The following is a 113,720-nucleotide window of genomic DNA, read 5'->3' as shown; positions in this document are numbered from 1 at the left end:
TTCCCTGGATGGGCACGCCGCACTGCCGGCTCAACCCTCCGGCACCTCGCCGGTGTACTCATAGGCCACCGTCCCCCTGGGATGCCTGAACCACCCCGGATCACGATAGTCGTTGCGCCCCAATCCCTCCCGCACTTTCAAGACGGTGAACATGCCGCCCATCTCCAGCGCGCCGAACGGCCCCGTGCCGGTCATCATCGGCAGCGTGTTGTCGGGTAGCGGCATTTCCATGCCGCCCATCGAGCCGCCCGTGCTGCCCATCGCCATGTAATCGGGCACCAGCTTGTTGATGCGTTGCGCGAGGTCTTTCTGCGGCACACCGATCAGGTTCGGTACCTGATGGCCCATCGCGTTCATGGTGTGGTGTGACTTGTGGCAATGAAACGCCCAGTCGCCCGGACGGTTCGCCGTGAACTCGATGGCGCGCATCTGGCCGACTGCGACGTCCGCGGTCACCTCGGGCCAGCGGGCGGAAGGCGGAATCCATCCGCCGTCCGTCCCCACCACTTCGAAATGGTAGCCGTGCAGATGGATCGGGTGATTGGTCATCGTCAGATTGCCGACGCGGATGCGCACGCGGTCGCCGGCGCGTACCGGCAAGGAATCGATGCCAGGAAAGACGCGCGCATTCCACGTCCACATGTTGAAGTTGGTCATCTCGTTCACGCGCGGCGTGAAACTGCCCGGGTCGATGTCGTATGCGGACATGATGAACACGAAGTCGCGATCCACCTGCATGACGCCCGGGTCTTTCGGATGAACAATGAATGTGCCCATCATGCCCATTGCCATCTGCACCATCTCGTCGGCGTGCGAGTGATACATGAAGGTGCCGTGTTTCTCCAGTTGAAACTCGTAGACAAAGGTCTTGCCCGGCGGAATGTGCGGCTGCGTGAGACCGCCGACGCCATCCATGCCGCACGGCAGGAGCATGCCGTGCCAGTGAACCGTGGTGTGCTCCGGCAGCTTGTTGGTCACGAAGATGCGCACCTTGTCGCCTTCAACGGCCTCGATGGTCGGCCCTGGCGCCTGGCCGTTATAGCCCCACAGGTTCGCGCTCATGCCCGGCGCCAGTTCGCGCACCACTTGCTCGGCAATCAGATGAAACTCCTTCCAGCCGTTCTTCATATGCCACGGCAGCGACCAGCCGTTCAACGTGGCGACGGGTGCATACGGCCGGCCATTTGGAGGCGCGTGCGGCGCCTGCATCGTGGCCCCGGCCATCGTGGGCGCCTCAGGCAATGATGCGGCTCCGGCCTTGCTGACGAGTGCCGCACCCAACAACGCGGCTCCAGAGCCGCCCAGAAAATTTCGACGAGACACCATGTCATTGACCTCCAGAATCTGTGGATGACGCTTGCGGCGTCATGGATGTGAACGGCGCAGCGGCCATCGCGAGAGGCGGCAGACGGCCACCGAGCGCCTGTTGCAGGTCGGTTTCCGCGAGCCAATAGTCTTTGAGCGCGTCGATATAGCTGTTCACCGCGCCGATCTGGTCGCGCGAATCGGCAAGCAGTTCGAACACGCTCGCGAGCATGCCGTTATAGCGAAGCAACAGTTCGTCCGAAATGGTTTTGCGGATCGGCACGACTTCGTCGCGATAGTGCTTCGCAACGTCGTAGTCGGTCACATAGGCCGAATACGATTCTCGAACTTCCGAGCGCGCATTGATCGCGGTCTCGGCGACGCGGTTCGCCGACTGCAGATAGATCACTTTGGCGCGCGCCACTTTCGAAGCGCCCCAGTCGAAAATCGGAATCTCGACGCTGATCTCGTAGCCCTGCTCGCGGCCGTCGGAGGTCGTGAAATTGTTCTGATAGCCGACGTCCAACGCATTGATGAATCGCGTTGCCTGGCTTAGGCCGAATGAGCTTGCAACGCTCTGCGTCTGGAGTTTCGCTGCCTGGATGTCCAGGCGGTTCTGCATCGCGAAGTGCTCGAGGTCCTGCAATTCCGGCCTCGTTGCAGGCAGGTCAGGCAGACGCTCAGGAAGGTCGTACTGCGCTTGCGAACCCCATAGGCCCATCATGCGGGTGAGCTTTTCCCGCGCGGCTACCGACTGCTGCCGCGCTTTCGCCAGTTGCGCCACGGCTTCCGCGTAGAAGGCCTGCTCACGCGCATAGTCGAGCTTGCTGAAGTTGCCGGCTTGCTGCATGCGCAATGCGAGTTCGGCGCCGGCTTCCGCCGAATCCTTCACCTGCTCCGCGTAGGCGGCGGACTGCTTCGCCGCGACCGCGCCGATAAAGGCGCGTCGAGCATCGGCGGCGACCTTGAGCATGGCGTCCGCCGCGAGCAGCCGGGTCTGCTCGAAACGGCGACTCTCGATGCGTGTCGACAACGGCAGCGTCAGCATGTTCAACAAGCCGAGCGTGAACGTACGGCTGATGCTCAGATCGTTGCCGCCGTGCGTGCGGCTGAATGTGAAGCCGGGATTCGGCAGCCGTCCCGCCTGCACCAGGTCCGCCTCGGCAATGCCGAGTTCGCTATACGAGGCCTGCAATCCGCGGTTATTCAACAGCGCGATCTGGATCGCGTCGTCCATGCCGAGTGGCCGGGATAGCAGTTCCTGCGTGCGTTTGGCGACAGCGCTTCGATCTTCGTCCGTCTTGACTAGCACGGCGTCTTTGCCGAGCCGCTGCGATGCTGTTGTTGAAACGGTGTCGAAGCCGCCGTCCTTCGAAAAGGTCGTGCAGCCGGCGAGGAACGCCAATGCGGTAGTGGCGGCAATGAGTCGGCCAGTGAGAAAGAGATGCTGCTTCATTCTGCCGGCCCCTCTTGATGGGAACCGTGGCTGCTGTGACTAGAGCCTTGGTTGGAGCCGGCGTTGGAGCCGTGGCCGGAGCTGTGGTTGGCATCGGCATCGCCTGAATGCATTTGACCGTGGTCCATCTCGGGCTTGCCCGATCGACTCGCCACCGCACGATTGAGCGCTTGCCAGGTGGGCGCTTTCTGTTCCAGGTATGGCCGATAGTCCGCGAAGGCGGACGGCACATTGACCGCCGGAACTGATGCCGCGGCATCCGCCGGATCAGGAAGTGGTGATATGGCGTGCACGAGCGCCGGCAATACTGCCGTCGCGCCTAGCAGCGCCGCAATAAACGTTCGCATTGATTTTCTCGTCGTATGCCACCCGGACAGCCGACGTGCAACGTGCGGCCATCAAGGCGAAATTGAACATCGCAGCATCACGCTGCGAAGGAACTAGACGAGAGAGATTCGGGGAGGTCGTTCGATGCCGTCAGTCAGAAATGACGCGACACGAACAGAGGGAGCAAGAGGCACAGCGAAGTGGACGGCGTCGGCGGATATCGCCGCAACCGGAGCGACCGGCAAGCCGCCGCCAAAACAGCACGACGCGCAGGTCGAGCAGGCGTGCGCATGATGCGCGCCGCCAGGGTGACTGTCGTTCTGCGAATGGGCACCGGCGATGTCATTGGCGCTATCGGCCATCATCGCAGCATGGTCATGTTGGTGAGTCGCCTCGCCAGCATTCTCATGGAGCATGGACACCCCTTCTCCACCAACATGCGACGACTCGCATTTCATGGAGACGGCCGCGAACGACTGAACCGGAAGGCTCAGCGCGAGCAGCACGACGAGGAAGAGTTTGCGCCAGTAAGACATGGGAACGGAGTCTAGCACGCTGTTTAAGAAGCCAAGAAGATAAGAGGATAGGAAGGCGGTAAGGCTCGGACCGCAACAGTCCGCGGCGGTTTTTTGCGTCGACAGGGCTACGGTTGGCGGCAGTATCAACAACATGGACGTATATGCTTGACCTTCCCCCCATGGGAAGGTCCAACCTTAAGTTGTGATTTCTCATCGGAGGCAAGAAATGGAATTCCAAATCCCGGACATGTCATGCGGCGGATGCGCCAATGCCATTACTCGTGCAGTGACTGGCCTCGACCCGGAGGCGAAGCTCGACGTCGATGTCGCCATTAAAATCGTGAAGGTCGCATCGACATTGCCGCCGGAACGCGTCATCGAGGCAATCGCAGCGGCAGGGTTTCATCCTTCGCTCAAGCGTTAAAGAGATCGCATCAAGCTGCGTCCATCGATTAAGCTGAGCACCCTGTTCGCGGCATCATGGTCGCCTGATATCACTTTTTTCCCAACGGAACATCCAATATGAAAAACCTTCGCGCACTCCGTGCCCTTTGCCTTTTCAGCAGCGTTGCGTTTGCTGTCGCCGCGGCGCCCGTCTACGCCCAGCAGGGTGCGTCGATGCCCGGCATGAACATGTCCGGTTCAGCGGACGCCGGGTCGAGCGCATCGACGCAAGCGTTCAAGGACGCTGACGAGAAAATGATGCAGGCCATGGATGCGCCTGCCTACACGGGCGATGCCGACAAGGACTTCGTCGCCCACATGATTCCGCATCATCAAGGCGCGGTCGAAATGGCACAGGTGGAACTGAAATACGGCAAAGATCCCGAGTTGAAGCGCCTCGCCCGAAACATCATCAAGGCGCAACACGATGAGATCGCGTTCATGCAGCGCTGGCAGGCAAAGCACGGCGTGAAGTGACAACGGGCAACATCACCGCTTTAACGCTTTAACACCGCTTGACTTCGCGGTGGCGCCTGCGTCGCCATCAACGCCGGAATCCAGCCGCGAATGACTGGTGTTTACCCGCCAAACCCACTCTGACACTTGCCACTTCGTCGGAATGTGGCTCAAAATGTAAGCGCTATCATTTTAAACGAACAGCTTTAACCGGCTGAAATGACCGCCTGACACACGGTCAACACGCCAATATGTAAGCGCTAACATAGCGCGAAGAATTGCAATTGGAGAACCCCGATCTCCCGGCGACCTGACATCGCATCAGCGCGCCCCGCCCCAAACAAACACATGAACCGGAGACAACCAGCATGAGCGCCACCCCGAATCTCGAGCAGGCCCCACCGAAAATCCGCCGCGCCCAGATCGTGGCGCTCACGCTGCTGATGGTGAGCGGCATCGTCAACTATCTGGACCGCGGAACGCTTGCGGTCGCCAATCCGCTGATCCGTCATGACCTCGGCCTCTCGCTCGGTCAGATGGGCCTGCTGCTGTCCGCGTTCTCCTGGAGCTATGCGTTGTTCCAGTTGCCGGTGGGCGGCCTCGTCGACCGGATCGGACCGCGCAAGCTGCTCGGCATCGGCCTGATCGTCTGGTCGATCGCGCAGGCCGCCGGCGGATTCGTCTCGACTTTCGGCTGGTTCGTCCTTGCGCGAATCGTGCTGGGCATCGGCGAGGCGCCGCAGTTTCCGTCGGCAGCGCGTGTCGTCAGCAACTGGTTTCCGTTGCGTGCGCGTGGCAAGCCGACCGGCATCTTCAATTCGGCGTCCCCGCTCGGCACGGCGCTCGCGCCGCTTTGCCTGTCGATCATCGTGGTTCAGTTTCACTGGCGCTGGGCCTTCATCGTGACGGGCGTGCTGGGCCTGGTCGTCGCTGTCGTATGGCTCGCGGTGTATCGCGATCCGGCCAAAGCCACGATGAGCGAAGTGGAGCGGCACTATCTCGAAGGCGACGAAGCGGACCGCAAGCCGGCCCCCGCAGTCACGTTCGCCGACTGGCGTTCGCTGTTTTCTCACGGAACCACGTGGGGCATGCTGATCGGCTTCTTCGGCTCGGTCTACCTGAACTGGGTGTACCTCACTTGGTTGCCTGGCTACCTGACGATGGAGCGGCACATGAGCCTGATGCATACGGGCATTGCTGCGTCGATACCGTTCTTCTGCGGCTTTCTGGGTTCGCTCACAGCCGGCTGGTTCTCCGATCTCATCACGAGCGGCAGCACGAACCCGGTCACCAGCCGCCGCAACGCGGTGGTGATCGCGATGCTCGGCATGGTCGCGTTCACCATTCCGGCGGCGCTCGTCGAGAGCAACACGATCGCGATCGTGTGCATCTCGGTGGTGATCTTTCTGGCTAATGCCGCCTCCGCCAGTTCATGGGCGCTTGCCACCGCCGCCGCGCCGCCGAATCGCGTCGGCTCGCTCGGCGCAATCCAGAACTTCGGCGGCTTTCTGGGCGGCGCCCTCGCACCGATCCTGACCGGCTACATCGCGCAGACCTGGTCGTTCGTCCCTGCTTTGCTGACGGCCGCCGGCATCGCGTTTGCCGGCGCGATGAGCTACCTCCTGCTGGTGCGCAAACCGATCGACGACCAGCCCGTCTCCACCGAAACCCTGCGAGCGCCCGCCTGAAGGCGGACGCCGCGCCCATTCATCGAATCCTTCCCCGGAGATCAACAACATGACCACCGCCAAGCACGCCACGACTTCAGTCGAAGGCATCGTCCCCGTGATGCTCACGCCGTTCGACGATTCCGGCGCCATCGACTACGCCGGACTCGAACGCCTGATCGAGTGGTACATCGCGCACGGGTCCGACGCGCTGTTCGCTGTCGCCCAGTCGAGTGAAATGCAGTTTCTGACGCTCGCCGAGCGTGGCGCGCTGGGACGCTTCGTCGTCGAGAAGGTCGCGGGCCGCATTCCCGTCGTGGTCTCGGGCCACATCAGCGACGACGCCGATGCCCAGGCCGAAGAGCTGAACGTCGCTGCGGCCACCGGCGCGCAAGGCGTCGTGCTCGTGACGAACCGGCTCGATCCGAATCGCCAGGGAACGGAGGCCTTCGCGGCGAATCTCAAGCGGCTCCTCACGCGACTTCCATCGGACATGCCGCTCGGTTTGTACGAATGCCCGGCGCCCTACCGCCGGCTGCTGTCCGACGATGAATTGAAGCTCTGCATCGATACCGGCCGCTTCATCATGCTGAAGGACGTGAGTTGCGATCTCGCGACCGTCAAGCGACGCGTCGCACTTGCCCAGGGCTCGCCGCTGAAGATCCTGAACGCCAACGCGGCCATCGCGTGGGACGCCATGAAGGCCGGCTCCGCAGGCTTCAACGGCGTATTCACGAACTTCCACCCGGATCTGTACAACTGGCTGCGCAATGACGCGGCACAGGACCCGGCTCTCGCGGAGGAACTCGCGACGTTTCTCGTGCTCGCCGCCGTATCCGAAGCGCTCGGTTACCCCGCGCTTGCAAAGATCTACCACCAGCGCATCGGCACGTTCGATTCGATTCGCTGCCGAGCGATCGACTACGACGTGCGCGAACGTTTCTGGGCGCTCGACGCGGTACTCGACAAGATCGTCGCCGGCACCGAGCATTTCCGCTCGCGCATCGCCGCGCTCGGTCAACGCGGCTAGGCTCGCGGGCATCAGCCGTCAGAGATACCCAGTGACCGGAACGCGAGCCCCCACTGCCATGTCTGCCCGCGCTTCGCGCGCGCAGGCGGCGGTAAGATGTCGGGCGTTCTCCGATTCACTCTTCGTTTTCTGATCCAATGCCCGATTCCGCCGATTCCCCGGCTACCGTCCGAACCCCGACGAACCGTGCCCGCCGCAACACGGGCCGCACCGTGCTGTCCGATGTCGCCAAGCTTGCGGGCGTATCGACGGCGACCGTATCGCGGGTCTACAACGAGCCGGACAAGGTCTCGGCGAATGTGCGCGAGCGTGTCGAACACGCCGCGCTCACGCTCAACTGGTTCCCCAACGCAGCGGGCCGCGCGCTTGCGTCGACGCGCAGTCACATTGCCGGCATCATCATTCCAACGCTGGATGACCAGGTGTTCGCTTCGCAGGTGAGCGCCATGCAGGCAGCGTTCGCGGCACGCGGCATCACACTCGTGCTCGGTTGCTCGAACTACGATCCGGCGCAGGCGCTCGTGCAGGTGCGCGCCATGCTCGCACGCGGCGTCGAGGCGATGGCCGTGGTGGGCGAGGCTCATCCGCCCGAACTGTTCGAGGCGTTGCGCAGTTATCGCGTGCCGTATGCGGTCACGTACGCGTATCGCAAGGACAGTCCACATATCTGCGTCGGCTTCGACAATCACGCGGCCTACACGGAGGTCACCGAACATCTGATCGGCCTCGGACATCGCTCGTTCGCGGTCTGCATCCAGCCGACCCGCGACAACGATCGCGTGCAGGCGCGCGTGGCAGGCATCCGCTCGACACTCGAACGCCACGGCCTCGCGGTGCGGCCTGAGCACATGCTCGAAGGCAAATCAACGATCGAATTCGGCCGACGCTGCCTGCGCTCGATCTGGCAAGCGCCATGCGAGCGCCCGACCGCGATCATCTGCGGCAACGATCACATCGCGCTTGGCGTCCTGCGTGAGGCGGAGGAACTGGGTATCGAGATTCCCGGCGAACTATCCGTGACGGGCTTCGACGATCTCGAGATCGCGAAAGAGCTACGCCCCGCACTGACGACGATGCGAGTCGACACGTACGAGATCGGGCGTCTTACCGCACAGTATCTGCTCGATGTGCTCGACGGCAAGCGCCCGCAGCACGGACACGAAGTGCGTGCGCTATTCCAACTCAGGCAATCGACCGGGCCTAGTGCGCGATAGCTGCGCGGTGCTTTTCTCTGAATGAACAGGGATGCGCATGGTTGGTTTGTCACACCGAGTCAATCGGATCGCTCACCGCGCCTCGCTGCACCGTATGCCCCAACTGCTCGCCGAACTGCAAGGCGGCAAGCTGTGCATAGAGCGGTGAACTCAGAAGAAGCTCAGCGTGACGGCCCTGTGCAACGATGCGGCCGTGTTCCAGCACGACAATGCGATCAGCCTGTTGCACAGTCGCAAGACGGTGCGCGATAACCAGTGTGGTGCGGTTCTGCGCGGCATTGTCCAGCGCCTTTTGCACGAGCCGTTCGCTGGCTGCATCGAGCGCACTGGTCGCTTCGTCCAGCAGCAGAATGGGCGGATTCTTCAGGATCGCGCGAGCAATCGCAATGCGCTGGCGCTGTCCGCCTGACAATCGCACGCCACGCTCGCCGAGAAAGGTGTCGTAGCCTTGCGGCAGTTCGTCGATAAAGCCGGCCGCGGCGGCCATCTCGGCCGCCCGTTGCACTTGCTCGAGCGTGGCATCCGGTGCGCCGTAGCGAATGTTGTCGAGCACGCTGCCGGAAAAGATCACTGACTCCTGCAGCACCACGCCGATTTCCTTGCGCAACTCGACGAGCGGCACGTCACGCGTCGGAACGCCATTGATTAGAATGCTGCCGGACTGCGGATCGTAAAAACGCAGCAGCAATTGGAACAGCGTGGTCTTGCCCGCGCCGGACGGTCCGACCAGGGCGACATGTTCGCCTGGACGGACATCTAGCGAAAGTGCGGAAAGCGCTGCAATGCCGGGGCGCGACGGATACGAGAAGCCGACGTTGTCGAAGCGGATGCCCTCGCCTCGCGCAGGCAGCGCGACCGTGGTCTCGGCCTGCACTACCGGCGAGCGCGCCGCCAGCAGTTGCAGCAAACGTTCAGTGGCACCGGCCGCGCGCTGCAGATCGCCCCACACTTCGGCAACTGCTCCCACGGCACCCGCCGTGAACACCGCGTAGAGAATGAACTGCGACAGCTGGCCCGCTGTCATCCGCCCGGCCAGCACCGCCTGCGCGCCGAGCCACAGCACGAACACGATGGCGCTGAACACCAGCACGATCACCACGGCGGTCAACCAGGCGCGTGCACGAATGCGCGTGAGCGCCGTATCAAAGGCTGCTTCCACCGCGCCGGCAAAGCGCCGCACCTCGAAGGGTTCCTGCGTATACGACTGCACGGTCGGCATGGCATTGAGCACCTCACCTGCCAACGCGCTCGTGTTCGCGATCTTGTCCTGGCTCGCGCGCGAGAGCCGCCGCACGCGACGGCCGAAGATCACGATAGGCGCGACCACCACGACCAGCGTCGCGATGATGTAGCCGGAGAGCACTGGACTCGTCACAGCCAGCATCGCCACGCCGCCGGTCAACAGGAAGAAGTTGCGCAGTCCCAGCGACAGGCTCGTGCCCACCACCGCCTGGATCAGGGTGGTGTCGGCGGTGAGTCGTGACAGCACCTCGCCCGTTTGCGTGGTTTCGAAGAACTGCGGACTCATTCCCAGCACATGATCGTAGACGGCTCGCCGCAAGTCGGCCGTGACCCGCTCTCCCAGCCACGACACGAGGTAGAAGCGCAGCGCCGTCGCGGCGGCCAGTACCAGCGAAACGATGAACAGCGCGAAGAAATAGCGGTCGATGTGCGCCCGGTCGCCTCCCGCGAAGCCACGATCGATCAGGTATTTGAAAGCCACCGGCAACACCAGCGTGGCGCCTGCCGACGTCACCAGCGCGAGGAACGCGAGCGCCCAGCGGCCCGCATAGGGGCGCAGGAAGGGCAACAGGGCAAACAGAGGGCCGATACGTCGTGAAGCGGATGCAGGCGGCGAAGACGGAACAGCATCTGACATGAAGTTTCCCTGATGAATCGAAGGTCACCCCGATTGTGCCAGTCCTGCGGATTCAAAGGCGGTTCACGTAAAAGCCCCTTTTACACGCTTGCCGCGACTGTCCATCTGTATCAAGATCAAGCCGACTCATCCGGACCAGGCTATTCCAATGAAAGACGACTCTGACTCCGACTCCGATCCCGACAAACTGAAAGGCCCCGGTGGTTTGACGCTGCGCCAGATCCACGATCAGGTGCAGAAGAGCGTCGAGCGCGACCGCGAAGAGCTGGCATCGCGCAACGCTATCGCTCCGCAACGCAGCAGGTGGCAACGTTGGGTACGTTACGTGTGGGGCCGCAGCGGGCGTCGCTAGGCGGCGAAGATAACCGCGCAAACCCAATGCGCGGCTATACCCTAGACGATGGAAACCGGCTCCGCGCTCTGCTTCGCCTCAGAAAGCAGCCAGGCCCGGAAACCTGCATTGCAAAAGTAGTGCGCGAGGACCACAGCGCGCCAGTGCGCGCCGCGGCCCTCAACCGGCTTACTGCTTCGTCACTTGACCGTAGCCGATCACCGAGTTATCGGCTGCCTTGATCAGATAGACGACCGTCCGCTTGTACAACGTCGTGCTGCCGGAAACAGGCAGGAACGTGATTGCTGCGTTACCGGAGTAGGTCACGCCCGAACGCAGCGTGCAGGTGCTCGTCGTGCCGCTCAAGGTCATCGTGTAAAGGTTCTTGCTCGAGCCCGGCGTGGTCAACGCCAGCGTGCCCGATACACCGCAGCCGAGAATCGAACCGGTGAAGCCGCCCGCATCGTCGACCGTCAGCGTCGTCGAACTTTGCGCCCACGTACCTGCGACGCTCGACTGGGTGACCGCGAGCGCATTCGCCGGGTCATACTTCAGCGTCAGATTCACGGTGTTGCCGTTGGCCACGTAGCTGCCATTCAAGACCTGGTTCGCGGTGAAGGTCCCGCTTCCCGATGTTGCCGTGTAGCGAATGCCGCCCAAAGAAGTCTCGAAGCCGGTGGTCAAGGTCCAGTTCGGCGCAGCGGGGGCGATCGTCCCGAAGAACGTCGACGTGACGACCGAGAACAGGCCATTAATGTAAGAGAGGTTGCCGGTCGGGTCTACGAAGGCCGTCATGTTGGTCGTGCCCGATTGCGTCCAGATGCCTTCGGAACGGTTGCCTGCGGCAGCCGTCGAACCAGCCTGCGGGGCGGTCAGGCTCGGCAGTGCCTCACCCGTCAAGGCCGGCGCCGACGCAGCCGCGGGTGCGCTTGCCGGTGTGCTGGCCGATTGGGCGGTCGGCGTGCTGCTGCCGCCACCTCCACCCCCGCCACACGCAGCGAGCACAAGTGAACCCAACATTGAAACGAGTAGAGTTGATTTTGTTTTCATTTTCATTTTATTAGTTCTGGGTGCGGACTCTCAATGCCGCACAGTGATTGATTAGATCTCGATATACCCTGCGCAAAATCGCGCAACCCTGTAAACGGCAGTAAGAGAAAAGTCTTTAACGTTTACTGGATAATCGTCCTTCCTTTGCTGGGGCTTGACAGACGGCATTTTTGACGATTAAGAGAAACAGATACGATGCCGAATATGCGCATCGCATGGCATACTCATCTTCAAATCAAAATGTCCGTATCGACATCGACGATCCGGAATAGATGAACGCGTGCGATAGCAGAAAACATCGAAACGAAACTGCGGCGCTGGTAAAGTGCCGGTGATTTCGTTGCTTCCACCATGGATTCACTCACTTCGCGACGCCGCAATGCCGTTCAAGCCAAATCAAAGAAGCGCCTGCGACCCGATCGTGCTCCGCACGCGGCACCTTCCGGTCGCCGCTGCCCTGAGCCTGTCCTTGCAGGGGTGCACGCTGCGCGGTGCGCCGTCGTATGAAATCTTCGGCGCCTACTTCCCGCTCTGGCTGTTGAGCGCGGTAGTCGGACTCATCGGCGCGCTCGTCGCCCATCGGATCTTCGTGTCCACGGGGTGGGCGCAGATCGTTCCGTTTCAGCTCTCCGTCTGCGTGGCGATCGGTTTGACGGTCGGCGTGCTCTGCTGGCTTTCGGGAACAGGACAGCTCTTATGAAAATCGCCGGCAAGCGCCAAGCCTCCATCAAGGGCCGCGTGATCGCGGGCGTAATCGTCGTACTCGGCCTCGCGGCGGCCTGGTACGGCTATGACCGGACCACCCGGTTTCCATCAACGGACGACGCGACGATCGATGCCGACGTCGTCCACGTCGCGTCGCCGGTCGGCGGCCGGATCATCAGGCTGCCGGTGGAAGAAAACCAGCGGGTCGCGAAGGGCGACGTGCTCTTCGAGATCGATCCTGTGCCTTACCGGCTCGCGGTCGCCCAAGCCCAGGCCGATCTCGAACTGGCCCGCGCAACGCTCGACACGCGGCGCAGGACGATTGTCGGCGAGCGCGCCACGGCAGTCATCGCCGGCGATCAGACGGGCAAAGCGGCACACAACTACGAACTGGCATCGCGCACCGTGGAGCGGCTCACGCCGCTCGTGGCGAAGGGCTATGTCCCGGTTCAGCAACTGGATCAGGCGCAGGTCGCGCAGCATGACGCGGCGTTGTCGCTGAAGCAGGCGCAGGAGCAGAAGCAGGCCACCGCGCAGACGATCGGCGACGAAGCAGGCGCCGTCGCCTCGGTGCATGCGCGTGAGGCCGCCCTCGCGCTTGCGCAGCGCGGCCTCGACGACACCGTCGTGCGTGCGCCGCAGAATGGCTTCGTCACGGGGCTATCGGTACTGGCGGGCGAGACGATCGCGCCGCATCAATCGATCTTCACGCTCGTCCACGCGGACGAATGGTTCGCCGTCGCCAACTTCCGCGAAGGCGCGCTCGCGCGGATCGAGCCAGGCGATTGTGCGACCGTCTATTCGATGATCGACCGCAGCCAGGCGATCCACGGCAAAGTGGTCGGTATCGGCGCGGGCGTGGCCGATTCCGACCGTATCAACCTGCCGCGCACCTTGCCGATCGTGCAGCAGTCCGTCAACTGGGTGCGGGTCGCCCAGCGTTTCCCCGTGCGGGTGCGGCTGGAAGAGCCGGCCGCCCGGCTGGTGCGAATCGGTGCGAGCGCGATAGTCGAGGTCCGGCATGGCGCAGCCTGCCGGTGATCTTGCCCGACCGGGCCCCGCCGACATCCTGAAGCTGCTGGCGCCCTATCCCGGGCGCGCGGCAATGGCGGCGCGCATCGCGCTGATCTGCGCGCTGACGGCGTTCGTGACGAGCGCGTACGGCACGCCGGAAGCCGCGATCTCCGCCTATGTCGTGTTCTTCCTGAACCGGCCCGACCGCGTGCTGAGCGTGATGCTGAGCTCGGCGCTGCTGGTGCTGGTCACGTTGATGATCGGATTGGTCACGGTGGTGGCCATGTTCGCGCTCGACGATCCCATGTGGCGGGTTGCGTGCATCACGGCGCTATCGTTCGGTCTGCTGTTCGTGACCTCGGCGAGCAAGCTGCGGCCGGTGGGCGCGATCCTCGCGATGATCGTCGGCTTTGCGCTCGACGAACTCGGCAGCGTGCCGTTCGGCGAAGTGGCCACGCGCGCCCTGCTCTACGTCTGGCTGATGGTTGCGATTCCGGTCGGCATCTCGATCGGCGTCAACCTGTTGATCGCGCCGTCGCCGCGGAAGCTGGCCGGCCGCGCGCTGGCGAAGCGTCTGCGACTCGCGGCGCAGAGCCTGGTCGAACCCGAGGCGACGGCCGACGAACTCAGCGCATGCCTGCGCGAGGGCGACGCGGAAATCGGCACGTGGCTCAAGCTCTCGGTCGTCGACGGCTCGTCGGTGCGTGACGATGTCGGGCCGCTGCGGCAGGCCGTGTCGTCGACTCTGACGATTCTGGTCGCGGCCGATCTCGCGGTGCGCGAACCGTCGGGACGGCTGCCGGCATCGTTCGCTGCGCCTATCGCCGAGACGCTGGAGAACATGGCGCGGATGCTTGAGGCAGGCGGCTATCCAGTCGACATCGAACTCAAGCTGCCCAGCGGGGCCGAACTGACGCCGCTCGCGCGGCTTGTCGTCGAGGATCTGCACGAGGCGATCACCCGCTTCGCTGTGGTCGAGGCGCAAGCTGATGTCGCAGGCGCAGGCAAAACTGAAACCGATGGGCGGACCGATGCGCGGGCCGAAGCGCAAACTAGTGTCGAAAGCGCGGGCAAAATCGAAACCGAAGCCCAACCCCAAGCGCAAGTCAAAGCCGAACCCGCGCCACCCGCCGGCAAGCGCGGCGGATTCTTTCTTCCGGATGCATTCACCAACCCCGAACACGTCCGCTACGCGCTGAAAACCACGGTGGCGGCGATGTTCTGCTATCTGCTCTATTCGCAGATCAACTGGCCCGGTATCCACACCTGCTTCATCACGGTCTACATGGTGTCGCTCGGCACCACCGCTGAGACTGTCGAGAAGATGACGCTGCGGATCGCCGGATGTCTGGTGGGCGCGCTCCTCGGTATCGCGGCGATCGTGTTCGTCACACCCGTGCTGACATCCGTCGCCGGGTTGATGACGCTCGTGCTGGTCGGTGCATGGCTGTCGGCGTGGATCGCTTTCGGTTCGCCACGGATGGCGTATGCCGGCTTCCAGATCGCCCTGGTGTTTTTCATGTGCGTGTTGCAGGGCGCGGCGCCTGGCTACGATCTGACGGTCGCGCGGGATCGCACGATCGGGATTCTGATCGGCAACGTGGTCGTCTATCTGGTTTTCACCCGCGTGTGGCCTGTCACTGTGGCCGCGCGCATCGACGCCGGCCTCGTCGCGCTGAGGCAGCAATGGGAGCGATTGGCGGCGCTGCCGGATGCCGTCACGCGCCGGGCGCAGGCCGCGAGCGCCATGGCTCAGTGCGGCGCGCTGGAACAGGACATCGCGCTGATGCACTACGAGCCATCGTGGGTTCGTCCCGAAGCGCAGTGGATCGCCGAGCGCCGCAGCGCGCTGGCGAAGCTCGATGCGCTGGAAGGGCCGATGTTCCTGCTCGCCGATCACCGACCGGGCGATGCCGCGATTGAAGGCTGGCTTAAGCGGGCCATGGACGGGCTTCCGGTGCCGTCGGATGAAACCGGCGCTGCGGCTGCTACGTCTGCTGCGGTCGCGAGAGCCCCGGCTTTGCCTTCCGCGCGGAAACCAGCTTCGCCGGTCGCCCCAAATGCAGCTTTACCGGAAGCAGCAGCCAACGACGACACACGCACCGCTTTGCTACGCCTCGGCGATGCACGCCTCACTCAACTCGAACACGCTGCGTCGGACGACGCAGCGAAGGGACTCGCGACCCATGCGCCGGCTTAACCCTTCATTCGCACTGGCGATCCTGGCCGCAGCGGGTTTGACCGGATGCGCCACGTCATCGCTGGACATGGCGCCGGACAGTCCCGACCGTCCGTGGCAACCGCAGACGGACGCGACGGGCGCCATCGTGCCTGGGCCGGCGTCGGCTGCTTCGGCTGCTTCCACTGCTTCCGCTAACTCGGCTGCATTAGCTAACTCAGCAGCCTCGACCACCTCCGCACGGAGCTACCAACTCCCCGTCAATCCCGCACTCGCCGCCGTGCCACCTCCACCGGCACTCGAGCAGGCGCATGCATACGACCTACCCGAACTGATCGATCTGGCGGAGTCAGCGAACCCGCTGACGCGCATCGCCTGGAACGACGCCCGCAACGTAGCACTAGCGGCCGGCATCGCGAAGAGCGCGTACCTTCCGCAACTGTCGGTCGCGGCGATGGGGCAATACGCCGGCCTTCATAATTCGGAGACGTCCGTGCTCGGCGATTCATCGTCGACTGCAACGGGGCACGGCATGACTTCGGTAGTCGCGCTGCAATGGCTGCTGTTCGATTTCGGCGGACGCGCCGCGCGCGTCGAGGCCGCGTCGCAGGCCTCGGTGATGGCGAACATCGCCTTCACTGCCGTTCACCAACAGGTGATCTTCGACGTCAGCGTCGCGTTCTACGCATACCAGGCCGCGCGCGCCCGCATCGTCACGACACAGCAAGGCCTCGACAACGCCGACGCGATCCTCTCTGCCGCGCAGTCGCGCTACAAACATGGCATCGGCACCGTCATCGAAGTCGCGCAGGCCAATCAGAATCGCGCGCAGGCCAGGCTCGCACTCGTCCAGGCGCAAGGTGCCGAAAGCAACAGCTATCTCGCGCTGATCGCCGCGATGGGGATTTCTCCGCTGTCGAAGCCCAGGATCGCGGAGATGCCGGCGCACACGCTCCCGGCGATCACGAACGATTCGATCGACCGGATCGTGTCGTCCGCCATCGCTCGCCGCCCGGACGTGTTGAGCGCCTATGCGGCCGAGCGGGTCAATCTGGCGAAAGTGAAGGCGGCCGAGTCGGACTTCATGCCGAGGGTGTTCCTCTCGGCGAACGGCGCGTACAACACCGGCAGTTCATCGATTTCGGCGGTGCCGGCCATCGGCCAGCAACTGCCGACGGTGAACCTGAGCGGCGGTCGCTACGGCGGTAGTGTGATCGTCGGCGTGACGATTCCGCTGTATGACGGCGGCCTTAGATCGGCCGTGCTCGCGCAGGCACGCAACGATGCCGACAGCGCGTCGACCCGTCTCACTCGAAGCCGCGAAGAAGCGGTTCGGCAAATCGTTGCCGCACAGAATACGCTGCAGACGAGTCTCGCCGCACAGGCTGCGTCCAAAGAGTTGCTTGCCGCTGCGCAAACGACGTATGACGCCGCGTTCGACGCGTACCGGCACGGCGTCGGATCGGTCACCGACGCGTTGCTCGCGCAGAATCAATTGCTGGCAGCGAAGAACGCGGACGCGGATAGCTACAGCAGTTCCTTATCCGCAGCGGCGGCGCTTGCGCTGGCGACTGGCTCGGTTGACTCGATTCCGATGCGGGACAATTGGTGAGCGAGCGGTCGTCAGTGCACCTCGAAGATACGGCGTCACCCATTCGTTTGCGCTTCGCGTGTCTCGCGAACTAGCGTCTCAACCAGTTCCGCCGCCGGCATCGCCCGCGTAAGCCGCACGGCCTGCCCTGCCCATTGAGCCGCATACTCAGCGCTTCCCTGCGCCTTCGCGGCCGCATGCAACGCCTTGCCGGCATCATACGCAATGGGATAGTCGGGCAGCGCGGGTCGCCCCGGATCATCGCCCAACTCACTGAACCGGTTCTCGATGCCGCGCGCCGCCCTTCCGGAAATCGCGCTAATGAAGGTCGTGCGGCTTTCGGGACTCAGCAGTGCGGCACGATACGCAGCATCCGCAGCAGATTCGGGCGATGCCACGAATGCCGTGCCGAGTTGCGCAGCCTGTGCGCCCAGCGCCAACGCAGCCGCGATGCCCGCGCCGTCCATGATGCCGCCCGCCGCAATCACAGGCAGCGGAATCTCGCGAACAATCAGTCGCACGAGCGCCATCGTGCCGAGCAGTTCGTCCGGTGCCGACGGGTCGAAATTGCCCCGATGACCGCCTGCCTCGGCGCCCTGCGCGACGATGCCGTCCAGGCCGGCCGCCCGGATCTGAGCGGCTTCATCGAAGTTGGTGGCACTCGCCACCAGCACGATCCCGGCTTCGCGCAACGCCGCGATTTTCGTGGCCGACGGCAAGCCGAAGTGAAAGCTGACCATCGCCGGACGCTCGTCGAGCAACATCTCGAACATCGCGTCGTCTTCGACAAAACTCGTGTAGATCTCGCGCAGCGCCGTGGGCGGCTTCGCACCGAAGCGCGCGAAGTGCGGCGCCAGATACTCAAGCCAACGCGCCTCCCGAACGGGATCGGCAATGGCCGGCGCATGGGTAAACACATTGACGTTAAACGGCTTGCTGCTCAACGCACGAATTTCGTGGATCGCCGCCCGCGCGGTCTGCGCGTTCATCGCGCCGACACCGAGCGAGCCCAATGCGCCCGCGTTCGATACCGCCGCCGCTAGCGCCGGCGTGCCCACGCCCGCCATCGGCGCCTGGATGATCGGCAAGGCGACGCCCAACCGGGCGAGCAGATTCGGAGAGTCCTTCATGTCCTCAGCCCCTTGAAATCGCGACGCGCTCAGCGCTGCCGTGCGCGTATGTCTGTGATCGATTCGCCGCCCCAGCCCCAATTGTCCGTATCGATTTCCTCGATCACGACAAAAGTGGCCGCGGGGTCCTTGTGCAACACGCGCACCATAAGATCGGTGGCGCCCTTGATCAACTCGTTCTTCTGTTCACGCGTGACACCTTCGCGCGTCACCTCAATTTTGATGTACGGCATGATGCACTCCTTTCAGTTGCCCCAGGTTCGACGGGGTGTACTACCAGCGGCAGACAGTCGTTCCGCCATCCACAGGTACCGCAGGGCGTCCCGCTGTCTGTCCGGCTCCCATGTAACTCACTATACTTATGCCACTCGCGTCGATAAATACGCCCATGTCGAATTCATTTGATACGCCAAGTAATGAATAACCCGCGGATCGTCGAACGAACCAGTAAGCGCCAATTCGACGACTTGATGCTCGGCAGCATCGAGTTGTTCTGTCTCGCGGCGGAACTGGAGAGCTTTACGGACGCCGCCACCGCGGCCGGCGTCACGCCTGCGGCGGTGAGCCGCTCGGTGTCGCGGCTCGAGGAGCGCCTGGAGGTGCGGCTCTTCGTCAGAACCACGCGCCGTATCCGGCTGACCGACGCGGGCAGGACGTACTACGAGCGTTGCCGCGAGGCGCTCGGACAACTCCTCGACGCCGAGCGCGAAGCGACCGGCCAGCAGTCTGCCGCCGCCGGCATGTTGCGCATCAGCATGCCGACCCCCTATGCGCACTATCGCGTGCTGCCCATCCTGCCGGCGTTCCGCGAGCAACATCCGCAGGTGCGGGTCGACGTCCACATCAGCAATCGCAACATCGACTTCGCCGAGGAAGGCTTCGATCTGGCGATTCGCGGCAGCGCGCCGGGCGAATCGAATCTGATTGCCCGTAAGCTCGAAGACGCGGAACTGGTCGTGGTGGCCAGTCCCGCTTATCTGTCGCGAGCCGGAACGCCCACGTCGGTCGACGACCTCACGCACCACGAATGCATCCAGTTCGACCTGCCGAGCAGTGGCCGCAAAATTCCCTGGCTCTTCAAAAGCGGAGAACAGGTGCAGGAGCATTTCACCGGCGGCGGTTATTCGAGCGCGGGCGACGTACTCGGTGGCGTGACGTTGGCGCGCTGCGGCGCGGAACTGTTCCAGACGTATCGTTTCGTGATTGAGCGGGACCTGGCGACTGGCGGTCTGGTGGAAGTGTTGCCGGCGTTCGGCGGCGCCTCGCGGCCGTTCGTGCTGCTCTACCCTCACAAGCGCCATGTGTCCTTGCGGGTGCGACGCTTCGTCGATTTTCTCGTCGAGACGCTCGGTTCCGCCCGGCGCGACGACACCACCTCGCCCCTCCCCTGAAGGCTGACCGGCGATGGATCGAATCGATGCGATGAAGGTATTCGTCTGCGCCCTCGACGAGGGCAGCCTTGCCGCGGCGGGCCGGCGCCTCGGTCGCTCGCCCGCCGCCGTGAGCCGGGCCATTGCGTTTCTCGAAGCGCACGTCGGCATGGCGCTACTGCATCGCACCACGCGCACGATCAAGCTGAGCGAAGCCGGCGAGCGTTACGCCGCCTCGTGCCGGCGAATCCTGACCGACCTCGAAGAAGCCGATCTGATGATTGCCGGCGAACGCGCGGCGCCGCGCGGCACGCTGACGCTGACCGCGCCCGTGGCCGCCGGTCAGGACTTTCTGCGTCCGTTGCTCGACGAGTTTGTGGACCAGTATCCGGAAGTCACCGCGCGCCTTTACCTGCTCGACCGCCCCGCCAACCTGATCGACGAAGGGATCGACGTCGCGCTGCGCATTGCTCACCTGGCCGATTCGACGCTAATCGCGATGCCGGTTGGCGAAGTACGCCGCGTGGTGGTTGCCGCACCGCGCTATCTCGCCAAACACCCGCGCCTCAAGGAACCTGGCGATCTCGCCCAGCACCGGATTATTTCGATGACGCATTTCGGCGTCGATTCGTGGAGCTTTCCGTCGTCGAACAATTCCGCCGCGCCGCAAACGGTGCACTTCACGCCACGGCTGATCGTCAACAGCGTGCAAGGCGCGGTGGCCTCCGCCGTCGACGGGCACGGCGTCACGCGGCTCTTTTCGTATCACGTCGCCGAACAGGTCCGCGAAGCGTCGTTGAAGATCGTGCTGACCGGCTACGAGCAGGCGCCGCTCCCCGTTCATCTGATCACGCCGCAAGGCCGTCTCGCGGTGCCGAAAGTCCGGGCCTTCGTCGACTTCGCGGTCCCGCGTCTGCGCGCCCATTTCAGCGCGCTCAAAGCGATCACCGACTCGGATTGAACCGCCGCGCGGAAGAATAGCTGCCGCGCGGCGGCGATTCTCTCGCCGCGTGTTTGTTCGTAAACTGCTCGCCATGGGTAACAGCTGCGGCCAAACCTGGCTGCAACGCCAAACGCATGGAGCAGGCAATGGACTCGGAACGGAACGTGGTGCTCATCGCCGGTGCGCAGTTGCGCGCCGGATCGCGGGGGGCGTTATGAATCAGTCAGCCAATGTGGCGGCCCTTGGGGCCGGGCCCGCGAACGCCGTCAGCTACGCCGCACGAAACACACTCTACTGGCGCCGCAACCTGTTCATTTGCGTGTTCGGCTCGTTTACCACGCTCGTCAGTTTGAGCATGCTGCTGCCGTTTCTGCCGCTCTACGTGCAGCAACTCGGCGTGACGTCGCAGGCCGCGATTGTGCAGTGGTCGGGCGTGGCGTTCGGCGCGACCTTTCTCGGCACGGCCGTCACGGCGCCGCTCTGGGGACGCCTCGCCGATCGCTACGGACGCAAGCCGATGCTCGTGAGGGCGGCAGTCGGCATGGCGATTGTGATGTCCCTGATCGGCATGGCGCACAACGTGACTGAACTGGTGGTGCTGCGACTGCTGGCCGGATTGATTGGTGGCTATGCCTCGGCGTCGATTGTGATGATCGGCACCCAGGCGCCGCGCGAACGTGCGGGATGGGCACTCGGCATCCTGTCGACCGGCTCGCTGGCCGGCAGTCTCGTGGGTCCGCTGGTCGGTGGTGTGCTGCCATCGTTGATCAGCATTCGCAGTACGTTCTTTGCCGGCGGCGCGATGATCGCCGTTGCCGCCCTGCTGACGATCCTGTTCGTACGCGAGGATTTTCACCCTGGCTCCGATGCCAAAGCACACGCATCAACCCACGCCACGGCGCCGAAGCTGGCCAATCGTACCGTGATGGTCACGCTGCTGCTTACCGCGATGATGGTGCTGCTCGCCAACATGTCGATCGAGCCGATCATCACCGTCTATATCGCGCACCTCAATGTGCCGACCGACCATCTGGCCCGCACCGCCGGTATTGTGATGGCGTGCTCGGCGTTCGGCAGCATGCTGACCGCGGCGCGGCTTGGCGCACTGGCGGATCGGATCGGCAGTTGGAACGTGATTATCGGTTGCCTCGTGTTGACCGGGCTCGTGATGGTGCCGCAAGCATTCGTCACGCACTGGTGGCAACTGGCGGCCCTGCGCGGGTTGATGGGCATGACGCTGGCCGGTCTGCTGCCGTCGATCGCGAAACTGGTCCGGCACACGGCCACCGAAAGTCAGTCGGGAACGATGCTCGGGTATCTTCAGTCGGCGCAATTCGCTGGTCAGGTTGTCGGACCGCTGATCGGTGGCGTGATCGGCGTCCATCTCGGTCTGCACGCTGTGTTCTTTGTCACGGGTTCGTTGTTGATTGCCTGCGCCGCGCTCGGTCAAGCCGTGCGCAATCAGCCGACGCACGCATGACGGCCTCCTGCGTGTTTTTCCGCGTCGAAACAATACCGCCGCAGGGTACGCGCGCTACCGGACTACAACGCCGGCGGTCTCGGCGACTGGGACGGATGCTGCGTTGCTTGGGGCGGTTGTTCTAGGCGTCGAACGTGGACGCCTTAGGGCTTTTGAACGCCTTGGGTATGCGACTTCGTAGCGCAGCGGTATTCGTCGCTTATTGCCCGATATCAACTGCCTCTGAAAAGGGCTCTCTGCCGCGAAGCCGGCGTGAGGGCTCCGTTGTGTGCAGATGCACGGCGTAGGTGTCCCAAGGCAATTTAATGCCCTGCTCTGATCCGTTGGAAACCTGAACCAGAATTCGCCCTACCTCACCACGGTGATAACCGCCATGGGTCACGACGTGGGTCAGCATCGCTTCACGCGTCATATACCCGTTGTCCCCATCGGTGAACGCGAAGGGTACAGATTCGGACAGCATGGCCGGCGCGACCGTCCCTACATAGTCGAGGTACCAGTGATCCGTAGCCGTGAGGCCAGCGCGCAGTTCCGGGAGCGTTGGGGTGTCGGGTGTATTGTCCGACGCGAAGTGATGACTTTCACCAATGAGATGCGCCGCGAAGATCCTGTTCACTACCAGACAATGATTCATGAGCCGGGTAGCAAGATGAAGTTCCGCCGGATGATGCTCGGCGCTCAATCCATTCATTGCGTCCAGTCAAAGGGGCATCGACGCGCCGCCACGCTTGGCAGCAACGCGTCAATGGTCTCTTCAGCGCGTCTATGCGACTTGCCGTCGCTCCTGGCGAATCAGTTCGGCTCGACAACCAGTCGCTGGGCGGTTTTTGCTCTTGCGCTTGTCGTGTCTTTGGCGGGCTTTTGTTTGCGCTGGCTGACCTTCGTTATCGTAGGCTGGGCTTTGGCTTGAGCTTCGGCTGCGATCTGTGCGGACTCTTCAAGAAGACGCGTCGCACGGTTTGCGGTGATGCGGCTTTGAGCGACACCCTTCGCATCCAGCGCGATCACCTGGAACAGCTCGCGGTCGCAAGTGAGATCCTGCTGATACTGCTCGCCAGTGTGGACGAGTAATTCAAGCAACGTGTTCTGGCGTCGGCGTTCCTCGATCGTGATGGCAGGATTCCTACATATTGTGGCCGCAAAAGTGACAAGCGTTTCCAGTTGACTCAATTGCCGGCTGCAGAGATTGAATGCCTGCAAAGCAAGCTTTTCGTACGGGAGTGCGTCGACAGGTGGACGTGAAGCGGGTTGGGACCGAAGCGGACGTTCATTCTGCCGCACTGACCGGCGTCGAGATCGCGTGGTTTTGCCGCTCGCGTTGCCACGGCGTGGCCGGTCGCAGATATTCGATGGGCAGCGACGACAACGGAACTCAGCCTGTGCGCACGATAGTCGCACAGGCTGGTTGTCTATCAAGTGGGAGTAGAATCCCCGCCAGGAAACATCATTCGCTAGTCGATTGACTATTAAAGCCCTGTTTTTTTACAGGGCTTTGTATTTTGTCTTGAGCACCATTTTTGGAATTTCCCCATGGAAATTAAAGTCAACTTTCTCGATAAGCTACGCCTTGAAGCCAAGTTTGATGACTTCACGGTAGTGGCCGACCAGCCTATCCGTTATAAGGGCGATGGCTCGGCGCCTGGTCCCTTCGATTATTTTCTGGCCTCATCGGCCCTGTGTGCAGCTTACTTTGTGAAGTTGTACTGCGTAACTCGCAATATTCCTACCGAAAATATCCGCCTGTCACAGAATAATATTGTCGATCCGGAAAACCGGTACCAACAGATTTTCAAGATTCAGGTTGAGTTGCCGGCGGACATCTCCGACAAAGACCGCCAGGGTATTTTGCGTTCCATCGACCGTTGTACGGTCAAAAAAGTGGTGCAAGCCGGACCCGAGTTTGTAATTGAAGAGGTAGAGAACCTGGATGCCGATGCTCAGTCCTTGCTGACGTTGAAGCCGGCTTCTGACGCCAGCACCTATATTACGGGCAAGGATCTGCCGTTGGAGCAAACCATCGCCAATATGTCGGGCATTTTGGCGGGCTTGGGCATGAAGATTGAAATCGCTTCGTGGCGCAATATCGTTCCCAATGTGTGGTCGCTGCATATCCGCGATGCACACTCGCCGATGTGTTTTACCAATGGCAAGGGAGCGACCAAAGAAAGCGCGTTGGCGTCCGCGTTGGGAGAGTTTATTGAGCGCCTGAATTGCAACCATTTCTATGGCGGTGCGTTTTGGGGTGAAGACATCGCCAACTCGGAGTTCGTACATTACCCGAACGAGCGCTGGTTCAAGCCCGGCCGTAAGGATGCGCTGCCGGCTGAGATTCTGGATGCGTACTGCCTGGAGATTTACAACCCGGATGGGGAGTTGCGTGGCTCGCATCTGATCGACACTAACTCCGGCAATGTGGAGCGCGGTATCTGTTCGCTGCCGTTCGTGCGGCGGTCGGACGGCGAAGTGGTGTACTTTCCGTCCAACCTGATCGAAAACCTATTCCTCAGCAATGGCATGAGTGCCGGTAATACGCTGGCCGAAGCGCAGGTGCAATGTCTGTCCGAAATTTTCGAACGGGCGGTAAAGCGCGAAATTCTGGAAGGTGAAATCGCATTGCCTGATGTGCCGCACGAAGTGCTGGCGAAGTACCCTGGCATTCTGGCCGGGATAAAGGGATTGGAAGAGCAGGGCTTTCCGGTGCTGGTGAAGGATGCGTCGCTGGGTGGGACTTACCCGGTGATGTGCGTCACCTTGATGAACCCGCGAACAGGCGGTGTCTTTGCCTCGTTCGGCGCGCACCCAAGCTTCGAGGTAGCGCTGGAACGCAGTCTCACGGAATTGCTGCAGGGGCGTAGTTTTGAAGGCCTGAACGATTTACCTCAGCCCACCTTTGTCAGTAACGCTGTGACGGAACCAAATAACTTTGTTGAGCACTTCATCGATTCCAGCGGTGTGGTGTCGTGGCGCTTTTTCAGCGCCAAAGCGAATTTCGAGTTTGTTGAATGGGATTTTTCCGGCCAGGGTGAAAACTCCAATGCCGAGGAAGTGGCAACCTTGTTCGGCATTCTCGAAGACATGGGCAAAGAGGCGTACATGGCGGTGTATGACCAACTGGGTGCTGTTGCCTGCCGGATTCTGGTGCCCGATTATTCGGAAGTTTACCCGGTAGAGGATTTGATCTGGGATAACACAAACAAGGCGCTGTTGTTCCGCGCCGATATTTTGAACGTGCATCGCCTGGACGATGCCGGCCTGGCTGCTCTGCTTGAGCGGTTGGAGAACAGTGAGTTGGACGAGCACTCCGATATTGCCACTTTGATCGGTATCGAATTTGACGAGAATACGGACTGGGGGCAGCTAACAGTTCTCGAGTTGAAGCTGCTGATTCATCTCGCCTTGCGGCAATTCGAGGCTGCGCAAGAGTTGGTGGGAGCGTTCCTGCAGTACAACGACAACACGGTCGAGCGCGGATTGTTTTACCAGGCCTTGAATGTGGTGCTGGAGGTGCTGCTCGATGACGATCTGGAACTGGACGACTACGCCCTCAACTTCCGTCGGATGTTTGGCAATGCCCGGATGGACGCGGTAATGGGGTCGGTGGACGGCAGCGTGCGCTTCTTCGGGTTATCGCCAACGAGTATGAAACTGGAGGGGCTCGATAGGCACCAGCGCCTGATCGACAGCTACAAAAAATTGCATAAGGCGCGGGCCAATGTGGCGGCTACCGCCAGTTAGGGTTACGAGTCATGGCTGGATGCGATGATGCCTTTCATCTCCCGTAGCGCTTTGCTCAATGCATCACGATGTAAATGGGGAGTCTTTTGACGGGCTGGGGACGGAAAGACGTAGCGACCCTTACCGGTAATTGACTGCGATTCGTTCAGCACAGCGATCGCCTGCTTTGGCAATGGCACGATGTGATCGTGCCATATTTTCATCCGTTCGGCTGCACGCTTGCGGGCGATGGCGCGGCGAGCGTTGCGCGCCTCTGACACGGGGCTTCAACAACGCATTGCCGGATTCTTCAAGATTTGGGAGGCACCAATTCTTCTAATAAGGCCAATGTCCGCAGACAGAACTCGTTGCCCGCGGCGCGTTCCGCATCCGAAAAGCGGGCGATCGCAGGCGCGATCGACGACTCTTCCGCAAGCGTGACAATCGCCTTTTCAACGATGTCGAGGCCCTTCCTGGTCAAATGGACGATGAAACCGCCGTTGTGACTCGGGTCTGCCTGACGTCCTACCATGCCGAGTTTCACGAGACGGTCGATCTTTTTGGTCACTGCACCGGAGGTGACGAGTAGTGCGCGATACAAGTCGGTCGGGCGCTTTGCGTACGGGTGACCGCCGCGACGTAGTGCCAGCAGCACACGCATGTCGGACCCGCTAATATCGCCCAGGCCCTGGCACATTTTGTCGAACGCCTGTTCCACGAGTGTGCCGAGCCGCATGAAATAGATCGCGAGCAGGAAGTTGGAAAGATTGAGTTCGCTGTGCTCACTTTGCCATTGCCGCGTAATGAACTCAACGTGGCTGTTACGAGGGACATTCGATGGCCCGGAAGCGTTCGAGTGCTCCGCTACTGCCTGCTTGCGGGATGGGGGAGGCGCGGGTCGCTTTGCGGCGGCGATGCTCATCTCGATGACTTCCTTGGCTAAAGGGCGCAGGCTAAAAGGATCCGATTACGAACTGAAGGGCGCAGCGCCTGCACACAGTGACGTGCTCGAGGCGCCGCGCTTGCATGGCTATGCCGCTTGTACCGCGTGGCGCAACGCGTCGGCTATCTGGCGCTGAGCCAGGGTCGCCGCGTCGACTTGACCGCGCATACTGTAGAACGTATGTAGCATGCCGAGGTAGCGCACGCACGTCGTCGGAACACCCGCTTCGGCCAATTTCCGTGCGTAAGCTTCGCCATCGTCGCGCAAGCCGTCACACTCGGCGGTGATAACGATGGCCGGCGGCAGCCCCGCATGATCGTCGGCGAGGAACGGCGAGAGCTTCCAGGTTGTCGGTGTCACACCATGATCCAGAGCGTACGTGCGAAATGCGTGCTCGACATCGACCTTGCGCTGCACGAAGCCTTCGGCGTAGGTGGATAGCGAGGTCCCCTGCTGCCGGGCATCTGTCGCCGGATAGACGAGTGCCTGGGCGAGAATGCGAGGTTTGGCATGCTCCCGCGCCAGCAGGCATACCGCTGCTGCGAGATTGCCGCCGGCCGACTCGCCGAACACGGTCAAACGCTCGGACGGAAGCCCCAGCTTGTGCCCGTATTCGGCGACCCAGCAGGTCGCGGCCCATACATCGTCCAACGCCGCAGGAAACGGATGCTCTGGCGCGAGGCGATAGTCGACGCTGACCACCGCCAGTCCGGAGTCGTTGGCCAGATGGCGGCATACCGCGTCGAAACTGTCGCGATTGCCCATCAGCCATCCGCCGCCGTGAAAGGCCATCGTGACCCCTGTGGCGTCTTTCGGATGGTAGATGCGTACAGGGATGCCGGCGTCGGGACCCGGAACTATGAAATCGACAACCTTGTCGATATGAGGGCCGGGCTCACGTGCTGCGGTGCGTGCGGCCATGCCCGCGCGCGCCTCTTCGGGGCTCACCTCCGCCATACCAGGTTTTGCTGCGGCGTTTGCAGCGATAGCCCGAAGCGACGGGTGGATGTGGTTTTGAGGAGAAGAAGACATCGCTGGTTTTCAGGGAGTCGGGGTTGATGAGGGAGCGAACGTAATGGAGGGAATGGCGGCAACGACGCCAAGGCCGCCGTCGACAGCGATGATTTCACCGGCCATATGAGCGCTCAGGTCGGACGCAAGGAACAACAGGTGACCCGCGATTTCTGCCGGCGTGGCTGCCCGTCCAAGCGGAATCGCGTTACCGACTCTCGCCCAGGTCGCTTCGTCCAGACGCTGATTCAGTCTCGGCGTACGGACGAAGCCCGGAGACACTGCATTGATGCGCACATTGTGGGGGGCATACTCGGCACCCGCGCAGCGTACGAGGTGATGCAATGCCGCCTTCGCGGATGCGTAGGCAACCTCGTTCGGCACCGCGAGTTCGCCGGCGAGCGAGCCAACGAACGCAAAGGTGCCGCCACCATCGGCCTTCATCATTTCGCCGCCAATCTGAATCGCGAGATAGGCATGGCGGACGACGATATCGAATTGCTGGTCCCACGACGCATCGTCGACGGCAGCGAGCGGTTTGAGCCCCGCCACACCGATGATATCGACGACGCCATGCACGCGGCCGAAGTGCTGGTGCGCCGTGTCGAACACCCGTTGCATGTCTTCGCGAGATGTTGCATCCGCCGTGCACGGTATTCCGTCCACGGCCTCTGCAATTTTCCGTGCCAGCGTCTCGTCACGGTCGACGCAGAGTACGCGAGCACCGGCCTGCGCCAGTGCATGAACGGTTTGTTCGCCGATACCCTGCCCCGCGCCAAGCACCACAAAACCGCGACCGTCAAGTCGCAGCAGGGACAGGTAGTCCGGAACATCTTGATGGGTATTATCGGTCACGTGAGTATCCTTATTCGGCTGTCACGATGTTGCGATGCGACGGAATCAGCTCTTGCCAGGCTGTACCGTCCACGAGTTCCCGATCGCAGGCGCTCACGCCACGGAGGTCGAGACCGAGCGCGGGTGGTTGCTGGTTCTCCGCCACACGCTTGACGGCATCGAGAAGCACACGGCGTACGCGTACGACGGCCTGGTCGGCGGGCACCAGATGTTCGCGCGAGCGATCGTAGAGGGGGCCCTGAGACAGCCCGATCGCTGCATCTTCTACCTCGACGCCGCGCAAGCCTGTCCAGTTTTCCTTCATCAGTTCGCGGTTCTGGCCGAACATATCCGCCACGCTTGCCGTGAACTGGCAACTCTTGCGGTCATAGTACCGAGGGTCATTCAGTCCGAGCAGCTCGATGATCTTCTCTTCAGTCACCGGTGCGTCGCCGTGCACGATGATGTAGGTGCTCGTGTGCGTGTCGTCTTGAGGGACCTCGAGGACGGTGAACTGAAACGCGGGAGCAGGAATGATGCGGCCGTAGGGGACAATGAATGGCACCACGCGTGCGTTCTGGACTTTCGGATCATTTGTCTTGCGCAACGCAACGTAGTGGAAACCGAAGGTTGTCTCTTCGATCTTGAGAGCCGGTTCCAGATCATTGGACGCAAGCGCGGCGGGATTGACTACGTCCGAGTTCGGCGTGAACTCGTCGTCCTTCCAGCCGGGGCGCGCCATATTGGTGTGCAGAACGCCGACGTGCGAGCTGTCCTCTCCACCTTCCACCAGTTGCAGATAGTTGCAGTGGACGTTGACGCGCAGCACGACGCGGTGTTTCGGGTCCGCATCCATGAACGCGTAGCGAGAAAACGCCGGCTGCAACTCGCGCGGGCCGACATATGCCCAGACGACGCCGCCTTCCTCGTGCACTGGAAAGGCGGGTGCCTTCATCCGTGTCGCGTACTTCGGATCGGCGTGGTTCGGCGTTTCCAGTACGGCACCAGAGACGCTGAACTTCCAGCCGTGATAGAGGCAGCGGATACCGCCTTCTTCCACGCGGCCGAGCGCGAGCGACGCGCCGCGATGCATGCACAGCTCTTCCAGAAAACCTACCTTGCCCTCGGTGTCGCGGAAGGCGACATAATCCTCGCCGAGAAGGCGGACTCGCAGCGGCGCGCAGTCCGGATGTGGCAGTTGGACCGAGGCGCACACGGGGTGCCAGTAGCGTCGCATCAAGGCGCCGCCCGGCGTGCCCGGGCCGACACGGCAGAGAGTCTCGTTGTCTTTGTGGCTCAACATATAAAGCTCCTTAATTGACTTTCGTTATTGGCTGCGCTCTGCGCGCGCGCCATGAGACGAAACGATCCGATGGTGGGGAACAAGAGTGCGCCAGTCTTCGCCCGCACCGATTTCACCGGACACGCCAATTGCACTGCCCGCGTCCGCTCGTAGCGCGGGTATTTCCTGCTTGTCACGGGCCGCCCGGGCGTAGGACAGCAAGCAGCGCTGAAGACGGCTGATCGCGAGGTCGGCGGTGGAGAGCATCTCCTGCGACCGGTCGCGAATCGCACCGCTCGACACGCTGCACGCGGCGTCTTCCTGCGTGATGCCGTCAAACCCCGTGAAGTGGCCGTTGCGCTGCTGCGCGCGGTCCTGGCGGTAGCCATTGGCAACCGACATGGCAGTCGGAGAGTCGCAGGTGTCGATCGTCATGCCGTATTTGCGCAGCGTCGAGTCGTCCAGGCCCACGAACGTGAGTTGCTCATTGCGCAACGGTTCTTCGCCAATGCGTTTTTCGGCATCCCACCACACGTGGTACAGGAAACAGCGCTCGTCGCTGATCGGAACGATCGCAAGCCAGACATCTCCGTTCGCGTTGGCGATGAAGCAAGGCGCGATGAACGAGGTGACGCGTGCGATACGCTGACCCTGGCCTTCGCGGATGGCTACGTAGTGGAAGCCGAAGTCCGTCTCGTCTGCCTCGATTTTGGGAGCCGCGTCGAACTGCATATGCGAAGTCTTCTTCGCGTAGTCGAGATCGGAGTCGTTAGTCCTCGCCAGTGCGGAACTATGCAGAACGGTCAGATGCGACGAATCGACGAGACCTTCCATCACCTGCACATAATTGGCGTTGATGACCGCGCGGGCGTTGATGCGGTGCACGTCCGGCTGATCCATGAAGGCCCAATGCGGGAACGGCGGCTCTTCATCCTTCGGACCCAGATAGCCCCAGACAATGCCGCCCACTTCGCGCACCGGGTAGGTTCGGCCCTTGATCCGTTGCTTGAATTTCGGGTCCTCGACATTAGGCGTTTCAAGGACAGTTCCATCCACCGCGAATTTCCAGCCATGGTAGATGCAGCGCAGGCCGTCGCCATCCGCGCGGGCCAATTGCATCGATGCGCCGCGGTGCAGACAACCCTCTGCAAAGAGGCCGGGCTGGCCTTGCTGGTCGCGCCACACGACAAACCGCTCACCCAGCAGTTCAATGGTCTGCGGATCGCCATTCGCCTCCGGCATATCCGACGACTGGATCACGGGCAACCAGAAGCGGCGCATCGCATCACCCATGGCGGTACCGGCGCCAACACGGCACATCAATTCGTTATCTTGCTTGTTCAACATGTCGATCCCTCGCTACGATGTTTGGCAGTGGGTGACTGATGGCCTCAAAGATCGAGCACCAGCCGGGAAGTCTTCGCGCGCGAGCAGCACGGCATGAAGGTGTCGTTGCGTGCCCGTTCGTCGTCCGTCAAATAAAGGTCCCGGTGGTCAGGTTCACCGGCCAGCACCTTGGTCATGCAGGTGCCGCAGACACCTTGCTCGCAGGACAGCGGCAGGTTGAAGCCGGCGTCGAGCAGAGCTTGTGCGGCACTTTGATCCGCGTGAACCTCGATGACCTGGCCACTGCTGCCAATCTCGATCTCGAACCGCTCGTCGCCCGACGAATCGATGGGTGCCGCAGCGAAATATTCGCGGTGCAGATGTGCCTCGTCCCAACCGAGTTCGCGCGCGGTCTGCAGAATGTGATCCATGAAGCCGGTGGGCCCACACACATACAGGTGCTTGTCCGATGAAGGCGCGCCTATCGCGGTGCGGGCATCGAGCTGCTGATCAGGGGCACCGTCGTCGACGTGCATGTGTACCTGCGACTCCTCGTCGAATTGCGCCTGCTGCAGGCGTTCGATAAGGGCCATGCGCGATAGCGTGCGACCGCAGTAGTGCATTTCGAATGGGCGGTGTTCGCGCGCCAGTTGCTGTGCCATGCAAAAGATCGGCGTGATGCCGATACCACCCGCGAACAGGATCGACCGGTCTTTTTGATCGTCATGCAAAGCAAAGTGGTTGCGCGGGGCGCTGATCGTGAGCGTGTCGCCGGCTTGCACGTTATCGAGAAGCTTGACGGAACCACCGCGGGATTGGGGATCACGCAGCACGCCGATCCGGTAGCGAGGGGATTCGCCCGGCAAGTCATACAACGAGTACTGACGCACGGGGCCACCAGGCACATGCAGATCGATGTGCGCGCCGGCTTCGAAGGCCGGCAGGTCGCCGTTCGACAATGGCGAGAGATCAAAGCCGGAAATGTCGTCGGCCAGCCATGTCCTGGCGATGACTTTGACCTGCAGCAACGTGTCCAAAGGGGATGATTGGTTGTTCATGACAGATACTTGAGTAAAGTGAGGACAGCGTGTCAGGCGGCAACCTGAAGTCGACGCCGGATGACTATTGGCGAGGCGCCCAGCCGTCGCTGAATCAGCCAGCGCGCCAGACCCTGGTCCATCACACGCACGTGCTCCGGAAACCAGTCCACCAGCGCGCGGGCAAAGGAACGAACAACGTCGGTACGTCCCTCGGCCAACATAGCCCGTACCTCGTCGAGCGAGTGCAGCACGTTAGCGTGCTCATCGATATGACAGCCCGCTGAGCCGTAGGCCGTCTCGCGCATCGAGGCGTCCTCTTCGTCAAAGTGGCGACGCGCATGGTCGGCAAATGCTTCGAGTGCGCTCCCGAGATTTTCGTCTTCCGTTGTCAGCAGCGTATGTACGCACGCCACAAACTCGTGGTGAGTCTCGTCCATCGTCTGATGGCCGAGTGCGTAGTCGTCGCTCCAGGCAAAGCGAGGACGGGCACGGTCCTCTTCGCGGACATGTTCCGTTGCCCCGGTCATTGTTGAGCCAACCGTGGGGTTCGGTGATGGCGCGACACCATGATCGTGAGTTGTCTGCCGGTCTTCCAAATCGTTCATTTTTCAACGTACTCCTGCGAAGTTGATCGCACTGGCCAATTATATCTTCCGTGGAAGATGATGTTTTACTCATCAAATGTCGAGATAGGGAAAACGCCAATAAGACAAAATATCCTATAAAAAACAGACATTTTGTGACGAAGTAAACTTCTCATATGCGATCAAGATGGGCCTGGTTCGATGGGGTGCGGGTATCTCCCAACGTCAAATAATTTGACAAGGAAGACGATCAAAAATTATCTTCCGTGGAAGCAATTAACCAGGGGGAGACAGATGATGAGTTCAGGGTTGAAGCGGGTGGGATGTGGTTTTTCGCGACATCAGGTGGCTTGCTGGGGACTCTCGTTTCTTGCCGTATGCGCGCCGGCGGTAACCCAGGCGCAGAGTTCTGTCACCTTGTATGGGATTATCGATACCGGCATTGAGTATGTGACAAATGTCGGTCCCCAAAAGTCCAGTGTGGTACGTATGCCGACGCTCACGGGATCGATACCCTCGAGATGGGGTCTCCGCGGTAAAGAGGATCTGGGTGGCGGCCTTAGCGCGGTTTTTGTCCTGGAGTCGGGCTTCGCCCCGTCGACTGGCGCACTGAATCAAGGTGGCCGCCTGTTCGGCCGGCAGACATATGTCGGGCTTTCTGGGCGTTGGGGGACGTTAACCGCGGGCCGGCAATACTCCCAGATCTATTGGGCCATGCCGGGTGACACGATGGGGCCGAATGTCTATGCAGCCGGAGACCTGGACCCATACCTGGCTCAACCGCGACTCGACAACGCTGTCGCCTATACCTTCACAAGATCAGGGCTGACGGTGGGCGCCACGTATTCGTTCGGGCGTGACGCGGTGGACCCTGTGCCGGCCGGCGGATGCGCTGGGCAATCGCCGACGGACTGGCGGGCCTGCAAGTCGATGTCTGCCATGGTGAAATATGAAGCGGCGACTTGGGGTGTGGCGACGGCCTTTGACCGCAACTACGGTGGTGGCGGGGTCGGCTCGCCCCTGCCCAAGACTGCGCAAACCGATACACGTGCCGTTATCGACGGGTACGTGAAATTTGGTACCTCGACTATCGGTGCGGGATTCCTGCATCGAATCAATCACGGGGTGCAGACGCCGACCCTTTCCGATGCCGTCAGCAACTACTGGTGGCTTGGCGGGACCTATTTCCCCCTTCCGCAAATTGCTCTGGATGCCCAGTTCGGACACATATCAGTGAACGGTGGCAGTTCCGCGGGAGCCTCCGTGATCGCAGCGCGTGCGACGTACCTGTTGTCCAAGCGCTCTTCTGTCTATGTTACTGCGGGTCGCGTGTTCAATCAGCGCAACGGAGCGTACACGATTGATGGCGGTGTGATCCCACCGGCATCTAACCCATTGCCCGGTGTAAATCAAACGGGTGCGATGGTGGGTATTCGCCACCAGTTCTAGAAGCTTAGTGGACGCTTGAAGTCACCGCGCTGTTGTCGGCCATTCACGCCCGACAACAGCAGTGACCTGCTACTCGAGGGCGTTGAATCAGATGTTGGTGCTGGACGTTTGATCCGTCAACAGTGCAACTATCGACTATTGCGGGATGGCTGTCGCGCCGCTTTTGTTCGAGACTTCGGCGCAATCTTCTCGGTGTCTTCGATCGCGGGAGCGTTCAATTCTTCTAACAGGGCCAACGTGCGCAGACAGAACTCTGTACCGCTTGCCCGCTCGGCTTCCGTAAAGTGCGCCATCGCAGGTGCGATGGAAGACTCTTCCGCCAGTTTCACGATGGCTTTTTCGACAACGTCCAGGCCCTTCCTGGTCAGATGAACGATCGACCCACCGCCGTGACTGGGATCGGACTGGCGTTCGACCAGGCCAAGGCTCGCCAGCCGATCAATCTTCTTGGTTATTGCGCCCGAGGTAACGAGTAGCGAGCGATACAGATCGGTCGGTCGCTTTGCATACGGGTGGCCGCTGCGACGCAGCGCCAGCAGGACACGCATGTCTGACCCGCTGACACCCCAAAGTTCTTGCGTCATCTTGTCAAACGCAAGTTCGACAAGCGTGCCGAGGCGCATAAAATAAATCGCGAGCAAGAAGTTCGAAAGATCCAGATTTCTGTATTCCCGCTGCCACTGCAAGGTGATGAAATCGACATGGCTGCTACCCGGAGAATGTGGGTGCACGGCAGGCTCCGCCTGGATCGAGACAGACTTCTTGCGGGTTCGAGCGGACATGGCTCGTTTCGTGGCGGTTTGGCTCATCTAGAAGGCTTCCTGGGAAGGTCATACAATTTCAACCGATTGTAACAAGGGTTGCGAAGCTTGTACGTTAAGGCCTCGCGGCGTGGCGTTGGTCGCCTGAGGCGCAAGCGCCTGCCTCGACGAAATCGAAATGACGGATCCGTAAATAGGCAGGAGGAAACGGCGATTAGTGCGCCACAAGGAGCGGTCTTCCCAGACTCACCGCTTTTAGGCGACGTTCGGGCACAGCATCTGACAATGCCTCCGCCCGAAGGCCGATCAATCACTAACCTCCTCCCAGCCACGATCGAGTTGGCTCCCCGATACGCAGATCGCGAATCGAAACAACATGAAAGCTTCCTGACGCCAATCATTCATACGTGCGTGATTGAATGGTTAGCGCTTGTTGTAATGCAACCTCCGCGTGGCCCCCTGTTGTCGGATCGGATCAGCGTTGTCAAGCAGGTTGGATAAGCCGTCCCGGGCGCCGCGGTTATCTTTGCGTAACACTACTGGGAGCCACACAATGCTTTGGCGTCGGATTGCCCTTTTTTCGCTCACGGCTGTTGCGCTTGCAACGACGGCTGCATGGAGCGCCAGCGACGACCACGACGGGGACCAGCATGACTCCCGGCGGGATGAAGTCCATACAGCCACACCCATTAAGCATCTGGTAGTGATCTATGGCGAGAACGTATCGTTCGATCACTACTTCGCGACCTACCCGCATGCGGCAAATCCGCCTGGAGAACCTGCGTTTGCAGCGCAAGCCGGCACGCCAGAGGTGAACGGCTTATCGGGCACGTTGTTGACGGCCAACCCGAACTTTATGAACTCCGCCAATGGCACGGGCGCGGCCAATCCGTTCCGTCTCGATCGCACGCAGGCGGCCACAGCCGACCAGAACCATGCGTATACGGCTGAGCAGCAGGCATACGATAACGGCAAGGCAGACCTCTTTCCGAAATACACGGGCCGCGGCACCAGCGGCGGCGCCGGCGCGTTCGGCACGGCCGGCCAGGTGATGGGTTACTACGACGGCAATACGGTCACGGCGCTCTGGAACTATGCGCAGAACTTCGCGATGAGCGATAACGCCTATACATCGACATATGGTCCGTCAACGCCGGGTGCGCTCGAAGTCGTCTCAGGACAGACCAACGGCATGAAAGTCGTCCTGACGTCGAAGCAGCCCTCGACGGCCGGCTCGTATTACGTCAACGACGGCCAAGGCGGATTCACGATGATCAACGACGTCGATCCTGCCTACGACCTGTGCTCGAGTACCACCGATACCGCGCAGATGACCGGTAAGAACATCGGCGACCTGCTCAACGCGCGCAACATTACGTGGGGCGGCTTCATGGGCGGCTTCAATCTGTCGACCACGAACAGCAACGGAACGACAGGATGCACACGCAGCACAACGTCACAAGTGGTCGGTGCCGCCACGGCCGACTACATTCCGCACCACAACTGGTTCCAGTACTACGCGTCGACGTCAAACCCGCAGCATTTGCGTCCCAGTTCGGTGTCGGCCATCGGGCATACCTACGGGGCACATCGCTCGACCGTCGATCCCGCGAATCACCAGTACGATATCGACGATTTCTATAGTGCTGTTCAAGCTGGCAATTTCCCTGCGGTGAGCTTCCTGAAGGCGCCTGCCTATGAGGACGGTCACGCCGGGTACTCGGACCCGCTTGACGAGCAGGCGTTCGTTACGAAGGTCGTCAACTTCCTGCAACAGCAACCGGATTGGCGTGACACGGCCGTTATCGTGGCATGGGATGACTCCGACGGCTGGTACGACCACGCATACGCGCTGCCGACGAGCGCTTCGTTCGACTCGGTCGCGGATCAGTTGACCGGCTCAGGTATTTGCGGCTCAGGCACCGGACCCGACGGGTTGAATGGCAAACCGGTGAACGGCCGGTGCGGTCCCGGTACCCGCATCCCGTTTGTTGTGATTTCGCCATGGGCGAAACAGAACTACGTCGACCATACGCCGATCGATCAGTCGTCAGTAGTGCGTTTCATCGAAGACAACTGGCTTGATGGCAACCGGATCGGAGGCGGCTCGTTCGACGCGAAGGCGGGCAGTATCACGGGTATGTTCGATTTCAACCGCCGCCACGATGAGCACCGGGAGACCAGGCTCTACCTCGATCCGACCTCTGGCTTGCCCGTCAAGACGCCTCCATCCATCTGACACGTAACGCTTGTCCTTGCGACGATGAATGTCTTGCGCCGCAGCCCGTTATCGCCGGGCTGCTTCATTTTCTTCCGCCTGAATCGCCAACGAGTTGCCCTTTCAGCAGCGCCTCGAGCCAGTCGGCGAACACCTGAACCCTGCGCGATAAATGCTGCCGGTGCGGATAGAGCAAGGTCATCGGCATCGGCGCAGCCCGGTATTCGGGCATCACCTCGATGAGTTCGCCGGCGCGCAGATGCTGCTGCACATCGTACGCAGGAATCTGGATCAAGCCGAGTCCCGCAAGGCAGCACGCGATATACGCCTCGGCGCTGTTGACGCTCACGCGGCCTTGCGTTGTCAACGTCCTCACGGTTTCGCCATCGAGCCACTCCCAGGGCGCGATACGGCCGCTCGATGGCGACGCATAGTGGACGGCCTGGTGGGTTGTCAGATCGCCGGGCGTGCGAGGCGTGCCGCGCTGGGACAAATAGCGTGGGCTCGCAACATTGATCAACGGCAGATTGCCGATGGGCCGCGCGATCGTGCCGGAATCGTGCAGCTTGCCCACGCGAAGCGCGCAATCGACGCGCTCTTCGACAAGGTCGATCGCGCGATCGGTCAGGCCCAGCTCGATATCGATTTTCGGAAACGCGACGAGGAATTCCGGCAGCGCGGGTGCGACGATCAGCCGGCCGATACGGCCCGGCACGTCGACGCGCAACACGCCGCTCGGTCCTACCGATGTCTGCCGGAACAGGTTCTCAGTCTCCTCGACATCGGCGATCAGACGCAGGCAGCGTTCATAGAGCGCGGCGCCGTCCTGGGTCGGCGACACCTTACGCGTGGTCCGATGCAGCAGCCGGGCGCCGATCCGCCCTTCCAGCTCCTGGATCGCCGCGGATACCGACGAGCGAGGCAGGCCGAGCGTGTCCGCCGCACGCGTGAAATTCGCGCATTCGACAACACGCGCGAACACGCGAAACAGGTCAATACGATCCACGGTCCTTTTCCACTGTTCGCCTTTTCTGACCAGTGATGTCAGAAACAGTAGGTTTAAATGATTTTCCTGGAATATATCATCCAGCAGGATGAGAGGCTGCATCGGGCGGCTTCGGTACTGGGGATGGACCATGGCAAACCACAGCATCAAAGGCAAAACCGTCGTCATTGCGGGCGGGGCGAAAAATCTCGGTGGACTGATTGCACGGGATCTCGCCGCACAGGGCGCCAAGGCAGTGGCGATCCACTACAACAGCGCGAGTTCGAAGGCCGCAGCAGACGAGACGCTTGCCGCGATCGAGGCGGCAGGTGCCAAGGCGGTCGCTTTCCAGGCCGATCTGAGTTCGGCCGGCGCGATCGAGAAGCTGTTCTCGGATGTTGTCGCCGCCGTCGGCCGCCCTGATATTGCGATCAATACGGTAGGCAAGGTGTTGAAGAAGCCGTTCGTGGACATCACCGAGGCTGAGTACGATGAAATGACGGCGGTAAATTCAAAGTCCGCGTTCTTCTTCCTCAAGGAAGCAGGCAAGCACGTCAATGACAACGGGAAGATCGTTACGCTCGTCACGTCGCTGCTTGGCGCGTTCACACCGTTTTACGCTGCCTATGCGGGCACCAAGGCGCCGGTCGAGCATTTCACGCGCGCGGCGGCCAAGGAATTCGGCGCGCGCGGCATCTCGGTGACAGCCATCGGACCCGGACCCATGGACACGCCGTTCTTCTACCCCGCCGAAGGCGCGGACGCGGTGGCTTACCACAAGACCGCCGCCGCACTTTCACCGTTCTCCACGACTGGTTTGACCGATCCAGGGGATGTGGTGCCCTTCATCCGCCATCTGGTCAGCGACGGGTGGTGGATTACGGGGCAGACCATTCTGATCAACGGTGGCTATACGACCAAGTAAGCGACCAAGTAAGCGACCAAGTAAGCGACCAAGTAAGCGACCAAATAAGCGACCAAGTAAGGGGCCAAGTTCATGACTTACGGAAAGACCAATAGCTCAGAGCCGCCTTAGGCCGGGAGCGCAGCAGCAGATAGAAGGCGGCAACGTGCGTAATCATCAGCAGAGGCACGTAGATGATCGGAATCGCGTACGTAGTGCGAAAAAACTCTCCTGCACGCGCAGGAAGATCGGCCTGGATAGCGTGGACGTAGTCGACGATGAGGTCGGTCGTTCCCACGAGATTGAAGGCCACGACAAACGACCAGAAGAGCGGGCGTCTTCCTGATGCGAGTAGCGCCAGCATCGCCAGAACGCCCGTTGCGAAGTCACCATATGCGGCGAACGCGGCGAAGCTGGCAGGCAGGTCGGGACTGACGACGCCCGGCAGAATGAAGACCAGCCCGAAGAAACGGAAGCTGTGCAAGGTGGCGATGGCGCGTTGCGCGTCGAATGGATCCATCGACTTGAGCCTGGGCCAGATGTATACGCGAAAGCAGAGCAGCCAGGCGACATAGCCCAGTACAAGCTGCGATTGGAAGATAAGTTCCGGTGACATGTTGCCTCCAGTCAGGTGTTGTCGGGCGCGTTGAAGGATAGGAAGGAGATCAGCCGGCGCGTCGTCGGATCAACTGGCGCAGTGAGAGCACGTGCAGCAGAATCGAGCCTGGCACCAAGGGGTGGCGGCCATCAGCGGTTCTCCAGGTGAATTCAGGGCTTCGTGGATGCGGCCTCGAACACCGCGGTGAGAATGCCGAGTCGGCCTTCCAGGAGATTTCGCGCCAGGTTGCTGAAAAGCTCTGCGAAGTCCGGCCCCATCACCACGCCGAGATTTGGCGAGGGCAGCGGCCCTGACGCGCGCTGCTGGGTAAACCAGGCCTTTGCGGTCTCGGTGTCGTCTTGCCATGCCAGCGTGCGGAAACCTGCTTGTTCGATCGCTTCGCGCGTTGCATCGGCCGTCAGGAGAAAGCTTGCTGTCGGCGTTCGCGCCCAGGGAACGGGGTAGTACGGTTCGCTGCCGTTTGCGACGACGTCGAACGTCGCAAACCTGCCGCATGGCTTCAGCACGCGTTCGATCTCGCGGTAAAGACGTGCGCGCTCGGAGATGTTCATCGCCACGTGCTGCAGCAATACGGCGTCGAAACGGCTGCCTTCGAAGGGAAGTTCCAGCGCGCTGGCGGTATGGAACGAAACCTGTTCGCTCTGCCCTGTGCGCCGGGTGAGATAGCGTGCGGCATCCACGAACGGTTCGCTGAGGTCGATGCCCGTCACCCGGCAGCCATAGGTTGCCGCCAGAAAACGGGCCGGCCCGCCAATGCCCGAACCGACGTCCAGCACCGACATATCGGCGGTGATCCCGGCCAATTTGGCAAGCTCGGTGGTGGCAGCAAGCCCACGTGTGTGAAACTGGTCGAGGGCGCCCAGTTGCTGCGGTGTGAGCCGCTGATCTTCCGGCCCAAAGACCGTGAGCGCCATCTTCAGCCGCTCGGTCAGGCCGGTCGCGCGATAGTGATCTCGCACGCCATCAAGTGCATCAGTCATTGCGGAGTTCCTCCACGGTCTTGGCGGATTGTTCAGGGCTTGCGAGTCGACATCGGCATGACCCCTCGTCTGCAGGTGTAGGTGTACCATGGCCTCTCGCGAGCGACTATTCATCACAATGTTGACGGGCTATGAAGCAGAACTTCACAGTCAGGCAAGGCGCGCTCGATGGCGTGGAGGTGTTCCTGAGCGTCGCCCAGCATCGCAGTTTTCGCCGGGCAGCCGCGGAACTCGGAGTGACACCGTCCGCCGTCAGCCAGACGGTGCGTGTACTTGAAGCGCGAATTGGCGCAGCGCTCTTCATACGCACCACGCGTAGCGTCGGCCTCACCGAAGCTGGCGAACGGTTTCTTTCGCACGCAAAGCCTGCTTTCGACGAGCTTGTCGCCGCGAGTGAGGTGGCGCGCGGACTTGGCCAACGGCCCACCGGATTGTTGCGTCTTTCAGTGCCGCGCGCGGTGGTGCCGATCCTGCTGGAACCACTCATTGCATCCTTCTGCCAGGCTTATCCCGAGGTCGAAGTGGAGATCGCCACCAGCAAGGAGCTGATCGATCTTGCAGCGGAAGGGTTCGACGCCGGAATCCGGCTCGGTCAGTTCGTCGACGCCGACATGGTCGCGGTACCGTTGACGCCGCCGTTTCGTCTCATCGTCGTGGGCAGCCCTGCTTACTTCGCAGGGCGCACCCGCCCCATGCACACGGACGATCTGCGCCAACACGCATGCTTGCGGTGGCGACGATCCAGCGGCGCGCTTGCGCTATGGTCATTCAACGACAACGGCCACGCGATCGAGATCGCCGTATCCGGCCCGCTCATCGCCAACGATTTTTCCACCATGCTTGGTGCGGCGGTCGAAGGTATGGGCCTTGCCCAGTTGCCTGAGCCGATGGCCGCTGAAGGGTTGAGGACGGGAAAACTGGTGCACGTGCTGGAGCCGTTCGCGCCGGTGATACCGGGCGTGTTTCTCTACTATCCAGGCCGCCGGCAGATGACGCCGAAGTTGCGCGCATTCATTGATCATGTGAAGAGCCGCCCGGCGGGCCAAGGCAACGTGACGTCAGCTCCTGGTCTTCCATCGTCGACATAGCTACGGCGACACATCCCTTCAACGCGTGACATCCGTTACGTCTTCGCGACGCGCTTGCCCTTGGCGGTCGCTTCGTTGTTCGCAAACAGTTCGGTGAGCCAATCGATGAACACGCGAGCTTTCGTGCTCAGGTGCCGATTGGGTTGATAGGCAACAAAAACGGGAACGGGATCCGATACCCAGTCGCTCAGGACCGCTTCGAGTGCGCCGCTTTGCAGGTGTGTTGTGGCGGAAAACGTCAACGCATGGACGACGCCGAGACCCGCCAGGCCAATGGTCAGACACGCCATGATGTCGTTGGCGGTCAGTCCGCGCCGGTTCTGTACTTCCACGCGTTCACGATCTTTCGTCACCACAATCGGAAACGGTCGATTGGTTCGCGAGGCAATGGTTCGGATGACGACGTGACCATGCTCAAGGTCCGAAGGATGCGAAGGCCGTCCGTGCCTGTCCCAGTACGCTGGTGTCGCGCACAGGATTTGTTTAACGGCGCCGATCTGTCGCGCGACGAGTGACTGATCGAAGATTTCCCCCGCGCGCACGACGCAATCGACGTTTTCCGCTATGAGGTCGACCGGACGATCGCTGATCCCGAACTCGATCTCGATGTCCGGATAACGCTCGACGAACGCCGGCAACGCGGGAAGTATCACCGACAGAGCCAATGGCACGGGCAGATCGACGCGCAAGCGTCCTCGCGGGTTGGTCTTCGCGCGCGACATCGTGCCCTCGAGCTCCGCGAGATCGCTCATCAACTGTAGCGCGCGCTCGTAGTACGCGGCGCCGTCCGCTGTCGTCGAGACCTTGCGCGTCGTGCGGTTGAGCAGCTTTGTGCCCAGTTCGGCTTCGAGTGACGCGATCAGACGGCTGACGGCCGTCTTCGGCAAATCGAGGACCTGCGCAGCCTTGGTGAAGGTGCCGCTTTCGACCACTCGAATAAACGCCTGCATGGCGTGAAACTTGTCCACGGTCTGACTCCTCGCTGTCCCAACCCAACCTGCCTGATTGTTTCACTGTAGAAACAATGTGGAATCGTAGCAGCGATTTATCCGCCTGCACGTTCTCGGTATCGTTCACCCATCGCCACACGAACTTCAACGGCGCGTCGAACGGCCCAAGCGGTCTTCGCCCTGCTTTCGCAGCTACGCCGAAGTTCATCTTGAACAGGGAAATATCCATGTCTATCACCAAAGAAACGCATGTCTCGGACCGCCCGAAAGCGGTGGTTATCGGAGTCGGGCCGGAGCAAGGTCTCGGCGCGGGCCTGTCTCGCCGATTCGCCGCAGAGGGGCGTCACGTCATCATCGCGGGGCGCACCGAAGCGAAGATCGAACGGGTACGCGAGAGCATTGTCGAGGCGGGCGGCTCCGCGAGCACGGTCGTCATGGACGTGACGAACGAAGCGGATGTGATCCGGTTGTTCGACATCGCGATGCAGGCAGACGAGCGTGGCGGCAGTGCCGACCTCATTGCCTACAACGCAGGTAACAACCAGCCTCTGGATCTGCGAACGATGGAAGCGGACGTCTTCGAATCGTTCTGGCGGCTCAACTGTTTTGGCGGGTTTCTCGTGGGTCGCGAGGCCGCACGGCGCTTTGTGCCCCTCGGCCGAGGGTCGATTCTTTTCAGCGGAGCGACGGGCGCGCTTCGAGGCTTGCCAAACTTCGCCCACTTCGCGTCGAGCAAGGCCGGCTTGCGCATGCTAGCTCAAAGCATGGCGCGCGAATTCGGCCCGCTCGGGTTGCACGTCGCCCATGTCGTGATCGACGGTGGCATCGACGGAGAACGGGTGCATACGCGCTTCGCCGAGCATGTCGAACGGAAGGGCCTCGACGGACTGCTCGATATCGACGCCATCGCCGATGCATTCTGGTCGCTTCACCGCCAGCACCGTTCCGCGTGGACGCACGAACTCGATCTGCGCCCCTTCAAAGAAGCGTTCTAAACGATCACGAACCTCAACACAGTCAATTTCGAAGAGTCAATGATGAAACTTATCGGCCCATGGTTTTCCGGCTATACCCGCCGGGTCGGCATCACACTAAAGCTGCTCGGCATGCCGTTCGAGCATCTGCCCTATCACGCCTATGAGCAGCAGGATCTTATCCGTCCGTACAGCCCGATGGTGAAGGTGCCGGCGCTTGCGCTTGACGACGGCACGATTCTCTACGACAGCACAGGCATCATCGAATATCTGCACGAAGAAGTCGGAGCAGAACGCGCCTTGCTCGCGCCCTCCGGCGTGAATCGGCGCGACGCTTTGCAGTTCATCGGTATCGCATCCGCGATCTACGGAAAGCTCAGCGATATGTATGACGAGTCGATCCGTCCCCCCGAGCATCAGATCGCCACGATCGTCGCATCGCTGCGCGAGCAGGCGTTGGCGGGATTTCAAATGCTCGAATCGAGAGCCAGTAACGGCTGGCTGGTGGGCGATGCGCTGTCTCAAGCCGATGTGATGGTCGTGATTACCTGGCAATCCGCATCATTGGCGTTTATGCCCGATGTCGTTCATCCGGCTGCTTTTCCCAAGCTTGCCCGATTGACCGAGCGCGCGATGGAAATAGACGCGTTCTCCAGTACGCTACCTTTCAAGGGATAGGGATAGGGACAGCGCGCGCGGCTTCGGCCGCGCGTGCTATTTCTTTTGCTGCTCCCGTGCTTTGCGGACAGGCGTTGCCGTGTCCGCAAACAGATCGATCACGACCCCGCGCAGCCAGCGATTGCCTTCGTCCTGCTGGACTCGCGTGTGCCAAAGCAGATGGATCGGTGCGGCGGGCAGCGTCATGGGCAGCGCGCGCAGGCTGAGCGAGAAAGGGGTTGCCAGTTGAAGGGCAAGCCGCTCCGGCACCGTGGCGATCAGATCGGTGCGTTGCAGGATGTAGCCCACGCTCATGAAGTGCGGCACCGTCAGTCGCACCTGACGCTGTACGCCGCGCCGTTTCAGCCATTCGTCCACCTGCCCGTGGCCGGTGCCGGCCGCCACGACTACAAGATGCTCAGCCTCGCGCCATGCAGAGAGCGTGAGCGGCGCGTCCTCGAGCGGATGGCCGCGCCTGAACAGGCACACATAGCGCTGATCAAACAGGCGGCGCTGATAGAAACCACCCTTGAGTTGCGGCAGCAAGCCAATGGCCAGATCGACGCGGCCGTCGGCCATCTCGTTGCTGAGATTGACGCTTGTATCGCGCACGGTATTGAGTGCGACGCCCGGCGCGACGCGCGACAGTCGTTCGAGCAGCGCGGGCAGAAAAACAACTTCGCCGATATCGGTCATGCCGATCGTCATGGTGCGCATCGCGCGCAGCGGATCGAAGCCCGTCACCGGATTGAGTGCGGCGTGCAGCGTGGCGAGCGCCTGCGAGACCGGTTCCGCCAGACGCAGCGCGAACGGCGTGGGCACCACGCCGCCCGGCCCGCGCACGAACAAGGGATCGCCAAGCCGGCGACGCAGCTTGGCGAGCGCGTTGCTGACGCCGGGCTGGCTCATGTTCATCTGCTCGGCGACGGTCGCCACGCGCCGTTCCTGCATCAGCCGCTGGAAGAGCAGCAGCAGATTGAGGTCGATTTCGCTCAGTTCCATAACTCACGCATATCCGGGTCTCATTCAATCCAGTGATGAAGCAGATTCATTTCATCTTATTGAGGAATGAAGGTCTAGTGCTGAAAATACTGACACGGCACGCGCATTCGCCATGGCGCCCGGAAATGCGATGGCGGCCCACACCCATAAATCTGGATATCGGAGACACAGTCATGAAGCAGACGGATCTAAAGATTGCGATCGTCGGCGCCGGCGTCGGCGGCCTTACGCTTGCGCTCGCGCTGCGCGAGCACGGAATCGATGCGCAACTCTACGAGCAAACCGAAGAGCTGCGCGAAGTGGGCGCGGCCGTCGCGCTCTCGGCCAACGCGACGCGCTTCTACGAGCGCATGGGACTGCGCGCGGACTTCGAGAAGGTGTGCGCGGAGGTGCCGGGCCTCGTCTATCGCGACGGACGCAGCGGCGAGGTCATCGGTCACCATCGCGGCACGCCCAGTTCTCGCGAGCTGTTCGGCGGCTCGTACTGGGGCATTCATCGTGCCGATCTGCAGGCCGTACTGTCCAGAGCCGTCGGCCTTGAGCGCATCAAGCTCAGCCATCGGCTGGTCGATCTCGTGCAGCACCCGGATCGCGTGAGTCTGGCGTTCGATAACGGTCAGCGCATCGACGCCGACCTCGTAATCGGCGCCGACGGGGCGCGCTCGATCACGCGGCGCTGGATGCTCGGCTATGACGACGCCCTGTATTCGGGCTGCTCGGGCTTTCGCGGCGTGGTGCCGGCCGAACGCATGGATCTGCTGCCCGATCCCGAGACCATCCAGTTCTGGGTCGGACCCGGCGGCCATCTGCTGCACTATCCCATCGGCGACAAAGGCGACCAGAATTTCCTGCTGGTCGAACGTCATCCATCGCCGTGGCCGTTACGCGACTGGGTCATGCCCGCCAGCGAGGGCGAACAACTCCGCCTCTTCAAGGACTGGCATCCGGCCGTCGTGCAGATGATCACAGCTGTGCCAATCAGTCAGCGCTGGGGATTGTTCCACCGTCCCCCGCTCGGCCGCTGGAGCAAAGGCCGCGTGACGCTGATCGGCGATGCCGCGCATGCGCTTGTGCCGCATCACGGCCAGGGCGCCAATCAGTCGATTGAAGATGCGGTGGTGCTGGCCGCTCAATTGGCCGCGGCGGGTCCAGGCAATTGGCGCGAGGCGCAGGAAGCCTACGAGCGCCTGCGCCGGGGCCGCACGCGCAAGGTGCAGTACGCGTCGATCACCACAGCAGACGTGCTGCATTTGCCCGACGGGCCGGCCGCGCAGGCCCGCAACGCCCGCCTCGGCGCGCGCGACAGCGTGCTGAATCACCTGGACTGGATTCACGATTTCGATGCGCTGACGGAAGAACCGAGTGAGCGGCAGGGTGGTACCTGGCTTTGAGCTAGGCCTGCTTTACGGTTGATAGCGCTCGGAGAAGCCGCCCCTCTCGTATCGCATAGGTGAATGCAACTGTGTTGGTAAGAGCGAAGGCACTGTACATTTCAAACGGAAGGCTTCAGCTTCAGAATGGTTAAGAGATGTATTGAGCCCGGAAGCATGTTGGCGCACGGTGGAGTCGCCATTAACAGGCGATAGCGCGCCTATCGATGCGGCGTGACGGCTATCCGACGAACCTCGTATCCCACTTCACTGAGAAAACTCTCATGGATCGTCCGCAGGCAGTTCCAACGCAGCAGGTATTGAATGAACGCGTGATTGTCACCGAGTGGCGATTTGCGCCCGGTGCTGAGACCGGCTGGCATGTTCATGGACATGACTATGTCGTGGTACCGCAAACGGATGGTCAACTTCTCCTCGAGACATCACAAGGCAACCGGGAATCGCAGCTGCGCGCAGGGCACAGTTACGCGGGGTTGAAGGGAGTGGAGCACAACGTCGTCAACGCGACCGACCACGAGGTGGTATTTATCGAGGTGGAGATTCGCTGAGGCGTCTCTTGACGAAAGACACAGACGAATAGCCACTTGTGGTCGAACTCAGCCGGATGACGAGCGGCTCAATCAGGCCAAGTGCTTAACCATGAACACCCGCTTTAAACCTTTCTCCTCGGCCCGGTGCGTCTCCGTATAGCCGATGCGAGAGTAAAGCGCGATATTTTCCGTCATGCTCTCGTGCGTGTAGAGCCTGATGACGCGACAGCCGGCCACTCTGGCCGAGCGTTCAGCGAATTCCAGCAGGCTGCGGCCTAGTCCCGTTCCCTTGGCAGCAGGTGCTACGGCCACGTTGTCCAGTAGCATCGCGTCCTGCTCCGGGATGAGCACAACAATGCCCTGTATGGCGCCTTCCAGCTCGACAACGTAGACTCTGCCCTCGCCGATCAAGACTTCATAGTCGTCCAGCATCGGTCCCGGTGGCCGCCCGATACGAGGGATATAAGGCGAGTAGGCCTGCCTAACGATTTCCTCAATAGCTTGGAGGTCGGCAAGAACGGCGAGGCGGGGATCGGGATGCATTGTCATGTTTCGCAAGTATTCGGCAGAAAGCGTGGTCGTGAATATGGTAGCTCTTTCATAAGGCAACGCTCCGGCTTTGACCAGCAAGCCGCAACGCATCGACAGCCATGCCCTCCCATCGCCAATTAACTTTTACTTATACCCCCACGTTTTTGGCTGATTAGACGCGAACAATTCGGCTACCGACTATCGGATCAATGGCGCGGCCTGCCCTCCGGCTTGCAGCGCGCTAATCCAATGGAGGTCAGAAATGGTAGCCGATGCCCTGGTCTCGGGCGATGCCGAGATTACCCGTTTGCGTAGCACCCTCGCGGACGCCGCGTCCCGATCCAGCCACCAGATCGTCGATCTCGCACGCGCCCTGGTAGCCGTTCCCAGCGCCTACCCGCCCGGCAATACTCACGCGGTCGTCGACCGGATCGAGGCAATGTTCGAAGGCTCCGGCGCGGAAGTCGAGCGATTCGGTACGCTCCCGCATGTCATGAACCTCGTGGTGCGCGTGCGTGGTGCGCGCCCTGGGCGTCGGCTGGTTTTCAACGGCCACCTCGACACCTTCCCGCTCGTGAATGCCCATCAATGGTCGGCCGATCCGAACGGTCAGGAACGCGACGGAAAGCTTTACGGACTGGGCGTGTCAGACATGAAGGGCGGGGTCGCCGCCATCGTGTTCGCCTTGCGTCAGCTCGCCGCTGTGCGCGACTCGTTCGCGGGCGAAGTCGTCGCCACCTTCGCTGGCGATGAAGAAAGCATGGGCACGGAAGGGACAGGCTATCTGTTGAATCATGTGCCGCACGCAGCCGGCGACGCGATGATCAGCGCCGACACCGGCTCGCCCAACGTGCTGCGTTTCGGCGAGAAAGGCATGATCTGGCTGCGTCTCGATGCAAGCGGCAAGTCGGCACACGCGGCCCATGTGCATAAGGGCGATAGCGCAATCGAGAAAATTCTCGACGCTATCCACGAACTCAAATCGGTGCGCGACTACCCGGTGAACGCGCCGGGCGAAGTCCTCGCCGCCATCGCCCGTTCGAGCGAAACATCTGAACTTATCTCCGGCGCGGGAGAGAGCGACGTTCTGCGCCAGGTCACCATCACATTCGGTACGGTCAGCGGTGGACGTCTGTCGAATCTGATCGCGGACCACGCCACCGCTACCGCCGACATCCGCTTGCCGGTCGGCGTTTCAGTCGCGGAGATCGAAAGCCGCATCAAGGAAATCGTTGTGCGCCATCCCGGCGTCTCGCTGGAGATCACGCGACGCTACGAACCGAGTTGGACCGCGCCCGATCACGAGATCATTCAAACACTCAGCCGCCATTGCGCGGCGAAGCTCGGCACACAACCGGTGGTCAACATGCGTGTCGGCGCCTCCGATGCGCGCCTTTACCGGCAGCACGGCGTACCCACCGTGGTCTGCGGCTTGACGTCCTACAACATGGGCTCGTCCGACGAGCACGTGTACGTAGACGAATTGCGCGCGCTCGGTGAAATCTTCGTGCTCACTGCTTTCGACTATCTGAGCGCACCAGCCGGCCTCTAAACCGGCCGCGCCTGTCACGAACTTCATTGCCCTCGTCGTCGGAACGCGCCGCAGATGCAGCGCTGCCCTACGCTCCTCGCATCGGAAAAGGAAATGTCATGTCCACCGATAAAGTTCCAAGTCCTGAGCAACGCAGAAAATTTCGCCGTATCCTGGCCTCCGCGCTGGTGGGCAACATGCTCGAGTTTTTCGACCTGTTCGTCTACGGCTTTCTGGCTGTCATAATCGCCAAAGCTTTCTTCCCGACGGGCGACGCCTACACGTCGATGCTCGCCGCTGCCGCAACCTTCGGCGTCAGCTATTTCATCCGGCCGCTCGGCGCGATGGTTATCGGCGCATACAGCGACAGGCGTGGCCGCAAGGCGGGCATGATGCTCACCATCTGGCTGATGGGCATCGGCACGCTCGTGATCGCCTGCGCCCCCACCTACGCGACATTCGGCGTTGTCGGTACCTTGATCCTCGTGCTCGGCAAAGTCCTGCAGGGCTTCTCCGCGGGTGGCGAATTCGGCTCGACCGTCTCCTTCGTCACGGAGCACGCACCGAAGGGAATGAAGGGGTACTTTGCGAGTTATCAGGTGGTCGGGATTGGCCTCGCCACGGGCCTCGCGAGTATCGTCGGGCTCGGTGCGAACAAGCTGATGACGCCGGACACGCTGGCATCGTGGGGCTGGCGCGTGCCGTTTCTGATCGGCCTCGCGATCGTGCCGTTCGGCTACTGGATTCGCCGGCGTGTCGACGAAACACCCGAATTCAAGGTATCCAGTCACGAACGCAATCCGATCCGCGATACGTTCGCGACGGCCAAAGCACGGATCGCCGCGGCTATCGGCCTGTATTCACTCGCCGCTTCGACGAACTATCTGTTGGGCGTATTCATTCCGCTGTACGCGCAGAAGGTGTTGGGAATGAGCCCTGTCGATTCGATGTGGGGTGCGATTGGCTATTCGGCCGCACAGATCGTATTGCCACCGGTCTTCGGCGCACTGTCAGATCGTATCGGCCGGCTTGCGCTCATCACGACGGGCACGCTGCTTACCATTGTCCTGACGATTCCTGCATTTCACCTGATGGTCGCGTCCCCCACAGTCGGCGTCTATGTTTTCTGCGTCACTGGACTGACATCGTGCGTGATGGTGTTCCAGGGTGCGATGCCCGCGTTCGTCGCGGAGCTGTTCCCGGTTAGCACGCGTACCACCAGCATCGCGGTTGTCCATAACCTGACTTTCGCCGTGTTCGGCGGTTTATCGTTGATGATCTGCACGTGGATTGCAAACGAGACCGGTAGCAAGTTCGTGCCTGCTTATTACGTCATGGTCACTGCCGTCATCGCGCTAGTCTGCATTCTCTACTTTCGCAAGCGGACCTCCCCTGCTTCTACTCGTGAGAACGTGCTGAAAAACGCCTGACGGCCCAGGTTCTCCGCGTTCCATTTTTTGATTCGCCGGATCGCACGCCCGTCGAGCTTTAGAATCTGTTGAATCCGACGAAGGCCGACATCCGGCGGGCATCCAATGAGACTCAGGCACATCGAAGTAGTGAACGCGATCCGCGTGACCGGAACGCTCAAGGCCGCGGCCGCGCTCCTGTCGCTCACCCAGCCGGCGATCACGCAAACGCTGCAGAGCGCCGAGCGCCAGTTGGGCTATCCGCTGTTCGAACGGGTGCGCGGCAAGCTCATTCCGACCCGGGAGGCGCAAACGCTGTTCCCCGAGATCATGCGGCTCGATGAGCAGTTGCAGGCGGTTCAACGGCTCGCCGAAAACCTGCGCGGCGGGACGGACGGATCGTCGATCCGCATTCTGGCCGCCCCAGCCATGGCGCAGACTGTCGTGGTGGACGCAGCACTCGCATTCAAGGCCTTGCATCCAGGCGTCAAGCTGTCCATTCGCGCGGATTACTCGGCAACCGCAGTCGCCAACATCGCGCTGATGGAAGCCGATATCGGCCTGCTGTATCACAGCGTGTCGCATCCTGCCATCAAGGAGATCGAACTGGCGTCGAGCCGGCTCGTTTGCGTGGGTCACCCGGACGTCCTCGACAAGGCGCCTTTCATGGAGATCAGTGCGCTCGAAGGCCGCGAGATCATTGGACCTGATCCGGCCGATCCACTCGGGCGGCTATTGGCGAAACGACTCGAAGAACTCTCGGTCACAGTCCGCTCAAGCATCACCGCGCAGTCGTATCACTCCCTCGTGTCGCTCGCCGCGCGGTCGAAAGTCGTGACCATCGTCGACGAGATCGCGGCACTTTCCGCACGCGCTCAAGGGCTGAATGTCGTGCCGCTTGCACCGGAAATCGCGATTCCGGTCGTTGCGAGCGTGGCCATTAACGGCGAGCGGTCTGCGCTGGTCGAACAGTTTATGCAAGTGTGCAGGAATACGTTTCGCGCACTCGGATGAAAACGTACGCTGAATGCGGGCGTTCAGATCCCCAGTCACGGAGAATACCGCGCATCGAAGAAGGCCTACTGCACCGTCTCCGGCGTCTGCAGCAGTAGCAAAACTTCGTTATTGACATATCAGTCCAGAATACATATCCTCGAGCCATGGTTAGACCTAGAGAGTTCGATCGCGACGAGGCACTGGATCACGCAACACGCGTGTTCTGGGCGAAAGGCTACGCCTCGACTTCAACCGAAGACCTGCTCGCGGCCATGAATATCGGGCGCCAGAGTCTCTACAACGCGTTCGGTGACAAACGAAAGCTCTACCTTGAAGCGCTGGAGCGATATCAACGGGAAAGCAATGCGGGTCACCTGGAGCGCCTGAAAAGCAGCGCATCGCCACTAGCCGGTATTGAGGCGCTTCTGCTTGGCCTCATTGCCGAAGATGACGGCATACGTGCACTCGGGTGCATGGGTGTCAACGCGGTCAGTGAATTCGGGTCTGCGGATCCGGAGCTTGTGATGCTACGGAGCAAAGTAGGTCCAAGGCTTTTCAGATGCCTGGTCGAACGCATACGTGAGGGACAGGCATGCGGAGAAGTCGACCCCACCATCGAGGCCCGCGAAGCCGCCGCCTTTTTGCAGATGACAATGCAAGGTATTCAGCTCGCCGCCCGTGCAGGTAGCGATGCCAGGAGTCTGCGCGCACAGGCCAGATTTGCAATCAACCGTTTCAGACCGCGCTAGGCAGTGAAAGCCTGACGTGGTTGCTGTTCGCCCAATTATGGACTGATCTGTCAACAACGGAGATGCTAGTGAACGAGAACTACGGACTTACCGGAAAGGTTGCCATTGTCTTTGGCGGCTCGCGCGGTATTGGCGCGGCTGCAGCGAGACGTCTGGCAAGAGAGGGCGCCGATGTAGCGATCACCTACGTTTCGGCGCCGGAGCGAGCGGAGGAAACGGTTGGGGCAATTGAGGCTACCGGACAGTCTGGCCTTGCAATCAAGGCTGACAGCGCGGATCCGGCAGCGATCAAGGCAGCTGTCGCGCAGACCGTGGATCACTTCGGAAAACTGGATATTGCGGTTGTCAACGCCGGCATCTTGAAGCTTGGTGACATTGCGACGGTGAGCGTGGAAGATCTTGACCGCATGCTGGATATCAACGTGCGTGGTGTCTTTCTTGCCATCCAGGCCGCTGCTGCGCGTCTCTCTGACGGCGGCCGGATCATTACGATCGGCAGCAACACAGCGGTGCGTAGCGGACATCCGGGCTCGAGCGTTTACTCAATGACGAAGGCCGCGGTTGCCGTCATGGTTAAAGGTATTGCCGTTGACCTGGCCAGCCGGGGCATCACAGTCAACAACATTCAACCCGGGCCAACTGTAACGGACATGACGGCCGATCATATCGAGGCGATCAAGCCGCTCATTCCGCTTAAGCGCGCCGGCGATCCGGATGAGATTGCCGGTCTGGTTGCCTACCTCGCCCGCAAGGAGTCGGGTTACATGACCGGCTCCAGCCTCACCATCGACGGTGGTATGGCGCTATAACCGTCTGGCGCCCTGTTCTATTTCGTTGCCCGATTTTCCGCCTGAGCGACCAGCGCCGACAAGACTTCAGGAAAATCGGAAGAAACGTCAGCGCAAATGTCGTGCGCATTCTCCCCGACTACGTTGATCTTGTAGGTGATGCGATTGCCCCCACCAGGTAGCGGTTCGATTTCATGGACCACGCGAACCACAACGTCGCCAAGCATCGTTTCGTCTGTGAACAGATGCTGCCCATCGACTTCGACGAGTTGCGACTTGATGATCTCCTGGTCAGGAAGCGTCATGGTTAGCCATGAGCCCACAGCGAAAGGACCATCAATGGAACAGGCGTGGACACCCGTATTCCAATTCTTCCAACCGGAAACGGCCTCGAAGAACTCCCAGATCACTCCTGCCGATGCGGTGGTCTCCTGGCTATAGGAGGCAGTGGCGTGCGTACTGTCGGTCATGTGAGATCCTCTAGTAAGAGCACAGATAATATGCGAGCTTGCTAAAGGATATCAACAGGAGAAGTCGGCGCATCCTGCCGGATCAGTTCCCGGCGCTTCAGCTCGGCCCAGAACGCCGGTGGAATTTCAGCCCGGAAGGTTTGCAGGTTGTCTTCCAGTTGTGCAACCGTACGCACGCCGGGGATGTTGGTCGGGATCGCGGGATGGGCGAGAACGAATTGCAGCGCCGCCGCTTTGAGCGGTACCGAGTATTCCTGACATACCTGCTCGATCTTGCGCACGCGTTCAAGAATGGGCTCCGGCGCGGGCGAATAGTTGTATTTCGCGCCTGGCACCGCACCCGTCGCGAGAATGCCGCTGTTGTAGCCGCCACCGAGAATGACCGACACCTGCTGCTCTTCGCACAGCGGCAGGAAACCGTCCAGCGCGTCCTGCTCGAGCAGCGTGTAGCGACCGGCCAGCAGCAGGCAGTCGAAATCCTGCCGGCGAATGGCTTCGTGTGCGACCTGCCATTCGTTGACGCCGAGCCCCACCGCTTTCACGATCCCTTCGTCACGGAGTTTCAGCAGTGCTTTCGCCGCACCAGCCATCGCCGCCTCGAACATCTCGGGCTGACGCTCGCCGTGCGTAAAGACGTCGATGTCGTGAATCAGCGCAATATCGATGTGCTCCAGCGCCAGACGCTGCAGACTGTCTTCGATGGAACGCATCGTGCCGTCGTAGCTGTAGTCGAAAACGGTTTCGAAAGGCAACCCGTCGACCCATGGTTCAAAGTTGATCTCGGCGCGTTTGCGCGGCTTCAGCAGACGCCCCACCTTGGTGGACAGCACAAACTGGTCGCGCGGATACCAGCGCAGCCCTTGCCCGCAGCGCGCTTCGCTCAACCCGTGCCCGTACATCGGCGCGGTGTCGAAGTAGCGCACGCCCGCGTCCCACGCTGCCTTGATCAAGGCAGCCGAATCCTCTTCACTGATCGGCCTGAAGATGTTGCCGATCGGCGCGGCGCCGAAACCCATCACGGTCGTCTCGAGCCCTGAACGCGGCCATTTACGTTTTGCTACCGGATTCATTTTTATCTCCTTTGTCGATGGGAGTGAAGCCATTCGTTCCAGACTGACTGACACGCAACGCCCGTCTACTTGATCTTCGCTGCAGCCGCAAGCTTGCGCACCCCCTCTTTCGGGTCCTCGTTCGAGTTCATGAAATTCGTGACGACGTCGGTAATCGCGCCAGCAGTAACCGGCGACTGAAGATTGCCGAAGGCCAACGAAGGCAGGAACGCGCCAGATTTAATCGTGGCCTGCTCGTCGGCGAATGATTTCCTGGCGCAGCTATCGAACTTGTCCATGGGAACGTCCAGCCGAACAGGAATTGAACCCTTGTAGAGACTGAACTGCTGCTGGAAATCGACGGACATGATCGTCTTGGCAAGCGCAAGCTGCCCGGGCGACGCCTGCTTCTTACCGTTCTGCTGAAAGAACGCGAACGAATCCACGGTGTACGTGTAGGCATTCGACGTCCCCGGCGCGGCCGCGCAAATATAGTCGGCGTCTGGCTTCTTGTTCGCATTGGCGAATTCGCCCTTCGCCCAGTCGCCCATGAACTGCATGCCGCCCGAGCCGGAAATGACCATTGCCGTCGCGAGATTCCAGTCACGGCCGTGGTAGCCCTTATCGAAGTAACTCCGGATCTTCTGGACGACCTCGAACACCTGCACCATCTGCGGCGAAGTCAGCGTTTTCTGGTCAAGGTCAACAAGGGCTTTCCGGTAGAAATCCGGACCTTGGGAAAGCACGGCCGTCTCCCAGATGGTCATGTCTTGCCAGGGCTGGCCACCATGCGCGACAGGTGTGATGCCCGCTGCACGAAATTTGTCGGCGAGCGCGAAGAATTCCGGCCACGTAGTGGGCGCCGTGCCCCCGACTTTTTCGAGGTCGGCTTTGTTGATCCACAACCAATTGATTCGGTGTACCGAGAACGGCGCAGCCACATAGTGACCGCCTGCCTTCATGGAGCTATCTATCTGCGACGGCGAATGCGCTTTCCAATCGGTAGCGGACTGATCGACATTGACCAGCATGTCCTGATCGGCCCAATCCTGAATCAGAGGCCCCTTGATCTGCGCGGCCGATGGTGCGTTGCCCGAGATGACCTGGGTCTTCAGCGCCGTCATGGCCGCCGCGCCCGCGCCTCCCGCTATGGCGAAGTCCTTCCACTCATAGCCCTGTTTGGTCATATCGTCCTTCAGCACCCGGATCGCTTTCGATTCGCCACCAGAGGTCCACCAGTGCAGTACCGAAAGCTGTTCGGCGGCCAAACCAGCATGAGTTCCAGCCATGAGCAGCGTAATACCCGTCGCAACCGACGTGAGTGATCGTTTCATTGCAGTCTCCGAAGTTTTCGTTATTTGATCGAGCGGCGCGTTCGAGGCCAGGTCGAACGCGCATGCGTGCCCGTTTTCATACGTGTCAAACGTCTTTACCGATCTACAGGTCAAACCCAAGTTGCGCCTTGCCGAGCGGTGTCAGATCGTCGGCAGTGGCGCGTCCGCTGAAATCCACTTCGAAATGGTCAGCAGGAAAATCGGGCGGGCTTTCACCCTTGAGGAAGCTCGACAACTGGCGCTTCAGATAAGCGTCGTTTTTGGCGCACGCGGGCGCCGAGGCGATGTACATCACGTTGCTGTAACCCGCACCCCTGTGCTCGTCCTCGACTGCATGGATGACATCGCTGTGCCAAAACACAGTGTCACCCGCTTCCATTTTGGGAATCGACGACAGTGCCTCGAACAATGGCGCATGAAATTCCGGCTTGATCGACAGCGCCCGTCCGGGCATTGCACCGCACAGGTCGTCCTCTGCGACATCGTCCTGAAGCGCGCGTAGCAGGATGTACACCATCGAATTGGCGATGGGCACGAGTTGCAGCGTGCCGTCGCCCGGGCCTTGCGGCGTCAAGGCAGTCCAGCCCTGGAACGTACGAAACATCGAACATACGGCCGGCGATGCGATTTCCTGCACGTCAGGTCGGAAAGCCGCGTCGAACGCGTCGTAGTCGCGCCAGTTCCCGGCAAACACGTGGCGGTACACCTTCCGAAAATTGCTTTCGATCCAGCGCTCGACCGACCCGCCGTCGCAATGCGCCGACAGGCCAAGCGACGCAGAGCCTGGCGGCCGACGACGCAGACGATCGGCATAGACAGGCACGCGCTCCGGATCGAAGTGCACCTGGCCGCCGCTCTCATTGCGCCACAGCCGGTTCAGGAACACACGTGCCTCGGTCAGCGACGCCGACTGACGGGCCAGCACTTGCGGCTTCGACCAGTACACCCCATAGATCTGCGGTTTGCTGGACGCGAGCTGGCCAAAGTATTTGTCTTCAGCGCGGTTTTCCAGGTGCTTGTCGAGATTATTGCGCTCGACATAGTTGGCAATATCCTCGTCCCAGCTCTGCACCAGCGCACGGGGGAAGACATTACGGATCACGCATGCGCCACGCGCCTTGACGACCGCGATCTGGTCCGCAGCGACGCGTTGTTCGGTGATGTCGGAAAACTGAATCTCGGGGATGACGTCTTCTCCACGATCCCGCTGTGTAGCAATTCGCTTCGCCTCGCTGCTGATCGCCTCTTCGACTTCGGCAAAGACCTGCCGGTAGTTCGGCAACGCCGCGCGCAGCTCCTTTTTCGCTTGCCGGATTGCGCTCGGCAAATCGTCGATTTTCAACGCCATGACTGTCTCCGTAGGGATTTGATATGCCCCGAGGATATGACGCGCATGCGTGGCTTGGTGATACTATTCAGGCAATCTTTTTGCGTATTCGGCCATGAAACCAGCCTATGAGCATGTCGACTTCGGTGGGGACTGTTCGGTGCGGGTTTACCATCGGCGGCTCCCGCGCATTCCGTTCGAGTGGCATCACCATCCGGAGTACGAGTTAACGCTGACGATGAACAGTCATGGCAAGCGCTACATCGGCGACTCTGTCAACGAATACGAGGCTGAGGATCTGGTCCTCGTGCCGCCGGATCTTCCGCACACCTGGGCGTCGAATCGTTCAGTCGATCCATCCTCGCCACAGGTCGCCATCGTCATCTGGTTCGACGGCGATTGGGCGCGGCGTATGGCGGATTGTTGCCCCGAATACGAGCCGCTGCGCAAGCTGTTACGCAGGGCCGCGTGTGGGCTGGCCTTCGAGCCGCCTGCCGGCAAATGGATGCGCGAGCGCCTGGAACCATTGCTATCGAGCGTGGCGCGCGACCGCCTTGGCGCCGCCCTCGACATTATGTGCACGCTTGCCGACGCGCCGGGCCAGCCGCTCGCCTCGCCGAGTGCTTTCAACGAGGCGACCACCGGCCCGTCTGGCCACGAGCCCGAACGGATCAACCGGGTCCTTTCGATGATTGACGCGCACTTTGCCGAACCGTTGCGACTGTCAGAGCTCTGCGCCGCCGCCAGCCTGTCGGAACGCTCGCTCACGCGTTATTTTGTTCAGCATATTGGTGAGAGCGTCGGCCGGTATATCACCCGGGTTCGCATTGGTCACGCGTGCCGAATGCTGGTTGACACCTCCCTGCCGGTAGCCGTCATCGCTGCTCGTTCGGGCTTCGCGAACGTCGCCAATTTCAATCGACAGTTCAGGGCCGCAAAGCAAACGACGCCGGCCGAATATCGACGGCAATTCGCGGCTGCGGGTTCTCCGGATAAGGACGCAGCCGCTCGCTTGACCGAACGGTCTCCGTCACTTCAAAAGAAGCGCAAATTAGCGGGCGAGCGAAACGACGAAGAGATTGCTGGCCAGTACCGCGCCTGATCCCGGCAGATAGCAATCTGCGCCCCGTTTCCGCCCTTCGATGTCGTTCGGCGAGCAACATCGCGAACGTTACCCCGCACCGAACACTGTGTTAACTTTTATCAAATAAGCCACTGTCTGGGGAAACTTCGTCAACGACATCGCAGTATTTCCCGTTTAGGAAGGATCGGCGAATCACCCGCCGTGCATCGTCACTGCGGCGACAGGCCAAGTGCATTCATGGAATTCTATTTTGGAGTACGGTATGAAATATCCTCTCTTGGCAACGTTGGTCGCGAGCTTGGGAATTGGCCTATCCGGCGTGGCCAATGCCGTCAACGTAGACGTCAATATCGGCATGCCTGCCCCTGTAGTGGTCGCCCAGGCACCGGTTGTCATTGGCTGGTATGGGGACAGATATTACGACGGTCATCGCTACTGGGAGCGCCAGGAATGGGAAGACCATCACCACCACCATGGTGATCATGACCACTGCCCTCCGGGACACGCTAAAAAGGGCGAGTGCTAACTGCATCGCATCGCAACCGAACTGCTGACGTCGCGCGAACGGCTGCAGCAGTTGTCCGCACATCTGGCTGAACAAACCACCCAAATCGTGCGCAATGTGGCCAGTCGCCTTCGGCCGGCCGCACTGAATTTCGGCCTCGCCTCCGCGCTGGAATGGCTCGCGGGGGATTTCACCCGCCACACTCACATTCCTTGTCACTTCAATGTCACGGGCAGCCGGGCGCTCCTCCGGCTGCTATCGCAGGATATTTGTTCGCCCTATTAAAACATCGTATGCGATTAAATCTTTTGCGATTGACATCCATCGGCCCTTCCCCCATCATGCATCGCATGCGATTACATCGCATGCGATTTAAAGCAGCTTGACACCCTTATCCACAAAGGAATCCATCATGACCAAGATCGACCAAGTCCTTCACTCTGGCAACAGCCACGCCACGATCAATCGAGACCCCAATGTCCAGCGCGGTGAGCTCGGCGTCCTCGACCTCAAACTGTCAGCGCCCGATGGTGAAAGCCGCGAGTTCGTCGCCACCGAGCTGCACCCGAGAGCAGAACAGTTGTTTTCGGGCGCTTGGTCGGCCTGTTACATCAGCGCGTTCGAGATTGCGGCCTCGCTGAAGAAGGTCACGCTGCCGTCCGACTATTCCGTGGACATCCAGGTCAGCATTGGGTCGGTCGGTGCCGGTCATTGCCTCGGCGCCCAGTTCACCATCCGCGCGCCGGGTCTGGCGACGGAAGTCGTCGAGACAATCGCGCACCTGGCCCATCAGATCTGCCCGTACTCGAAGGCTGTACACGGCAACATCGAGGTCGGCCTGAATGTCGTCACCGCGTGATCGGATCAGGCATACGCACCTCGCTAATCTTCGCCCATTATTAATCGCATGCGATTATATCGCATACACTTTAAATACGCATAACACCCCTTACTCACGAAGGAATGCATCATGGAAAAGATCGAAAAAGTCCTCGCCTCAGGCAACAGCCACGCCACGGTCAATCGCGACCCCAATCTCCAGCGCGGCGAGTTTGGCGTCTTCGACCTCAAGCTGACAGCGCCTGGCCTTGAAAACCTCGAGTTCATCGCCACCGAGCCGCACCCGAGAGCCGAACAGTTGTTTGCGGGTGCATGGTCGGCCTGTTACACCACCGTGTTCGGGATTGCGGCCCAGTTGAAGAAGGTCACGCTGCCGTCCGACTATTCCGTGGACATCCAGATAAACATTGGGCAAACCGGTGCCGCGTGGTTCCTCGGCGCCGAGTTCACCATTCGCGTGCCGGGTCTGGAAACGGAAGTCGTCGAGGCGATCGCGCGCCTCGCCCATCAGATCTGCCCGTACTCGAAGTCCGTGCACGGCAACATCGAGATCGGCATGAACATCGTCACGGCGTAATCCGCCCAGGCACGTGCATCTCGTTGACGCACGTGCCTTTCACCGAACATCTTTTTTAGGGAATTCCCATCATGAAGACCAAGCTCATCGTTGCACTGCTCATCGCCTTTTCGGCGTCCGCCGCCGCACCCGCGTTCGCCAGCGGCTATGGACCGGCCCCGTTCTACAAGCCCTCGGTTGGCGCACCGGCGTCGCAAAGCGGTCAGAGCGTGCGAACCGTCGCTGCCGAACGCGACGACGTCACTGGCTCGCAAGAGGCATATGGCGGAGTAGTCGCCGGACTCTCCCAGGCGGGCAGCCATGCCGCCGTGACGCCGCGCGGCAACCTGTTCGCACATCACTAGATCGTGCATTCCTCTGTCGCTGGGCCGTCGCGCATCGTCGTTGCTCCTGCGCGGCGGCCACAGCGGCAGGGAGGGCGCCGCCGCAAGACCTCTACGATGCGAAAGAGCTGGGCCCGGTGAAATTGACCACCGGCTGCACGCTGTACGGCAGCGGTCCAACTTTCACTACATTGCGATATAATCGCATGCGATATATGTCACTTCGTACGTCTTGTGAAACATCAGGCTCTACTAGCCAAAGAGGATACAGATGAAATCCACAGATCAACTGGCACCCGCAAATCCCATGCTCTCCGACTATCTGTGCTTTGCGATCTACTCCGCGAACCTGGCGTTCGGCAAGGCATACAAGCCGATACTCGAGGAGCTTGGGCTCACTTACACGCAATACATCACGATCATTGCGCTGTGGGAGACAGACAATCAGACCGTCAGCGGACTGGGCGAGAAGCTGTTTCTCGAATCCAACACGCTTACGCCGATCCTGAAGAAGCTTGAGGTGATGGGTTATCTGGAAAGGCAGCGCGACCCCGAAGACGAGCGTCAGGTGCGGATCTGCCTGACGAAAAGCGGTCGACGCTTGCGCGAAAAAGCCCTGAAAATGGACCTCGTCGAGGCGACGGGCCTCGCGCCCGACGAGTTCGCGAAGATGCAAAAGGCGATCGTGACGTTGCGGAGCAATCTTATCAAGTCAGTCCAGGACGGCGAATGAGCGCTTGGCGGTCGTAATGCCGCTATCCTATTCGGGCCTTCACGCATCGTAGGCCAGGGGGCGATAGTGTCAGTCTCGCGCAATCACAGCCATTTCAAAGCCGACTGCCCGAGAACGAGTAGTTCGTCAAACTGGGTTATCAGTTCAAAACACAAAACAAACAGCAACGCATAAGAGGGCCCGGGAAATCTGTGCATCCATCGCAGGATCGGCACTGCAAAACGTGTTCTAACGGCGTCCCGAGTCATTATCCAGGTCATGATCATTCCGATTGCCGCCCCCGCGAGTATGTCGGTCGGATAGTGCCAGCCGAGATAAACGCGCGGCAGGCATATGAAGACCGCGGTGTACAGAAGTGCGAACACGCCGACGCCGCGCCAGACGAGAAAAATCCCAGTCGCGACCGCCATCCACAGCATCGCGTGGTCACTCGGAAAGGAACTCCACGTTGGCAGCACGGCCACTCCCGGACCACCTGATGGAAAATGCAAGTGCAGCTCGGGGTTATAGATAGGCCGTATCCGGAATGGTAAATAATGGCCAAAAAGCCTGAAAATTGTGAGCGCAAGAAGGCAGCTCGCGATCGTTGCGACGACCATTTCACGCTCCCATCCACCACGCTGAGTGGGTTTGAACCATATCCACCACAATAAGGGTATGAGCACGAACCCCTTGAATGTATATAGGCCCGCGATGACTCTTATCGCGTGGTTCAAGATGGTGGAACTCAAAGCAACGTGCGTCAGGAAAGTTTGGATTGCTGTGTCGAAAACGTCCATTCGGCAACTTCTCCCGATCTTTACTTATAAGAAAATGTTTAATTAGCGGAAGCCGGCGTGGACTTCTTGGAAATCTGGAACGCGTTAAGTGTGCCACCCAATACGAAAGAGATGAAACTTCACAAAATAAAGGGCCCGGGACAATCGTAGAGGGCCGGCTAAGGATCGGCTTCATCGCGCAGTGGGCGCATTGCGCCGCGTGGCGCGGCCACCAGCTTTGCGAACGTCAGACTTTAAACGCTCGGCAAAGCACCCCCCGCAAATCCGCTTATTGCTCGACAACGCCGAGCAGCGCCTGCTTGCCTCCAACGTATTTGTAGAGCGAAATCACGCCGTGCTTCAGATCGCCCTTCGCATCGAATTGCGTTTCTCCGAGCACCCCCTGATGATCGGTCGCAGGCATTGCAGCAAGGATTTTTGCAGGCTCGGTTGATTGCGCGCGCTTCATCGCATCAATGATGACACCCACCGCGTCGTACGCAAACGGTGAGTTCAGAACCGGGGCGTAACCGAAGCGCTTCTTGTAGCGCTCGACGAACGCCGGCCCACCGGTCATCTTCAGCAGCGGCGCGCCGGCGATCGAGCAAATTACGTTGTCGGCCGCATCGCCCGCGAGTTTCGCGAGATCGTCGGCACACAAGCCATCGCCGGCCAGCACTTTCATCGTCATGCCCAACTGCTTCGCCTGTTTCGCGAACGGACCGCCCGTGCCATCGAGGCCGCCATACATGATCGCGTCCGGCTTTTCGCCCTTGATCTTTGTGAGAATCGCGCGGAAATCGACGGCCTTGTCAGTGCTCGCGTCATGCGAGAGCACCGTAATGCCGTTGGCTTTCGCCTGCTTTTCGAATTCGACAGCAAGACCCTGGCCGTATGCAGTCGAGTCGTCGACGATGGCGACTGTTTTGACTTTCAGCGTTTTCGCTGCATAGTCGGCGAGCGTCGGCCCTTGCTGGGCATCGGTCGCGACCACGCGATACGCGGTCTTGAAGCCCTGCTGCGTATAGGCGGGATTCGTCGCTGATGGTGACACCTGCGCGATGCCTGCATCGCTGTAGATCTTCGATGCCGGAATCGTCGAGCCGGACTGCATGTGGCCGACCACCGCGACGACCTTGTCATCCACCAGCTTCTGTGCGACCTGGGTGGCCTGACGCGGGTCACCCGCATCGTCCTGCGCATCGAAGACCAGCGTCACCTTCTTTCCGCCGATCACGAGGCCCGTCTGGTTGATCTCCTCGATCGCGAGCCGGGCGCCGTTCTCGGTGTCCTTGCCGAGATACGAGGCCGGCCCCGTCACGGGTGCGGCCTCGCCGATCTTCACCACCTCGTCGGCACGGGCGACGCCCACTGCAGCGGCCGCCGATGCTCCCAGAATGCAAACGGTCGCCATACCGCGACCCAAGACTGTGCTTGTGCTCATGCTTCACCCGAAAAGAAGTTGTAATGGTCGGAACGGACGGTAACGGCTGCCCGCCGATCGGAAACACGCGGCCTGTGGACGGTGTGCCTGCCTTCGCCGGATCGTTCGCACCCCAACAGTGCGGCGTCGTTCGTTAGCGGGTTTGAATTTATGCAGCCAGAAAGCCCCGGGATTGCATTGATCTGCCGGAAAATAGAAGAATTGCGGCAGGGCCGCCTCGGACTGATTCGCCGGGCGTCGCCGTATAATCTGGGCGATCCGCCCTCGAGTTCGCGCATGACGACTGCCGACAATTCCAGTCAAGTGACCAAGACTGCTCACCAACTGGTCGAACAACTGGACGCGCTACCGCGCACGCTTCAGGCGCGCCCGAGCCGTTCAGGCGCCGAGCTGAGCGTCGGCATCCTGTTGTGGCCGCGCTTTCCAATGCTTTCGCTGGGCGGTCTGTGTGATGCGCTGCGTCACGCAGCGGACCGCGGCGATCAGAGCCGTCAGCTACGCTGCCTGTGGAACATCGTCGGCGCCGAGGGCGAATCGGTTGAAGCGAGCTGCGGCATTCCGGTGCAGGCGCAGTCCTCGTTTCCAGACGTCACGCAATTCGACTATCTCGTCGTGATCGGCGGTCTGCTTCCCCATCTCGATCAAGTCGACCGGCGCTACTGGGACTATCTGAAACAGGCTGCCGACGCGGGCGTTCCGCTCATCGGCATGTGCACTGGCAGCTTCGTTCTGGCGCGCGCGGGCTTGATGGAAGACCATGTTGCCTGCGTGCACAGCTTTCACCTCGACGATTACCGGCGTATGTTCCCCGCGCTGCGCGTCGTGACCCACGCCGATTACCTGATCGACGGCACGCGCATTACCTGCGCGGGCGGCATTTCCGTAGTGGAGATGGCCGCGCGCCTGATCAGCCTGCACTGCGGACCGGACCGTGCGTCAAAAGTGATCCATCAGATGACGGTTAGCCGCCAGGGCGGCTCCTCGTTCGTCGAGCGGCGCGCGGCGCTCGGCTACCTGTCGGTGGAGGATGCAACCGTGCGCCACGCGGTGCTGCTGATGGAAGAGAACCTCGAAGCGCCGTTGAACATCGTGGTCATCGCGAAGATGATCGGCACCAGTGTGCGCAATCTCGAGCGCGCGTTTGCGACCGAGATGAACACATCGCCAAACGAGTTTTACCGGCGGATGCGACTACGCTACGCACGCTGGATGCTGGTCAATACAACACGCAAGATCACCGATATCGCCTACGAATGCGGCTTCGCGGACTCCGCGCATTTCATCCGCGTGTTTCGCGAGGCGTATGGCGTAACGCCCGGCAAGCTGCGCGCATCGCGAGGCGCGGCCGCCGCCTGATCCATCCCGCCGCCCTTCTACCCGCAAGCCTGTCGCGATTCTTCTACTTTCCGGCAGATCAATGCAATTCGGCGCATCGATAGCGCCGTACAGTTCGGTCAATGGGCTGACGACGCACCCGCGGCACACGGCCTCCCTGCAAACACACGAAAAAGCGAGTGCAGCCGTATGCAGATATTGATCCTCGGTGCGGGCGTCATTGGCTTGTCGAGCGCGTATTACCTGAGCCGCGCCGGCCACGACGTAACGGTCGCGGACCGGCATCCGGACGTAGCGAGCGAGACCAGTTCAGGCAACGGCGGCCAGCTATCGTATAGCTATGTCGCGCCGCTCGCCGGCCCCGGTGTCGTCTCGAAGCTGCCGCGCTGGCTCACGCGCGGGGATTCACCGGTGCGCTTCCGCCCGAAGCTGAGCACCGAACAGTGGCGCTGGTGCGTCGAATTCCTGTCGGCATGCACGCGCGAACGAAGCGAATTCACGACACGCAAACTGCTGTCGCTGTCGTTCCTGAGCCGGACGCTAATCCATGAACTGATCGCCGCCGAACCGGCGCTCGACTTCGACTTCGTCCGGTCGGGCAAGCTCGTGCTGCATCGTGACGCGAGCGAGATGCAGAGCGCGGTCAAGCTGCTTGAATTCCAGCGCACGCTCGGCTGCGAACAAAAGGCGCTGAGCGCCGACGCGTGCGTCGAACTCGAACCGACGCTCGCGCATCTGCGGCCCTTTCTCGCGGGCGGAATCCATACGCCGAGCGAAGACACGGCCGATTGCGAACGCTTCTGCAAGAGCCTCGAAGCGTTGCTGCGCGCTCGCGGCGTGCAGTTCCTGATGAACACATCGATCGATTGCCTGAGGCCTGGAGCAAGCGGTAGCGTCGAAGCCTGGAGCGACGGTGCGCCGCTCGCGGCAGACCATGTCGTCGTCGCGTTAGGCTCGGCTGCAGCACGACTACTGAAGCCGGTCGGCATCCGTGTGCCGATCTATCCGCTCAAAGGCTACAGCCTGACGTTCGATCTGCAACCACAGACGGCCGCGCCCCAAGTGAGCATTACCGACTTTAGCCGCAAAGTGGTTTATGCCCGGCTCGGCGAGCGGCTGCGCGTTGCGGGCATTGCCGATATCGACGGCTATTCGCTCGAACCCGATCCCACACGTCTCGCGACGCTGCGGGCGGAGGCGGCCGCAATGTACCCCGACGTCGCCAGATCTTCCGCGGGTAGTGAATGGATCGGGTTGCGTCCGGCGACGCCACGCGGCACGCCGATCGTCGGACCGACGCGCTACCGCAATCTGTGGCTCAACGTCGGGCATGGCGCGCTCGGTTTCACGCTTGCGACGGGTTCGGCGGCGCTGCTGGCGCAGTGGCTGGCAAGCAGCAACGGCCAGGAACTGCGCAGCGCATTCGCCCTTTCGCATTGACGCCGCAAGGCGATGCACTGCGTGACGCCGCTCCCCCTCCAGAACATCATCGACCTCGCATGACAGAAAAGGCCAACATCATCGTTATCGGTACAGGCGGCACCATTGCCGGCCAAGGCAAAGCCGCCATCAACACGTCCGCCTACCTGTGCTCTGTGCTCGGCATCGATGAGATTCTCCGCACGATTCCACATGCGTCTGCGCTGGCGAATTTGCGCACGGAGCAGTTGTTGCAAACCGGCTCCGAGAATTTCAACAACGAACATCTGCTTGCAATCGGCAGGCGCGTTTCCAGATTGCTCGCGCAGGATGACGTTGATGGCGTTGTGATCACGCACGGTACCGATACGATCGAGGAAACTGCGTACTTTCTGCATCTCACGCTCAAGAGCGCAAAGCCCGTAGTCGTGGTCGGCTCGATGCGGCCGCCGTCTGCAATGAGTTCTGACGCGGCGTTGAATCTTTACGATGCAATTGCGGTGGCTGCGCATCCATCCTCGCGTGGCATCGGCACGCTGGTCGTTGCCAACGACGAGATCCACACTGCCCGGGACGTCGTAAAGAGCAACAGCGTCAAGCTCGAGGCGTTCCGTTCGCCGTACGGCGCGCTTGGCCATGTGATCGAAGGCCAGCCGCGCTACTATCGTCGCCCATGGCGTGCCCATACGCTCGACACGCCGTGGTCGATCGATACGCTCGGGGCATTGCCCAAAGTAGACATCGTCTATGCGTACGGCGCGCTCGCCCCCGACGCAGTGAACGCAATCGCCTCGCGCGCGCGAGGGCTGATCTATGTGGGCACCGGCAACGGCAACGTCGCCGAGCATCTCATCGAGCCGCTGCGCGACGCTGCCCGGCGCGGGGTTCATGTGGTGCGCGCATCGCGCACCGGCAATGGAATCGTGTTACGCAATGGCGCACAGCCCGACGACGAATACGGCTGGCTCACCGTCGAAGATCAGATCCCCCCAAAAGCCCGCATCCTTCTGACGCTGGCGCTCACACAAGCGGACGACATGCAAGCGTTGCAAGTCGCCTTCGAGCGCTACTGAAGCGCATCCTCCGATTGCGCGACAGCCGAGTAACCCAAGGAGATCGTCACCGCGGGCGCTGTCGGCATATTTTCAAATTGACGTCAACGAAGTAGCACGTTGAAAGGACGGCAATTTCCGAACGAAAACTTTCCGCGCCTTACCGATGGCCGAGATGAGACGGGAATCCACCCCTTACCAGGCATTTGGAAGTGTTGTCATCGCTTACTCTAAATGCTCAACTCGTAAGGAGGTCAAACATCATGAGCATACAAAGTGTAAGTGGTTCACAAACCAGCACGAGCCTGCTTTCTGTCGGCGCCACTCGCCGCTCGGCCGGCGGCGGCTGCGAATCGGGGTCGTCCTCGTCGTCTTCGTCGACCAGTTCGACGGACTCGAATCCGCTGTTGTCGGCACTCGAGGCGGCGTTGTCGGCCCTTGGAATTGGCAGCACGTCATCGACCACCGCTACGTCGGGTACGTCGAGTACGACGGCTTCTTCGAGTTCGGCCAGCACCGCAGCCTCTTCCACCTCTTCCACAAGCGACTCGTCGTCAACGAACTCGATTTCCGGAGCGCTGCAGGCCTTTCTCGGGGCGTTGTTTCAGGCACTGGGGTCGCTTCAGCAAACGGGCAACGGTGATGGCTCCACGTCTAATAGCACGAGCGGCTCGACGAACTCGATCGCGACTTCTTCCTATGGGGATATTGGCGGGGCGCTGAATGCGCTCGCCCAGGAACTCGGGTCCGGCAGTACGACGAGTTCAGGTACCGCGTCCAGTACCTCGGATGCAAGCAGCGATTCTTCTTCGTCTTCTTCTCAGGCGTCGACACTGCAGACGGATTTTCAGTCCCTGTTGAGCTCACTTGGCGATAGCAACTCGGGCACGTCGTTGCAGTCGTTTGTGCAGACACTCGCGGATAATCTCAAGGGACATCCGCATATGCAAACGGTTGGGAGCCTGGTGTCGACTACGGCTTAAAGTAACGAAAGTACGAGCGGTCTTTTGTCCTTCCTGATGACACGATCAGGAAGGACGAACGCCGGAGCGTCGTTTAATGAACGCTTTCGTTTCCGGTGCGAGGATGGATCCCGGAGTAGCGACATGAAGTAATATTCCCACGGCAGCAAAGCATCGTTTTGACAATGGATGCTTCGCTGCGTTCGACGGTCTCTGGTTGTGAATATGAACCGCGTGTCGAAGTAAAGGAGAAATGTAAATGGAGACAGTCGCATTGGCAGCAGCTATTGGGCGGCGTCAGTCATGAGTTCACAGATTCCGCCGATCGTGCCTGCGCAAACCGCGCTCGTCGTCATGCATTATCAGACCGACATTCTCGAGCTCTTTCCATCGGTCGCGCCGGCCTTGCTCGCCAATACGCGCAAGCTATGCGACGCAGCGCGGGCCAAAGGCGTCAGCGTCTATTTCGCCAACCTCCGGTTCAGTCCGGGCTATCCGGAAGTCAGCCCATTGAACAAGAATGGGCAGGGAATCAGGCAACTTGGCCTCTTCGTCGACGACCGGCCCTCGCCGGAGTTAGGCCAGCAGGCGAGTGAATCGGTCATCATCGCGCATCGCGCCAGCGTGTTCTTCGGCACCGATCTGCAGGCACGACTTTTCGCACAAGGTGTCGATTCGCTGATTATGGTCGGCATTGCGTCGACGGGTGTCGTGTTGTCGTCGGTGGCATATGCGAGCGACGCGGACTTCCGCCTGTACACGGTCAAGGATTGCTGTTACGACCCGGATCAGGTGGTGCATGAACATCTATTCTCCACCGCGTTCGATTCGCGCACCACGGTGCTGTCGCTCGCGGATGCGTTGCTGCTGCTCGCCTAGACGTTCGACGTCCGCGCCGGCTTCATCCGTGCTCGATGCCAAGCAGCCGCGCGTCCAGCCGACGCGCCAGCGCCGCGCCGCCTTCGCGCATCACTGCATCGTGGTTCCATTGGAAAACCGGGCGCAACACCGGCGCCAATGCATTCATCCATGCGCGAGTCGTACGCACGCACCAGTCGTAGCGGACTACGGTAAGGTTGCGTCCGTCGGTTGAAAAGCTCCACCGGCCGGCGCCTTCGACGTCGCCACTGGCCTCCCCCTCCAGCGCGACCAACGGGTCGACGCGCGTCACCCGCATATCGAACACGAGGCGATAGGGCAGCCGGCCTTTCCACGTATAGCGTTGTACGACGCCCACGCCCTGATCGGAACCGGCCTCTAGCTGGTCCACGCGCTCAACGTTATTCCACCACTCGGGCCAGCGCGCCGAATCGTGGATTGCCGCCCAAACTTCCTGCACTGGCGCGTCGATGCGCCAAATGGTGGAAAAGCGGTATTCAGCCGTCCGCAAGCTGCCTCCGTTCTTAGCATTCTTCTGGAGATTTTGTCAGATGCTCACTGCACTTGCCATCACCGGCGAAACGGCACCGCGTTACCCCACCTCGATATCTCATCGAGCCGTCCGCAACAAACCGCAGGACAGCCGAAGGCAGCCGGTCAGTGCATACGAGCCGACGGCCGATCGGCGGAACCATGACGAACGCTATTGAAGACGCGGCAGGCGCACAGCGAACGCGGTTTCTGCCTCGTCGGACCGCGCCTCGATCTCGCCGCCATGGGCCTTGGCAATCTCGCGCGCGATATACAGTCCGAGCCCCAGGTTGCCATCGGCGTTATATGAGTCTTCATGATGCAGGCCACGCTGGAGCGGGTCGAAGATCCGATGCAGCGTCGTTTGATCGATGACAGGTCCCTGGTTTCTCACCTCGAAACGAACGTTCCGCTCTTCGCCGATCACGACTACTCGCACGGGCGCGTCTGGCGCGCCGTATTTGATCGCATTCAACACCAGATTGCCGAGCAACTGCTGCAGACGGCGGCCGTCCCAAACACCCCGACAGTCCCCTTCCACCGCCAGATCGATCTGACGGTCCGGGTGCGCTGCCCGCAACTGGTCGAGTTCGTCGGCAAGCAGTTTCTCCAGGTCGGCATCAGTCGGCGCGATATTGATCCCTAAACCCAGCCGGGTTCGATTGAAATCGAGCATATCGTTCAGAAGCGCCTGCATGCGAGCGCCGCTTCTGATCAAACGGGATGCCGCTACGGATACCTGCTCCCCAGCGTTCAGTGCCGCCAGATATTGGGCCGTCATCAGGATGGTCTGGAGTGGGCTGCGCATGTCGTGCCCAAGCATGCCAAGCAAAAGATTGCGAGCCTGATCGACTTGCGCGCTGAAATACCCGACCGATTCGGCAAGCGCCTGATCGATGGCCTCGTTGAACCGGATGACATCATCCGGATGTGGCGCTTCGGGCTGACATTCGTCCATCCAGAGGCGCAGGACACTGGCGCGCAAGGCGCGGTACTCTGCAGCCAACTGGTTAATGTCGAACCCGCCTCGCGCCCGCAGAAGGGCGTGCGTCTGCGCACCGGTCTCTGGCGCCCCGATCAGTATGGGAGCCCGCCCCATCGACTTTTCGGCTTGCGCTTCCCGGGTCTGGGCCGTCGACAGATCCTTCGCGACGGCTTGCAGAATCTGTTGCGCGTGGTCTCGCAGGGCGAGCGATTTCATGTCCACGGCTGCCGGCAACAGAGTAGCGGCGAACGTCTCCCATTGCACCAGAATCGTTTCCATGTCGCGCAGGATGAAGTCAGCCAATCGCATGTTTGCCCTCAAAGAAGCAGAAAAAGACAGTATGGCGCATTCGCTGAACTTATATTGCGCACAAGTAGCTGCTTTGATTCTATCCGGTCCCTAAATTGCGTGACATAGGGGGCAACCTATAGGCGGACGAGGAAGCCCTCAAGCGCCCGATTGAACGCTGCATTGTCTTCGACATGAGGTATATGCCCAATTCCCGGCAGCACGTTCATGCGTGCGTCAGGCAACAGTCGTGACAGGCGTAATCCGTCGCTAAGGGGCGTTACGCCATCGGTCGTCCCCCAGATCACCTCGACCGGCATGCTCAGTGACGCGTAGTCCGACGAGCGACTGCTTCTGCTAAGCCCTGGATCATTGACGAATGCATCCAGCCAGTATCCGTACGCCTGCGTTGTTCCAACCACAGAAAGCGGTCGCCGATAGACGGCAATCCGGTCAGCCGTCAGCGCGTCATGACGCGAGGTGAATTTCCGCAGAAACCATCCGGTTAGCCACGGATTGGTCGCCGTTGCGGCGATCACAGGCCGCGCCACGACCGGTAGCTCAATCAGGCTGCCGAGCAACCCGCGTTCTGCAGGCGGCGGATCGATAGAGAGCGCAACGTCCACCAATACCGCCGCTTTAAATCGGCTGGGTTCGGCCATCAATGCTTCGACCGTGGCTCGCCCGCCGAACGAATGGCCAACGAGAATCACCCGCGAAAGCTTCAGCGTGTCGAGCATCCCGAGAATGCGCAAGGCTTGGTGGCCTGTGTCGTACGTGTTGTCCGCAGGCCGGCTGGAGTACCCAAAAGGCGGCAAATCCACCGCGATGCAGTGGTAGCCGGCTTGAGCGAGATAGTCCATGGTCGGAAGCCATGTCGAGCTCCAGGCGCCCACGCCTGAAATGAAGACGATCGGCTGTCCACTAGCGGGGCCGCGCTCCTGTATCAGCATGTCCACGTCCGCCGCACGGACGAAGCGCGATCCGGCCGGCGCCGCGCTGCGTGCGACGTCCCGCTCGCGGTTATGGGCGATCAGATCCGCGCCGCCTAATACGGCAACCAGCGCGATGATCGGCACAGCAACCAGTGCGACCGCGACTTTATAAAGTTTCATGGCGTTTCACGCATTCTTTTTATGCTTGATGGGTTCGGCGGCACACTTATTCTGGCCGATGATTATGTACAGTTATGCTCAGCCAATTTTCTCAAGATTGAGATCGACCGATAATATCAAGTCCGCTTAAACTTGCGCACCGAGGCTTGAAACGTTTTGATAGCTTCAGGAATCACCAATTGACTTCCGGGAATAGGCAAAAATAAAAAATGCTATTAACCACCCTCACCCCCGCTTTCTTTTTGAGCCGCGGTCGTATTACCCGCAGCGAATGGCTGACCCGGATCATCATTGCCGCATTGGTATGCGCCGCCTTCGGCAGTCTTGCCGGTTCCTGGTTTGGCGAGATCGGTGCGGCCGTCTTCGCGATCGTTTTTCTCTGGAGCGCGGTTGCGCTCTCCACCCAGCGCCTGCACGACACCGGACGGTGCGGATGGTCGTTGCTGACCGCCATCGTTCCGGTGTTCGGGCCGATCTGGGTGCTGATCCACGTGCTGCGCCGCGGCGTCGATCACGAGAACCGCTTTGGCCCCGATCCGGCAACTCGCGCGGATTACCTCAAAGTCAACATCGGGGAGTGACACAAACATGGCAACAGTCAACGACGTCACTCAGCTAAACCGGATTCCCGTATTTTCAATCGCTACGCCCACCTCCACGCAGGAAGTCGTCGAGGCGCTCACCCAGACCAATCTGCCGGTGTCGGTAGGCGGCGGCCACTTCAGCATGGGCGGACACACCGCGAGTCCTGGCACCCTGCATCTGGACATGCGCAAGATGAACCGTGTACTCCGGTTCGAACCGCACACGTCGGTGATTCGCGTGCAGGCCGGTATCCGCTGGTGCGATATCCAGCGGTTTATCGATCCGCACGGCCTGTCGGTCAAGATCATGCAGACCTACGCGAACTTTACCGTGGGCGGTGCGCTGTCGGTGAACGCCCACGGACGATACATGGGATTGGGGCCGGTCGTGCTGTCGGTACGGGCGATTACGCTCGTGCTCGCCAACGGCGAAGTAGTCAACGCCACTCCCACCGAGAACACCCCGTTGTTCAACGCGGCGATTGGCGGATATGGCGGCGTAGGCATCATCACTGAAGCGGAGCTCGACCTTGTGCCCAATACGCGGGTCAAGCGCAGCGATCGCAAGATGCGCACTGCCGATTACAAAGCATGGTTCGATACAACCGTGCGCAGCCATCAAGATGTGATCTTCCACAATTTCGACCTCTATCCGCCGCGCTACACGCGCGGCCGGGCGATTAGCTGGACGGTCACCGACGAGCCGGCCACGTCGGCGCGATTGCAGCCGCTCAGTCGCGGCTTTCTTGCTGCGAAATACTTTCTATGGGCAATCACCGAAACGCCGCTCGGCAAGTTTCGTCGCGAGTATCTGTACGACCCGCTGCTGCATTTCGGCAAGAAGGTGCACTGGCGCAATTACGAAGCCGGTTACGATGTCGCAGAACTCGAGCCGGTTGGGCGACGCCGGCGCACGTATGTGCTGCAGGAGTACTTCGTGCCCGTAGACGCCGTCACGCGATTCGCCGAGGCGTTATCGGCGATCCTCTCGCGGCATCGGGTGAACGCGGTCAACATTTCGATCCGCCATGCGCTCGCCGACAACCGCACCGTCATGGCGTGGGCGCGCGGAGAGACGTTTGCCTTCGTGCTCTACTACAAGCAGCGCACTCGCGAGAATGCCAAAGAGCGCGTTGCGGTATGGACGCGCGAACTGATCGACGCCGTGCTCGCCGTGGGTGGCACCTACTATCTGCCCTACCAGTTACACGCGACGCGCGAGCAGTTCCATCGTGCCTATCCGCGAGCGCGCGAGATGTTTGCGCTCAAGCGGGAGCTCGATCCGCAATATCGCCTGCGTGGTGCGCTGTGGGATCGCTACTATGCGCCTGAGCGAAGCGTGCTAGATGCGGCGCCTGATGTGACGGCGGCACAAGAGGACAGCAACAGCAACGGCACCCTGTTCGCCACGATCTATCGCGACGAGCGCGAAGCCGATCGTTTCTATGCGTTCCTGCAGAACATTTTCAATGTGCTGCCCGAAGACCGTCTGCATACGTTGATCAAAACTTCGACAGCCGAACACACGGGCGACGAGCGGATCTATCGCGCGATCCAGGCGGGCCTCCAATCGATCACGCCGCGCCTCGCGATGCTCACGCACGCGCTGCCGTCCCTGTCGATGCAGAAGGCTGAAATGGGCCGGCAAGCCGCCATGCTGCTGGGCGATTCGCCGTTGCAGGATTATGTCGAGATTGGCACGACAGGGCGCTACGTTCGGGCCATGAAGAAGTATCTGCGGCTCAAAGGCAAGGTAACCCTGGTTCATGACGTGCGGCCAGGAATGAGCCCGGTCGATATTGTCGAACGTGGACAGATCGGCTCGATCGGCGAGTTCCAGCCGTTGAACGACTACGCGCCCATCGCGCTGCCTGCGGCTAGCGCGGACCTGGTGAGTTGCTTTGTCGGCTTGCACCACATGGCGCCGGCGAAGCTCGCGCCGTTTCTCGACTCGATCGCGCGAATCGTCCGCCCCGGTGGCTATTTCGTGGTCCGCGATCACGACGTCACAACGCCGACAATGGACGCATTCGTTTCACTCGCCCATACGGTTTTCAACGCGGGCCTCGGCGAAACGTGGGAAACCAACCGGTCGGAGTTGCGTCATTTCGCCAGCGTGGACGACTGGATCGCGCGCGTCGAAGCGACAGGTTTTCGCCATACCGGAATGCGCCTGACCCAGCAAGGCGATCCGTCGGACAACATCCTGATGGCGTTCGTGCGCCATGGAGAGGCGGCATGAAGCGGCCGTTGCGCAAGGCGCTTCTTACCATCACCACCACCATCGCCATCGGCGTCGCGCTCACATTCGCGATGCCGGTTGCGCATGCGGCGGCGTCCTCCGCGGCGGCTGAGACACCGGGAGCCTCATTCCAAAGCCCCGTGCCGGCGGCGGATCGCCGCGGCACCGAGCAGACGCTGCTGACTTTTCCGGAGTGGTATCTCGTGCACAGCCCGGCGGAGTACGCGCGAATCGTGCAACACGAACCGTCGCACGACTTTCCGTTTCTGGATCAGATCGGCCAGCTCTGGTCGAGTTACGCGACCGTCACGCGTGAGCAGATGCACGACAACTATCCGCTCAATCCCGGTTACCACGTGATGATCTGGGTGATCGCATCGAGTACGACCGTGGAGTATGCGCTGCGCTCCCTCTACGAAAATACCGTGGGTCGCGCGAGTTGGCTGCTCGGCGGAAAAAAGCTCACCGACGAGGACCGCTATGGCGCCCAGGCGGCTCAGGAGTACGTGGACTTCATCCGTCAGGAGCCCTGGTACCTGTTCGATTTCGGCGCCCGCCTTCATCATCTCTGGAGCGATGTCCCGCTGTGGGGACCGGATCTCGTACGCAAATGGGAACGCCGCTACGCGCTGACCACCGAATACGCGATCAAGGCGGTGTACGGAAAACTGATCGAGAAGGCGACGCGGGCCACCTACACACCGGCCCTGATGACGACCGATGTGGTCGTCGACCGCCTGCCCGATGGGTGGTCGGCGCCGGCTCACGTCAGCGTGCTTGCCCGTCTGCCCGACGGTCGGGCGTTACTTGCGTTGCCGCGCTATTTCGACTTCAGACTTGCGGCGACAACGCTTGCGCAACAAGGCATTCATCTCACCGACATCGCCGGCAACACATCGGTCATTCTGGTCACGGTGTGGGCGAAAGATGACGCCCCGTTGCCCGCCGGCAGCGGCCGCATATTGTTCGAACAGCCGCTGACAATGCCGGCCCATACACGACGCGTCGCGTTGTTGATACCGGTTCATGGCCTGTCCGACTTTCTGGCGGCAGCCGGAAAAAACGGCCTGGTGACGGAGCATGTGTACGACTATTGAATCGGCAGAGGGTGTGGAGTTTCTGCTGGAAACGGACAAGCCTGACCGGCGCTCTATGGCACACACGATGTAAGGGACGTTCTGTTACTCCGCCATCCCCAAGTAAGCGGCTTTCAGCGCGGCGACCTCGAACTTCACCATTTTCATCATGGCCTGAGCGACACGCCCTGCCTTTACCGGATCGGAGTCAGCCATCATCCTGATGAGATCGCCTGGAACGATCTGCCACGAGACGCCGAAGCGGTCTTTCAACCACCCGCACGCCTCGGGCGAACCGCCACCCTCGAGAAAAGCATTCCAGTAGCGGTCAACTTCTGCCTGATCGGCACAGTCGACCATAAGGGATATCGCGTGATTAAACGGGTCGCCCCCGCCGGAGTTCATGGCAATGAAGGGTTGCCCAAACAGAACAAATTCGACCATCTTCGTGGAACCGGCGGCCGGTACCGGTGTAACCCGATTGACGCGCGAGTCCGGAAAAATACTCGCATAGAAAGCAGCGGCCTCCTCAGCTTGATCGGAATACCAAAGAAATGGCGTGATCTTTTGAATCGTCATGGCAAATCTCCTGTCAGGGTTGGCTGAATGCGGAGGCAAGCCGCATGCTGCCATTGAGACGACGAAGGAAGACTATCAAAATCGACACGCCGCGAAGAAAAATTTCACTTTCTACCGGCTTCGATCACAGCAATGGCAACGTCAGCCTGATGTGCTCCGCGAATACCGTAATCAGATGGGAGGGACGCTTCCGCTCGAACTTCAGGGTAATGCCAACGGTGGGCAGGGATGGAAGCGCCGGATCGCCATTGAGTATGCAGAGATCCGGGGGAACTGCCGTCTGTGTGATAACGGCAACGGCTTGCCCCGAGCGGACCAGGGCCGTCAGACCTGCAAGACTGCTGCTCGCATAGGCGATGCGGTAAGCCCTGCCCGCGCGTTGCAGCGCTTCGCAGGCCGCTACATGGTCGAGCGTGTCCGGATCGGAAACCGCCAGCGGCAAGGGGTCGAAGTGCGCGGAAGCCAGTCCCGGATAACCCACCCAGACCAGCGGTTCACGGCGAATGATGTCGTCATTCGCTGCGTCGTCCGGCAGCGAGATCATGGCAAGGTCCAGCGCATGCATCTCCAGTTGTTCGAGCAATCGTGGGGTCGGGGCGCACATCACCTCCACCAGGGCATGCGGGTGCTGGCTCGAGAACTGGCGCAGCAAATGCGGCAGGAAAACAGCGGCGTAGTCGTCCGGACAGCCGAAGCGGATCGTCCCCGACAGCCCTTTGCCGGACAGATCGGCCATCGCCTCGTCGTGCAGGCGCAGAATGCGTTGGGCGTGGATCAACAGGCGTTCGCCGGGATTGGTCAGCACCACCCCTCGACCCGTGCGCTGGAACAGCGGCTGATCGACGATTTCTTCGAGGCGCTTCATCTGCTGACTCAGCGCAGACTGGGTCCGGCCGATCCGGTTGGCCGCGCGACTGAGCGCCCGGACTTCGGCAATGACGATAAACGAACGCAGCAGATCAATTTCCAGGGAAAGACTCAAGGTATAAGCCCCGCTTCTATCTTCGATAAGAACTATTCGATTCTATGAAAGCAGAGAGCCATCTAGACTGCAAGTTATTCTCGCCACCCGCCAAGGAGAAGCAAGGTGTCCCTGAACAACGATGCAAATTTCTGGCGCAACGCCAAACAGCACCTCATCCGCTATGGCGGCACCTTCGAGCCGATGATCATCGAGCGCGCCCAGGGCAGCTTCGTCTATGACGCGGACGGCCGCGCGATTCTGGATTTCACCTCGGGGCAGATGAGCGCGGTGCTCGGGCACAGCCATCCGGAAATCGTCTCGGTCATCAACGAATATGCCGGCAAGCTCGACCACCTTTTCAGCGGGATGCTGTCGCGGCCGGTGGTCGATCTGGCGACCCGGTTGGCCGAGATCACGCCTGACGGGCTCGACCGGGCGCTGTTACTCAGTACGGGCGCTGAGTCGAACGAGGCCGCCATTCGCATGGCGAAGCTCGTCACCGGTAAATATGAAATCGTTGGTTTCGCGCAGTCCTGGCACGGTATGACGGGGAACGCGGCATCCGCGACTTACAGCGCCGGTCGCAAGGGTGTCGGTCCGGCAGCCGTCGGCTCCTACGCGATCCCCGCGCCGTTTCCGTATCGGCCGCGTTTTGAGCGCAATGGGGAATACGATTACCTGGCGGAACTGGACTATGCCTTCGATCTCATCGATCGTCAGTCCAGTGGCAATCTCGCCGCCTTTATCGCAGAGCCGATCCTCAGTTCCGGCGGCATCATCGAACTGCCGGTCGGCTACATGGCCGCACTGAAGCGCAAATGCGAGGAGCGCGGCATGCTGCTGATTCTCGATGAAGCGCAAACGGGTGTCGGGCGTACGGGCACGATGTTCGCCTGTCAGCACGATGGCGTCACGCCCGACATTCTCACCTTGTCGAAGACGCTGGGCGCCGGTCTGCCGCTTGCGGCCGTCGTGACTTCCGCACAGATCGAGGAGCGGGCCCATGAGTTGGGTTATCTGTTCTATACGACGCATGTGTCCGATCCGCTTCCCGCCGCCGTCGGCCTGCGAGTGCTGGATGTGGTCGAGCGGGAGGGGCTGGTCGCGCGTGCGAACCTGATGGGCGAGCGACTCAAGCGCGGCCTGCTCGATCTGATGGAACGCTTCGAGTGCATCGGCGATATTCGCGGACGCGGGTTGCTTCTGGGGATGGAGATCGTCAAAGACCGCCGCACGAAGGAGCCGGCGGATGGGCTCGGCGCGAAGATCACCCGCGAATGTATGAACCTGGGGCTCAGCATGAATATCGTGCAGTTGCCAGGTATGGGCGGTGTCTTTCGGATCGCGCCTCCGTTGACCGTTCTCGAGAGTGAGATCGACCTGGGTTTGGATCTGCTGGGGCAGGCGATTGAGCGCTCGCTGTAGTCACTTCGGTGTTCATAACAGACGGCGGGGAACGATATGTGATGCTCACACTTTCAAGTCACCCTGCCACAGCCTTGATGAATTCTTCCAGCACAGGATTGACCGTGTCGGTTCGCCAGACAAACTCGACCGGATAAGATAGGGTTAGGTCCGCATGATCCATCAGAACAACCTGATTCGGGCAACTATAAATGGATGCCTCAGGAACGATCGCGTACCCCATGCCCGCTGCCACTAGGCCGAGTATCGTCGATACGTCGCCACCGATAGGCACGATACGCGGCGAAAACCCCGCAAGCTGGCATTGATGAATCAGAAAATCGTAGTACGCCGGCGCCACTTCCCTTGCGAACCACATACATGGCTCGTCCTTTAGGTTGGCTAACCGCTCCGGCATAGCGGGCGCAGACCCGTCACTGGGGCGCGGCATCGCGAGCTTGAGACGGCAGTCGAACAGATGACACGCGGAGAAAGTCGGATCGCGCGGGTCGCGCCACGCGAGAAATCCGCCGTCGAGGCTGCCATCCGAAATCCGCGCCAACTGCTTCGCTGCCAGCCCTGGTTCAAGCATGATCGTGACATCGGGATGCGTGATCTTGAAGTCACGAACCGGCTTCAGCGTCGCGGGATGCCAGCTGTAGTTCGGCGCGAGTCCGATTCTCAACGCACCCGACTGGCCCCTCGCAATGCGCACGAACAAGTCGCGCGCCGCTTCCACATCGTTCAGTACACGTCTCGCATCGATGGCAAACTGCGCGCCCGGCGTGGTCAGTTGTACGCCCTTGGCGTTACGATGAAACAGGTCGCTGCCCAGCTCCTCTTCGAGATCGCGGATCTGCCGACTCAATGCCGGTTGAACAATGTGGAGTCGTCGCGCGGCCTCCGCTACGCTGCCGCAATCCGCTACGGCAAGAAAATATCGAAGGTGTCGGAGTTCCATGTCTTATCGGGTTGGGCATGCCTATGCTTCAAAAGTATAGCTGCCATTTTTGAAGAGTATGCGTGCCGCAGCACGCCTCGCGCTTAGTGTACCGACACGCATAACTACACGTGAGCAGACAAAATGGCGAGTGTGAAAGCGGTCGGTCATCGACCAGACAAGGTGGCTGTGCCCAGCCGACGCGCAGTTGCAGCGGCATCGGTGGGTAATCTTCTTGAGATTTACGATTTCATTGCCTATGGCATTTTCGCGGTTCCCATATCCCGGACGTTTTTCCCCGCCAGTTCCGACTTCGCCGCGCTGATTCTGACGTTCATCACTTTCGCGGTGGGCTTCCTCGTGCGGCCAGTGGGCGCGCTCGTACTCGGCCGATACGCGGACCGTGCGGGTCGCAAGAAGGCTTTGAGCCTCACGCTGCTGCTCATGGCTGCCGGTACCGTTGTGCCAGCCGTGTGCCCGTCGTTCGCGAGCATCGGCATTGCCGCGCCGATTGTTATCGTGCTTGGCAGGTTGATCCAGGGCTTTTCGGCGGGCGGCGAGATCGGCGGCACGGTAGCGATGCTGGTCGAGAACGCGCCACCGTCGCGTAAGGGGTTGTTCGGCTCCTTCCAGCAAATGTCGCAAGGCGGCGGCACGCTGATCGCCGGACTCGTCGGACTGGCGCTAACGAGCCTCTTTACCCAGGAGCAGATCTTCGGCGGCGCATGGCGTCTGGCGTTCGCCTTCGGCTTGTTGATCGGTCCGGTCGGCTGGTACATCCGACGCTCTGTCGATGAAACAGCGGTCTTCGAGCAATCTCAGCGTTTGCCGCGCCGAGCCCTGTGGACGCAATTGGTCGAATACCGGAGCCAGGTGGCAACCGGCGTGGCAATCATGGTGTTCTGGACGATCGCCACCTACGTTTCGAATTACTTCACGACCTACGCTGTTCGCGAGGTTCATCTAAGCCTCTTTGACAGTTATGTCGGACAGGTCAGCTATGGCATGGCGATGATGACGATGTGTCCCATCATCGGTCATCTGTCGGACCGGATCGGCACCCGTACCCCCATGCTGATCGGTGCCGCACTCACGGCAATCGCCGCCTATCCGCTGTTCGTGCTGCTTTCCCATTACCCCGGACTCGCTACGCTCGTGGTGGTGCAGGTCACCATCGCGATCCTGCTTGCCTGCTACGCCGCTTGTGCATCGAGCGTGCTCGGCAACGTCTTCCCGACGGAATTTCGCGCAACGGGCGTCGGTTTTGCCTATGCAATCGGCGTGACGGTGTTTGGCGGCTTTACGCCGGTCGCGGTGACTACGCTGATCGGTTTCACCGGCGATCGCCTTGTGATCGGGTATTACCTCGCGACCGCAGCATTGATCAGCTGCGTGCCGGTGCTGTTTATGACCAAAGGCAAAGGCAACCCGGAACCGGACACGGTCCAAACCCAGCTCGAGTGATTACATCGTCCAGTCGCATGCCCCAAAAACCAGATCGCACCAAAACTGAAAATGATTTACGACGAATCGATTATCGCCTTTGAACCCGAACTGATCCGTATCCGGCGACATCTCCATGCGAATCCCGAGCTTCGTTTCGAAGAACAGCGGACGTCCGACTATATCGCCAGTCTTCTTGACGACTGGGGAATACCGGTCGTTCGAGGGATCGGCGGGTATGGACTTGTCGGTGTTCTGCGTCACGGAACGAGCGAGCGTTCCATTGGTTTGCGCGCTGACATGGATGCGCTGCCGATGCACGAAGCAAACACGTTCGCGCACGCGTCGCGTTACTCGGGCAAGATGCACGCGTGTGGCCACGATGGACATACCGCCATGCTGCTCGGCGCAGCGCGCTATCTTTCCCAGCATCGACATTTCGACGGCACCGTAAACTTCATCTTTCAGCCTGCAGAGGAAGGCGGCTGCGGCGCGCGTCTAATGATCGAGGACGGCCTGTTCAATCGATGCCCAATGGACGCCGTGTTTGGAGTTCACAACTGGCCGGGCATGCCCGCGGGCAACTTCGGCATCCGTCCGGGTGCATTGATGGCGTCGAGCAACACGTTCGAAGTGCACATAAATGGACGCGGCTCGCATGCCGGGCAGCCGCATCGTAGTGCGGATCCTGTCATGGTCGCCGTCCAGATCGCGCAAGCCTGGCAGACGATCGTGTCGCGCAACGTCGATCCAAACGAGTCGGCTGTGTTGTCAGTCACGCAAATTCACGCAGGCAGCGCGGTGAACGTCATCCCTGAGCAGGCGATGCTCAACGGCACCGTACGCAGTTTCAGCGTCGATGTGCTCGACATGATAGAAAGCCGCATGCGCACAGTGGCGGAAGGTATCGCCGCTGCATTCGATATCGAGCTCACGTTCAATTTCACGCGCATCTACCCGGCGCTTGTCAATCACGCGGCCGAAGCCGCGCTCGCTGGCAACGTCATGCGCGACCTGGTAGGAGCCGCGAACGTGGACGAAAACGTGGAGCGCACCATGACGTCGGAAGACTTCGCGTTCTATATGCTGCACAAACCGGGCGCCTATGTGTTCATCGGCAACGGCGACGGCTCGGCGCGCTTGCCCGGACAAGCGGGCGGCCTGTGCCAGTTGCACAGTGCGAGCTATGACTTCAACGACGCGCTGCTGCCTCTTGGCACGTCGTACTGGGTCGCGCTTGCCCACGCCTATCTCGACCATCCGGGCGCAGAGGCATAAGCAGGCTCAGCGGAAAACGAACTGTCGGCTTGACCCAACACACATGTGTTGACACGCGTTCCAATTGCAAAGAAACTTGATGCCGTGCTGACGCTAAACCTCTTCTCTTTCGCGATTCAACGCCACATGGCAGTCCGTTCGGGCATGCCATCGGAGGCCAATGCGCGTTAGATAAGCAGGAACGCAGCTCAAAGGCCTCGCCGAAAATACGGATGAGGCCTTTTTTGTTTGTGGCGTCTCCGTGATCGGCATCACCAGCGGAGATGACCATGGACGAAAGAAGCCCAAAGTTGGCCCCATCCGGCTTACCTGCAACCGACGATTGCAGCAAAGACCGCGTGGCAAGTACTGCGATCTACCCAACCCGGGGCCCTGTGTCGGCAACGCGTTGGGACACTACCGTCGAATGGCACGATGGCGGATGCGATGCACGTATTCGCTTCGCCCGGATGTTGTACCCGTACGAGTACTGGAATCTTCCGATGCAGGAAGGCCACTTCGGCCGGCCGGTCATTTCGATGATTTCAGAGGATGACCCACCGACAACGACAGGGCCACCCCTCCCCGGCATTCTTGCGACTGTGGGCCGTTTGTGGCGGCTGGCGATCCGCAGGGCGCGGGCTACCGGGAGAGCCACATCTGCGCTCTTCGGCAAGCGGCCGCAGGATTGACTAACGGCTTGACGTTCCGCGCGACGGTGCTGCGCTGTCGCGTGGAACTTCATCCGCAAAGCTCTTGACTTGACCGTCCAACGTCACAGAGTGACAAGGCAGTTCGTGTGCAACTTGACCTGCTCACCCGTGACCCGGCTCTCAATTGCCGTTTGTCCCCTCGAACTCAACGATCTCGATCCAGTTCGCACCCTTACCCACGGGGTACTGTCCAATCAAAGCCAGTGCGCCGGAGTTGCGGTCAATACTGTAAGCGCTCAGGTTTGACGACAGTTGACCCACTGCAAGCAGATACTTGCCCGACGGATCGATATTGAATCCGCGCGGCTGCTTTTCTGTCTGATACGTGCCGATGCGCGTCAATTCACCTGATTTTGCGCTCACCCGATAGGCAGCCAGCGTGTTGGACGTGCGTTCAGTGGCGTACAGGAAACGCCCGTCTGGCGTGACGTGTACATCAGCACCCCACGGCTTGTCGCCGGAAAAATCGGGCGGCAGGATGGAGACGGTCTGGACGGGTTTGACTTTGTCACGCGTGCTATCGAACGCGAGCACATGCAGTTTGCCATCGAGCTCATCGATCAGATAGACAAAGCGATGATCCGGCGAGAACACAAAGTGGCGCGGACCCGACTTCGCAGGCAACGAATAGGCGGGCGCGGCGTCTTCGGTCAACTGACCGTTCGACGCATCGAATTTCAGACGCAACCACGCATCCGAGCCGAGCACCGATGCGAAGACATAACGATTGTCGGGCGCATTGCGTATGGCGTGAGCCATGGGGCCGGTTTTGACGGTTCGCAGGACTTCACCCGCCACGCCATTCGCGGCGATCCGGCTCACTGCCAGAAGGTTTCCGCCATACGATGCGGAAAAGAGGTAGCGGCCGCTCGCATCCGTCGAAACGTAGGCCATGCTATCCGCAAGCGGCGCCCTGCCCAGTTCGATCAGCCGACCGTCGAGCGGATTGACCGCGAAGCTCACCACGCTATACGGCTTGGAGCGTAACGCAGCATAGAGCCGGAGGTGGTCGGGCGAAAGCGCCATCGGCATGACCGTGCCCCCAACCGGCACGGTCTCGACTGCGGCGAGTGAGCCGCTCGATTTGTCGAGGCTGAAGACAGAAATGTCCTGGCTGTCCGCATTCGATACGTAGGCGTACGTAGCAGCCTGCGATACGCCCGATCCCAAAGCACCCGCAAACAGGATTGCTGCGACCAGGGTGGCCCTAACGCTCATCGTGACACTCCGTTGAAATGGTTGAATTCGTCGAATATGAACATCCAGCATCGGCCGCCTCAGTCTTTTCGAAAGAATATCCGCGGCCGGTGGCAGTACATTGCCAGCCCGGCACGTGCGCGACAGATGCTTCTACTGGATATGGATGCGGGTCAAGCCCGATTGAGGCGGAATGCCGAAACAGCATCCGTCATCGCCTGCGCCTGCTGCTCAAGTGCGCTCGCGGCGGCGGCTGCCTGCTCGACTAGCGCGGCGTTTTGCTGCGTTACCCGGTCCATCTGGCTGACGGCCTGCCCGACCTGCTCGATGCCGGAGCTCTGTTCAACTGTCGCCGAAGTAATCTCAGCCATGATGGTGGCGACGCCTTGCACCGCGCCCACAATCTCGCCCATGGTCTGCCCGGCCTGGACAACGAGTTCATTGCCGTCACGGATATCGTTGACGGATGCGGCGATCAGCGTTTTGATCTCCTGTGCCGCGGCAGCGCTGCGCTGCGCGAGCGTGCGCACCTCGCCGGCGACAACGGCAAAGCCGCGACCCTGCTCCCCTGCTCGCGCGGATTCGACCGCCGCATTCAAGGCCAGGATGTTGGTTTGAAATGCGATGCTGTTGATCATCCCCGTGATCTCGGCGATCTTGTTCGAACTCGCCGTGATTGCCGTCATCGTTTGCACTGCCTGCTGCACGACATTGCCGCCTCGCTGGGCGACGTCCGCCGCGTTAGCGGCGAGCTTGCTTGCCTGGCGGGCATGGTCGGCGTTCTGTTTGACGGTCGAAGTCAGCTCTTCCATGCTGGCCGCCGTTTCTTCAAGCGACGCAGACTGCTGCTCGGTTCTACTCGACAAATCGAGGTTGCCGGCAGCGATCTCACGCGCACCACCGTGGATGGCTTCACAGTTCACGCGCACATTCGACACCGTCTTCGCCAAGCCCGTCTGCATCTGCGACATCGCCGTAAACAACTGTCCCAACTCGCTCCTGCCCCCTTCCGGAATCGATACGGTCAGGTCGCTGCCCGCGATACGGTTGAGCAACTCAGAGGCAATCTGCAGCGGACGGACCACGATCTTCCGCAAAGCGAAATGCGCGGCGACGATCAATGCAAGGGCCAGTGCCACCCCCGCCGCCACCATCGTGACGACCCAGGTGTACTCACGATCACCTTGCGCGGCGGAATCCTTGGCAAGTGCTTCAGCGAGGTTCTGGAACTTCTCGACATTGGCCGAATAGGCGACGCCAGCCAGCGTGATGTCTTTATCGTTGATCGATACGTAAGCATTCGTATCGCCCCGCCGCAAGGCGTCGAACGCAGCATGCAGAATCGTGGCCAGAGTATTGGAAGAATCGACGAGTTTTTGCTTCAGCGCGTCGTCCTGCCCCGCAAATTTATCAGCATCACGAAACATCTGGGTTCCGCGATCCGCACGCTCCAATGTCGTGGCCGCACTTTTGAGCGCCGAGTCGCGGGTCGCTTCGTCATTGCGCTCTTTCAAAGCAGAATACGCACGCGTCAGAGCGGCGCGGGTGCGTGTGGAGTCTTTATAGGCATCGTTGACCAGCACTTCCTGGCTGGCGATATCGTGCAGACGCCGAGCGTTGTCGTTAGAACGGCCAAGTGCTAGCACCCCCACTACGCCGCCGATCAGAATCATGCCCGCGAAAAGCACGAGGACGGCAAGGAGACTGTGTCTTATTGTCAGATTACGCATGCCTACCGATCCAGTTAACCATTGTTTGACTGTTTACGACATAAACAACGCAAAACCTGAGCCGTCGATCTCGCAAGATTGCGGTACAGCCCGCGGCGTGGCGTGGTGCCGTGCAGATCCATTTCGAGATACGTCATCATACAAGACGAATTGACCCCTTGTCGAAATTCTTCGACGCGTATTTACCCGAATTTCCCCAAATCACTAAATTTCAATTTCTTTCAACGCGATACCGGCTGAGACCTTATTTATATGACGTCATATGTCTATGAAGCTGATCGTAACCGCCGATATCGCAGGCGAAGCAACGCGGGCACGCACTGCCAAGACCCCGGAGCTGGTAGCGCTGCTCAGCGCAGTCTGAGAGACATTGACCGTCATCGACATTGCCCCGCCCAGTAAATTGCGTCGAAATGTTATATGATGGTCATCATGAAAAAGCCATCAATCAATCGGAAGACTGCCAGCCGCAAAGAAATCACGCACGAGCGCATCGTGGAAGTCGCCGCGCGCGCGATCCGGCGCAGCGGATACGACGGCACAGGAGTGGCCGACATCATGAAGGAGGCCGGCCTGACGCATGGCGGCTTCTATTCCCACTTCCCGTCGCGCGAGGTGCTGCTTGCCGAAGCCGCTGACCGCGCCGGTGCTGAAGCCGTCGCGCTCTCGGAACATATCGCCGCCTCCGTACCGCCAGAGGAAGCGTTGCCGTCGATGGTGCGCGCGTATCTGTCGAAGGAACATTGCGAAGACATAGAGAATGGCTGCCCGGTCTCCGCCCTTGGCTCCGAGATGCCGCGCCAGGCGCCGGTCGTGCGGCGCGCAGCCACCCGCCGCATCAAGGAGATGATCGATGTCATTGCGCGCCAGTTGCCCGATTGGGGTCAGCCAGGCGCGCATGAGCAGGCGCTTGTCACGGCGGCCACCATGGTTGGCACCATGGTGCTGGCGCGTGCCGTCGACGACCCCAAACTGTCGGAAAATTTTCTTGAAGCCGCATTGAAAAAACTCGCGCCCACTGACGCGTAAATCCACCGGCCCGGTGCCGGTTTTTGTTGGACCGGAAATATGATGAACATCATATTTTTGCGAGATGAACACTCAAGCAAGCACCTAAAGACATCCCTCAATATCGGAAGGACATCATGGAAACTGGAATAGCGCTCGTTACGGGCGCCTCGTCAGGAATCGGCGAAGCCACGGCCAAGCGGCTCACGAAGGCCGGATACAAGGTCTACGGCACCAGCCGGCGCGGCGCACAGGCCGGCCAACGGAGGTTCGAGATGCTGCCCCTGGACGTGACTAGCGATGAATCGGTCGAAGCTGCCGTCAAGGAAGTACTGCGCCTGCACGGCCGCATCGACCTGCTGGTGAACAACGCTGGTTTCGGCGTGGCCCCTGCCGCTGCAGAAGAGAGTTCGATTGACCAGGCCCGCGCGATCTTCGATACGAACTTCTTCGGAATCGTCCGCATGACGCGTGCCGTGGTGCCCCATATGCGGCAGCAAGGCAGCGGCCGCATCATCAACATCGGCTCTGTGCTGGGTTTCTTACCCATGCCCTACATGGCGCTGTATTCCGCCACCAAGCATGCGGTCGCAGGCTATTCGGAATCGCTCGATCATGAGTTGCGTACGATGGGCATCCGGGTCTCCGTCATTGAGCCCGCCTACATCAAGACGCCCTTCGACGCGAACTTCATGGAGCCGGACGCTCCCCTCGACGACTACCTTGAGATACGCACGGCCATCGCGAGGCGTGTGAAAGAGGTCGTCGAGAGCGCTGACGGTCCCGAAGTCGTGGCCGAGACCGTACTGCACGCCGCCATCGCGGCTCGCCCGAAACTTCGCTATACAGCCGGTGGACTCGCCGCCCGTCTGCGATTGCTGCGCAGGTTTGCGCCCGCCGGCCTTGTGGATGCAGGTATTCGCAAAGACCTTCGACTTCAAACTTAACGGCATGACTGCGTTGCCATCGAGCTAGAGCGCTACATCCCCGCTACTGTCCGCGAAACAACCTGACTCAACGAGAAACGTACAAGGAAACATGATGAAGGCATTTGTTGTCGATCGATATGGCCGCAAGAATGATTTGCGAGCTGGCGAAATGCCGGTCCCGGAGCCGCGTGAGGACGACGTATTGATCCAGATCCACGCCGCGGGCGTGAATCCGCTCGATGCCAAAATCAGGGACGGCGAGTTCAAGCTCATTCTGCCCTATCGTTTGCCGCTGATTCTGGGCAACGACCTGGCAGGGGTGGTGGTCCGTGTTGGATCGCGCGTTCGGCAATTCAAGCCAGGCGATGAGGTCTATGCCCGACCGCACAAAGATCGCATTGGCACTTTCGCGGAATTCATTGCCGTCAAAGAAGACGGCGTGGCGTTGAAGCCCAAATCACTCGCCATGGAAGAAGCAGCGTCGATCCCGCTGGTAGGCTTGACCGCGTGGCAGGCGCTAATCGAAAAAGGACAACTCAAGAAAGGGCAGAAAGTGTTGATCCATGCCGGCTCGGGCGGCGTCGGCACATTCGCCATTCAACTGGCGAAACATGTGGGCGCGACCGTCGCGACGACAACGAGCGCGCGCAATGCCGAACTGGTGAAGCAACTCGGTGCGGATATCGTTATCGATTACAAGAAAGACGACTTTGCTGACATCCTCAAAGGTTACGATCTGGTGTTCGACACGCAGGGCGGCGATACGCTCAAGAAGTCGCTGCGCGTGCTCAAGCCGGGTGGCAAACTCATCGGGATCGCGGGACCGCCCGATCCCGACTTTGCCAAAGAGATGGGCGCTTCGTGGTTCCTGAAAATGGTGATGCGTCTTTTGAGCTGTCGCATCCGGAAAACTGCAAAACGTCATGACGTCAGCTATTCATTTGTGTTCATGCGCGCCAGCGGGGACCAACTGAGCCGGATCGCTGCACTGATCGATGCAGGATCCATACGACCGGTGATCGATCGGATCTTCCCGTTTGCAGCAACCAATGAGGCCTTGGCTTACGTCGAGACAGGCCGTGTAAAGGGTAAGGTTGTCATCAAGATCCAATAGACAGCTTGGACCGGTCGCGAACCATTGGCCGGGAGATGCAGGATAGATTGCGGCAAGAAACGACAAGAAAAAAAACCGCCCCGGAATCCCGAAACATCCTCCGCATGCCATCCGATGGCATGATAGTGGCCTCGCTTCTCAATCCACCAGCTCTCTCCCGAACATGTCGAACCTGATCGTACATGGCGGCCTCCCGTTACGCGGCGAGATCGTGCCATCCGCCAACAAGAACGCTGTCCTGCCTATCCTTTGTGCCACGCTGCTGACCGACCAGCCACTGCGTCTCATCGGCGTACCCGAGATTACCGATGTCAAGAAGATCCTCGAGATCTTTCGCACGCTCGGCAGCAACGTGTCGATGGACTTTGCCACCGGCATTCTCGATTTGCATCACCACGCCACGTCCTTCGATCCCGTCGCGCACAGGCTGCCCGAGGAGATGCGTTCTTCGATCATGCTGGTGCCGCCGCTGTTGGCGCGTTTCGGCGTTGCACGTCTGGAGAACGACGTGAAGGGCTGCACGTTGGGCGTGCGCGAGATCGATCCGCATGTTGAGGTGTTCGAGCGCTTCGGCGCAGGCATCGAGCGCACCACCGACTCGCTGATCGTGCGCGCGGCCACTCAAATGGCGGCGAATCATCATTGGCTGGACTACGCGTCGGTCACCACCACTGAGAATTTCGTGCTTTGCGCGGCGTCGGCCAACGGTACGTCGACCTTGGTCAATGCAGCATCGGAACCGCATGTGCAGGAGTTTTGCCGTTTTTTGGCCATGCTGGGTGTCCCGATCGACGGCATTGGCACATCGCGCCTGAGCGTGGAAGGCGGCCATAGACTGGGCGGCGGCGAGTTCCGGTTCAGCGAGGACTTCCACGAAATCGCGACCTTTCTCGCGCTTGGCGCAATCACCGGGGGCGACATCAAGGTCAAAAACAGCGCGCCCGATCAGTTCCCGCTGATCGACCGAACCTTCGCGAAGTTCGGCGTGCAGGTGGAGCATCGCGATGGCTGGTCGCACGCCGTTCGCGAAGGCCCATTGCGAGTGCGCCGCCCGTTCACCCAGAATATTCTCACCAAGGTAGAAGCGGCGCCCTGGCCGTATCTGCCCGTCGATCTGCTCCCCATCTTCATCGCGCTTGGCGTGAAGGCGGAAGGCAGCGCGATGTTCTGGAACAAGGTCTATGACGGCGCGATGGGCTGGTCCGTTGAACTCTCCAAGTTCGGGGCTCACGTGTTCCTGTCGGACCCTCATCGTTTGATCACTTTCGGCGGACTTCAGTTAAGTCCCGCGAAGGTCGAGAGTCCGTACATCATTCGCGTGGCAATCGCGCTGTTCATGGTCGCCGCGAGTATCGAGGGGCGCTCGGAAATCACCAATGCGCTGCCGATCCGCCGCGCACACCCCAATTTTGTGGAAAACCTGCGCTCGGTGGGGGCGCGCGTGGAATGGACCAGCAGCGAATGATCGTCTAAGGCGATCCACCGGAACCCGAACATCATGGAGCAAACCTTGCACGAACTTCGCCTCGAGACGTTGCAGGTAGGTGCACTGCGCATGCGTGTGGCCAGCCAGGGCAGCGGCCCGCTGGTGCTGCTATGTCATGGATTTCCGGAGTCCTGGTACGCCTGGCGGCACCAGTTGGCGGCGCTGTCAGCCGCCGGGTTCCGCGCCGTCGCGCCCGACATGCGTGGCTATGGCGGCACCGATGCGCCGCCGGACGCGGAGTCGTACACGATGCTGCATCTCGTCGGCGACATGGTCGAGCTCGTCAATGTTCTCGGCGAGAGCGAGGCGGTGATCGTCGGCCACGATTGGGGCGCGCCGGTGGCCTGGAACGCGGCGATGTTGCGGCCCGATCTGTTCCGTGCCGTCGTCGGCATGAGCGTGCCGTTCCATCCGCCTGCGCGGGAGGACTTGCTCAGTGCGCTGGAGCGGCAAGGTGTCCAAACGTTCTATATGCAGCATTTCCAGACACCCGGCATCGCTGAGCGGGAGTTCGAGGCTGATCCCGAAGCCACCATTCGACGCGTCACGTTCAGCATGTCGGGCGATGGGCCTGACCACGTGGTGGCGGGCATACTCGCGCCCGGCACAGGTTTTCTCGACAACTCAGTGGACCCCGAGACGCTGCCGGCCTGGCTAAGCAGTGAAGAAATCGCCTACGTGGCGGGCGAGTTCGCGCGCACTGGCTTCAGAGGCGGGCTGAACTGGTACCGCAGCATTCGGCGCTCGTCGGAACTCATGGCCGCGTGGCGGGGCTGCGTGATCCGGCAGCCTTCGCTATTCGTGGCCGGCGCGAAAGACGACGTCCTTAAGTTTCCGGGCGCGCAGGCCCGTATCGCGAATCTGGCACGCGTACTGCCCGGACTGCGTGGATGTCATATTCTCGATGGCGCGGGTCATTGGATTCAGCGCGAGCGTGCGGCAGAAGTGAGCGATCTGCTGGTTGCGTTCCTGAAGGGACTGTAGGCAGCGTGCATTCCGGCTCGCGCGATTCGTTACGCAGTTGACTTATCGATGAAGCGGGTCCGCCACGCCCTCTATCGGAATCGCTCGGGACGAAACGGATGGGGATCGGTAAAAGGCTCGCCACCCGTCATCATTTCTGCGAGCAAACGGCCTGTCACGGGACCGAGCGTCAATCCGTGATGGTTATGCCCAAACGAGAACCACAACCCTCGATGGCGAGGCGCGCGCCCAATGACAGGCCGCATGTCGGGCGTACAGGGCCGCAACCCGAGCCATGGCGCGTCATCGAGGCGGCGGCCCAGACCGAATATCGGCCGGGCAACCGCTTCCGCGCGTTCCAGTTGAACGCCAGTCGGTGGCGCATCGCGTCGGGCGATTTCCACGCCGGTGGTCAGCCGCAGGCGACCTTGCATAGGCGCGACCACATACCCTTTTTCCGTGTCGACCAGCGGTATCGAGAGCATCGATTTCGTGGCCTCGTAGTGCATGTGATATCCGCGCTTTGCCCGTAGCGGTATCCGATATCCGAGCGGCTCAAAGACCTTGTCGGACCAAGGGCCAAGCGCTACGACCACCTCTTTCGCACTGATCCTGCCTTGCGACGTCTGAACAGTCCATGCATCGGCTTCCTGACGCACCGTGACCGCCTCGCCGGTGAGCAGCGCGCCGCCGCCCTCCTCGAACAGTCGCGCGTAGCCCTTCGTCAACGCACCCGGATTGGAGATGCTCTTCGGGTCCTGCCAATGCAATGCGCCGCTAAAACCCGGCGCGATACCGGGTTCACGCGCCACCAGTGCATCGGCATCGCACGGCACCACGCGCAATCCGTATGTCCTCGCCGTGACTTCGGCGGCTGATGCCTGCCGTTCATATTCCGAGCGGGTGCGAAATGCCTCGATCCAGCCGCCGTCGTGCGCGAGACTTTGGAGGCCGGCACGCTCGATCAGCACGTCGTGCTCGGCGACGCTTCGCCGGATCAACGGCAACATATCGCGCGCGGCAGCTTCGAGCCGCTCGGGAGACGACTCCCACCAGAATCGCGCCAGCCACGTCGCGAACGACGGCAGCGCCCTGTAGTCCCAGTAAAGATCGGTCGACCGATTGCGCAGGTAGCGCAGCAGCGTACCGAGATCGCGCGGAAAGCCGTAAGGAACCACCGACGAACTTTCGATCAGGCCGGCATTGCCAAAGCTGGTCTCTTCGCCGGGGCCGCGTCGATCGACGAGCCCCACGCGGCGGCCGCGATCCTGCAGATGCAGCGCGGACGACACGCCGACAATCCCGGCTCCCAGCACGATCACATCGAAATCCATAAGCTCGCTCGAATGTTCATTTCGGATCCCGATGCGAATCGGCTCGCATCGGGTCATGAACCGGTTACTTCGCGATGATGTCGCGCTTGAAATACTTCTGCGACAGGTTGCTGAGCGTGCCGTCTTTCTTTAGTGCGGCGAGCGCAGCATCGATCTTTCCGGCCAACGCCTTGTCGCCCTTGCGCAAGCCGAAGCCCGTGCCTTCGCCAAGCGTTGCCGGATCGCTGAGCGGCTGGCCGACAATCGCATAGTCATGGCCTGACGGCTTGTTCAGGAAACCATCCTCAACAGTCTGCGCTTCCTGGACGGCGGCATCCAGGCGTCCGGCAACGAGGTCGGCGTACACCTGATCCTGGTCCTGGTACGAAACGATCGATACGCCGGCATTCGCCCAGTGGAGCTTAAGGAAATCTTCCTGCGACGATCCCTGCAGAACGCCGACGCGTTTGCCCTGCAGGCTCTTCACATCCGGCAACAAGGGGGAACCACGCTTCGCCACCATCACGATCGGCACCACGTAGATCGGCGGCGTGAAATCGATGGACTGTTTGCGCTTGTCCGTAATGTTCATCGCGGAATTGATGACATCGAATTTGCGCGCCTGCAACGCGGGAATCAAGCCGTCGAACGAATTCTCCACCCATTCGCATTTCACGCCCATCTTCGCGCAAACCGCGTTGCCGACGTCAACGTCGAATCCCTGCAATTGCCCCGTCGGCGACTTGCTTTCGAACGGCGGATACGCGGCCTCGATGCCGAAACGCAAGGTGCTTTGAGTCTCGGCGCTGACGGTGCCAACCGAACCGATTAGAGCGGCAGCGACGAAAAGTGAGAGTGGAAGCTTCAGACGCATGATGGTTCCCTATGAAATTGGGGTTCACAAAATTAGGGCACGGGGCGGTAACTGACGGCGCGACCTCGAGAAGACGCATGAGGTGCCAAAAAGGCCTGTTCTCACACTCGTTCTGGAACAACAGTCTATTCTGGACACTCACAAATGCAAGTGATTTTCACAATAAAAGTCCAGACTGGACTTTTTGACTTTAGAATTGCGCTGACGCCGCTAGCCGGCAACGATGTGGAGAGCAGGCCCATGAGCAGCACAGACACAGTATTCCCGTTGATCGTCCAGCAGGACGCGGTGCGTAAAGCACTGCCCCACCTCGATGTGCGCGGCGCGTTGGCACGCATGTTTCTCTCGCTTGCGAACGATTCCGCAGTGCAGCCGTCGCAGACCTTCACCCCGTTTCCGCAAGGGGCTGGCGATTTCATTACGTACCTCGGGGTCATGGCGGAGGCCAAGGTTTTTGGAGCAAAGATGTCGCCGTACATCGTGACAGAAGCGAAACCGGTCATTACGGCATGGACCGCACTGATGTCGATGGAAACGGGGCAGCCTTTGATGTGGTGCGATGCAGGTCTGCTCACCATCGAGCGCACCGCCGGCGCAACGGCACTTGCGGTGGAACACCTTGCGGCACCCAACGCGCGCCGGCTCGCCATCGTCGGCGCGGGTGCCGTGGGGCAGGCGCATTTGCGCCACCTTGCGCCGCTGCGAGCGTGGGATGCGATCAATGTGTTTTCACCCGAGCTTGCGAGCAACGAGGCGAAGCGCGCAGAGATCGTCGCCCTTCATGAGCGTGTGCGGATCTGCACTCAGCTTGATGATTGCGTGCGCGATGCCGACGTGGTCGCGTTGTGCACCTCCTCGGGCACGCCTGTACTGTCGGACAACCTGCTGACCAAGCCGGCACTCATCACGTCGATCAGCACGAATGTCGCCAATGCGCATGAAATTCCACCGGCGTGGATTCAGGACATGGACGTCTATTGCGACTACCGGCGCACCACGCCCGCCAGCGCAGGTGAGATGAAATTGGCGGCGCAACTCCATGACTGGTCGCCGGAAAGCGTTCTGGGCGATTTGCCCGAACTCGTATCCGGCGGGGCCAGGAAACCCTCCTGGCGGCAGCACGTTTTCTTTCGCTCAATCGGACTCGGACTGGAAGATGTCGCGATCGCCTACGCGTTGTTCAGGCACGTGAGCGGGCAACCGATCGGTTGAGCAAGACCGATGCGGCGGTGCGTAGGTTGCCGCAAACAGGCATGAACATCGCCCATGGCAAAATAGTGCATCGCACGAATATTCGCTGCACCTTGACACACGCGCCGCCAGACCCGGCCAAACCGAAAAACCTCATGCTTCCCTATGCGAAAGACTAAGACCACACCCGCGCGCCGGCTTTTGCTGGATCGCTACGGCCGTGTCGCAGACGGTATCGCGCTGCTCTTCTTTCCGTACGTCGAAATCGTCATTCATGACCTGCACAGCCAGACGATCGCGTACATTGCAAACAACCTGTCAAAGCGTGAGCTGGGCGACGAATCGGCGCTGGAAGAGATTGATCATTCAGCGCAGTCAGGCACGATCGGTCCGTACGAAAAGATCAATTGGGACGGCAGGCGGATGCGCTGTGTCAGCACGGTGCTCTTTGACGACGCAGGCGCGGCTGTCGGCGTAATGTGCGTCAATTACAACATCGCCGTCTTCGAGGACATGAAACATGTCATCGACCGCGTGGTGTCGGGCGCGGGTCTGGTGAAGCAGCCTGAGGAGCTGTTCAAGGACGACTGGCAGGAGCGCATCAACACGTTTCTCCACGCATGGCTTCAGGAACGCCAACTGGCACTCAACTCCCTGACCCGGGAACACCGTCGCGAACTGGTCGAGGCACTGTGGGAGGAAGGGGCCTTCAAAGGAAAGAGCGCGGCTAACTATGTTGCCAACGTTCTGGGCATGGGCCGTGCGACCGTCTATCAGCATATAAGGGATTTACGCGGCGCCGCAGCCTAGGCTGAATCGGATTCAGCGACTGGAAACTGCCGGCCGCTGTTTCTGTCATTTTCAGAAGACAACTGCACGATATATCAGGAGCTAATTGCACGACCGATATACCACCGATGCAAATTACAGTCCGTTATACTTTCAATTGCCTGAAGATAGTCCGCTGCGCGGTATGTTTGGCCCGGCATAACGGCATGGTGCCGTGTCCGAATCGGCCAATCCACGCGTCAATCGCTCGGCGGTGTGAAAAAACACCGTAATATTGTCGGAGACGGGCACATGAGCACGACAATTTCAATCGAAGAGCCGCCTCGCCTCATCGGGATCGTGACCAAGCTCTACTCGGGTTTGCTGGTCATTGGTTTTGCGCTCCTTCCCGCCTACCTGATTGCCTATCTGGCTTTCTTTCAAGACCCGAGCCTGAAGTTCGAAAACCACGGGTTCCACGAAATCGCGATCGCAGCAGCAACGCTCGAGGGGTTGTTTGTCACCTATGTAACCTGGCGTTGTTATCTGTCGTCGGGTGAACCGCTGTTGCGGTGGCTGACTTTAGGTTTTCTCGGCTTTGTGCTGGTCTATGCGTTGCACGGCGCGTTCACCGGCATGGCGCACCACAATATCTGGCTATTCCTGCTCTACGGACCCGCATCGCGTCTGGTGATGTCGGTGCTGCTGCTGGTTGGGCTTCTCTCGTACCATCGTGCGCCGGACGCGCTCAAGCAGCGTTCGAATCCGCGCCCGTGGCTGAGGTGGATCGCCGTGTTCGTCCTGATCGACCTGGCCGTCGGAATCATTGCGAACTCGCCCATTGCGGGCAACCTCGCCGTGCGGCTCTCCATGGAAGGCGGCGCGCTCGTCTTCTCGACGCTGAACGTCACGGTGCTGATGCTGCGTCGCATTCGCTCGCCGCTGATGGTGATCTACGGCATCTCGATCACGTTCTTCGCGCTGGCGTCTCTCGCGTTCATTCTCGGCAAGCCCTGGAACCATATGTGGTGGCTGGCACACGCGATCTTCGCCGCCGGCTTTTTCCTGCTGAGTTACGGCGTCGTTCAAGCATTTCGCACGACGCGGTCCTTTTCTACGATCTACAGCCAGGAAGAACTGATGGCTCGCCTCGCCGAAGCGATGGCACGCACGGAAAGCGCGCTGCAGGAACTCCAACGCACCAATCACAAGCTCGAACACCTCGCCGCGACCGATCCGCTGACGGGCGCCGCGAACCGGCGCGAGTTTATCCAGCAAGTGGAGACGGAAATCGCACGCGCCAGGCGAGGTGGTGCGCCGTTCTCGCTGCTGGCGCTGGATCTCGACCACTTCAAATTGATCAACGACAACTACGGCCATCAGGTGGGCGACGAGGTGTTGCAGCGATTCGTGCAGAAATGCCTTGATGCCATTCGACCCTATGACGGCGTAGCGCGGGTCGGTGGTGAAGAGTTTATGGTGCTGCTGCCTAAAGCCGCGCTGGACGCGGCACGTTCGATCGCGGAGCGCGTTCGGGGCGCTGTGGCTACCGAGGAGTTTTACACCGGAACCGGACGGGCCGTCGCCGTTACTGTCAGTGTTGGCGTCTCCGAGTTCGGCCGCGACGGTGTCACGATCGACACCCTCTTACGCGTTGCCGATGAACGCCTTTACCGGGCCAAGCACGATGGCCGCAACCGCGTGGTGGCCGGATAGAAGCGGTAACAGGTGACGCTTATTAGCGTGTACGGGTTTTTCCTGGTCTCAGCCTATGTCGATACCGGCGTAGCCAGATCGTCGTAGGAGTATGTTCAACTTCTCCAGTGAAAGGCGAGCACACCATGACTACCGGAACAATCCGTCTCCATCGTGTCCTGCACGCGACTCCCGAGCGCATCTATCGGGCCTTCCTCGAAGCCGACGCGATCGCGAAGTGGCTTCCTCCCTACGGGTTCACCTGTCAGGTCCACCACATGGATGCACGCGTGGGCGGCACTTACAAAATGTCCTTCCGTAACTTCGGCACCGGCAATGGTCACTCGTTCGGCGGCGAGTACGTCGAACTGGTGCCGTTCGAGACCATCCGCTACTCGGACCGTTTCGACGACCCGAACCTGCCCGGCCAGATGCACGCCACCATTTCATTGCGGCCGGTGTCCTGCGGAACCGAACTCACCATTGTGCAAGAGGGCGTGCCCGAGGTTATTCCAGTGGAGATGTGTTACCTCGGCTGGCAGGAGTCGCTGGTTCAGTTGGCAAAGTTGGTCGAGCCGGTGATCCCTGACTAGCGGGTGCGGCTCAAGGCCTTGGTCCCTTGGCAAGGCCGAGCTTTTCCATTGCCTCATGCGCATCGATCACCAACGTAGCGATCTCGCTCACCGTGACCCGGAGACTTGTCGCTCTTGAACGAATGTGCTCGTATGCTTCGCTCTCGCTGAGCTGGTGCGCCTCCATGAGGATGCGGATGGCCTTCTCGATGTGGCGTCGTGCCTTGATCGCCTCCTCGAGCTTGGCGACCTTGCTATGCAAGCGCTGCTGATAGCCTGAAGACGCGCGCGCGAGCACCAGGGTGCTCAGAATGCCGGTAGACCGGTAGGGCTTCGTAATGACGCCATGCGCCTGCGTATCCACCAGCATTTTTAGCGCCGTTGGATTTTCGTAGTCCGATAACGCGATCAAGGTGGCTTCGGTATCGGCCGCGCACCAGTTTCCCGCGCTGCGGGTTTCGGGGCCGACGAGAAAGAAAATCGCGTCGACATCGGTGGGCAGTTGCGACGGAAACGGCCAGAGCACGCGCACCGGACAACCAATGCGGCGCAACTGCTCTTCCAGAACAATGCGATCCTCGCCCGGCGGATGAATCACGAGGACGCGCAGTGTGCGTAGATCGTCGAACAGACGACGGGCCCCCGTGCTCATGCCGATTCTCCGTCGAGCCAGAATTCCGCGAATCCGTACGACGTCAGATAGGGATCAGGTTTGACCGGACCTCGGCCCTCCCAGACGATATCGAACGAGCCGTCCGGCCGGCACACGGCAATGCGCGGCGTCAGTATCGCGTGATTGTTCTCCGGATCGATTTTCAGCACCCCCTCTGGCGAATCGAATTCGACTTCGTGTACCGCCTCCACCAGCTTGGCCGTATCGAGACTTCCGCTGCGGGCCAGCGCCAGCGCAAACAGATGCACCTGGTTATACGCCATCTCCGACCACATGCTGGCCGGTTGATCTCCGAATCGCGCATGCCATGATTTCAGAAAGCGCTGGTTACTCGCGAGGTTCAGCGTGTTGACGTAACTCGCCGAGACGATGTGGCTGCCACACAGTTCGGAGCCGATCATCCGCGTTTCGCCCTCGGTCATTGTCAAGCTTGCGATCGGAATCTGTGCCGGGTCGATACCGTGCTCGCGATACAGCCGATAAAAGTCACGCGCGCCTCGCCCGATCAGCGTGGAGAACACGACGTCGGGCTCGATGCTCTTGATCTGCCGCACCACGTCTTCCAGCGCCGCTGGATCCGCATCGCTTGGCAGATAGAGTTCTTCCACGATTTCGCCGCCATGCTGCTCGACCATGTCGCGCATGATCCGATTCGATTCTCGCGGATAGATATAGTCGGCGCCAACCAGAAAAAAACGGCGGCCATGATTGCGCAGCAGATAGGCGGCCAGTTGCATGCTGTTCTGGTTCGGTACCGCGCCGGTGTAGATCACGTTCGGCGAATACTCAAACCCTTCATAGATCGAGCAGTACCAGAGCAATGCATTGGTGCGTTCGATCACCGGCAAAACCGCCTTTCGGCTCGACGAAGTCGAACAGCCGAAAATCACGGTCACGTCGTCTTCCTGCAGCATCCGCGTGGCGAGCCGGCGATATTCGTCAAGATCGCTCTTCGGATCGTAAACAACCGGGTCGAGCAGGCGCCCACCCACGCCGCCGGCCGCGTTGACTTCCTCGATCGCGAGCACGGTGCCGAAAAAATGCTCCGACTCGGTCGCTGAGGTCACGCCCGTGCGCGAGTACAACACGCCGATGCGCCAACCATCGTCCGCGGGCGCCGGATTGGCCGACTGTCGCGAGCTCGCCGCCATTTCGTCTCCTCCTTGCATCGCTTCCTCGTTGCTCAGGTCGCGGGAAAACGTCCCACTGTTGCCGCGATCGCCTGCTCGGCAAATGCGGCAGCGTCGAGGCATCGTGCATCGTCCCAAGGACGGCAGATCACCTGCACGCCGATCGGGGCGCCGCGTGCGCCCCTCAATCCCGGCACGTTCACGCACGGGCAACCGAGCAAGGTCCAATTGCGATTGAATGCGGGGTCGCCCGTGGACGCCTGGCCGTCGGGCGCTTCGTCGGGTGCGCTCGGCGTCAGCAATCCGGTGATGCCGTCGAATAGTTCGGCAAGCCTGACCTTCGCCTGTTCCGCGAGCACACATGCCTTGATGTAGTTTGCGGTATCGATCCTCGCAGCACGATCAAGAAAACCGGCGAGCATCGGCGATAGATCGACACGATGATGATCGTACTCGAACCCCAACGACTGATACGCCTCATAGCTCTGGATCGTGTTGTGCGCGGCGACCAGGTCGGCCATCCATGGCGCGAAACGCACACGCCGCACGCGCCCTCCCGCCTGCTCGATGGCGCGCACCGCCGTGTCGAGCGCGTCACTCGCATTCGCCGACGGCGCGGTCCATGGGTAGCTGTCCGGCACGCCGAACACCGGGCCGGCCGTCACGCCGCTCAGGGCAAGTGACCGGCCCGACAGGACCTGAGCGAAGTAAGCCACGTCGCGCACACCGGCGCCGAACAGGCCGACCGTATCGAACGACCACGAGAAGCACTTCATGCCGACGGTCGGCAACATGCCGAGCGTGGGCTTGTAGCCAGCGATGCCGCAGAACGAAGCGGGCCGGATGGTCGAGCCGCCAGTCTGCGTGCCGATCGCGAAAGGCACGATGCCGGCTGCCACCGCAGCGGCCGAGCCGGATGAAGATCCGCCAGGGGTACGTGTCAGGTCGCACGGATTGCGCGTCACTGGCGGCGTCATATAGGCGAATTCGCTGGTGACGGTCTTGCCGATGACAATGCCGCCGTTACGCCGCAATAACGTGACGATCGCGGCATCGGACTTCGGTTGATGGCCTTCGTAAATTGGCGAGCCGTAGCCGGTGACCAGGTCGCTCGTGTCGAAGATATCTTTCACCGCGATCGGTATGCCGGCCAATGGACCCGTTGCACCGGCGGCCAAGGTCAACGCCGTTTCCCTGTGCGCGACGGCCGTCATCGCCCTCACCTCGGGCTCGACCTCCTCCATGCGCGCGAACGACTCGAGGACGGCGCGCTCGCGCTCGCGCGGGTCGCCGGCGGTTTGCTCTAGCAGGTCCAGTCCTGAGCGGGGTCGATAAAATGAGTTTGCGTTCGTCATATGCCGCCTATCGTGATGGTCGTCCTGAATGTTGCTTACACACGCAGGTGTTCGAAGATCGATCCTACCGCTGCTTCATCCTTCGCGTTGCCACGCTCGAGGATCTCGCCTTGCTTGAGCACCGCGTAGCGATCGGCAACCTTCAGCGCAAAGGGAACATTCTGCTCTACCAGCAGCAGCGTCGTGCCGTGCTGGCTGCGTTCCCATAGCAGTGCGTCGGCGAGACGGTCGATCACGGACGGTTGCAACCCTTCCGTAATCTCGTCGAGCAAAATGAGCGAAGGACGCATCATGAGCGCGCGCGCCACCAGCAGCATCTTCTGTTCGCCGCCGGAAAGCGTGCCGGCCAACTGCTTCAGGCGACTTGCGAATACCGGGAACACCGGCTCGATCGCGGCAAAGCGTTCGTCGAACGCCGACGCCTTCTCGAGCCCAAGACGCAGATTGTCGCGAATAGTGAGGTCCTGAAACAATGCATGTTCCTGAGGCGCGTAAGCAATGCCCTCTCGCGCGATCTGGTGAGGCGCCATGCGCGTGATATCTTGCCCGCGCGCACGGATGGCGCCGGCTTTCTTCGGCAGATAGCCCATGATTGTCTTGAGCACCGTCGTCTTGCCCATGCCGTTCTTGCCGAGCAGCGCGACGGCTTCGCCGTCGGCAACGGTCATCGAGAGCTTGCGCAGCACGACCGAAGCCTTGTATCCGCTCGTCACGTCCTGCAACTCCAGCGCAATCTGGCTCATGACGCCTCCCGTTGTCCGACGTTTTCGCCTGCCGCAGCGCTTTGCGCAGTCCCGGCATAAATCGTTCTGACCAGCTCCGAGTTGACGACTTCGTCGAAGTTGCCTTGCATCACGATGCGTCCCTGGTGCAGGACCACGATGCGCGTGGCAATCCCGGCCACGAAGTCGAGGTCGTGCTCCACCAGCAGACAACAAAGCCGATACTGGTGAGCCAACGCGGCGAGCACATCGCCGATTTGCGTGCGCTCCGTTTTGGTCAAACCTGCCGTGGGCTCGTCGAGCAGTACGATACGTGGCTCCAGTGCGAGCACCATCGCCAGTTCCAACGCCTGCTGTTGGCCATGCGAAAGATCCTTCGCTACGGCGCCCAGCCTCTGATCGAGATGGGTAGTACGAAGCACCTCCAGCGCATAGGGCGGCAGCGCAAGCGTCGTGGAGCGTCGCAGGAGCGATGGCCGCTCGATGATGGTGCCCGCGATTCTCAGGCACTCCGCAACGGTAAGCGTCTCGAAGATATTCGCGTTCTGGAACTTGCGCCCCAAGCCGAAATGCACGCATCGGTCCGGCGGCAATTGCCGGACATCGTTGCCACACAGCGCGACCGTGCCGGCGGAACGTTCCGCGCCGTCGCTCATGCAACGCATGAGCGTCGTTTTGCCGGCGCCGTTCGGGCCGATGAGGCCAACCAGTTCACCGCCATCGGCGTTCAGATCGATGCCTTGCAGCACTTTCAGGCTGCCGTAATGTTTGGCGACGCCGTTCATCTGCAGCGCTGGCACTGACAGCTCCCGTTGATGAATTGCGCCGACGTCGCGCTCAACCAGCTCGGGTTCGGCGCCGTGACCCGCCAGATGGCGTAACGGCTTGAGCAACAGCGGCACCAAACCTTGCGGCAACAGCACGATCACCGCTACGAACGCGGCGCCCAGAATCAGTTGCCACGCGAATGGCATGCTGCCGCTGAGATAGGCGGTCCCGACATTGATCAGAAGCGCGCCGATCACCGGCCCCCACAACGTTCCCCGGCCGCCGAGCGCGACCCAGATGATCAGTTGGGTGCCAAGGACAAACCCGGCCAGCTCAGGCGCGACCACGCCGCTGAACGATCCGTAGCCGAATCCGGCGAGGCCGGCGATGGCCGCGGTTGCAACCAACAAGACGATCTTGACGAGCGACGTATTAATGCCGAGATACGCGCAGCGTGATTCGTTGTCGCGAATGGCAGCCAGCACGCGGCCGCCGTCGCTACGCACGAATAGCCACGCGATCAATGCGACGGCCAGCAGCGCCGCGCCGGCGAGCCAGTACCACGCCTGCAGCGAAAGATCGAAGGTCTCATAGCCGGTGAGTCCCGAACTCGAGCCGGTCCACGCGCCGCCGGAGAGCAGCAACTGGCTGAGAACGATCGGCAATACGAGCGACATCACCGTCGCGAAGAACGGCGACGCGCCGCGATAGAACGACAGCCAGCCGAGCAATGCGGCCACGGCCGCGGTAACCGCGACAGCCGCTCCCACAGCGAGCACCACATAACCCGCTGAAAAACCGCCGTGTGTAAAGACGAGACCTGCGGCATAGGCGCCGAGACCGAAGAACGCCGATTGCCCGAACGTCAGATACCCGGTGTACCCCCACAGGATATCCACGGTCACGGCTACGATCGAGAAGAAGAAGGCCTGAATGAGGACGTTGAGCAGATACGAGCCAAAGACAAGCGGACCCGCGGCCAGCAGCACGACAGCCAGGCCGCCGACCACGAGCAGACCGCGTCCGTGAATCGTTCGCCCACTGCTTGCCCGCTCATCGTTTTGCACAGCTTGATCACCGGCTCGATGGGGCGATGCGCCGACTTTAGCCATGAGAGAACCCCTTCGGACGAATGCGCAGCGTGAGCGCCGCCAGCACGGCGATAGTCAAGCCGCCCAGCACCGGACTGACGAACGTGCTGACCAGCACCTGGCAAGCGCCGAATACGAGGCACGTCACCAGCAGACTGAGCATCGAGTGTCCTGAAACCATGACCAGCATGAACGCGCTCACCAGCCACGGCAGTCCCATGTCGGGGTCGACGCTCGACAGCGGCGTAATGAGTGTGCCGGCGAGCGAACCGAGCGCTGCGCCCAGACTGAAAGTGATAAAACGGATGCGGCCGGAATGAATGCCGAGTCCTCGCGCCAGATCCTCGTTCATGATCACCGCGCGCGTCTTGATGCCGAAGCGCGTTCCCGTGAGAAGCGCAGTCATGAGGATGCACAGGCCGAGCGCGATCGGGATCAGCAGCAAACGATAGGCAGAGTAATCGGTCCCACCAATGGTGACGGCTCCTTTGAGCGGCGTCTCCACGAATTGCGCCTCGCGGCCGAAGGCCATCACGATGAGCTGGCCAATCACGATGCCCAGACCCCAGGTAGCAAGGATCGCGTCGAGCGGACGCTTGTAGAGTGGGCGCACGATCACCTGCTCGACGAGCATGCCGACGACGGTACCCACCACGACGGCGAGCGGCAGCCCGAGCCACGGACTCAGCTTGAGCTGCGTCACGACGAAGCTCGCGTATGCGCCGATTGTCAGCAGCGCACCGTGGGCGAAGTTGACGATTTTCATCACGCCGAAAATCACCATTAACCCTGCGGTCACGATGAACAGCACCGCCGCAGTTGTGAAAATATCGAGTGCCAGAACCATTGTCTTCTCCAGTCGCATCCGCCTGCGTGTCGCCTGCTTGTCGCCTGCGAATGCGCATCAGGCGGACGCTGTATTTCCAGCTACGTCTACTTGATATTCGGGCACTGCGCGCCCGGATCCACGTTCGGGAACGTCTGCAAGATCTTGATTGAGCCGTCCGCCTGTATCTGGCCCAGGCGCATGGCGAGAGGCGTGTGGCGGCTCCTGTTCATGGCCACCGGTCCGCGCGGTCCGTCGAACGACACCTGGCCCAGCGCCTTGATCACCTTGTCGGTGTCGGTTGAGCCCGCTTTTTCGACTGCGGCCTTGTACAGGAAGAAGGCTTCGTACTGCGGCTCGGACAACTCGTTCGGGGTCTTTAGATCCTTGCCGAATTTCTTGTCCATGGCCGCAATAAATTTCTTGTTGCCCGGCGTATCGATGCCCGTCAGGTAGGAGCCCGACATATACATGCCCGTGGCGACGTCGCCCATGCTCTTCGCCGTGCCTTCGTCGATCGCCAGGTTGCCGTAAGGCAGCGTCATGCCAGAACCCTTCAACTGTTTGGCAAGCGACACGTTAGGCGCGCCGCCGGCCGTCGCACTGATTAACGCATCAGGATGAGCCGAACGGATCTTGGAAAGAATCGGTGTCCAGTCGGTGCCGTCGATCGGCAAGTACTCCTCGCCGACTACCTTGCCGCCGTGCTCCTCGATGTATTTTCTGGTGAATCCAAGCATACCGCGGCCAAAAACGTAGTCGTTGCCGACCAGATAGAAGGTCTTGGCGCCCTTGCTCTTCGCGAAGTAATCGACCACCGGCGCGACCTGCTGCTCAGGCACCCAGCCGTTGACATACATCCACGGACTGCACGAACGGCCCTCATAAAACGACGTGTACACGAACGGCTTCTTGCCGCGCGCCACGATCGGCAGCGCCGCGTTACGCGCGGCGCTCGTTTCCATGGAAATGATCGCGTCGACGTTCTTCTGGAACACGAGCGTGTCGTACGCTTTCTGCGCGCCGACTGCACCGGATGCGTCGTCGGTGATGTCGAGCTGCACCTGGCGGCCCATGATCCCGCCCGCTGCGTTGATTTCGTCGACAGCGAGTTGCGACGACTGCACGACGGCCGGCGCGACCACACTATTTGCGCCAGAGAGCCCCACCGCTACGCCGATCCTGATCGGATCGGCGGCGAGCGCACTCATGCAGGTGCAAGCCGCGACGAGCGCCGCGGCGGCGCCAAGGATTTGTCTGTTGAACGGAGTCATGGATTTTTTCCTCACAGTGGTCGAATGAAATTCTTGTGTTTCGTACGGGTGTGCTATCGGATGCCTCATGCGCGTGAGGTCGGCCAGCCGGTGCCCAGCATCGGGTCGTACACGTCCGCGCGCCGATCGCTCAGCACGTGATTGAAGGCGTTCAGCGTGCGTTCCGAACGAGTGCGCGTCAGATCGATTGCGGCGTACAGGATTTCTTCGCGATCGACACTGGCCGGACCCGCGACCGGCCATCCGTTGCCGCCCACAATCAGGCTCTGGCCGACGAACGGTTGACCACGCTCCATGCCGATGCGGTTTGCACATGCGATCACCACGCCGTTGCTATGCGCGGCCGCCATGGTGAGCGTCGTGGCCATGGCGGGACGATCGTCCGGTTGGGCCGGCATCGGCACCCAGTTGGTCGGCACGCAAACGATGTCCGCACCTTGCATCGCGGCAAGCCGGTATGTCTCGGGAAACCAGCCGTCGTAGCAGATGGCGATGGCGATTCGTCCCAGCGGCGTGTCGAACACCGGAACGCCACGATCGCCCGGTTCGAAGAAGCGATGTTCGTCATTCCAGAGATGCAGCTTGCGATAGACGCCGATGTGACCCGTCGGGCCAGTCAGGATCGCTGAGTTGTAGAGTTGCTTGCCCGCCCGCTCGGCAATACCCATCACGACATGAATGCCAAGGCGCTGCGTCGTTTCGGCAAGCAACTGCGCGGTCTCCCCTTCCGGCAACGTTTCGGCCAGCGCGAATGCCTCGTCACGATCGTTGAACACATAGCCGCTATTGGCCAGCTCCGGCAACACCACCAGAGACGCGCCGTGATGCGCCGCAGCTTCGATGTGCCGGATGCATTGCGCCACGTTGTCGTGCTTCCTGCCGACATGAGGTTCCATCTGAACGCATGCGACCACCAGGTCTGCGACCCCATGTTCCGCGGGGTTGTACTGCAACGTCATCATTTCTTCTCCCAAAAGCAAAAAGCCCCCGAACCAGCGTTGGACGCAAGTTCGGGGGCTGCATAGCCTTTCATATGTAGCACGGCATCGTTGCCGTGGAGCCGCCAGAAACAATGACGGCTCAGTCGAAGCGAATTTATGAAGCCAAATTCAGGATGTCAAGCGGTTTGACTGCGTCCAGGGTAATTCCTTGGGGACGTGTTTCAGGTCTGTTCAAATCTGATCCCGCTACCCGAGCCGGCACGTCCGACAACAACGGCCCAAGCCCTTCGGCATAAGTCAGATGCGAAATCACCGCGTCGCGAAGCGTTTGATAGGACGAGCGCGTCACCATCGTGTGGCGACACGCTCCGCGATGTTGCCGTTACTTGACCGGCGGGAAATCGACGTCGGTATCGTTGATACGGTTGAATGTATTGGTGAAGATCGTCATGGCAACGGCCAACGAAATCTCAGCGAGTTGCGTCTCGGTATAGCCGGCCGCGCGAATGGCGGCGAATTCGTTCTCGCTGATCGTGCCGCTCGTCTTCTGCAAATTCAGCACGAAGTGCACGAGCGCATCGCGCCTGGCATCGCCGGTGGCCTGTCCGGCGCGAATCTGTTTGAGCGCCTCCGTCGAGAGGCCCGTCATCTTGCCCAGCATCACGTGTGCAGCTACACAGTAGTCACAGCCGGTCTGTTCGCTGACCAGCACCTTGATAGTTTCCAGATCCTGTTTGCTCAGGCTCCCCGATGCGAGCACGCCTTCGGCAGCCAGCACGGTGGAGAGCGTCGCCGGGGCCACGTGACCAACAGCAGCGAAGAGGTTAGGTACGGTGCCGCCAGCAATCTTCTTGACCTGGGCGTAGACCTCAGCAGTGGCGCCGGTGGCGGTGGCAATAGCGGGGACAGTGATGCGGCTCATGATGGAACTCCTTCAGTGGTGGTTAGGAGCCTCCACTTTAGGTCCAGCGAATGATCTTTACGATACTAAAAATTGGCATTATTATGCTCAAAAGTATCACAACATCCGCTCAGTGCGACGGCGTCCGTCGTGCAGCGCCGGACGAAGCGACCAGCTAGAATCCGGCGTCATTGTTTGCGCCGATGCGCCACGTTGCGTGCCTTGATACCGATTCCCGAACAACGCGAAAACATGCTCCCCCGGTTCACATGGATCTGCTAAGTCGACTGCTTTCACTGATACCCGTCACGGGGCGGCTGGAGTTGCGCTGTCTTTTCGGCGCGCCGTGGAAAATCGATCAGGCTGTCTCCGGCGTGCGAGAAATTCCCTACCACGTGCTGCTGTCCGGTCATGCCGTTCTCGAAGACGTTAACGGGCCGCCCGAACGGCTGACAGCGGGCGACATCATTCTGTTTCCAGCGGGCAACGCACACCTTATTCATGACGGTAGCGGGGAGACCGCGAGGCCCGAAACAAAAAGTCGACAGGCCTCGCTGATCGTCTTTGAGAACGATGGGAAAGGCGAAAAGGCTGACTTCCTATGCGGACGGTTTCTGCTCGGCGCAGTTCCAGACAGACTATTGCGCGACCATCTGCCCGGCCGCCTGGTCGTACATAGCGCATTGCCCGAACCAGGTGGCGACGTCGAAGGTTCCGCACGATCCATTGTCCGCACTCGTCTGAGACAACTGATCGAACTGATGCATGAGGAGGCCAACGATCCCGGCCCCGGCAGCGAGATGTTCGTCAATCACCTGTCGGCGGCGCTGTTCGCACTGACGTTGCGTTTCGCCACTGAAGGTACTCAGCCGCCGCATGGTTTGCTCGCGCTCTCGAGGCGGCCTCGTTTGCAACCTGCGATATCCGCAATGTTCGAGACGCCAGGTGAGCCCTGGACCCTGGATCAGTTATCGGGGCTCTGCAATATGTCCCGAGCAACATTCATCCGTCAGTTTCAGGAAGCCATCGGTCGCTCGGCTTCCGACGTGCTGACTGAGGTTCGAATGACCATCGCGGGCCGAATGCTGTTGCATACCGCCGCGCCGATCGCCGAGATCGGCGAGGCGGTGGGCTATCAATCGACTGCCGCGTTTCAACGCGTCTTCAAGCGTCATATCGGGGTTTCACCGGCGCGTTGGCGCTCGTCCGGTGGAAATCTCGAGGCATGACGCTGAAACTCATCGCTACCAGCGCACGCCTTCGGCTCACGGTCACGTTGCAGTTGAAGATGGCGTGACGGCACGGCCGCTCCTCAAGCAATCAGCCCACCACTCGATCCTTGTCATGGAACTGCTGCATCCAGTACGGATATGGCAGGTGCGGCTGCGAAACCTGATCCAAACGTTCGGTCTGCGCTGCGCTCAACGCAATGTGCTCAGCGTCGAGGTTAGCGGTCAGTTGGTCGGTCGTGCGCGCGCCTACGATGACGGAACAGACTTCACGGCGCGCCAGAATCCAGGCCAATGCCACCTGAGCGGGCGACGCGTTCAATTCCGAAGCGATGTCGCGCAATACATGCACGACAGGATCCGCCTTCGCGGGATCGATCGGCGGAAAATTCAACGCGGTTCGACGCCCGGTTTCGCCGCTGCTTCCCTGCGTGTACTTACCGCTCAGGTACCCGCCCGCGAGCGGACTCCACACCAGAAGCGCAACATCATTCGCCTTTGCCACGGGCGCGATCTCATACTCGACGTCGCGGCTCGTCAGCGCATAGTGAACCTGATTGCTCACGATGCGGGCTCCATGCGTACAGTTGGCAATTCCCTGCGCACGTTCCAGATCGCCCGCGCTGAAATTGCACACACCGATGTGCCTCACCTTCCCCTGCGTAACAAGATCATCCAGCGCGCGAAGCGTTTCTTCGAGCGGCACGAGTGCGTCACGGTCGTGCAACTGAAAAAGGTCGATATGGTCCCGGCCGATACGCCGAAGACTCGTCTCCACCGAGCGCATGATGTGCGAGCGGCCGAGTCCGACGTCGTTGTGGCCGGCTCCTGTGCGCAACCGAACCTTGGTCGCGACCAGCATGCGCGATTCGTCGAGTCCGAGGTCAGCCAGTACCTGACCGACGACCGTTTCAGAGTGCCCTTGCGAATAAGCGTCTGCCGTATCGATCAGGTTGATACCGCGCTCGACTGCCATCGCGACAAGCCGGGTGGCCTGGGCACGGTCGAGGCCGGCAATTTCGCCCCAGATTCCGGTACCGGCACCAAAGGTCATGGCGCCAAGACAAAGACGGGAAATGCGCAGGCCTGACCTGCCGAGTGTGCTGTATTCCATAGCGAACCCCTTGATATGAATGCCTTGCTGAACGATGAACGGAAAGCACCCGGCGACGCGGCATCCTGCACGCGTCACCGGGTGCGTCCGCGTTAGCCCGCCTGCGAGACGAGGCCTCGCAGAACGGTTTCCAGTTCCACCTCGCCCTTGACGATGTCGGCTTCATTGCCTTCGAAGGCGATGAAGCCTTCATTGAAGCCGTCGAGCATGCGCATGCGCGGCAACGGGTCCGTCGTACCCTGGGACCGGAACAGCTCGCCCCATGTCTCACGCAACACCACCTCCGCACGAACCGGACGACCGAGCACCTGGGCAAATGCCGCGGCCAGATCGTTCGGGCTCACACGGTGCGGCCCCTCCAGTTCGACGACACGCACGCCGAGCCAGGTTTGTTGAAGCAGTTGCGCGGCGACGCGACCCACGTCCGCGGTCGCGACCATCGGCACCGCCTTGCCGAGCGGCTGCAGAAAGCTGGGGATGACCCCTGTGTCGCGGGCAGGCGCCACGTCCCACGCGGCGTTTTCCATGAACCAGCCGGGACGCAGGAATGTCACCGGCACCGGCAAATCCTGAAGCGCCTGCTCCATCAGCGTACGTTGCGTGAGCAGATTGATCTCGGTGGCTTGCGCGCCGATCGTCGACAGGCAGACCACCTTGCCAGGCGCCGCGGACTGAAGCGCCCCGCGCACAGCGTCAATGACAGCACGTGCCTCGGGAAAGCCCGGCGACGGATCGAAATCGGACGGCGGCAGGATGAAGACGCCTTGCGCGCCCTCGAAAGCGGCGGTAAGCGATGTCTCGTCGTCCATGTCGGCAGTCACCACTTCACATCCGCGCTCGGCCCACGAACGTGCCCGAGCGGCATCGCGTACCACCGCGCGTACGGACTGGCCCGCTGCGAGCAACGTGCGCGCCACCGCACCGCCGACCTTTCCTGTTATCCCTGTGATTGCATACATTGCAGTTTCTCCTTGCATAAATAGATGTGTCCCGAGCGCCGATCACTGACCGGTGATCAGGCGTGTTGCAAGCCGTGATACAGCCCCTGCTCGAACTGTCCGTACAGATCCACCACGCGAGGGTCGTAGAACGGCAGGATCTGCGTGAACAGCGTGCCGGTCACCTTCCTGACGGGATCGACCCAGAAATAGCTGTTCAGCAGTCCCGCCCAGCTGATGCTGCCCGCGCTGCGGCCATGCGGACCCGGCTGCGTGTTGATGTCGAAGGAAAGCCCCCACTTGTGCGGCATCCCAGGGAATTGATCGAAGCTGTTCGACCACGCCGGCTGTGCCGTCTTCATTTCGGTTACCTGAAGATCTCCGATGTGATTCTGGAACATCGTCGCAACGGTGTCGGCGCGCAGGACCCGCTCGCCGCGGTACGTCCCGCCGTTCACCAGCATCTGCAGGAGCGCCATGTAATCGCGCGGCGTGCTGAATGCCCCGCCGCCGCCCATAAAGAACTCGGGCCGCTGGTTGATCTCGAACGGAGCGGGCTTGAGCGATCCATCGGGTTGGCGGTTGTGCATGGTCGCCACGCGCTGCTTCTGCGCGCCGCTGATCAGAAATCCCGAATTGCTCATGCCGAGCGGCGCGAAGATGTGCTCGCGGAAGTAGACCTCCAGCGACTGATCGGTGACTGCCTCAACCAGCTTGCCCACCCAGTCCATCCCGATGCCGTACTGCCAGCGCTCGCCGGGCTCGAACTCCAACGGCGCCTTGAACGCGCCGTTCATCGAATAGCCAATATCCGGCATGCCGGTCACCTTTTCGTACCGGCTCATGTTTTCGCTCCAGATGCTGTACGTGAAGCCGGACGTGTGAGTCAGCAGGTGACGCACGGTAATCGTGTTGCGTGCAGGACGCAGTTTCGGCTGTCCGGATGCATCGAAGCCGTCCAGCACTTGCGGCGACTTCAGTTCCGGGAGAATGTCGCCCGCGGGTTGATCGAGTGAGAGCCTGCCCTGCTCGATGAGTTGCATACAGGCGGTCGCAGTGATCGCCTTGGTCATCGATAGCAGCCAGAACACCGTGTCGGGCGTCATCGCCGTACCCGTCTGGGGATTGGCATGGCCAGATGCGCCCTCGTAGACGAGCCCGCGCTGCGTGGCGCCCATCGCCACCACGCCGGCCACGGTGCCGTTGTCGACGGCCTGCCGCAGGGAAAGGTCAATCGAGGCAAAGGCTGGGTTGCGGACCAGAACACGATGACGCTCCTGATGACCCTCCGCGGCCTCCGTTCCGATGCTGGTCAATCCGCCCACTGCGGCGACCGCCAGGAGACCGGATGCCCGCTTCAACAGGTCGCGGCGGGTGAGTTGAACGGTCATCTCCTACTCCTTGGAAAATGGAATGAACAATGATTGGTGTGACACGCCGATCAACGATGTGCGTAAAGCGAGTTGAACGGTGCATTCGCGAGGGCTGCCGCAGCGACGCGATTGCCCGAATCGGACGAACCGCTGCGCACTCCGCCCACGCCACTGGCGACGTTCGACTCGGCGCCCTTCTGCGAGGCCACTGCTGCTTCGGCTGCCTGAATGTCGGCTGGGTAATGCGGATCGTTGGCTCGGCCGGGCTGGTAGCCCACGCTTTCCAGTTGGACGAGTTCCGCGCGCACCTGTGCACGCGTGACAGTCGAGGATTCCTGAGCGTAGCCAGCGACAGGGAAGGCGATGGCGGCGGCAACGGCAAGTGCGAGATAACCGGTATTCATGGCAATGCTCCTTTGGATCGTTGCGGTCGAAACGGACCGTTGGGATGCATTGTGGGTAAACTCGATGAGAAACTAAATGATACGAATGACACTTCTGAAGTGACAGGCAGTCACTAATGAGCCATAGTGCGGTTTTTGACGCACTGTGCGGGGAGCGCCAATGAGATCGTCCAGCGAGAATCTCTCTAGCGGTATCAGCGTATTTGCGGCCGTCGTCGATGCGGGGACGTTCGCAGCCGCGTCCGAAGTGATGGGTATGTCGCCCCCCGGAGTCAGCCGGGCAATCGCCAGGCTCGAGAAGCGGCTGAAAATACGGCTCTTCAATCGCACGACTCGCGCCGTTTCCCTCACGGAAGAGGGCAAACGGTTCTACGAGCAGGTCATGCCGCACTTAAGGGGAATGGAGGAAGCGGCAGCCGCCGCGTCAGGCGGCACCGCGACAGTACGCGGGAAACTGCGAATCAATCTTGATCCCGCTTTTTTTCGAATCGTTCTGGGTCCGAAGCTCGACGAATTCATGGATGCGCATCCTGAACTTGAACTCGAGTTCATTGCGAGAGATCAGCTTGGCGACCTCATCGTGGACGGCTTCGA

General features: G+C 60.8%; 110 protein-coding genes (1 of these 110 running past the window's edge). 55 read left to right on the top strand and 55 right to left on the bottom strand.

Annotated features, from left to right (window positions below):
* Positions 1 to 30: 30 nt before the first annotated feature.
* From M0D67_RS10510 to M0D67_RS10495, 4 genes are all read right to left on the bottom strand, one after another.
* Positions 31 to 1,326: a copper oxidase gene (locus M0D67_RS10510; protein WP_266238769.1), complete on the bottom strand. Its 1,296-nt coding sequence runs from the start codon at positions 1,324 to 1,326 to the stop codon at positions 31 to 33.
* Between the two features lies 1 nt (position 1,327).
* The gene (locus M0D67_RS10505; RefSeq protein ID WP_266238768.1) at positions 1,328 to 2,761 is read right to left on the bottom strand and encodes a TolC family protein; all 1,434 of its coding nucleotides are present in this window, start codon (positions 2,759 to 2,761) and stop codon (positions 1,328 to 1,330) included.
* Complete coding sequence (locus M0D67_RS10500) at positions 2,758 to 3,108, bottom strand: hypothetical protein (protein WP_171926463.1); 351 nt, start codon at positions 3,106 to 3,108, stop codon at positions 2,758 to 2,760. The genes M0D67_RS10505 and M0D67_RS10500 overlap by 4 nt, the downstream gene beginning before the upstream one ends.
* A gap of 93 nt (positions 3,109 to 3,201) precedes the next feature.
* Positions 3,202 to 3,759: a hypothetical protein gene (locus M0D67_RS10495; protein ID WP_308112568.1), complete on the bottom strand. Its 558-nt coding sequence runs from the start codon at positions 3,757 to 3,759 to the stop codon at positions 3,202 to 3,204.
* Between the two features lie 73 nt (positions 3,760 to 3,832).
* Between M0D67_RS10495 and M0D67_RS10490 the strand changes: the two genes are divergently transcribed.
* From M0D67_RS10490 to M0D67_RS10470, 5 genes are all read left to right on the top strand, one after another.
* Complete coding sequence (locus M0D67_RS10490; protein ID WP_266238767.1) at positions 3,833 to 4,030, top strand: heavy-metal-associated domain-containing protein; 198 nt, start codon at positions 3,833 to 3,835, stop codon at positions 4,028 to 4,030.
* Positions 4,031 to 4,128: 98 nt separating this feature from the next.
* Positions 4,129 to 4,527 carry a DUF305 domain-containing protein gene (locus M0D67_RS10485; RefSeq protein ID WP_154566398.1) on the top strand — a complete coding sequence of 133 codons (399 nt, stop codon included), beginning with the start codon at positions 4,129 to 4,131 and terminating at the stop codon, positions 4,525 to 4,527.
* A gap of 347 nt (positions 4,528 to 4,874) precedes the next feature.
* Positions 4,875 to 6,194: an MFS transporter gene (locus tag M0D67_RS10480; protein WP_266238766.1), complete on the top strand. Its 1,320-nt coding sequence runs from the start codon at positions 4,875 to 4,877 to the stop codon at positions 6,192 to 6,194.
* Between the two features lie 49 nt (positions 6,195 to 6,243).
* On the top strand, positions 6,244 to 7,203 hold the full coding sequence (locus tag M0D67_RS10475; RefSeq protein ID WP_266238765.1) for a dihydrodipicolinate synthase family protein: 960 nt from the start codon (positions 6,244 to 6,246) through the stop codon (positions 7,201 to 7,203).
* A gap of 137 nt (positions 7,204 to 7,340) precedes the next feature.
* On the top strand, positions 7,341 to 8,417 hold the full coding sequence (locus M0D67_RS10470) for a LacI family DNA-binding transcriptional regulator (RefSeq protein ID WP_266238764.1): 1,077 nt from the start codon (positions 7,341 to 7,343) through the stop codon (positions 8,415 to 8,417).
* 49 nt (positions 8,418 to 8,466) lie between these two features.
* Here M0D67_RS10470 and M0D67_RS10465 read toward each other — a convergent pair whose 3' ends face one another.
* Positions 8,467 to 10,296, bottom strand: coding sequence for an ABC transporter transmembrane domain-containing protein (locus M0D67_RS10465; protein WP_266238763.1), 1,830 nt, complete (start codon positions 10,294 to 10,296; stop codon positions 8,467 to 8,469).
* 148 nt (positions 10,297 to 10,444) lie between these two features.
* Between M0D67_RS10465 and M0D67_RS10460 the strand changes: the two genes are divergently transcribed.
* Entirely contained in the window at positions 10,445 to 10,648 is a 204-nt protein-coding gene (locus tag M0D67_RS10460) for a hypothetical protein (RefSeq protein WP_154566393.1), read from the top strand.
* A 168-nt stretch (positions 10,649 to 10,816) separates the two neighbouring features.
* Here the strand turns inward: M0D67_RS10460 and M0D67_RS10455 are convergent, their stop codons facing one another.
* Positions 10,817 to 11,677, bottom strand: a complete 861-nt coding sequence (locus M0D67_RS10455; RefSeq protein WP_308112567.1) for a hypothetical protein — start codon at positions 11,675 to 11,677, stop codon at positions 10,817 to 10,819.
* A gap of 379 nt (positions 11,678 to 12,056) precedes the next feature.
* Between M0D67_RS10455 and M0D67_RS10450 the strand changes: the two genes are divergently transcribed.
* From M0D67_RS10450 to M0D67_RS10435, 4 genes are read left to right on the top strand one after another with little or no spacing between them, the layout of a single operon-like run.
* Complete coding sequence (locus M0D67_RS10450) at positions 12,057 to 12,377, top strand: hypothetical protein (protein WP_233465115.1); 321 nt, start codon at positions 12,057 to 12,059, stop codon at positions 12,375 to 12,377.
* Complete coding sequence (mdtN, locus tag M0D67_RS10445) at positions 12,374 to 13,423, top strand: multidrug transporter subunit MdtN (protein ID WP_266238761.1); 1,050 nt, start codon at positions 12,374 to 12,376, stop codon at positions 13,421 to 13,423. Before M0D67_RS10450 ends, mdtN begins: the two co-directional genes overlap by 4 nt.
* Positions 13,404 to 15,596: an FUSC family protein gene (locus M0D67_RS10440; RefSeq protein WP_266238760.1), complete on the top strand. Its 2,193-nt coding sequence runs from the start codon at positions 13,404 to 13,406 to the stop codon at positions 15,594 to 15,596. Before mdtN ends, M0D67_RS10440 begins: the two co-directional genes overlap by 20 nt.
* Positions 15,583 to 17,187, top strand: a complete 1,605-nt coding sequence (locus M0D67_RS10435) for a TolC family protein (protein WP_266238759.1) — start codon at positions 15,583 to 15,585, stop codon at positions 17,185 to 17,187. The genes M0D67_RS10440 and M0D67_RS10435 overlap by 14 nt, the downstream gene beginning before the upstream one ends.
* A gap of 35 nt (positions 17,188 to 17,222) precedes the next feature.
* On the opposite strand, the gene M0D67_RS10430 is transcribed toward M0D67_RS10435, so the two are convergent.
* A complete protein-coding gene (locus M0D67_RS10430; protein ID WP_266238758.1) occupies positions 17,223 to 18,296 on the bottom strand; it encodes a nitronate monooxygenase family protein in 1,074 nt (357 codons plus the stop codon).
* A 29-nt stretch (positions 18,297 to 18,325) separates the two neighbouring features.
* A complete protein-coding gene (locus M0D67_RS10425; protein ID WP_171926473.1) occupies positions 18,326 to 18,529 on the bottom strand; it encodes a 4-oxalocrotonate tautomerase family protein in 204 nt (67 codons plus the stop codon).
* Positions 18,530 to 18,712: 183 nt separating this feature from the next.
* Here M0D67_RS10425 and M0D67_RS10420 point away from each other — a divergent pair, with 183 nt between their 5' ends.
* The 3 genes from M0D67_RS10420 (at position 18,713) to M0D67_RS10410 (ending at position 22,089) form a co-directional block, all read left to right on the top strand.
* A complete protein-coding gene (locus M0D67_RS10420) occupies positions 18,713 to 19,687 on the top strand; it encodes a LysR family transcriptional regulator (RefSeq protein ID WP_266238757.1) in 975 nt (324 codons plus the stop codon).
* Positions 19,688 to 19,700: 13 nt separating this feature from the next.
* Positions 19,701 to 20,627: a LysR family transcriptional regulator gene (locus M0D67_RS10415; protein ID WP_266238756.1), complete on the top strand. Its 927-nt coding sequence runs from the start codon at positions 19,701 to 19,703 to the stop codon at positions 20,625 to 20,627.
* Positions 20,628 to 20,823: 196 nt separating this feature from the next.
* Positions 20,824 to 22,089, top strand: coding sequence for an MFS transporter (locus tag M0D67_RS10410; protein WP_266238755.1), 1,266 nt, complete (start codon positions 20,824 to 20,826; stop codon positions 22,087 to 22,089).
* A 199-nt stretch (positions 22,090 to 22,288) separates the two neighbouring features.
* Here the strand turns inward: M0D67_RS10410 and M0D67_RS10405 are convergent, their stop codons facing one another.
* Entirely contained in the window at positions 22,289 to 22,780 is a 492-nt protein-coding gene (locus M0D67_RS10405; RefSeq protein WP_266238754.1) for a DinB family protein, read from the bottom strand.
* 101 nt (positions 22,781 to 22,881) lie between these two features.
* On the bottom strand, positions 22,882 to 23,370 hold the full coding sequence (locus M0D67_RS10400; RefSeq protein WP_266238753.1) for a hypothetical protein: 489 nt from the start codon (positions 23,368 to 23,370) through the stop codon (positions 22,882 to 22,884).
* Positions 23,371 to 23,619: 249 nt separating this feature from the next.
* Here M0D67_RS10400 and M0D67_RS10395 point away from each other — a divergent pair, with 249 nt between their 5' ends.
* On the top strand, positions 23,620 to 25,824 hold the full coding sequence (locus M0D67_RS10395) for an OsmC domain/YcaO domain-containing protein (RefSeq protein ID WP_266238752.1): 2,205 nt from the start codon (positions 23,620 to 23,622) through the stop codon (positions 25,822 to 25,824).
* A 2-nt stretch (positions 25,825 to 25,826) separates the two neighbouring features.
* Here M0D67_RS10395 and M0D67_RS10390 read toward each other — a convergent pair whose 3' ends face one another.
* The 8 genes from M0D67_RS10390 to M0D67_RS10355 all read right to left on the bottom strand — a co-directional run bounded on the left by M0D67_RS10390 (position 25,827) and on the right by M0D67_RS10355 (position 32,844).
* Positions 25,827 to 26,084 carry a hypothetical protein gene (locus tag M0D67_RS10390; protein ID WP_233468820.1) on the bottom strand — a complete coding sequence of 86 codons (258 nt, stop codon included), beginning with the start codon at positions 26,082 to 26,084 and terminating at the stop codon, positions 25,827 to 25,829.
* Positions 26,085 to 26,113: 29 nt separating this feature from the next.
* Positions 26,114 to 26,725, bottom strand: a complete 612-nt coding sequence (locus M0D67_RS10385; RefSeq protein WP_266238751.1) for a MarR family winged helix-turn-helix transcriptional regulator — start codon at positions 26,723 to 26,725, stop codon at positions 26,114 to 26,116.
* A gap of 108 nt (positions 26,726 to 26,833) precedes the next feature.
* Complete coding sequence (locus tag M0D67_RS10380; protein WP_266238750.1) at positions 26,834 to 27,703, bottom strand: alpha/beta hydrolase; 870 nt, start codon at positions 27,701 to 27,703, stop codon at positions 26,834 to 26,836.
* An 84-nt stretch (positions 27,704 to 27,787) separates the two neighbouring features.
* Complete coding sequence (locus M0D67_RS10375) at positions 27,788 to 28,612, bottom strand: SDR family NAD(P)-dependent oxidoreductase (RefSeq protein ID WP_266238749.1); 825 nt, start codon at positions 28,610 to 28,612, stop codon at positions 27,788 to 27,790.
* A 10-nt stretch (positions 28,613 to 28,622) separates the two neighbouring features.
* Positions 28,623 to 29,894 (bottom strand): Rieske 2Fe-2S domain-containing protein, encoded by a 1,272-nt coding sequence (locus M0D67_RS10370; RefSeq protein WP_266238748.1) that lies wholly within the window; start codon positions 29,892 to 29,894, stop codon positions 28,623 to 28,625.
* A 24-nt stretch (positions 29,895 to 29,918) separates the two neighbouring features.
* Positions 29,919 to 31,220 carry a Rieske 2Fe-2S domain-containing protein gene (locus M0D67_RS10365; RefSeq protein WP_266238747.1) on the bottom strand — a complete coding sequence of 434 codons (1,302 nt, stop codon included), beginning with the start codon at positions 31,218 to 31,220 and terminating at the stop codon, positions 29,919 to 29,921.
* 44 nt (positions 31,221 to 31,264) lie between these two features.
* Positions 31,265 to 32,257 (bottom strand): PDR/VanB family oxidoreductase, encoded by a 993-nt coding sequence (locus tag M0D67_RS10360; RefSeq protein WP_266238746.1) that lies wholly within the window; start codon positions 32,255 to 32,257, stop codon positions 31,265 to 31,267.
* A 32-nt stretch (positions 32,258 to 32,289) separates the two neighbouring features.
* Positions 32,290 to 32,844, bottom strand: coding sequence for a bacteriohemerythrin (locus M0D67_RS10355; RefSeq protein ID WP_266238745.1), 555 nt, complete (start codon positions 32,842 to 32,844; stop codon positions 32,290 to 32,292).
* Between the two features lie 276 nt (positions 32,845 to 33,120).
* Between M0D67_RS10355 and M0D67_RS10350 the strand changes: the two genes are divergently transcribed.
* Positions 33,121 to 34,272, top strand: coding sequence for a porin (locus M0D67_RS10350; protein ID WP_266238808.1), 1,152 nt, complete (start codon positions 33,121 to 33,123; stop codon positions 34,270 to 34,272).
* A 128-nt stretch (positions 34,273 to 34,400) separates the two neighbouring features.
* On the opposite strand, the gene M0D67_RS10345 is transcribed toward M0D67_RS10350, so the two are convergent.
* Entirely contained in the window at positions 34,401 to 35,081 is a 681-nt protein-coding gene (locus tag M0D67_RS10345) for a MarR family winged helix-turn-helix transcriptional regulator (protein ID WP_266238744.1), read from the bottom strand.
* A gap of 505 nt (positions 35,082 to 35,586) precedes the next feature.
* Here M0D67_RS10345 and M0D67_RS10340 point away from each other — a divergent pair.
* Positions 35,587 to 37,272, top strand: coding sequence for a phospholipase C (locus M0D67_RS10340; RefSeq protein ID WP_171926499.1), 1,686 nt, complete (start codon positions 35,587 to 35,589; stop codon positions 37,270 to 37,272).
* Positions 37,273 to 37,336: 64 nt separating this feature from the next.
* Here M0D67_RS10340 and M0D67_RS10335 read toward each other — a convergent pair whose 3' ends face one another.
* A complete protein-coding gene (locus M0D67_RS10335; protein ID WP_266238743.1) occupies positions 37,337 to 38,257 on the bottom strand; it encodes a LysR family transcriptional regulator in 921 nt (306 codons plus the stop codon).
* 130 nt (positions 38,258 to 38,387) lie between these two features.
* On the opposite strand from M0D67_RS10335, the gene M0D67_RS10330 reads away from it, so the two are divergent.
* Entirely contained in the window at positions 38,388 to 39,161 is a 774-nt protein-coding gene (locus M0D67_RS10330; RefSeq protein WP_266238742.1) for an SDR family oxidoreductase, read from the top strand.
* 70 nt (positions 39,162 to 39,231) lie between these two features.
* Here M0D67_RS10330 and M0D67_RS10325 read toward each other — a convergent pair whose 3' ends face one another.
* A complete protein-coding gene (locus tag M0D67_RS10325) occupies positions 39,232 to 39,756 on the bottom strand; it encodes a hypothetical protein (RefSeq protein WP_266238741.1) in 525 nt (174 codons plus the stop codon).
* 152 nt (positions 39,757 to 39,908) lie between these two features.
* Entirely contained in the window at positions 39,909 to 40,739 is an 831-nt protein-coding gene (locus M0D67_RS10320) for a class I SAM-dependent methyltransferase (protein WP_266238740.1), read from the bottom strand.
* Between the two features lie 131 nt (positions 40,740 to 40,870).
* Here M0D67_RS10320 and M0D67_RS10315 point away from each other — a divergent pair, with 131 nt between their 5' ends.
* Positions 40,871 to 41,827, top strand: coding sequence for a LysR family transcriptional regulator (locus M0D67_RS10315; RefSeq protein WP_266238739.1), 957 nt, complete (start codon positions 40,871 to 40,873; stop codon positions 41,825 to 41,827).
* Positions 41,828 to 41,862: 35 nt separating this feature from the next.
* Here the strand turns inward: M0D67_RS10315 and M0D67_RS10310 are convergent, their stop codons facing one another.
* On the bottom strand, positions 41,863 to 42,795 hold the full coding sequence (locus M0D67_RS10310) for a LysR family transcriptional regulator (RefSeq protein WP_168435676.1): 933 nt from the start codon (positions 42,793 to 42,795) through the stop codon (positions 41,863 to 41,865).
* A 209-nt stretch (positions 42,796 to 43,004) separates the two neighbouring features.
* Here M0D67_RS10310 and M0D67_RS10305 point away from each other — a divergent pair, with 209 nt between their 5' ends.
* Both M0D67_RS10305 and M0D67_RS10300 read left to right on the top strand, forming a co-directional pair.
* Complete coding sequence (locus tag M0D67_RS10305; protein WP_154560240.1) at positions 43,005 to 43,772, top strand: SDR family NAD(P)-dependent oxidoreductase; 768 nt, start codon at positions 43,005 to 43,007, stop codon at positions 43,770 to 43,772.
* 39 nt (positions 43,773 to 43,811) lie between these two features.
* Positions 43,812 to 44,429: a glutathione S-transferase family protein gene (locus tag M0D67_RS10300; RefSeq protein ID WP_233468822.1), complete on the top strand. Its 618-nt coding sequence runs from the start codon at positions 43,812 to 43,814 to the stop codon at positions 44,427 to 44,429.
* Positions 44,430 to 44,465: 36 nt separating this feature from the next.
* Here the strand turns inward: M0D67_RS10300 and M0D67_RS10295 are convergent, their stop codons facing one another.
* On the bottom strand, positions 44,466 to 45,410 hold the full coding sequence (locus tag M0D67_RS10295) for a LysR family transcriptional regulator (protein ID WP_171926504.1): 945 nt from the start codon (positions 45,408 to 45,410) through the stop codon (positions 44,466 to 44,468).
* A 173-nt stretch (positions 45,411 to 45,583) separates the two neighbouring features.
* Here M0D67_RS10295 and M0D67_RS10290 point away from each other — a divergent pair, with 173 nt between their 5' ends.
* Entirely contained in the window at positions 45,584 to 46,801 is a 1,218-nt protein-coding gene (locus M0D67_RS10290; protein ID WP_266238738.1) for an FAD-dependent monooxygenase, read from the top strand.
* A gap of 263 nt (positions 46,802 to 47,064) precedes the next feature.
* Positions 47,065 to 47,349: a cupin domain-containing protein gene (locus M0D67_RS10285; RefSeq protein WP_171926506.1), complete on the top strand. Its 285-nt coding sequence runs from the start codon at positions 47,065 to 47,067 to the stop codon at positions 47,347 to 47,349.
* Positions 47,350 to 47,421: 72 nt separating this feature from the next.
* Here the strand turns inward: M0D67_RS10285 and M0D67_RS10280 are convergent, their stop codons facing one another.
* A complete protein-coding gene (locus M0D67_RS10280) occupies positions 47,422 to 47,961 on the bottom strand; it encodes a GNAT family N-acetyltransferase (RefSeq protein WP_266238737.1) in 540 nt (179 codons plus the stop codon).
* 163 nt (positions 47,962 to 48,124) lie between these two features.
* Here M0D67_RS10280 and M0D67_RS10275 point away from each other — a divergent pair, with 163 nt between their 5' ends.
* The 5 genes from M0D67_RS10275 to M0D67_RS10255 all read left to right on the top strand — a co-directional run bounded on the left by M0D67_RS10275 (position 48,125) and on the right by M0D67_RS10255 (position 53,356).
* Positions 48,125 to 49,414 (top strand): M20/M25/M40 family metallo-hydrolase, encoded by a 1,290-nt coding sequence (locus M0D67_RS10275; RefSeq protein ID WP_171926507.1) that lies wholly within the window; start codon positions 48,125 to 48,127, stop codon positions 49,412 to 49,414.
* Positions 49,415 to 49,512: 98 nt separating this feature from the next.
* Entirely contained in the window at positions 49,513 to 50,823 is a 1,311-nt protein-coding gene (locus M0D67_RS10270) for an MFS transporter (protein WP_266238736.1), read from the top strand.
* Between the two features lie 105 nt (positions 50,824 to 50,928).
* Positions 50,929 to 51,816 (top strand): LysR family transcriptional regulator, encoded by an 888-nt coding sequence (locus M0D67_RS10265; RefSeq protein WP_171926509.1) that lies wholly within the window; start codon positions 50,929 to 50,931, stop codon positions 51,814 to 51,816.
* 146 nt (positions 51,817 to 51,962) lie between these two features.
* Positions 51,963 to 52,547 carry a TetR/AcrR family transcriptional regulator gene (locus M0D67_RS10260; RefSeq protein ID WP_154560233.1) on the top strand — a complete coding sequence of 195 codons (585 nt, stop codon included), beginning with the start codon at positions 51,963 to 51,965 and terminating at the stop codon, positions 52,545 to 52,547.
* A 68-nt stretch (positions 52,548 to 52,615) separates the two neighbouring features.
* On the top strand, positions 52,616 to 53,356 hold the full coding sequence (locus M0D67_RS10255; RefSeq protein WP_233464840.1) for an SDR family oxidoreductase: 741 nt from the start codon (positions 52,616 to 52,618) through the stop codon (positions 53,354 to 53,356).
* Between the two features lie 17 nt (positions 53,357 to 53,373).
* On the opposite strand, the gene M0D67_RS10250 is transcribed toward M0D67_RS10255, so the two are convergent.
* From M0D67_RS10250 to M0D67_RS10235, 4 genes are all read right to left on the bottom strand, one after another.
* The gene (locus tag M0D67_RS10250; protein WP_154560231.1) at positions 53,374 to 53,805 is read right to left on the bottom strand and encodes an SRPBCC family protein; all 432 of its coding nucleotides are present in this window, start codon (positions 53,803 to 53,805) and stop codon (positions 53,374 to 53,376) included.
* Positions 53,806 to 53,846: 41 nt separating this feature from the next.
* Complete coding sequence (locus M0D67_RS10245; protein WP_171926510.1) at positions 53,847 to 54,875, bottom strand: aldo/keto reductase; 1,029 nt, start codon at positions 54,873 to 54,875, stop codon at positions 53,847 to 53,849.
* A 65-nt stretch (positions 54,876 to 54,940) separates the two neighbouring features.
* On the bottom strand, positions 54,941 to 56,143 hold the full coding sequence (locus M0D67_RS10240; RefSeq protein ID WP_233464845.1) for an ABC transporter substrate-binding protein: 1,203 nt from the start codon (positions 56,141 to 56,143) through the stop codon (positions 54,941 to 54,943).
* Positions 56,144 to 56,291: 148 nt separating this feature from the next.
* Positions 56,292 to 57,536, bottom strand: coding sequence for a DUF1479 domain-containing protein (locus M0D67_RS10235; protein ID WP_266238735.1), 1,245 nt, complete (start codon positions 57,534 to 57,536; stop codon positions 56,292 to 56,294).
* A 94-nt stretch (positions 57,537 to 57,630) separates the two neighbouring features.
* Here M0D67_RS10235 and M0D67_RS10230 point away from each other — a divergent pair, with 94 nt between their 5' ends.
* The 7 genes from M0D67_RS10230 to M0D67_RS10200 all read left to right on the top strand — a co-directional run bounded on the left by M0D67_RS10230 (position 57,631) and on the right by M0D67_RS10200 (position 61,577).
* A complete protein-coding gene (locus M0D67_RS10230; RefSeq protein WP_266238734.1) occupies positions 57,631 to 58,617 on the top strand; it encodes a helix-turn-helix domain-containing protein in 987 nt (328 codons plus the stop codon).
* 244 nt (positions 58,618 to 58,861) lie between these two features.
* Positions 58,862 to 59,125: a hypothetical protein gene (locus M0D67_RS10225; protein WP_166618182.1), complete on the top strand. Its 264-nt coding sequence runs from the start codon at positions 58,862 to 58,864 to the stop codon at positions 59,123 to 59,125.
* A 51-nt stretch (positions 59,126 to 59,176) separates the two neighbouring features.
* Positions 59,177 to 59,389 (top strand): hypothetical protein, encoded by a 213-nt coding sequence (locus tag M0D67_RS10220; protein ID WP_266238733.1) that lies wholly within the window; start codon positions 59,177 to 59,179, stop codon positions 59,387 to 59,389.
* 127 nt (positions 59,390 to 59,516) lie between these two features.
* Positions 59,517 to 59,963: an Ohr family peroxiredoxin gene (locus tag M0D67_RS10215; protein ID WP_154560225.1), complete on the top strand. Its 447-nt coding sequence runs from the start codon at positions 59,517 to 59,519 to the stop codon at positions 59,961 to 59,963.
* Positions 59,964 to 60,074: 111 nt separating this feature from the next.
* Positions 60,075 to 60,521, top strand: coding sequence for an OsmC family protein (locus M0D67_RS10210; RefSeq protein WP_154560224.1), 447 nt, complete (start codon positions 60,075 to 60,077; stop codon positions 60,519 to 60,521).
* 71 nt (positions 60,522 to 60,592) lie between these two features.
* Positions 60,593 to 60,865 (top strand): hypothetical protein, encoded by a 273-nt coding sequence (locus M0D67_RS10205; protein WP_266238732.1) that lies wholly within the window; start codon positions 60,593 to 60,595, stop codon positions 60,863 to 60,865.
* A 250-nt stretch (positions 60,866 to 61,115) separates the two neighbouring features.
* Positions 61,116 to 61,577: a MarR family winged helix-turn-helix transcriptional regulator gene (locus M0D67_RS10200; protein ID WP_154560222.1), complete on the top strand. Its 462-nt coding sequence runs from the start codon at positions 61,116 to 61,118 to the stop codon at positions 61,575 to 61,577.
* An 83-nt stretch (positions 61,578 to 61,660) separates the two neighbouring features.
* On the opposite strand, the gene M0D67_RS10195 is transcribed toward M0D67_RS10200, so the two are convergent.
* The gene (locus M0D67_RS10195) at positions 61,661 to 62,356 is read right to left on the bottom strand and encodes a phosphatase PAP2 family protein (RefSeq protein ID WP_154560221.1); all 696 of its coding nucleotides are present in this window, start codon (positions 62,354 to 62,356) and stop codon (positions 61,661 to 61,663) included.
* Positions 62,357 to 62,624: 268 nt separating this feature from the next.
* On the bottom strand, positions 62,625 to 63,749 hold the full coding sequence (locus M0D67_RS10190; protein ID WP_266238807.1) for a branched-chain amino acid ABC transporter substrate-binding protein: 1,125 nt from the start codon (positions 63,747 to 63,749) through the stop codon (positions 62,625 to 62,627).
* A 306-nt stretch (positions 63,750 to 64,055) separates the two neighbouring features.
* On the opposite strand from M0D67_RS10190, the gene M0D67_RS10185 reads away from it, so the two are divergent.
* The 3 genes from M0D67_RS10185 to M0D67_RS10175 all read left to right on the top strand — a co-directional run bounded on the left by M0D67_RS10185 (position 64,056) and on the right by M0D67_RS10175 (position 67,606).
* Positions 64,056 to 65,135 carry a GlxA family transcriptional regulator gene (locus M0D67_RS10185; protein ID WP_266238731.1) on the top strand — a complete coding sequence of 360 codons (1,080 nt, stop codon included), beginning with the start codon at positions 64,056 to 64,058 and terminating at the stop codon, positions 65,133 to 65,135.
* Positions 65,136 to 65,303: 168 nt separating this feature from the next.
* Entirely contained in the window at positions 65,304 to 66,554 is a 1,251-nt protein-coding gene (locus M0D67_RS10180; RefSeq protein ID WP_266238730.1) for a D-amino acid dehydrogenase, read from the top strand.
* A 59-nt stretch (positions 66,555 to 66,613) separates the two neighbouring features.
* On the top strand, positions 66,614 to 67,606 hold the full coding sequence (locus M0D67_RS10175) for an asparaginase (protein ID WP_266238729.1): 993 nt from the start codon (positions 66,614 to 66,616) through the stop codon (positions 67,604 to 67,606).
* 217 nt (positions 67,607 to 67,823) lie between these two features.
* Here M0D67_RS10175 and M0D67_RS10170 read toward each other — a convergent pair whose 3' ends face one another.
* Positions 67,824 to 68,126 carry a hypothetical protein gene (locus tag M0D67_RS10170; protein ID WP_171926517.1) on the bottom strand — a complete coding sequence of 101 codons (303 nt, stop codon included), beginning with the start codon at positions 68,124 to 68,126 and terminating at the stop codon, positions 67,824 to 67,826.
* A 724-nt stretch (positions 68,127 to 68,850) separates the two neighbouring features.
* Between M0D67_RS10170 and M0D67_RS10165 the strand changes: the two genes are divergently transcribed.
* Positions 68,851 to 69,426 (top strand): isochorismatase family cysteine hydrolase, encoded by a 576-nt coding sequence (locus M0D67_RS10165; protein WP_171926518.1) that lies wholly within the window; start codon positions 68,851 to 68,853, stop codon positions 69,424 to 69,426.
* Between the two features lie 22 nt (positions 69,427 to 69,448).
* Here the strand turns inward: M0D67_RS10165 and M0D67_RS10160 are convergent, their stop codons facing one another.
* The 3 genes from M0D67_RS10160 to M0D67_RS10150 form a co-directional block, all read right to left on the bottom strand.
* A complete protein-coding gene (locus M0D67_RS10160) occupies positions 69,449 to 69,937 on the bottom strand; it encodes an SRPBCC family protein (protein WP_154560215.1) in 489 nt (162 codons plus the stop codon).
* A gap of 192 nt (positions 69,938 to 70,129) precedes the next feature.
* Positions 70,130 to 71,251, bottom strand: a complete 1,122-nt coding sequence (locus M0D67_RS10155) for a sensor histidine kinase (protein ID WP_171926519.1) — start codon at positions 71,249 to 71,251, stop codon at positions 70,130 to 70,132.
* A 116-nt stretch (positions 71,252 to 71,367) separates the two neighbouring features.
* A complete protein-coding gene (locus M0D67_RS10150) occupies positions 71,368 to 72,345 on the bottom strand; it encodes an alpha/beta fold hydrolase (protein ID WP_266238728.1) in 978 nt (325 codons plus the stop codon).
* Between the two features lie 209 nt (positions 72,346 to 72,554).
* Between M0D67_RS10150 and M0D67_RS10145 the strand changes: the two genes are divergently transcribed.
* From M0D67_RS10145 to M0D67_RS10135, 3 genes are read left to right on the top strand one after another with little or no spacing between them, the layout of a single operon-like run.
* Positions 72,555 to 72,926, top strand: coding sequence for a DUF805 domain-containing protein (locus M0D67_RS10145; RefSeq protein WP_266238727.1), 372 nt, complete (start codon positions 72,555 to 72,557; stop codon positions 72,924 to 72,926).
* A gap of 7 nt (positions 72,927 to 72,933) precedes the next feature.
* Positions 72,934 to 75,171 carry an FAD-binding protein gene (locus tag M0D67_RS10140; protein WP_266238726.1) on the top strand — a complete coding sequence of 746 codons (2,238 nt, stop codon included), beginning with the start codon at positions 72,934 to 72,936 and terminating at the stop codon, positions 75,169 to 75,171.
* A complete protein-coding gene (locus M0D67_RS10135) occupies positions 75,168 to 76,268 on the top strand; it encodes a hypothetical protein (RefSeq protein ID WP_233464839.1) in 1,101 nt (366 codons plus the stop codon). Before M0D67_RS10140 ends, M0D67_RS10135 begins: the two co-directional genes overlap by 4 nt.
* A gap of 84 nt (positions 76,269 to 76,352) precedes the next feature.
* Here the strand turns inward: M0D67_RS10135 and M0D67_RS10130 are convergent, their stop codons facing one another.
* The gene (locus M0D67_RS10130) at positions 76,353 to 76,826 is read right to left on the bottom strand and encodes a VOC family protein (RefSeq protein ID WP_266238725.1); all 474 of its coding nucleotides are present in this window, start codon (positions 76,824 to 76,826) and stop codon (positions 76,353 to 76,355) included.
* 124 nt (positions 76,827 to 76,950) lie between these two features.
* A complete protein-coding gene (locus tag M0D67_RS10125) occupies positions 76,951 to 77,835 on the bottom strand; it encodes a LysR family transcriptional regulator (protein WP_171927976.1) in 885 nt (294 codons plus the stop codon).
* 78 nt (positions 77,836 to 77,913) lie between these two features.
* On the opposite strand from M0D67_RS10125, the gene M0D67_RS10120 reads away from it, so the two are divergent.
* The gene (locus tag M0D67_RS10120) at positions 77,914 to 79,215 is read left to right on the top strand and encodes an aspartate aminotransferase family protein (protein ID WP_171927972.1); all 1,302 of its coding nucleotides are present in this window, start codon (positions 77,914 to 77,916) and stop codon (positions 79,213 to 79,215) included.
* A gap of 58 nt (positions 79,216 to 79,273) precedes the next feature.
* On the opposite strand, the gene M0D67_RS10115 is transcribed toward M0D67_RS10120, so the two are convergent.
* Complete coding sequence (locus tag M0D67_RS10115) at positions 79,274 to 80,155, bottom strand: LysR family transcriptional regulator (protein WP_154560208.1); 882 nt, start codon at positions 80,153 to 80,155, stop codon at positions 79,274 to 79,276.
* A gap of 201 nt (positions 80,156 to 80,356) precedes the next feature.
* Between M0D67_RS10115 and M0D67_RS10110 the strand changes: the two genes are divergently transcribed.
* Together M0D67_RS10110 and M0D67_RS10105 are read left to right on the top strand one after the other, a co-directional pair.
* Positions 80,357 to 81,598 (top strand): MFS transporter, encoded by a 1,242-nt coding sequence (locus M0D67_RS10110; RefSeq protein WP_233464838.1) that lies wholly within the window; start codon positions 80,357 to 80,359, stop codon positions 81,596 to 81,598.
* A gap of 45 nt (positions 81,599 to 81,643) precedes the next feature.
* Positions 81,644 to 82,855 (top strand): M20 aminoacylase family protein, encoded by a 1,212-nt coding sequence (locus M0D67_RS10105; protein WP_171927975.1) that lies wholly within the window; start codon positions 81,644 to 81,646, stop codon positions 82,853 to 82,855.
* Between the two features lie 812 nt (positions 82,856 to 83,667).
* Here the strand turns inward: M0D67_RS10105 and M0D67_RS10100 are convergent.
* Both M0D67_RS10100 and M0D67_RS10095 read right to left on the bottom strand, forming a co-directional pair.
* Positions 83,668 to 84,765, bottom strand: a complete 1,098-nt coding sequence (locus tag M0D67_RS10100; RefSeq protein ID WP_154560205.1) for a beta-propeller fold lactonase family protein — start codon at positions 84,763 to 84,765, stop codon at positions 83,668 to 83,670.
* Positions 84,766 to 84,917: 152 nt separating this feature from the next.
* A complete protein-coding gene (locus tag M0D67_RS10095) occupies positions 84,918 to 86,474 on the bottom strand; it encodes a methyl-accepting chemotaxis protein (RefSeq protein WP_171927971.1) in 1,557 nt (518 codons plus the stop codon).
* A gap of 420 nt (positions 86,475 to 86,894) precedes the next feature.
* On the opposite strand from M0D67_RS10095, the gene M0D67_RS10090 reads away from it, so the two are divergent.
* The 5 genes from M0D67_RS10090 to M0D67_RS10070 all read left to right on the top strand — a co-directional run bounded on the left by M0D67_RS10090 (position 86,895) and on the right by M0D67_RS10070 (position 91,995).
* Positions 86,895 to 87,503 (top strand): TetR/AcrR family transcriptional regulator, encoded by a 609-nt coding sequence (locus tag M0D67_RS10090; RefSeq protein WP_171927970.1) that lies wholly within the window; start codon positions 86,895 to 86,897, stop codon positions 87,501 to 87,503.
* Positions 87,504 to 87,619: 116 nt separating this feature from the next.
* Positions 87,620 to 88,429 (top strand): oxidoreductase, encoded by an 810-nt coding sequence (locus tag M0D67_RS10085; RefSeq protein ID WP_171927969.1) that lies wholly within the window; start codon positions 87,620 to 87,622, stop codon positions 88,427 to 88,429.
* A 94-nt stretch (positions 88,430 to 88,523) separates the two neighbouring features.
* Positions 88,524 to 89,525, top strand: coding sequence for an NADP-dependent oxidoreductase (locus M0D67_RS10080; protein ID WP_266238806.1), 1,002 nt, complete (start codon positions 88,524 to 88,526; stop codon positions 89,523 to 89,525).
* 163 nt (positions 89,526 to 89,688) lie between these two features.
* Positions 89,689 to 90,990, top strand: a complete 1,302-nt coding sequence (locus tag M0D67_RS10075; protein ID WP_171927967.1) for a UDP-N-acetylglucosamine 1-carboxyvinyltransferase — start codon at positions 89,689 to 89,691, stop codon at positions 90,988 to 90,990.
* Positions 90,991 to 91,035: 45 nt separating this feature from the next.
* Positions 91,036 to 91,995 carry an alpha/beta fold hydrolase gene (locus M0D67_RS10070; RefSeq protein ID WP_266238724.1) on the top strand — a complete coding sequence of 320 codons (960 nt, stop codon included), beginning with the start codon at positions 91,036 to 91,038 and terminating at the stop codon, positions 91,993 to 91,995.
* A 71-nt stretch (positions 91,996 to 92,066) separates the two neighbouring features.
* Here the strand turns inward: M0D67_RS10070 and M0D67_RS10065 are convergent, their stop codons facing one another.
* Positions 92,067 to 93,308, bottom strand: coding sequence for an FAD-binding oxidoreductase (locus M0D67_RS10065; RefSeq protein ID WP_171927965.1), 1,242 nt, complete (start codon positions 93,306 to 93,308; stop codon positions 92,067 to 92,069).
* Between the two features lie 64 nt (positions 93,309 to 93,372).
* Positions 93,373 to 94,161 carry an ABC transporter substrate-binding protein gene (locus M0D67_RS10060; RefSeq protein WP_154560199.1) on the bottom strand — a complete coding sequence of 263 codons (789 nt, stop codon included), beginning with the start codon at positions 94,159 to 94,161 and terminating at the stop codon, positions 93,373 to 93,375.
* 240 nt (positions 94,162 to 94,401) lie between these two features.
* Between M0D67_RS10060 and M0D67_RS10055 the strand changes: the two genes are divergently transcribed.
* From M0D67_RS10055 to M0D67_RS10040, 4 genes are all read left to right on the top strand, one after another.
* Positions 94,402 to 95,373, top strand: coding sequence for an ornithine cyclodeaminase family protein (locus M0D67_RS10055; protein WP_171927964.1), 972 nt, complete (start codon positions 94,402 to 94,404; stop codon positions 95,371 to 95,373).
* Positions 95,374 to 95,517: 144 nt separating this feature from the next.
* Entirely contained in the window at positions 95,518 to 96,162 is a 645-nt protein-coding gene (locus tag M0D67_RS10050) for a transcriptional regulator (RefSeq protein WP_054038287.1), read from the top strand.
* Between the two features lie 270 nt (positions 96,163 to 96,432).
* Positions 96,433 to 97,836 carry a GGDEF domain-containing protein gene (locus M0D67_RS10045; RefSeq protein WP_171927963.1) on the top strand — a complete coding sequence of 468 codons (1,404 nt, stop codon included), beginning with the start codon at positions 96,433 to 96,435 and terminating at the stop codon, positions 97,834 to 97,836.
* 125 nt (positions 97,837 to 97,961) lie between these two features.
* Positions 97,962 to 98,408, top strand: a complete 447-nt coding sequence (locus M0D67_RS10040; protein ID WP_154560196.1) for an SRPBCC family protein — start codon at positions 97,962 to 97,964, stop codon at positions 98,406 to 98,408.
* Between the two features lie 10 nt (positions 98,409 to 98,418).
* Here M0D67_RS10040 and M0D67_RS10035 read toward each other — a convergent pair whose 3' ends face one another.
* From M0D67_RS10035 to M0D67_RS09995, 9 genes are all read right to left on the bottom strand, one after another.
* The gene (locus tag M0D67_RS10035) at positions 98,419 to 99,039 is read right to left on the bottom strand and encodes an ANTAR domain-containing response regulator (RefSeq protein ID WP_171927962.1); all 621 of its coding nucleotides are present in this window, start codon (positions 99,037 to 99,039) and stop codon (positions 98,419 to 98,421) included.
* On the bottom strand, positions 99,036 to 100,211 hold the full coding sequence (locus M0D67_RS10030; protein ID WP_171927961.1) for a transporter substrate-binding domain-containing protein: 1,176 nt from the start codon (positions 100,209 to 100,211) through the stop codon (positions 99,036 to 99,038). Before M0D67_RS10030 ends, M0D67_RS10035 begins: the two co-directional genes overlap by 4 nt.
* 32 nt (positions 100,212 to 100,243) lie before the next feature.
* Positions 100,244 to 101,545 (bottom strand): amidase, encoded by a 1,302-nt coding sequence (locus M0D67_RS10025; protein WP_171927960.1) that lies wholly within the window; start codon positions 101,543 to 101,545, stop codon positions 100,244 to 100,246.
* A 35-nt stretch (positions 101,546 to 101,580) separates the two neighbouring features.
* Positions 101,581 to 102,288, bottom strand: coding sequence for an ABC transporter ATP-binding protein (locus tag M0D67_RS10020; RefSeq protein WP_154560192.1), 708 nt, complete (start codon positions 102,286 to 102,288; stop codon positions 101,581 to 101,583).
* Positions 102,285 to 104,147, bottom strand: a complete 1,863-nt coding sequence (locus tag M0D67_RS10015) for a branched-chain amino acid ABC transporter ATP-binding protein/permease (RefSeq protein WP_266238723.1) — start codon at positions 104,145 to 104,147, stop codon at positions 102,285 to 102,287. Before M0D67_RS10015 ends, M0D67_RS10020 begins: the two co-directional genes overlap by 4 nt.
* Positions 104,140 to 104,973, bottom strand: a complete 834-nt coding sequence (locus tag M0D67_RS10010; RefSeq protein ID WP_097394188.1) for a branched-chain amino acid ABC transporter permease — start codon at positions 104,971 to 104,973, stop codon at positions 104,140 to 104,142. Before M0D67_RS10010 ends, M0D67_RS10015 begins: the two co-directional genes overlap by 8 nt.
* 86 nt (positions 104,974 to 105,059) lie before the next feature.
* Positions 105,060 to 106,226 carry a substrate-binding protein gene (locus tag M0D67_RS10005; protein WP_266238722.1) on the bottom strand — a complete coding sequence of 389 codons (1,167 nt, stop codon included), beginning with the start codon at positions 106,224 to 106,226 and terminating at the stop codon, positions 105,060 to 105,062.
* A gap of 65 nt (positions 106,227 to 106,291) precedes the next feature.
* Positions 106,292 to 107,188, bottom strand: a complete 897-nt coding sequence (locus M0D67_RS10000; protein ID WP_154560189.1) for a nitrilase family protein — start codon at positions 107,186 to 107,188, stop codon at positions 106,292 to 106,294.
* A 361-nt stretch (positions 107,189 to 107,549) separates the two neighbouring features.
* Complete coding sequence (locus tag M0D67_RS09995; protein WP_266238721.1) at positions 107,550 to 108,089, bottom strand: carboxymuconolactone decarboxylase family protein; 540 nt, start codon at positions 108,087 to 108,089, stop codon at positions 107,550 to 107,552.
* Between the two features lie 248 nt (positions 108,090 to 108,337).
* Between M0D67_RS09995 and M0D67_RS09990 the strand changes: the two genes are divergently transcribed.
* Positions 108,338 to 109,297 (top strand): AraC family transcriptional regulator, encoded by a 960-nt coding sequence (locus M0D67_RS09990; protein WP_154560187.1) that lies wholly within the window; start codon positions 108,338 to 108,340, stop codon positions 109,295 to 109,297.
* A 91-nt stretch (positions 109,298 to 109,388) separates the two neighbouring features.
* On the opposite strand, the gene M0D67_RS09985 is transcribed toward M0D67_RS09990, so the two are convergent.
* From M0D67_RS09985 to M0D67_RS09970, 4 genes are all read right to left on the bottom strand, one after another.
* Positions 109,389 to 110,411, bottom strand: a complete 1,023-nt coding sequence (locus tag M0D67_RS09985) for an aldo/keto reductase (RefSeq protein ID WP_266238720.1) — start codon at positions 110,409 to 110,411, stop codon at positions 109,389 to 109,391.
* Between the two features lie 92 nt (positions 110,412 to 110,503).
* The gene (locus tag M0D67_RS09980; protein WP_266238719.1) at positions 110,504 to 111,370 is read right to left on the bottom strand and encodes an NmrA family NAD(P)-binding protein; all 867 of its coding nucleotides are present in this window, start codon (positions 111,368 to 111,370) and stop codon (positions 110,504 to 110,506) included.
* Positions 111,371 to 111,426: 56 nt separating this feature from the next.
* Positions 111,427 to 112,740 carry a serine hydrolase gene (locus M0D67_RS09975; protein ID WP_266238718.1) on the bottom strand — a complete coding sequence of 438 codons (1,314 nt, stop codon included), beginning with the start codon at positions 112,738 to 112,740 and terminating at the stop codon, positions 111,427 to 111,429.
* A gap of 50 nt (positions 112,741 to 112,790) precedes the next feature.
* Complete coding sequence (locus tag M0D67_RS09970; RefSeq protein WP_266238717.1) at positions 112,791 to 113,126, bottom strand: DUF4148 domain-containing protein; 336 nt, start codon at positions 113,124 to 113,126, stop codon at positions 112,791 to 112,793.
* Positions 113,127 to 113,286: 160 nt separating this feature from the next.
* On the opposite strand from M0D67_RS09970, the gene M0D67_RS09965 reads away from it, so the two are divergent.
* On the top strand, positions 113,287 to 113,720 hold the 5' end (the start) of the coding sequence (locus tag M0D67_RS09965; protein ID WP_154560182.1) for a LysR family transcriptional regulator. Its footprint extends 481 nt past the window's final position; the window shows 434 of its 915 coding nt (coding positions 1–434); the start codon lies at positions 113,287 to 113,289; its stop codon lies beyond the right edge, outside the window.

This window comes from Paraburkholderia sp. SECH4, from assembly GCF_030511745.1.
Taxonomy (GTDB): Bacteria; Pseudomonadota; Gammaproteobacteria; order Burkholderiales; family Burkholderiaceae; genus Paraburkholderia; species Paraburkholderia madseniana.
The sequence above is the reverse complement of the archived record's forward strand: the minus strand, read 5'-3'. Positions and strand labels throughout refer to the sequence as shown.

Bases quoted from the DNA above. Each gene is read 5' to 3' on its own strand.
- M0D67_RS10180 (WP_266238730.1), top strand. From the start codon at position 65,304: ATGCAGATATTGATCCTCGGTGCGGGCGTCATTGGCTTGTCGAGCGCG.
- M0D67_RS10195 (WP_154560221.1), bottom strand. From the start codon at position 62,356: ATGGACGTTTTCGACACAGCAATCCAAACTTTCCTGACGCACGTTGCT.
- M0D67_RS10495 (WP_308112568.1), bottom strand. From the start codon at position 3,759: ATGTTGTTGATACTGCCGCCAACCGTAGCCCTGTCGACGCAAAAAACC.
- M0D67_RS10095 (WP_171927971.1), bottom strand. From the start codon at position 86,474: ATGCGTAATCTGACAATAAGACACAGTCTCCTTGCCGTCCTCGTGCTT.
- M0D67_RS10315 (WP_266238739.1), top strand. From the start codon at position 40,871: ATGAAGCAGAACTTCACAGTCAGGCAAGGCGCGCTCGATGGCGTGGAG.
- M0D67_RS10345 (WP_266238744.1), bottom strand. From the start codon at position 35,081: ATGAGCCAAACCGCCACGAAACGAGCCATGTCCGCTCGAACCCGCAAG.
- M0D67_RS10155 (WP_171926519.1), bottom strand. From the start codon at position 71,251: ATGCGATTGGCTGACTTCATCCTGCGCGACATGGAAACGATTCTGGTG.
- M0D67_RS10035 (WP_171927962.1), bottom strand. From the start codon at position 99,039: ATGAGCACGGGGGCCCGTCGTCTGTTCGACGATCTACGCACACTGCGC.
- M0D67_RS10205 (WP_266238732.1), top strand. From the start codon at position 60,593: ATGAAGACCAAGCTCATCGTTGCACTGCTCATCGCCTTTTCGGCGTCC.
- M0D67_RS10355 (WP_266238745.1), bottom strand. From the start codon at position 32,844: ATGAACGATTTGGAAGACCGGCAGACAACTCACGATCATGGTGTCGCG.
- M0D67_RS10260 (WP_154560233.1), top strand. From the start codon at position 51,963: ATGGTTAGACCTAGAGAGTTCGATCGCGACGAGGCACTGGATCACGCA.
- M0D67_RS10415 (WP_266238756.1), top strand. From the start codon at position 19,701: ATGGATCGAATCGATGCGATGAAGGTATTCGTCTGCGCCCTCGACGAG.
- M0D67_RS10265 (WP_171926509.1), top strand. From the start codon at position 50,929: ATGAGACTCAGGCACATCGAAGTAGTGAACGCGATCCGCGTGACCGGA.
- M0D67_RS10245 (WP_171926510.1), bottom strand. From the start codon at position 54,875: ATGAATCCGGTAGCAAAACGTAAATGGCCGCGTTCAGGGCTCGAGACG.
- M0D67_RS10485 (WP_154566398.1), top strand. From the start codon at position 4,129: ATGAAAAACCTTCGCGCACTCCGTGCCCTTTGCCTTTTCAGCAGCGTT.
- M0D67_RS10040 (WP_154560196.1), top strand. From the start codon at position 97,962: ATGACTACCGGAACAATCCGTCTCCATCGTGTCCTGCACGCGACTCCC.
- M0D67_RS10340 (WP_171926499.1), top strand. From the start codon at position 35,587: ATGCTTTGGCGTCGGATTGCCCTTTTTTCGCTCACGGCTGTTGCGCTT.
- M0D67_RS10055 (WP_171927964.1), top strand. From the start codon at position 94,402: ATGAGCAGCACAGACACAGTATTCCCGTTGATCGTCCAGCAGGACGCG.
- M0D67_RS10050 (WP_054038287.1), top strand. From the start codon at position 95,518: ATGCGAAAGACTAAGACCACACCCGCGCGCCGGCTTTTGCTGGATCGC.
- M0D67_RS10210 (WP_154560224.1), top strand. From the start codon at position 60,075: ATGGAAAAGATCGAAAAAGTCCTCGCCTCAGGCAACAGCCACGCCACG.
- M0D67_RS10325 (WP_266238741.1), bottom strand. From the start codon at position 39,756: ATGTCACCGGAACTTATCTTCCAATCGCAGCTTGTACTGGGCTATGTC.
- M0D67_RS10350 (WP_266238808.1), top strand. From the start codon at position 33,121: ATGAGTTCAGGGTTGAAGCGGGTGGGATGTGGTTTTTCGCGACATCAG.
- M0D67_RS10460 (WP_154566393.1), top strand. From the start codon at position 10,445: ATGAAAGACGACTCTGACTCCGACTCCGATCCCGACAAACTGAAAGGC.
- M0D67_RS10425 (WP_171926473.1), bottom strand. From the start codon at position 18,529: ATGCCGTACATCAAAATTGAGGTGACGCGCGAAGGTGTCACGCGTGAA.
- M0D67_RS10230 (WP_266238734.1), top strand. From the start codon at position 57,631: ATGAAACCAGCCTATGAGCATGTCGACTTCGGTGGGGACTGTTCGGTG.
- M0D67_RS10380 (WP_266238750.1), bottom strand. From the start codon at position 27,703: ATGGCGGAGGTGAGCCCCGAAGAGGCGCGCGCGGGCATGGCCGCACGC.
- M0D67_RS10385 (WP_266238751.1), bottom strand. From the start codon at position 26,725: ATGAGCATCGCCGCCGCAAAGCGACCCGCGCCTCCCCCATCCCGCAAG.
- M0D67_RS10015 (WP_266238723.1), bottom strand. From the start codon at position 104,147: ATGGCTAAAGTCGGCGCATCGCCCCATCGAGCCGGTGATCAAGCTGTG.
- M0D67_RS10130 (WP_266238725.1), bottom strand. From the start codon at position 76,826: ATGACGATTCAAAAGATCACGCCATTTCTTTGGTATTCCGATCAAGCT.
- M0D67_RS10455 (WP_308112567.1), bottom strand. From the start codon at position 11,677: ATGAAAACAAAATCAACTCTACTCGTTTCAATGTTGGGTTCACTTGTG.
- M0D67_RS10365 (WP_266238747.1), bottom strand. From the start codon at position 31,220: ATGTTGAACAAGCAAGATAACGAATTGATGTGCCGTGTTGGCGCCGGT.
- M0D67_RS10080 (WP_266238806.1), top strand. From the start codon at position 88,524: ATGAAGGCATTTGTTGTCGATCGATATGGCCGCAAGAATGATTTGCGA.
- M0D67_RS10115 (WP_154560208.1), bottom strand. From the start codon at position 80,155: ATGGAACTCCGACACCTTCGATATTTTCTTGCCGTAGCGGATTGCGGC.
- M0D67_RS10440 (WP_266238760.1), top strand. From the start codon at position 13,404: ATGGCGCAGCCTGCCGGTGATCTTGCCCGACCGGGCCCCGCCGACATC.
- M0D67_RS10450 (WP_233465115.1), top strand. From the start codon at position 12,057: ATGCCGTTCAAGCCAAATCAAAGAAGCGCCTGCGACCCGATCGTGCTC.
- M0D67_RS10085 (WP_171927969.1), top strand. From the start codon at position 87,620: ATGGAAACTGGAATAGCGCTCGTTACGGGCGCCTCGTCAGGAATCGGC.
- M0D67_RS10300 (WP_233468822.1), top strand. From the start codon at position 43,812: ATGATGAAACTTATCGGCCCATGGTTTTCCGGCTATACCCGCCGGGTC.
- M0D67_RS10135 (WP_233464839.1), top strand. From the start codon at position 75,168: ATGAAGCGGCCGTTGCGCAAGGCGCTTCTTACCATCACCACCACCATC.
- M0D67_RS10470 (WP_266238764.1), top strand. From the start codon at position 7,341: ATGCCCGATTCCGCCGATTCCCCGGCTACCGTCCGAACCCCGACGAAC.
- M0D67_RS10360 (WP_266238746.1), bottom strand. From the start codon at position 32,257: ATGAACAACCAATCATCCCCTTTGGACACGTTGCTGCAGGTCAAAGTC.
- M0D67_RS10235 (WP_266238735.1), bottom strand. From the start codon at position 57,536: ATGGCGTTGAAAATCGACGATTTGCCGAGCGCAATCCGGCAAGCGAAA.
- M0D67_RS10330 (WP_266238742.1), top strand. From the start codon at position 38,388: ATGGCAAACCACAGCATCAAAGGCAAAACCGTCGTCATTGCGGGCGGG.
- M0D67_RS10430 (WP_266238758.1), bottom strand. From the start codon at position 18,296: ATGAAGGACTCTCCGAATCTGCTCGCCCGGTTGGGCGTCGCCTTGCCG.
- M0D67_RS10370 (WP_266238748.1), bottom strand. From the start codon at position 29,894: ATGTTGAGCCACAAAGACAACGAGACTCTCTGCCGTGTCGGCCCGGGC.
- M0D67_RS10190 (WP_266238807.1), bottom strand. From the start codon at position 63,749: ATGGCGACCGTTTGCATTCTGGGAGCATCGGCGGCCGCTGCAGTGGGC.
- M0D67_RS10290 (WP_266238738.1), top strand. From the start codon at position 45,584: ATGAAGCAGACGGATCTAAAGATTGCGATCGTCGGCGCCGGCGTCGGC.
- M0D67_RS10225 (WP_166618182.1), top strand. From the start codon at position 58,862: ATGAAATATCCTCTCTTGGCAACGTTGGTCGCGAGCTTGGGAATTGGC.
- M0D67_RS09980 (WP_266238719.1), bottom strand. From the start codon at position 111,370: ATGTATGCAATCACAGGGATAACAGGAAAGGTCGGCGGTGCGGTGGCG.
- M0D67_RS10465 (WP_266238763.1), bottom strand. From the start codon at position 10,296: ATGTCAGATGCTGTTCCGTCTTCGCCGCCTGCATCCGCTTCACGACGT.
- M0D67_RS10475 (WP_266238765.1), top strand. From the start codon at position 6,244: ATGACCACCGCCAAGCACGCCACGACTTCAGTCGAAGGCATCGTCCCC.
- M0D67_RS10100 (WP_154560205.1), bottom strand. From the start codon at position 84,765: ATGAGCGTTAGGGCCACCCTGGTCGCAGCAATCCTGTTTGCGGGTGCT.
- M0D67_RS10065 (WP_171927965.1), bottom strand. From the start codon at position 93,308: ATGGATTTCGATGTGATCGTGCTGGGAGCCGGGATTGTCGGCGTGTCG.
- M0D67_RS10090 (WP_171927970.1), top strand. From the start codon at position 86,895: ATGATGGTCATCATGAAAAAGCCATCAATCAATCGGAAGACTGCCAGC.
- M0D67_RS10010 (WP_097394188.1), bottom strand. From the start codon at position 104,973: ATGGTTCTGGCACTCGATATTTTCACAACTGCGGCGGTGCTGTTCATC.
- M0D67_RS10175 (WP_266238729.1), top strand. From the start codon at position 66,614: ATGACAGAAAAGGCCAACATCATCGTTATCGGTACAGGCGGCACCATT.
- M0D67_RS10060 (WP_154560199.1), bottom strand. From the start codon at position 94,161: ATGCGTCTGAAGCTTCCACTCTCACTTTTCGTCGCTGCCGCTCTAATC.
- M0D67_RS10000 (WP_154560189.1), bottom strand. From the start codon at position 107,188: ATGATGACGTTGCAGTACAACCCCGCGGAACATGGGGTCGCAGACCTG.
- M0D67_RS10435 (WP_266238759.1), top strand. From the start codon at position 15,583: ATGCGCCGGCTTAACCCTTCATTCGCACTGGCGATCCTGGCCGCAGCG.
- M0D67_RS10140 (WP_266238726.1), top strand. From the start codon at position 72,934: ATGGCAACAGTCAACGACGTCACTCAGCTAAACCGGATTCCCGTATTT.
- M0D67_RS10250 (WP_154560231.1), bottom strand. From the start codon at position 53,805: ATGACCGACAGTACGCACGCCACTGCCTCCTATAGCCAGGAGACCACC.
- M0D67_RS09995 (WP_266238721.1), bottom strand. From the start codon at position 108,089: ATGAGCCGCATCACTGTCCCCGCTATTGCCACCGCCACCGGCGCCACT.
- M0D67_RS10275 (WP_171926507.1), top strand. From the start codon at position 48,125: ATGGTAGCCGATGCCCTGGTCTCGGGCGATGCCGAGATTACCCGTTTG.
- M0D67_RS09970 (WP_266238717.1), bottom strand. From the start codon at position 113,126: ATGAATACCGGTTATCTCGCACTTGCCGTTGCCGCCGCCATCGCCTTC.
- M0D67_RS09990 (WP_154560187.1), top strand. From the start codon at position 108,338: ATGGATCTGCTAAGTCGACTGCTTTCACTGATACCCGTCACGGGGCGG.
- M0D67_RS09985 (WP_266238720.1), bottom strand. From the start codon at position 110,411: ATGGAATACAGCACACTCGGCAGGTCAGGCCTGCGCATTTCCCGTCTT.
- M0D67_RS10185 (WP_266238731.1), top strand. From the start codon at position 64,056: ATGACGACTGCCGACAATTCCAGTCAAGTGACCAAGACTGCTCACCAA.
- M0D67_RS10005 (WP_266238722.1), bottom strand. From the start codon at position 106,226: ATGACTCCGTTCAACAGACAAATCCTTGGCGCCGCCGCGGCGCTCGTC.
- M0D67_RS10165 (WP_171926518.1), top strand. From the start codon at position 68,851: ATGAGTTCACAGATTCCGCCGATCGTGCCTGCGCAAACCGCGCTCGTC.
- M0D67_RS10075 (WP_171927967.1), top strand. From the start codon at position 89,689: ATGTCGAACCTGATCGTACATGGCGGCCTCCCGTTACGCGGCGAGATC.
- M0D67_RS10480 (WP_266238766.1), top strand. From the start codon at position 4,875: ATGAGCGCCACCCCGAATCTCGAGCAGGCCCCACCGAAAATCCGCCGC.
- M0D67_RS10500 (WP_171926463.1), bottom strand. From the start codon at position 3,108: ATGCGAACGTTTATTGCGGCGCTGCTAGGCGCGACGGCAGTATTGCCG.
- M0D67_RS10025 (WP_171927960.1), bottom strand. From the start codon at position 101,545: ATGACGAACGCAAACTCATTTTATCGACCCCGCTCAGGACTGGACCTG.
- M0D67_RS10285 (WP_171926506.1), top strand. From the start codon at position 47,065: ATGGATCGTCCGCAGGCAGTTCCAACGCAGCAGGTATTGAATGAACGC.
- M0D67_RS10420 (WP_266238757.1), top strand. From the start codon at position 18,713: ATGAATAACCCGCGGATCGTCGAACGAACCAGTAAGCGCCAATTCGAC.
- M0D67_RS10410 (WP_266238755.1), top strand. From the start codon at position 20,824: ATGAATCAGTCAGCCAATGTGGCGGCCCTTGGGGCCGGGCCCGCGAAC.
- M0D67_RS10270 (WP_266238736.1), top strand. From the start codon at position 49,513: ATGTCCACCGATAAAGTTCCAAGTCCTGAGCAACGCAGAAAATTTCGC.
- M0D67_RS10320 (WP_266238740.1), bottom strand. From the start codon at position 40,739: ATGACTGATGCACTTGATGGCGTGCGAGATCACTATCGCGCGACCGGC.
- M0D67_RS10295 (WP_171926504.1), bottom strand. From the start codon at position 45,410: ATGGAACTGAGCGAAATCGACCTCAATCTGCTGCTGCTCTTCCAGCGG.
- M0D67_RS10215 (WP_154560225.1), top strand. From the start codon at position 59,517: ATGACCAAGATCGACCAAGTCCTTCACTCTGGCAACAGCCACGCCACG.
- M0D67_RS10240 (WP_233464845.1), bottom strand. From the start codon at position 56,143: ATGGCTGGAACTCATGCTGGTTTGGCCGCCGAACAGCTTTCGGTACTG.
- M0D67_RS10150 (WP_266238728.1), bottom strand. From the start codon at position 72,345: ATGAAACTTTATAAAGTCGCGGTCGCACTGGTTGCTGTGCCGATCATC.
- M0D67_RS10045 (WP_171927963.1), top strand. From the start codon at position 96,433: ATGAGCACGACAATTTCAATCGAAGAGCCGCCTCGCCTCATCGGGATC.
- M0D67_RS10200 (WP_154560222.1), top strand. From the start codon at position 61,116: ATGAAATCCACAGATCAACTGGCACCCGCAAATCCCATGCTCTCCGAC.
- M0D67_RS09975 (WP_266238718.1), bottom strand. From the start codon at position 112,740: ATGACCGTTCAACTCACCCGCCGCGACCTGTTGAAGCGGGCATCCGGT.
- M0D67_RS10030 (WP_171927961.1), bottom strand. From the start codon at position 100,211: ATGGCGGCGAGCTCGCGACAGTCGGCCAATCCGGCGCCCGCGGACGAT.
- M0D67_RS10145 (WP_266238727.1), top strand. From the start codon at position 72,555: ATGCTATTAACCACCCTCACCCCCGCTTTCTTTTTGAGCCGCGGTCGT.
- M0D67_RS10305 (WP_154560240.1), top strand. From the start codon at position 43,005: ATGTCTATCACCAAAGAAACGCATGTCTCGGACCGCCCGAAAGCGGTG.
- M0D67_RS10405 (WP_266238754.1), bottom strand. From the start codon at position 22,780: ATGAATGGATTGAGCGCCGAGCATCATCCGGCGGAACTTCATCTTGCT.
- M0D67_RS10505 (WP_266238768.1), bottom strand. From the start codon at position 2,761: ATGAAGCAGCATCTCTTTCTCACTGGCCGACTCATTGCCGCCACTACC.
- M0D67_RS10510 (WP_266238769.1), bottom strand. From the start codon at position 1,326: ATGGTGTCTCGTCGAAATTTTCTGGGCGGCTCTGGAGCCGCGTTGTTG.
- M0D67_RS10490 (WP_266238767.1), top strand. From the start codon at position 3,833: ATGGAATTCCAAATCCCGGACATGTCATGCGGCGGATGCGCCAATGCC.
- M0D67_RS10020 (WP_154560192.1), bottom strand. From the start codon at position 102,288: ATGAGCCAGATTGCGCTGGAGTTGCAGGACGTGACGAGCGGATACAAG.
- mdtN (WP_266238761.1), top strand. From the start codon at position 12,374: ATGAAAATCGCCGGCAAGCGCCAAGCCTCCATCAAGGGCCGCGTGATC.
- M0D67_RS10395 (WP_266238752.1), top strand. From the start codon at position 23,620: ATGGAAATTAAAGTCAACTTTCTCGATAAGCTACGCCTTGAAGCCAAG.